This window comes from Salmonella sp. SAL04162, assembly GCF_046551535.1.
GTDB classification, from domain to species: Bacteria; Pseudomonadota; Gammaproteobacteria; order Enterobacterales; family Enterobacteriaceae; genus Salmonella; species Salmonella enterica.
Genome location: NZ_JBGDVX010000004.1, coordinates 230687 through 346029 on the forward strand (window position 1 = coordinate 230687; position 115343 = coordinate 346029).

103 protein-coding genes, 1 tRNA gene, 1 other RNA gene, 5 pseudogenes and 1 riboswitch (2 of these 111 running past the window's edge) are annotated in these 115343 nt (G+C 51.6%); of the genes and pseudogenes, 61 read left to right on the forward strand and 49 right to left on the reverse strand.

Translation table 11 applies throughout. The features are described from left to right. From yqhD to ACLJRH_RS10105, 4 genes and pseudogenes are all read left to right on the forward strand, one after another. Positions 1-1156 carry the 3' portion of an alcohol dehydrogenase gene (yqhD, locus tag ACLJRH_RS10090; protein ID WP_023223213.1) on the forward strand. 8 nt of this gene lie to the left of the window's left edge, so the window shows 1156 of its 1164 coding nt (coding positions 9-1164); the start codon falls outside the window, past its left edge; its stop codon occupies positions 1154-1156. A 105-nt stretch (positions 1157-1261) separates the two neighbouring features. Then, positions 1262-2089 carry a 2,5-didehydrogluconate reductase DkgA gene (gene dkgA, locus ACLJRH_RS10095; RefSeq protein WP_000013100.1) on the forward strand — a complete coding sequence of 276 codons (828 nt, stop codon included), beginning with the start codon at positions 1262-1264 and terminating at the stop codon, positions 2087-2089. Between the two features lie 165 nt (positions 2090-2254). Further along, positions 2255-3740 (forward strand): annotated as a pseudogene (locus tag ACLJRH_RS10100) (DASS family sodium-coupled anion symporter). 44 nt (positions 3741-3784) lie between these two features. Then, a complete protein-coding gene (locus ACLJRH_RS10105) occupies positions 3785-4240 on the forward strand; it encodes an HIT family protein (protein WP_000128242.1) in 456 nt (151 codons plus the stop codon). Between the two features lie 135 nt (positions 4241-4375). On the opposite strand, the gene ACLJRH_RS10110 is transcribed toward ACLJRH_RS10105, so the two are convergent. From ACLJRH_RS10110 to ACLJRH_RS10150, 9 genes are all read right to left on the reverse strand, one after another. Then, entirely contained in the window at positions 4376-6547 is a 2172-nt protein-coding gene (locus ACLJRH_RS10110; RefSeq protein ID WP_001274469.1) for a YgiQ family radical SAM protein, read from the reverse strand. 134 nt (positions 6548-6681) lie between these two features. Continuing rightward, entirely contained in the window at positions 6682-8103 is a 1422-nt protein-coding gene (locus tag ACLJRH_RS10115) for a DUF4459 domain-containing protein (protein WP_023136690.1), read from the reverse strand. Between the two features lie 64 nt (positions 8104-8167). Continuing rightward, positions 8168-9592: a hypothetical protein gene (locus tag ACLJRH_RS10120; RefSeq protein ID WP_000384553.1), complete on the reverse strand. Its 1425-nt coding sequence runs from the start codon at positions 9590-9592 to the stop codon at positions 8168-8170. A 15-nt stretch (positions 9593-9607) separates the two neighbouring features. Continuing rightward, positions 9608-10513 (reverse strand): hypothetical protein, encoded by a 906-nt coding sequence (locus ACLJRH_RS10125; protein ID WP_024160462.1) that lies wholly within the window; start codon positions 10511-10513, stop codon positions 9608-9610. Between the two features lie 699 nt (positions 10514-11212). Further along, positions 11213-12124, reverse strand: coding sequence for a hypothetical protein (locus ACLJRH_RS10130; RefSeq protein WP_023136692.1), 912 nt, complete (start codon positions 12122-12124; stop codon positions 11213-11215). Between the two features lie 20 nt (positions 12125-12144). Further along, a complete protein-coding gene (ftsP, locus tag ACLJRH_RS10135) occupies positions 12145-13557 on the reverse strand; it encodes a cell division protein FtsP (protein WP_000010658.1) in 1413 nt (470 codons plus the stop codon). 73 nt (positions 13558-13630) lie between these two features. Beyond that, on the reverse strand, positions 13631-14368 hold the full coding sequence (plsC, locus tag ACLJRH_RS10140; protein WP_000965733.1) for a 1-acylglycerol-3-phosphate O-acyltransferase: 738 nt from the start codon (positions 14366-14368) through the stop codon (positions 13631-13633). A 256-nt stretch (positions 14369-14624) separates the two neighbouring features. Continuing rightward, positions 14625-16883: a DNA topoisomerase IV subunit A gene (parC, locus tag ACLJRH_RS10145; RefSeq protein ID WP_001281853.1), complete on the reverse strand. Its 2259-nt coding sequence runs from the start codon at positions 16881-16883 to the stop codon at positions 14625-14627. 129 nt (positions 16884-17012) lie between these two features. Continuing rightward, the gene (locus ACLJRH_RS10150; protein WP_000731553.1) at positions 17013-17405 is read right to left on the reverse strand and encodes a YgiW/YdeI family stress tolerance OB fold protein; all 393 of its coding nucleotides are present in this window, start codon (positions 17403-17405) and stop codon (positions 17013-17015) included. Positions 17406-17556: 151 nt separating this feature from the next. Here ACLJRH_RS10150 and qseB point away from each other — a divergent pair, with 151 nt between their 5' ends. The 4 genes from qseB to ACLJRH_RS10170 all read left to right on the forward strand — a co-directional run bounded on the left by qseB (position 17557) and on the right by ACLJRH_RS10170 (position 20596). Further along, positions 17557-18216, forward strand: a complete 660-nt coding sequence (gene qseB, locus ACLJRH_RS10155; protein ID WP_001221574.1) for a quorum sensing response regulator transcription factor QseB — start codon at positions 17557-17559, stop codon at positions 18214-18216. Beyond that, complete coding sequence (qseC, locus tag ACLJRH_RS10160; protein WP_000779331.1) at positions 18213-19562, forward strand: quorum sensing histidine kinase QseC; 1350 nt, start codon at positions 18213-18215, stop codon at positions 19560-19562. Before qseB ends, qseC begins: the two co-directional genes overlap by 4 nt. Before the next feature lie 106 nt (positions 19563-19668). Next, positions 19669-20250, forward strand: coding sequence for an NAD(P)H-dependent oxidoreductase (locus ACLJRH_RS10165; protein ID WP_000065416.1), 582 nt, complete (start codon positions 19669-19671; stop codon positions 20248-20250). A 31-nt stretch (positions 20251-20281) separates the two neighbouring features. Beyond that, positions 20282-20596, forward strand: coding sequence for a putative quinol monooxygenase (locus ACLJRH_RS10170; RefSeq protein WP_000958587.1), 315 nt, complete (start codon positions 20282-20284; stop codon positions 20594-20596). Between the two features lie 125 nt (positions 20597-20721). Here ACLJRH_RS10170 and parE read toward each other — a convergent pair whose 3' ends face one another. From parE to nudF, 5 genes are read right to left on the reverse strand one after another with little or no spacing between them, the layout of a single operon-like run. Then, positions 20722-22614 carry a DNA topoisomerase IV subunit B gene (gene parE, locus ACLJRH_RS10175; RefSeq protein WP_000195318.1) on the reverse strand — a complete coding sequence of 631 codons (1893 nt, stop codon included), beginning with the start codon at positions 22612-22614 and terminating at the stop codon, positions 20722-20724. Positions 22615-22641: 27 nt separating this feature from the next. After that, on the reverse strand, positions 22642-23223 hold the full coding sequence (yqiA, locus tag ACLJRH_RS10180) for an esterase YqiA (protein WP_000105725.1): 582 nt from the start codon (positions 23221-23223) through the stop codon (positions 22642-22644). Next, positions 23223-24050 (reverse strand): 3',5'-cyclic-AMP phosphodiesterase, encoded by an 828-nt coding sequence (gene cpdA, locus ACLJRH_RS10185; protein WP_000444735.1) that lies wholly within the window; start codon positions 24048-24050, stop codon positions 23223-23225. The genes yqiA and cpdA overlap by 1 nt, the downstream gene beginning before the upstream one ends. Before the next feature lie 24 nt (positions 24051-24074). Continuing rightward, a complete protein-coding gene (locus tag ACLJRH_RS10190; protein ID WP_000833404.1) occupies positions 24075-24497 on the reverse strand; it encodes a DUF1249 family protein in 423 nt (140 codons plus the stop codon). Next, on the reverse strand, positions 24494-25126 hold the full coding sequence (gene nudF / locus ACLJRH_RS10195; RefSeq protein WP_001231950.1) for an ADP-ribose diphosphatase: 633 nt from the start codon (positions 25124-25126) through the stop codon (positions 24494-24496). The genes ACLJRH_RS10190 and nudF overlap by 4 nt, the downstream gene beginning before the upstream one ends. A 200-nt stretch (positions 25127-25326) precedes the next feature. Between nudF and tolC the strand changes: the two genes are divergently transcribed. From tolC to ACLJRH_RS10210, 3 genes are all read left to right on the forward strand, one after another. Next, entirely contained in the window at positions 25327-26802 is a 1476-nt protein-coding gene (gene tolC / locus ACLJRH_RS10200; protein WP_001663008.1) for an outer membrane channel protein TolC, read from the forward strand. A 212-nt stretch (positions 26803-27014) separates the two neighbouring features. Next, positions 27015-27686: a DUF1190 family protein gene (locus tag ACLJRH_RS10205; protein ID WP_000831528.1), complete on the forward strand. Its 672-nt coding sequence runs from the start codon at positions 27015-27017 to the stop codon at positions 27684-27686. A 5-nt stretch (positions 27687-27691) separates the two neighbouring features. Then, complete coding sequence (locus ACLJRH_RS10210; protein ID WP_000442833.1) at positions 27692-28855, forward strand: glutathionylspermidine synthase family protein; 1164 nt, start codon at positions 27692-27694, stop codon at positions 28853-28855. Between the two features lie 61 nt (positions 28856-28916). On the opposite strand, the gene ygiD is transcribed toward ACLJRH_RS10210, so the two are convergent. Further along, positions 28917-29705, reverse strand: a complete 789-nt coding sequence (gene ygiD, locus ACLJRH_RS10215) for a 4,5-DOPA dioxygenase extradiol (RefSeq protein ID WP_023136694.1) — start codon at positions 29703-29705, stop codon at positions 28917-28919. 140 nt (positions 29706-29845) lie between these two features. Here ygiD and zupT point away from each other — a divergent pair, with 140 nt between their 5' ends. Beyond that, complete coding sequence (gene zupT / locus ACLJRH_RS10220) at positions 29846-30619, forward strand: zinc transporter ZupT (RefSeq protein ID WP_000115874.1); 774 nt, start codon at positions 29846-29848, stop codon at positions 30617-30619. A 66-nt stretch (positions 30620-30685) separates the two neighbouring features. Here zupT and ACLJRH_RS10225 read toward each other — a convergent pair whose 3' ends face one another. Next, complete coding sequence (locus ACLJRH_RS10225) at positions 30686-30862, reverse strand: hypothetical protein (protein ID WP_000469259.1); 177 nt, start codon at positions 30860-30862, stop codon at positions 30686-30688. Between the two features lie 399 nt (positions 30863-31261). Between ACLJRH_RS10225 and ACLJRH_RS10230 the strand changes: the two genes are divergently transcribed. Genes ACLJRH_RS10230 through dsbI form a run of 3 tightly spaced genes read left to right on the forward strand, consistent with a single transcriptional unit; the run spans position 31262 to position 34441 of the window. Continuing rightward, positions 31262-33058 carry an aryl-sulfate sulfotransferase gene (locus ACLJRH_RS10230; protein WP_000460259.1) on the forward strand — a complete coding sequence of 599 codons (1797 nt, stop codon included), beginning with the start codon at positions 31262-31264 and terminating at the stop codon, positions 33056-33058. A 19-nt stretch (positions 33059-33077) separates the two neighbouring features. Continuing rightward, positions 33078-33749, forward strand: a complete 672-nt coding sequence (locus tag ACLJRH_RS10235; RefSeq protein WP_000096230.1) for a thiol:disulfide interchange protein DsbA/DsbL — start codon at positions 33078-33080, stop codon at positions 33747-33749. A gap of 14 nt (positions 33750-33763) precedes the next feature. Further along, positions 33764-34441 (forward strand): protein-disulfide oxidoreductase DsbI, encoded by a 678-nt coding sequence (gene dsbI, locus ACLJRH_RS10240; protein ID WP_000345576.1) that lies wholly within the window; start codon positions 33764-33766, stop codon positions 34439-34441. Positions 34442-34611: 170 nt separating this feature from the next. Here dsbI and ribB read toward each other — a convergent pair whose 3' ends face one another. After that, positions 34612-35265, reverse strand: a complete 654-nt coding sequence (gene ribB / locus ACLJRH_RS10245) for a 3,4-dihydroxy-2-butanone-4-phosphate synthase (RefSeq protein ID WP_001076978.1) — start codon at positions 35263-35265, stop codon at positions 34612-34614. 105 nt (positions 35266-35370) lie between these two features. After that, positions 35371-35569: riboswitch (FMN riboswitch) on the reverse strand. 132 nt (positions 35570-35701) lie between these two features. Between ribB and ubiK the strand changes: the two genes are divergently transcribed. Next, on the forward strand, positions 35702-35998 hold the full coding sequence (ubiK, locus tag ACLJRH_RS10250; protein ID WP_000566824.1) for a ubiquinone biosynthesis accessory factor UbiK: 297 nt from the start codon (positions 35702-35704) through the stop codon (positions 35996-35998). Between the two features lie 73 nt (positions 35999-36071). Here ubiK and glgS read toward each other — a convergent pair whose 3' ends face one another. Then, complete coding sequence (gene glgS, locus ACLJRH_RS10255) at positions 36072-36281, reverse strand: cell surface composition regulator GlgS (protein WP_000928927.1); 210 nt, start codon at positions 36279-36281, stop codon at positions 36072-36074. 257 nt (positions 36282-36538) lie between these two features. Between glgS and ACLJRH_RS10260 the strand changes: the two genes are divergently transcribed. The 3 genes from ACLJRH_RS10260 (at position 36539) to ACLJRH_RS10270 (ending at position 39155) form a co-directional block, all read left to right on the forward strand. After that, positions 36539-37159, forward strand: coding sequence for an OB-fold-containig protein (locus tag ACLJRH_RS10260; RefSeq protein ID WP_000171742.1), 621 nt, complete (start codon positions 36539-36541; stop codon positions 37157-37159). Positions 37160-37177: 18 nt separating this feature from the next. After that, positions 37178-38857, forward strand: a complete 1680-nt coding sequence (locus ACLJRH_RS10265; protein WP_000342876.1) for a flotillin family protein — start codon at positions 37178-37180, stop codon at positions 38855-38857. A 238-nt stretch (positions 38858-39095) separates the two neighbouring features. After that, positions 39096-39155 carry a type I toxin-antitoxin system Ibs family toxin gene (locus ACLJRH_RS10270; protein ID WP_192936148.1) on the forward strand — a complete coding sequence of 20 codons (60 nt, stop codon included), beginning with the start codon at positions 39096-39098 and terminating at the stop codon, positions 39153-39155. 159 nt (positions 39156-39314) lie between these two features. Here the strand turns inward: ACLJRH_RS10270 and hldE are convergent, their stop codons facing one another. The 3 genes from hldE to ACLJRH_RS10285 all read right to left on the reverse strand — a co-directional run bounded on the left by hldE (position 39315) and on the right by ACLJRH_RS10285 (position 45058). Beyond that, on the reverse strand, positions 39315-40748 hold the full coding sequence (hldE, locus tag ACLJRH_RS10275; RefSeq protein ID WP_000867682.1) for a bifunctional D-glycero-beta-D-manno-heptose-7-phosphate kinase/D-glycero-beta-D-manno-heptose 1-phosphate adenylyltransferase HldE: 1434 nt from the start codon (positions 40746-40748) through the stop codon (positions 39315-39317). Between the two features lie 47 nt (positions 40749-40795). After that, positions 40796-43639, reverse strand: coding sequence for a bifunctional [glutamate--ammonia ligase]-adenylyl-L-tyrosine phosphorylase/[glutamate--ammonia-ligase] adenylyltransferase (gene glnE, locus ACLJRH_RS10280; RefSeq protein ID WP_023136696.1), 2844 nt, complete (start codon positions 43637-43639; stop codon positions 40796-40798). A 117-nt stretch (positions 43640-43756) separates the two neighbouring features. Then, positions 43757-45058, reverse strand: a complete 1302-nt coding sequence (locus ACLJRH_RS10285) for an inorganic triphosphatase (protein WP_000046223.1) — start codon at positions 45056-45058, stop codon at positions 43757-43759. Between the two features lie 241 nt (positions 45059-45299). On the opposite strand from ACLJRH_RS10285, the gene ACLJRH_RS10290 reads away from it, so the two are divergent. The 3 genes and pseudogenes from ACLJRH_RS10290 to ACLJRH_RS10300 all read left to right on the forward strand — a co-directional run. After that, positions 45300-45914 (forward strand): TIGR04211 family SH3 domain-containing protein, encoded by a 615-nt coding sequence (locus ACLJRH_RS10290; RefSeq protein ID WP_001125344.1) that lies wholly within the window; start codon positions 45300-45302, stop codon positions 45912-45914. 62 nt (positions 45915-45976) lie between these two features. After that, complete coding sequence (locus ACLJRH_RS10295) at positions 45977-47218, forward strand: multifunctional CCA addition/repair protein (RefSeq protein ID WP_000708454.1); 1242 nt, start codon at positions 45977-45979, stop codon at positions 47216-47218. Positions 47219-47238: 20 nt separating this feature from the next. Further along, positions 47239-47323, forward strand: a pseudogene (locus ACLJRH_RS10300) (hypothetical protein); the annotation flags it as partial. Here the strand turns inward: ACLJRH_RS10300 and bacA are convergent. Both bacA and folB read right to left on the reverse strand, forming a co-directional pair. After that, positions 47322-48143 (reverse strand): undecaprenyl-diphosphate phosphatase, encoded by an 822-nt coding sequence (gene bacA, locus ACLJRH_RS10305; protein ID WP_001281933.1) that lies wholly within the window; start codon positions 48141-48143, stop codon positions 47322-47324. The pseudogene ACLJRH_RS10300 and the gene bacA sit on opposite strands and share 2 nt — an antisense overlap. A 97-nt stretch (positions 48144-48240) precedes the next feature. Beyond that, the gene (folB, locus tag ACLJRH_RS10310) at positions 48241-48600 is read right to left on the reverse strand and encodes a bifunctional dihydroneopterin aldolase/7,8-dihydroneopterin epimerase (protein WP_000355776.1); all 360 of its coding nucleotides are present in this window, start codon (positions 48598-48600) and stop codon (positions 48241-48243) included. Positions 48601-48706: 106 nt separating this feature from the next. Between folB and plsY the strand changes: the two genes are divergently transcribed. Both plsY and ACLJRH_RS10320 read left to right on the forward strand, forming a co-directional pair. Beyond that, a complete protein-coding gene (plsY, locus tag ACLJRH_RS10315) occupies positions 48707-49324 on the forward strand; it encodes a glycerol-3-phosphate 1-O-acyltransferase PlsY (RefSeq protein WP_001272785.1) in 618 nt (205 codons plus the stop codon). Between the two features lie 37 nt (positions 49325-49361). Continuing rightward, positions 49362-49424: pseudogene (locus tag ACLJRH_RS10320) on the forward strand (hypothetical protein); the annotation flags it as partial. Between the two features lie 122 nt (positions 49425-49546). Here the strand turns inward: ACLJRH_RS10320 and tsaD are convergent. After that, entirely contained in the window at positions 49547-50560 is a 1014-nt protein-coding gene (gene tsaD / locus ACLJRH_RS10325; RefSeq protein ID WP_023136697.1) for a tRNA (adenosine(37)-N6)-threonylcarbamoyltransferase complex transferase subunit TsaD, read from the reverse strand. A gap of 227 nt (positions 50561-50787) precedes the next feature. Between tsaD and rpsU the strand changes: the two genes are divergently transcribed. The 4 genes from rpsU to ACLJRH_RS10345 all read left to right on the forward strand — a co-directional run bounded on the left by rpsU (position 50788) and on the right by ACLJRH_RS10345 (position 55604). Further along, positions 50788-51003 (forward strand): 30S ribosomal protein S21, encoded by a 216-nt coding sequence (rpsU, locus tag ACLJRH_RS10330; RefSeq protein WP_001144069.1) that lies wholly within the window; start codon positions 50788-50790, stop codon positions 51001-51003. Between the two features lie 235 nt (positions 51004-51238). Then, on the forward strand, positions 51239-52984 hold the full coding sequence (dnaG, locus tag ACLJRH_RS10335) for a DNA primase (protein WP_000918865.1): 1746 nt from the start codon (positions 51239-51241) through the stop codon (positions 52982-52984). A 14-nt stretch (positions 52985-52998) separates the two neighbouring features. Further along, positions 52999-54981, forward strand: a complete 1983-nt coding sequence (gene rpoD, locus ACLJRH_RS10340; RefSeq protein ID WP_001120159.1) for an RNA polymerase sigma factor RpoD — start codon at positions 52999-53001, stop codon at positions 54979-54981. A 59-nt stretch (positions 54982-55040) separates the two neighbouring features. Beyond that, a complete protein-coding gene (locus tag ACLJRH_RS10345; RefSeq protein WP_001183951.1) occupies positions 55041-55604 on the forward strand; it encodes an NADAR family protein in 564 nt (187 codons plus the stop codon). Positions 55605-55660: 56 nt separating this feature from the next. On the opposite strand, the gene mug is transcribed toward ACLJRH_RS10345, so the two are convergent. Next, the gene (gene mug / locus ACLJRH_RS10350) at positions 55661-56167 is read right to left on the reverse strand and encodes a G/U mismatch-specific DNA glycosylase (protein WP_000237780.1); all 507 of its coding nucleotides are present in this window, start codon (positions 56165-56167) and stop codon (positions 55661-55663) included. A gap of 125 nt (positions 56168-56292) precedes the next feature. On the opposite strand from mug, the gene ACLJRH_RS10355 reads away from it, so the two are divergent. Beyond that, positions 56293-56368, forward strand: a tRNA-Ile gene (locus tag ACLJRH_RS10355). Between the two features lie 353 nt (positions 56369-56721). On the opposite strand, the gene ACLJRH_RS10360 is transcribed toward ACLJRH_RS10355, so the two are convergent. The 5 genes and pseudogenes from ACLJRH_RS10360 to ACLJRH_RS10380 all read right to left on the reverse strand — a co-directional run bounded on the left by ACLJRH_RS10360 (position 56722) and on the right by ACLJRH_RS10380 (position 61180). Then, complete coding sequence (locus ACLJRH_RS10360; protein ID WP_023136698.1) at positions 56722-57462, reverse strand: HIRAN domain-containing protein; 741 nt, start codon at positions 57460-57462, stop codon at positions 56722-56724. Continuing rightward, entirely contained in the window at positions 57452-58384 is a 933-nt protein-coding gene (locus ACLJRH_RS10365) for a HipA domain-containing protein (protein WP_023136699.1), read from the reverse strand. Before ACLJRH_RS10365 ends, ACLJRH_RS10360 begins: the two co-directional genes overlap by 11 nt. 671 nt (positions 58385-59055) lie before the next feature. Continuing rightward, a pseudogene (locus tag ACLJRH_RS10370) lies at positions 59056-60537 on the reverse strand (hypothetical protein); the annotation flags it as partial. Next, positions 60501-60928, reverse strand: a pseudogene (locus ACLJRH_RS10375) (phage regulatory CII family protein); the annotation flags it as partial. The pseudogenes ACLJRH_RS10370 and ACLJRH_RS10375, both read right to left, overlap by 37 nt. A 30-nt stretch (positions 60929-60958) precedes the next feature. After that, entirely contained in the window at positions 60959-61180 is a 222-nt protein-coding gene (locus ACLJRH_RS10380; RefSeq protein WP_023136702.1) for a hypothetical protein, read from the reverse strand. Between the two features lie 130 nt (positions 61181-61310). Here ACLJRH_RS10380 and ACLJRH_RS10385 point away from each other — a divergent pair, with 130 nt between their 5' ends. From ACLJRH_RS10385 to ACLJRH_RS10400, 4 genes are read left to right on the forward strand one after another with little or no spacing between them, the layout of a single operon-like run. Further along, positions 61311-61901: a phage repressor protein CI gene (locus ACLJRH_RS10385; protein WP_023136703.1), complete on the forward strand. Its 591-nt coding sequence runs from the start codon at positions 61311-61313 to the stop codon at positions 61899-61901. Between the two features lies 1 nt (position 61902). Beyond that, positions 61903-62715: a hypothetical protein gene (locus ACLJRH_RS10390; RefSeq protein WP_023212685.1), complete on the forward strand. Its 813-nt coding sequence runs from the start codon at positions 61903-61905 to the stop codon at positions 62713-62715. A 14-nt stretch (positions 62716-62729) separates the two neighbouring features. Beyond that, positions 62730-63773 carry a tyrosine-type recombinase/integrase gene (locus tag ACLJRH_RS10395; RefSeq protein WP_023136705.1) on the forward strand — a complete coding sequence of 348 codons (1044 nt, stop codon included), beginning with the start codon at positions 62730-62732 and terminating at the stop codon, positions 63771-63773. Further along, on the forward strand, positions 63760-64581 hold the full coding sequence (locus tag ACLJRH_RS10400; protein ID WP_023136706.1) for a hypothetical protein: 822 nt from the start codon (positions 63760-63762) through the stop codon (positions 64579-64581). The genes ACLJRH_RS10395 and ACLJRH_RS10400 overlap by 14 nt, the downstream gene beginning before the upstream one ends. Before the next feature lie 233 nt (positions 64582-64814). On the opposite strand, the gene ACLJRH_RS10405 is transcribed toward ACLJRH_RS10400, so the two are convergent. Continuing rightward, the gene (locus ACLJRH_RS10405) at positions 64815-65582 is read right to left on the reverse strand and encodes a siderophore-interacting protein (protein WP_000213762.1); all 768 of its coding nucleotides are present in this window, start codon (positions 65580-65582) and stop codon (positions 64815-64817) included. 231 nt (positions 65583-65813) lie between these two features. Between ACLJRH_RS10405 and ACLJRH_RS10410 the strand changes: the two genes are divergently transcribed. After that, positions 65814-66461: a PadR family transcriptional regulator gene (locus tag ACLJRH_RS10410; RefSeq protein ID WP_000983434.1), complete on the forward strand. Its 648-nt coding sequence runs from the start codon at positions 65814-65816 to the stop codon at positions 66459-66461. Here the strand turns inward: ACLJRH_RS10410 and ACLJRH_RS10415 are convergent. Together ACLJRH_RS10415 and ACLJRH_RS10420 are read right to left on the reverse strand one after the other, a co-directional pair. Then, positions 66458-68026: a methyl-accepting chemotaxis protein gene (locus ACLJRH_RS10415; RefSeq protein WP_000478462.1), complete on the reverse strand. Its 1569-nt coding sequence runs from the start codon at positions 68024-68026 to the stop codon at positions 66458-66460. The genes ACLJRH_RS10410 and ACLJRH_RS10415 overlap by 4 nt on opposite strands. Before the next feature lie 386 nt (positions 68027-68412). After that, positions 68413-69933, reverse strand: a complete 1521-nt coding sequence (locus ACLJRH_RS10420; protein ID WP_000094638.1) for a PAS domain-containing methyl-accepting chemotaxis protein — start codon at positions 69931-69933, stop codon at positions 68413-68415. A gap of 429 nt (positions 69934-70362) precedes the next feature. Here ACLJRH_RS10420 and ygjG point away from each other — a divergent pair, with 429 nt between their 5' ends. Both ygjG and ACLJRH_RS10430 read left to right on the forward strand, forming a co-directional pair. Then, positions 70363-71742 (forward strand): putrescine aminotransferase, encoded by a 1380-nt coding sequence (gene ygjG / locus ACLJRH_RS10425; protein WP_001520281.1) that lies wholly within the window; start codon positions 70363-70365, stop codon positions 71740-71742. A gap of 170 nt (positions 71743-71912) precedes the next feature. Then, a complete protein-coding gene (locus tag ACLJRH_RS10430; RefSeq protein WP_000121524.1) occupies positions 71913-73931 on the forward strand; it encodes an NADPH-dependent 2,4-dienoyl-CoA reductase in 2019 nt (672 codons plus the stop codon). 80 nt (positions 73932-74011) lie between these two features. On the opposite strand, the gene rlmG is transcribed toward ACLJRH_RS10430, so the two are convergent. Beyond that, positions 74012-75148, reverse strand: a complete 1137-nt coding sequence (gene rlmG, locus ACLJRH_RS10435) for a 23S rRNA (guanine(1835)-N(2))-methyltransferase RlmG (protein WP_000019989.1) — start codon at positions 75146-75148, stop codon at positions 74012-74014. A gap of 85 nt (positions 75149-75233) precedes the next feature. Here rlmG and ACLJRH_RS10440 point away from each other — a divergent pair, with 85 nt between their 5' ends. The 14 genes from ACLJRH_RS10440 (at position 75234) to ACLJRH_RS10505 (ending at position 85637) form a co-directional block, all read left to right on the forward strand. Beyond that, entirely contained in the window at positions 75234-75731 is a 498-nt protein-coding gene (locus ACLJRH_RS10440) for a M48 family metallopeptidase (RefSeq protein ID WP_001646363.1), read from the forward strand. Between the two features lie 151 nt (positions 75732-75882). After that, entirely contained in the window at positions 75883-76575 is a 693-nt protein-coding gene (locus ACLJRH_RS10445) for a vancomycin high temperature exclusion protein (RefSeq protein ID WP_001646364.1), read from the forward strand. Between the two features lie 87 nt (positions 76576-76662). Beyond that, positions 76663-77661 carry a Gfo/Idh/MocA family protein gene (locus ACLJRH_RS10450; RefSeq protein ID WP_023223243.1) on the forward strand — a complete coding sequence of 333 codons (999 nt, stop codon included), beginning with the start codon at positions 76663-76665 and terminating at the stop codon, positions 77659-77661. Positions 77662-77931: 270 nt separating this feature from the next. Then, on the forward strand, positions 77932-78900 hold the full coding sequence (locus ACLJRH_RS10455) for a TerC family protein (RefSeq protein ID WP_001098836.1): 969 nt from the start codon (positions 77932-77934) through the stop codon (positions 78898-78900). A 254-nt stretch (positions 78901-79154) separates the two neighbouring features. Continuing rightward, positions 79155-80399: a serine/threonine transporter SstT gene (gene sstT / locus ACLJRH_RS10460; protein WP_000235363.1), complete on the forward strand. Its 1245-nt coding sequence runs from the start codon at positions 79155-79157 to the stop codon at positions 80397-80399. 449 nt (positions 80400-80848) lie between these two features. After that, a complete protein-coding gene (yqjA, locus tag ACLJRH_RS10465) occupies positions 80849-81511 on the forward strand; it encodes a DedA family general envelope maintenance protein YqjA (RefSeq protein ID WP_000422141.1) in 663 nt (220 codons plus the stop codon). A gap of 3 nt (positions 81512-81514) precedes the next feature. Continuing rightward, positions 81515-81898: an EnvZ/OmpR regulon moderator MzrA gene (mzrA, locus tag ACLJRH_RS10470; RefSeq protein ID WP_000917516.1), complete on the forward strand. Its 384-nt coding sequence runs from the start codon at positions 81515-81517 to the stop codon at positions 81896-81898. A 144-nt stretch (positions 81899-82042) separates the two neighbouring features. Beyond that, positions 82043-82411 carry a DUF1090 domain-containing protein gene (locus ACLJRH_RS10475; protein ID WP_023137407.1) on the forward strand — a complete coding sequence of 123 codons (369 nt, stop codon included), beginning with the start codon at positions 82043-82045 and terminating at the stop codon, positions 82409-82411. 41 nt (positions 82412-82452) lie between these two features. Further along, positions 82453-82758 carry a YqjD family protein gene (locus ACLJRH_RS10480; protein ID WP_000031219.1) on the forward strand — a complete coding sequence of 102 codons (306 nt, stop codon included), beginning with the start codon at positions 82453-82455 and terminating at the stop codon, positions 82756-82758. Between the two features lie 2 nt (positions 82759-82760). Further along, positions 82761-83159 (forward strand): phage holin family protein, encoded by a 399-nt coding sequence (locus ACLJRH_RS10485; RefSeq protein WP_000785626.1) that lies wholly within the window; start codon positions 82761-82763, stop codon positions 83157-83159. Continuing rightward, positions 83156-83455 (forward strand): YqjK-like family protein, encoded by a 300-nt coding sequence (locus ACLJRH_RS10490; RefSeq protein ID WP_000095795.1) that lies wholly within the window; start codon positions 83156-83158, stop codon positions 83453-83455. Before ACLJRH_RS10485 ends, ACLJRH_RS10490 begins: the two co-directional genes overlap by 4 nt. 247 nt (positions 83456-83702) lie before the next feature. Next, the gene (locus tag ACLJRH_RS10495) at positions 83703-84095 is read left to right on the forward strand and encodes a DoxX family protein (RefSeq protein WP_001592732.1); all 393 of its coding nucleotides are present in this window, start codon (positions 83703-83705) and stop codon (positions 84093-84095) included. A 66-nt stretch (positions 84096-84161) separates the two neighbouring features. Continuing rightward, positions 84162-85148: a glutathione S-transferase family protein gene (locus ACLJRH_RS10500; protein WP_023137408.1), complete on the forward strand. Its 987-nt coding sequence runs from the start codon at positions 84162-84164 to the stop codon at positions 85146-85148. A 123-nt stretch (positions 85149-85271) separates the two neighbouring features. Next, positions 85272-85637, forward strand: coding sequence for a DUF805 domain-containing protein (locus ACLJRH_RS10505; protein ID WP_000384139.1), 366 nt, complete (start codon positions 85272-85274; stop codon positions 85635-85637). A gap of 38 nt (positions 85638-85675) precedes the next feature. Here the strand turns inward: ACLJRH_RS10505 and yhaJ are convergent, their stop codons facing one another. After that, a complete protein-coding gene (gene yhaJ / locus ACLJRH_RS10510; protein WP_001041026.1) occupies positions 85676-86572 on the reverse strand; it encodes a DNA-binding transcriptional regulator YhaJ in 897 nt (298 codons plus the stop codon). 104 nt (positions 86573-86676) lie between these two features. On the opposite strand from yhaJ, the gene ACLJRH_RS10515 reads away from it, so the two are divergent. Continuing rightward, the gene (locus ACLJRH_RS10515; RefSeq protein ID WP_000633549.1) at positions 86677-87378 is read left to right on the forward strand and encodes a pirin family protein; all 702 of its coding nucleotides are present in this window, start codon (positions 86677-86679) and stop codon (positions 87376-87378) included. 23 nt (positions 87379-87401) lie between these two features. Beyond that, positions 87402-87566 (forward strand): hypothetical protein, encoded by a 165-nt coding sequence (locus tag ACLJRH_RS10520; protein WP_000039326.1) that lies wholly within the window; start codon positions 87402-87404, stop codon positions 87564-87566. Positions 87567-87678: 112 nt separating this feature from the next. Here ACLJRH_RS10520 and ACLJRH_RS10525 read toward each other — a convergent pair whose 3' ends face one another. The 12 genes from ACLJRH_RS10525 to garL all read right to left on the reverse strand — a co-directional run bounded on the left by ACLJRH_RS10525 (position 87679) and on the right by garL (position 103587). After that, the gene (locus tag ACLJRH_RS10525; protein WP_023137409.1) at positions 87679-88989 is read right to left on the reverse strand and encodes a serine dehydratase subunit alpha family protein; all 1311 of its coding nucleotides are present in this window, start codon (positions 88987-88989) and stop codon (positions 87679-87681) included. Between the two features lie 25 nt (positions 88990-89014). Then, positions 89015-90346 carry an amino acid permease gene (locus ACLJRH_RS10530; RefSeq protein ID WP_000443189.1) on the reverse strand — a complete coding sequence of 444 codons (1332 nt, stop codon included), beginning with the start codon at positions 90344-90346 and terminating at the stop codon, positions 89015-89017. A 315-nt stretch (positions 90347-90661) separates the two neighbouring features. Beyond that, on the reverse strand, positions 90662-92026 hold the full coding sequence (tdcG, locus tag ACLJRH_RS10535) for an L-serine ammonia-lyase (RefSeq protein ID WP_000622086.1): 1365 nt from the start codon (positions 92024-92026) through the stop codon (positions 90662-90664). 69 nt (positions 92027-92095) lie between these two features. After that, positions 92096-94390, reverse strand: coding sequence for a formate C-acetyltransferase (gene pflB / locus ACLJRH_RS10540; RefSeq protein WP_000867314.1), 2295 nt, complete (start codon positions 94388-94390; stop codon positions 92096-92098). Positions 94391-94423: 33 nt separating this feature from the next. Continuing rightward, positions 94424-95632 carry a propionate kinase gene (tdcD, locus tag ACLJRH_RS10545; protein ID WP_001527989.1) on the reverse strand — a complete coding sequence of 403 codons (1209 nt, stop codon included), beginning with the start codon at positions 95630-95632 and terminating at the stop codon, positions 94424-94426. A gap of 66 nt (positions 95633-95698) precedes the next feature. Next, the gene (tdcC, locus tag ACLJRH_RS10550; RefSeq protein ID WP_000108129.1) at positions 95699-97030 is read right to left on the reverse strand and encodes a threonine/serine transporter TdcC; all 1332 of its coding nucleotides are present in this window, start codon (positions 97028-97030) and stop codon (positions 95699-95701) included. A 20-nt stretch (positions 97031-97050) separates the two neighbouring features. Beyond that, complete coding sequence (gene tdcB, locus ACLJRH_RS10555) at positions 97051-98040, reverse strand: bifunctional threonine ammonia-lyase/L-serine ammonia-lyase TdcB (protein WP_000548368.1); 990 nt, start codon at positions 98038-98040, stop codon at positions 97051-97053. 97 nt (positions 98041-98137) lie between these two features. Then, positions 98138-99076, reverse strand: a complete 939-nt coding sequence (tdcA, locus tag ACLJRH_RS10560; protein ID WP_001094907.1) for a transcriptional regulator TdcA — start codon at positions 99074-99076, stop codon at positions 98138-98140. Between the two features lie 1174 nt (positions 99077-100250). Then, positions 100251-100625, reverse strand: an RNA gene (gene rnpB / locus ACLJRH_RS10565) — RNase P RNA component class A. A gap of 32 nt (positions 100626-100657) precedes the next feature. Next, positions 100658-101803: a glycerate 2-kinase gene (gene garK, locus ACLJRH_RS10570; protein WP_023137146.1), complete on the reverse strand. Its 1146-nt coding sequence runs from the start codon at positions 101801-101803 to the stop codon at positions 100658-100660. A gap of 97 nt (positions 101804-101900) precedes the next feature. Next, a complete protein-coding gene (garR, locus tag ACLJRH_RS10575) occupies positions 101901-102791 on the reverse strand; it encodes a 2-hydroxy-3-oxopropionate reductase (RefSeq protein ID WP_000178106.1) in 891 nt (296 codons plus the stop codon). A gap of 25 nt (positions 102792-102816) precedes the next feature. Further along, complete coding sequence (garL, locus tag ACLJRH_RS10580; protein WP_001057715.1) at positions 102817-103587, reverse strand: 2-dehydro-3-deoxyglucarate aldolase; 771 nt, start codon at positions 103585-103587, stop codon at positions 102817-102819. A 529-nt stretch (positions 103588-104116) separates the two neighbouring features. On the opposite strand from garL, the gene garD reads away from it, so the two are divergent. Further along, positions 104117-105688, forward strand: coding sequence for a galactarate dehydratase (gene garD / locus ACLJRH_RS10585; protein ID WP_001273723.1), 1572 nt, complete (start codon positions 104117-104119; stop codon positions 105686-105688). Between the two features lie 239 nt (positions 105689-105927). Here garD and ACLJRH_RS10590 read toward each other — a convergent pair whose 3' ends face one another. Then, positions 105928-106875 (reverse strand): sugar kinase, encoded by a 948-nt coding sequence (locus ACLJRH_RS10590; protein WP_001027806.1) that lies wholly within the window; start codon positions 106873-106875, stop codon positions 105928-105930. 10 nt (positions 106876-106885) lie between these two features. Beyond that, a complete protein-coding gene (locus ACLJRH_RS10595) occupies positions 106886-107719 on the reverse strand; it encodes a DeoR/GlpR family DNA-binding transcription regulator (protein ID WP_023137147.1) in 834 nt (277 codons plus the stop codon). A gap of 332 nt (positions 107720-108051) precedes the next feature. Between ACLJRH_RS10595 and ACLJRH_RS10600 the strand changes: the two genes are divergently transcribed. From ACLJRH_RS10600 to ACLJRH_RS10635, 8 genes are all read left to right on the forward strand, one after another. Beyond that, positions 108052-108906, forward strand: coding sequence for a tagatose bisphosphate family class II aldolase (locus tag ACLJRH_RS10600; protein ID WP_000469985.1), 855 nt, complete (start codon positions 108052-108054; stop codon positions 108904-108906). A 10-nt stretch (positions 108907-108916) separates the two neighbouring features. Then, on the forward strand, positions 108917-109831 hold the full coding sequence (pfkB, locus tag ACLJRH_RS10605; RefSeq protein ID WP_000640685.1) for a 1-phosphofructokinase: 915 nt from the start codon (positions 108917-108919) through the stop codon (positions 109829-109831). A gap of 26 nt (positions 109832-109857) precedes the next feature. Next, the gene (locus tag ACLJRH_RS10610; protein ID WP_000719914.1) at positions 109858-111285 is read left to right on the forward strand and encodes a PTS fructose transporter subunit IIC; all 1428 of its coding nucleotides are present in this window, start codon (positions 109858-109860) and stop codon (positions 111283-111285) included. Next, positions 111272-112078 carry an HPr family phosphocarrier protein gene (locus ACLJRH_RS10615; RefSeq protein ID WP_001175244.1) on the forward strand — a complete coding sequence of 269 codons (807 nt, stop codon included), beginning with the start codon at positions 111272-111274 and terminating at the stop codon, positions 112076-112078. Before ACLJRH_RS10610 ends, ACLJRH_RS10615 begins: the two co-directional genes overlap by 14 nt. Positions 112079-112275: 197 nt before the next feature. Then, a complete protein-coding gene (gene gatZ / locus ACLJRH_RS10620) occupies positions 112276-113547 on the forward strand; it encodes a tagatose-bisphosphate aldolase subunit GatZ (RefSeq protein WP_023137148.1) in 1272 nt (423 codons plus the stop codon). A gap of 14 nt (positions 113548-113561) precedes the next feature. Further along, positions 113562-114026, forward strand: coding sequence for a PTS galactitol transporter subunit IIA (gatA, locus tag ACLJRH_RS10625; RefSeq protein WP_000080445.1), 465 nt, complete (start codon positions 113562-113564; stop codon positions 114024-114026). 30 nt (positions 114027-114056) lie between these two features. Then, positions 114057-114341, forward strand: a complete 285-nt coding sequence (gatB, locus tag ACLJRH_RS10630; RefSeq protein ID WP_000824293.1) for a PTS galactitol transporter subunit IIB — start codon at positions 114057-114059, stop codon at positions 114339-114341. Between the two features lie 3 nt (positions 114342-114344). Further along, on the forward strand, positions 114345-115343 hold the 5' portion of the coding sequence (locus ACLJRH_RS10635; RefSeq protein WP_000490600.1) for a galactitol-specific PTS transporter subunit IIC. It continues 375 nt past the right edge of the window; only the first 999 of its 1374 coding nucleotides appear in the window; its start codon is at positions 114345-114347; its stop codon lies off the right edge, out of view.

A 115343-nucleotide genomic window follows, 5' to 3' on the forward strand; every position in this document is an offset into this window, starting at 1 on the left:
ATTCAAATTACATACCCCTACCCGCATTCTGTTTGGTAAAGGCGCTATCGTCGATCTCCGCGATCAGATCCCGCAGGACGCCCGCGTGCTGATTACCTATGGCGGCGGTAGCGTGAAAAAGACCGGCGTACTGGCGCAAGTTCAGGAAGCGTTAAAAGGACTGGATGTTCGGGAGTTTGGCGGTATTGAACCGAACCCGTCCTATGAAACGCTGATGAAGGCCGTGCAGCTTGTGCGCGACGAAAATATTACCTTTCTGCTGGCCGTTGGCGGCGGTTCCGTACTGGACGGCACCAAATTTATCGCCGCAGCGGCGCAATATACGGACGGCGTCGATCCGTGGCACATTCTGGAAACCGGCGGTACTGAGATTCGTAGCGCAATCCCGATGGGGTCTGTGCTGACCCTACCGGCAACCGGCTCAGAATCGAACGCCGGCGCAGTCATTTCCCGTAAAACCACTGGCGACAAACAAGCCTTCCACTCCTCGTTCGTGCAACCGGTGTTTGCCGTACTGGACCCGGTCTACACCTATACATTGCCGCCGCGCCAGGTTGCGAACGGCGTCGTGGATGCTTTCGTCCATACCGTTGAGCAGTACGTCACTTACCCGGTTAACGGCAAAATTCAGGATCGTTTCGCCGAAGGTATTTTACTCACACTGATCGAAGAAGGTCCCAAAGCGCTGCAAGAGCCTGAAAACTATGACGTCCGCGCTAACGTGATGTGGGCCGCTACTCAGGCGTTAAATGGCCTGATTGGCGCTGGTGTTCCGCAGGACTGGGCGACGCATATGCTGGGCCATGAGCTTACCGCGATGCACGGTCTCGATCATGCCCAGACGCTGGCTATCATTCTGCCTGCGCTATGGAACGAAAAACGAGACGTTAAACGCGCAAAACTCCTGCAATATGCTGAACGTGTATGGAATATCACCGACGGTTCCGACGACGAGCGTATTGATGCCGCCATTGCCGCCACCCGCCGTTTCTTTGAACAGATGGGCGTGCCTACCCACTTGTCCGATTACGGTCTGGATGGCAGCACTATTCCGGCGCTACTGGCTAAACTTGAGGCGCATGGATGCACAAATTTAGGTGAAAATCAGGATATTACGCTGGATGTCAGCCGTCGGATTTATGAAGCAGCGCGCTAAGGTTTTTTCGCCTCTGACTTTCGTTTTTGGCCATTTCGTCCAGACTTAAGTCACTTAGTCTCGCCGGCCCCGACTCCGGCGAGCCAATTAAAAGAGGAACACATCATGGCTAATCCAACCATTATCAGGCTACAGGATGGCAACGTAATGCCACAACTTGGGCTGGGAGTCTGGAAAGCAAGCAATGAAGAGGTGATCGCGGCGATTCATAAAGCGCTGGAGGTGGGCTATCGATCTATTGATACCGCCACAGCATATCAGAATGAAGAAGGCGTCGGCAAAGCGCTAAAAGCAGCGAGCGTAGCGCGGGAAGAGCTGTTTATCACCACCAAGTTGTGGAATGACGATCAAAAACGTCCCCGCGAAGCCCTGCAGGAGAGTCTGAAAAAACTGCAGCTTGATTATCTCGATCTCTATCTGATGCACTGGCCCGTACCGGCTATCGATCACTATGTCGACGCCTGGAAAGGCATGATCGCGCTGCAAAAAGAGGGGCTGGTAAAGAGTATCGGGGTCTGTAACTTTCAGATCCATCACCTCCAGCGTCTGATCGATGAAACCGGCGTTACCCCTGTGATCAACCAGATCGAGCTTCACCCCTTGATGCAACAGCGCCAGCTACATGCGTGGAATGCGACGCATAAAATCCAGACCGAGTCCTGGAGCCCGCTGGCGCAGGGCGGCGAAGGCGTATTCGATCAGAAAGTGATTCGCGAACTGGCGGATAAATACGGCAAAACGCCCGCCCAGATTGTTATTCGCTGGCATCTGGACTGCGGGCTGGTCGTCATTCCGAAATCCGTCACCCCTTCCCGTATCGCGGAAAACTTTGCTGTCTGGGATTTCCGTCTCGATAAAGATGAATTAGGCGAGATCGCAAAACTGGATCAAGGAAAACGCCTCGGCCCCGATCCGGATCAGTTCGGCGGTTAAGCCGGATTTATCGCACGCCATGCCCGACGATGTCGTCGGGCTTTTTTGCATTCAGAAACATTAAGAAACAATTACGCGCATTTAACAGTATATTTCCCCCACACACAAGCGCAGAATTATTCTGATTTTGTGAATATTTATTCATATTTATTATGAATTTACTTAATACATATAAAATATTTATGGATGTGTGATTGTGGCGGAAAAAAAATCTCAGGGCGTCAAATGGCTCCCATTAATTCTTATTCTGGTTATCGCCGCCGGACTGTGGCAGCTAACGCCCCCTTCCGGGTTAAGCGCGCCGGCCTGGCATTCCGCGATTATTTTTGTCGCGACGATCGCCTCTATCGTGGCGAAAGTGCTGCCTATTGGCGCGGTCGGTATTATCGGCATCACCGTCTTTGCGCTCGCCTATGCTGCCGGCGACAAAACGGCCAGCGGCGCGATTACCACGGCGTTGAGCGAGCTGAACAGTTCGTTGATCTGGCTTATCGTCGTCGCCTTTATGATTGCCCGTGGGTTTATCAAAACCGGACTGGGTCGGCGTATCGCCCTACAAATGATCCGTCTGTTAGGTAAACGAACGCTGGGCCTGGCTTATGGTCTGGCGTTTGCCGATCTGATCCTCTCCCCCGCGATGCCCAGTAACACCGCGCGCTGCGGCGGCGTGATTTACCCGATCGCCGACTCGCTGGCGCGCAGCTTTGATTCACATCCGGAAGATGAGTCTCGCAGCAAAATCGGCACCTTTCTGATCACCTGTATTGGCAATGTTAACGACGTCACCGCCGCACTGTTTATGACCGGTTATACGGGTAACCTGCTGGCGGTAAAACTGGCGGCGAACGCCGGCGTTACGTTGAGCTGGGGAAGCTGGTTTATCGCCGCGCTCCTGCCTTGCCTGGTCTCTCTTCTTATCGTCCCGCTGCTGGTCTACTGGCTGACCCGTCCGGAAATTAAACATACGCCGGATGCGCCGGATCTGGCGCGCAAAGAGCTGGCGCAAATGGGCAGTATGGCGCGCGGCGAGTGGCTCATGCTGGCGACCGTCGGCGTGTTGCTGGTGCTATGGATTTTTGGCAGCTCGCTCGGCGTGGATGCCACGACGGCCTCTTTTGTCGGTCTCTCGATTTTATTACTGAGCGGCGTGCTCACCTGGGAAGACGTTAAAAGCGAAAAAGGCGCCTGGGATACGTTGATTTGGTTTGCCGCGCTGCTGATGATGGCTAACCAGTTGAAGAAACTAGGATTCACCAGTTGGTTTGGCAACCTGATTGGCGACAGCATCGGCAGTACGATGCATGGAACCAGTTGGATAATCATCCTGCTGCTGCTTAACGCAGCCTATTTTTATACCCACTATTTTTTCGCCAGCGGCAACGCGCAAATCGCCGCGCTGTATGCGGTGTTTCTGGGTGTCGGTCTGCATCTGAATATACCGGCGGCGCCGATGGCGCTTATGCTGGCGTTTACCAGCAGCCTGTACTGCTCTCTTACACAGTATACCCACGCACGCGGCCCCATTCTTTTTGGCGCCGGCTATGTACCGACGGGCGTCTGGTGGCGAACGGGATTTATTATCAGCCTCTTTAATCAGGCGGTCTTTTTGACAGTCGGCCTCGCATGGTGGAAAGTGTTAGGGTTGTATTAAACGCTTAACGCATCGATAAGCCCCTCGGTTAACGGAGAAATGGAATGACCTGCATTTTCTGTCAAATAGTTGAAGGTAAAGCACCTTGTCATAAAGTTTGGGAAGATGAGCATCACCTGGCTTTTTTGTCGATTTTTCCGAATACCGATGGGTTTACCGTAGTGATCCCGAAAAAACATTACCCCAGCTACGCGTTCGATCTACCGCCGCAGGCGTTAGCGGACCTGATGCTGGCGACCCAAAAAGTGGCTAAGAAACTGGATAAGGCTTTCCCGGATGTCAGTCGTACGGGAATGTTCTTCGAAGGTTTCGGTGTAGACCATGTGCACAGTAAATTAAGCCCCATGCACGGTACTGGCGATTTAACCCACTGGAAACCGATTGAATCGCGGCAGAATAAATTTTTCGAACAGTATGAAGGATATCTGTCGTCACACGATCATGAACGGGCGGATGATGAAAAACTGGCCGCGCTGGCGGCCAGAATTCGTGAGGCATAAATACGGCGCACTTCTGCCGGATGGTGTTCGGCCTGGGTCGATCTGTGGGCCTGATAAACACAGCGCCATCAGGCAAAATAATCGCTGGATCGCGGCTTCGCCTTATCCAGCCTGACAGGATACCTGTAAAACCGTTTAACGCCCCGCGCCTTTCCCGCGCTTCTTATTCGCAGCAAGCCCCTGCCGCTGATGTTCCACTGGCGTATGCTTGGTCAGCGCCGGGCGGGTATTGCGGTTCTGGCGACGCGCTTCGCGCATCTCTTCAATGGTCGGCGCAGGCACCAGACACTCACGGCGACCGCCAATCAAATGCTTTTTCCCCATCGCTTCCAGCGCCTGGCGAATCAGCGGCCAGTTCGCCGGATCGTGATAACGCAGCAGCGCCTTATGCAGGCGACGTTGCCTGTCTCCCTTCGGCACCACCACATCTTCACTCTTATAACCAATTTTACCCAGCGGGTTTTTACCGGTGTAATACATGGTGGTCGAATTCGCCAACGGCGACGGGTAGAAGTTCTGCACCTGATCCAAACGGAAGCGGTGGCGCTTGAGCCACAGCGCCAGATTCACCATATCCTCGTCCCGCGTGCCCGGATGTGCGGAGATAAAATACGGGATCAGATACTGCTCTTTTCCGGCCTGTTTAGAGTAAAGGTCAAATAACTCTTTAAAGCGATCGTAGCTGCCCATACCCGGCTTCATCATTTTCGACAACGGACCTTCTTCAGTATGCTCCGGCGCAATCTTCAGATAGCCGCCCACATGATGGCTTGCCAGCTCTTTAATGTAGCGAGGATCTTCTACAGCGATATCGTAGCGCACGCCGGAGGCAATTAAGATTTTCTTAATGCCTTTCAGCTCACGGGCGCGGCGATAAAGATTGATCGTCGGCGTATGGTCAGTATCCATATGCGGACAGATATCCGGATAGACGCATGACAGGCGACGACAGGTCTGCTCCGCACGCGGCGACTTACAGCGCAGCATATACATGTTCGCGGTAGGACCGCCCAGATCGGAGATCACGCCGGTAAACCCCGGCACCGTGTCGCGGATCGCTTCGATCTCGTTGATAATAGAGTCTTCCGAGCGGCTCTGAATGATGCGCCCTTCATGTTCAGTGATCGAGCAGAAAGAGCAGCCGCCAAAGCAGCCGCGCATGATATTGATCGAAAAGCGGATCATCTCATAGGCCGGAATACGGGCATTGCCGTAAGCCGGGTGCGGCACACGCTGATACGGCAGCGCAAACACGCTATCCATCTCTTCAGTGGAGAGCGGTATGGCGGGTGGGTTGATCCAGACATAGCGGTCGCCGTGTTTTTGCATCAGCGCCCGCGCGCAGCCAGGGTTAGTTTCGTGATGCAGAATACGCGACGCATGGGCGTACAGCACCTTGTCGCCTTTCACCTTTTCAAAGGATGGCAGCAGGATATAGGTTTTTTCCCACGGCTTCGGACGCGGCGGCTGCACGGTAATCGCTTTAGCTTCCTGCTTTTTCGGCGCGACCGGCTTGTTATCCGCGCACGGCAGATCCTCGCCATAGGGATGGGGAATTGGATCGATTTTACCCGGCGTGTCCAGACGAGTGGAGTCGACGCCGCTCCAGCCAGGCAGAGCTTCTTTAACCATAATCGCAGTGTTACGCACGTCGCGAATCTGATCGATGGTTTCGCCCATTGCCAAACGGTGCGCCACTTCCACCAGCGGACGCTCGCCGTTGCCAAACATCAGCATGTCGGCTTTGGAATCGACTAACACTGAACGACGCACAGTATCAGACCAGTAGTCGTAATGTGCGGTACGACGCAGACTGGCCTCAATGCCGCCGAGGATCACCGGGACGTCTTTCCATGCTTCTTTGCAACGCTGGGTATAGACCAGCGTGGCGCGGTCCGGGCGTTTGCCCGCGACGTTATCCGGGGTGTAGGCGTCATCGTGGCGCAGCTTACGGTCAGCGGTGTAACGGTTGATCATCGAATCCATATTGCCAGCGGTCACGCCGAAGAACAGGTTCGGTTTACCCAGACGCATAAAGTCGTCTTTACTGTTCCAGTCCGGCTGGGCGATGATCCCCACGCGGAAGCCCTGCGCTTCCAGCATACGACCGCAAATCGCCATGCCGAAGCTCGGATGGTCGACGTAGGCGTCTCCGGTTACCAGAATAATGTCGCAGCTATCCCAGCCAAGTTGATCCATCTCTTCACGTGACATCGGCAAAAACGGCGCCGGCCCAAAGCAGGCGGCCCAGTACTGCGGCCAGGAGAAAAGGTCGCGATCCGGTTGGATCAGGGAGATAGCGCTCATATTGCTTCCAAAACGATTGGCAAAAAAATAATCAAAGGTCGGGGATTATAAGCCGGAATGGAAGATAAATCGAATTGATTGGTGAGGCTGCACTCTGTAGCGGGGCCGATTGCCTGCCCCGCCGGTTATCGTACTTATGGACGAACAGGCATATCTGCTACTTTGATAATAGGATTTTGTTCTTCGAGCAAATTCAACAGTACCGGCGTGACATGATACATGGATTCTGCAATCATGACTTTCCCTCGCAGGGTGATTTTCTTTCCTATAAACCGTTGATAATAGTTGTATTTTTCAGGGGGAAGAATGAGCTGGACATAGCGATCCCAGTCAGGTTGATCCGTCATGGCACCAGCCACACACTGAAGGTTTATTGTTTTTAATTCGAGATCTTTATCCGAGTGTTGGCCTTGGTTATCTTCAATGACGTGCTCGCGTTTGACCATCATACCTTCCAGTTCAATCGTGTCACCCTCTTTGTTGCAGGAAGAATCAAAGTTCACATAAGTGAGAACATATTTCCCTTTCTTTTCATCAAACTCAAAAGTGGAATTGTAATAAATACCTAAAGGTTCGCTGTATAAAAAGGAGTAGCGCTTATAGCTCTCGATATCGCGTTGACAGTTTCCGCCGCCATTGATCATTAAGTCTCTGTATTTTTGCCATACTTTTTCTAAATTGATTGGCTGATCTACGCCAGTCGTAAGGTATTCTGCCGTATTGTCCATAACATATTTGATATTATTCGCTTTCAGCGCCTCACAAAAATCGGTTGTGTTCTGAATATACAGCGCCTTTTTACGCTGTGACTCAGGAGAAAGCAGCTTTTTGAGGAGTTTGATATTACGATGTTCTGTCTTGGTAATGAGGTAATCAACGTTCGCATAGCGTGGGCGATACCACGGCTGCTGTCGGAAGTACCGTTCCATCTCACCGCCCGGTCTGAAAATATAACCGTGGCGAGCATAAATCTCATTAAGCATAATTTTAAGATCGGCTATCGAGGTTGCGCTGGTTTGCACGCTTCTTACAGGAAGCCAGGTCCGCGAGGCTTCAGGAAATCGGCCTTCCAGCGTGATGTGCTCTATCTGCGGTGCGAAAGCAAGATAGCTGCCGTAATCCATCAGCGTTCCCTTTGTCCCCATAGGAATGAGCCCTTTTCTTTTAGGCGTCACGAGAAAATCGATACAGCGCATATGTTCACTTCCAGTAATCACCGAATGATCATTCTCTTGTTCAAAAAACTGGATGTCACACCACGGCGCGCCATACATCGTAGAAAAATCGTCAGGAACCACGCGCTGCCATTTTCGAACGTCGGGCAACTCAGCGTAAAATCCGAGCCACTCATCTGCAGTGGCGGTATAATCATCGTTTTCGCTGCCATAAAAGGGTTCGCGACTGTCACCGAAAAAGGTAAAGTCATTTAGTGTGTAGTCTGTGACCTTGCCCTGAAAATAGATTTTTTTATTTTCGAACTCAGGGCGGAATTTTAGTTCCGCATTAGCTGAGAAGATAAACAGGCACACAAATATAAATAAAAAACATTTTTTCATTATTTACCACTCCCTGTATTTCTATTAACAATCAATGTAATTTCAATTATCAGAGCACGGCATATCAGTCTAAATCGGCGCACTGCTGTGCTAATTTTATACGCGCATTGGTACGCCGCGTATCTTCTGGTGGATACACCTTATCGATCATTGCGTTAAGCTTGTTACAGTCCAACCAAGCCATCCGGTAGGCAGTCATCAGGCTATGTATTTCATCCTGGTAATCAAGGCTGGCTACAATAAGGGCTTCCGGCAACGCCGTATGTTGCTGTTGCATACTTTGCAGTATCCCCGCCAGAATATCCGGCGGCAGCGCGTCCTCTTTCGAGGCTGTATGCAATGTGCGTGAAATCAGGAAATTCCAGCCGTCCGTCAACTTATCCTGAGGGATGTGCTGCCAGTTCAGCATCTGCCCTTTCACCAACGCACGCAGCGTCTCGCCATCCGCATCACTAAACAGCGACGCCAGCAGATTTTTATTCGGATAAAGTGATTGTCCCAGCACCTGCGGCGTCAGTTTTATCTGGGCAAGCAGCGCTTTAGTTTGCCCCTGCAACAAGAAATAATATGCGCGATACAGCGGATTTTGCGCTTCACGCCGCTGCCAGAAAAAGGCCAGAGTCTCTTTATCCTGAAGCTGTATCGCCCCCGAATAGGCTTCATCGGTGAGGAGATCGGGCATGACCCGTAGTAGAACGTCGGCCATCTCAAAAAAAGTCTGGCGAAATCCCTCAGGCTTAAAATGGGGCGTGGGGAGATATTCCAACGGATTTTGCTGCCGTACGATGGTGCGATTTGCCTGCGCCTGCTGAGAGTCGCCCGTGAGCTGCTCGCTAAAAATACGCACCGCAGTGATATTGCCACTCTCAAAAGCTGCAAAAAATGGCGCATTGACGAAATAGCCATCTTCCCGCGAAACACTAAAAGGCGATGCCACACGTGCAGTCAGAGCGCGCAAGTTTTTTTCTGATATGCCTGGCGCTTTTACCGCCTGAACCAGTGTCTGTTCCAACATACTGTTATCATGAATGCTCTCTAACTGGTCCAAGTCGCCTGCCTGAACCTGCCTGAGCAACTGCGCAATATTTTGCTGTTGCCATTGATGGCTAATAGCACGCCACAGCTCCGGCATCACCGGGCACAGCACCCCAATGAACACAATATGGCACAGCAGCCATGCGGGCCACGGCTTGCGCAGCCAGGTTCCCAGCAGCAGCGCGGGCAGCAAGCCCGCCCAACTCAGAATCGGCAACAGGAGCATCAACATCCATACCGTGCCTGTTTGGCTCAACAACTGGGTGTACTGCAACGTGAGTAACAGCAATACCACGACTGCCCACTGTGGTAGTAATACCCACAGCAAAATCTGTCGGCTGCGTTTTTTGGAAAACATCAGGATCAGCAGTAATGCCACCGCAGCGGCATACCCCCACGGTAGAATACAAAACATCAGCAGTTCAGAGCCAAGCCATCGATTAATATAATCCATTTACTATTCCTTTAGTCACTTCGCGACTGGACATAGCGCATTCAGCCGTTGCCGCGTATCGTTTCGTGCTTGTTCGCCCCCCGCCACTGAAGCATTCAACACCTCACGCAATTGCTCACAGGAAAGCCCAGCCTGTAAAAAAGCGGCAGGAAACGTCGGTGTCCAGGGAAGATAGTGGGCGATTTGCTCGTTGGATAACGCTTTCTGCGCTTGCATCGCCTTAATGATCTGTATCAGCAATGCGTTCTCTAACGCTCCACCACGCAGTCGCAATATGGCCTGATGCAGAGGCTCATTATTTCCGTCTTCCATTGCTCGTTTCCAGTCCACTACGTTTGCATCAATAAGCGACTGAATCATTACCAGATTGCCATTGCTCAGTATGAAAGTGAGCAGGTTTTCACGATCCCACCTCTCAATCGGCGGTGTGATCAATATTTCTGGATTATGGGTTACCTCGCTTATTAGCGGTTCCGTTTTGGCTAACAACACCATCGCTTCGAGCCTGCGCAGAGGAATAGTGGGCGGATGTTTCTGCCAAAAATAAGCAACCAACTCGGTGTTACGTTGGATAATGGGATAAATATAGACAGCATCATTCAACAGTTCTGGCATAATATTCAGCAATAAATGACTAATTTCTAGCCTGTACTGCTCGCGATACTGTGATATATAGTTAGATTTATAAAGCGTCAGCAGTGGATTTTCTTTACGAGCGACAATGTTGCGATTCTCTCTGGCGGAAGATGTCTCGCCCACCAGTTGCTGGCTAAAAAAGCGTACTATCGGTACGTTATGTTGGCGAAGAGCGGTAACAAATGGCGTATAAAGAAATTCGGCATTCGGGATCGCCGCTTCAGGGCAAGATTCTGCCGCTGTCAAAAATGGCGAAATACCTCGTATTTTAGCCAGATAACGCAATAAATTTTCCGGTGTATCGCGGTGTTCTGCAGCCAGCGTCAAAACACTTGCCAATTGATAACAAGAGGCATCCTGCAAAACCTGAACATCCCCCTTCGCGCGCTCAAACAGTCGGGTAATTTTATAGTTATTCCAGTCTTCACCAATGTGATGCCATAATCGCGGGCCGTCCATCACATAAACGAAAACGAACAAAAAAATAGTATGGGACACGATAGTTCCCAGAATAAAAAATGGAGACTCTCGACTAGAAAAAATAGCAATTATTATCGAGGGCAGCAATCCTAATATCAATAAATATACGATATAAATATTTTTTGAATCGATCCAGAATAATCCTCCCCACAATATACAAACAACGCTCACCTGCGGAAGAACAACACGCAAGAAAACCCGCCGATAGCGCAAAGAATCAAATGCACCGACAATTAACCTCAATAATACGACGCCATAAATCCCCCACGCGCTCATCAATATTACTGAGTCCCACATCATCCACGCAAATGATTCAACCATAAAGCATCCTTACTTTCCATGCTCACTACCGAATTCAAATCTCTCGTTTCTATTTTCTGATAACACAGCGAGCTAAACGCACTAATAACTATAGCCAATACGATGATTGTATATATTGCCCAGCACGGTGGATATTATCATCAACAACAAATTCTATCCGTTTCCCAAATTCATTATTGCCCGTTATTTTTTCTGATGATAAAATACATCGAATTCAAACTGCCATGAGAAAGGTTTCGGTTTGTTGCTATTATCAAAGGCAACGGCTTGCGCATACAGTTCGTCCGTCAATAATTCCGGCACGACGCTAATCAAACTGGTACAAATATCTCGCGCCAAAAGTTGTTGTTGCAGAAAAATTTGTTCGTCAGCCATACTATCATTAAAAATACGATTCAGTAGGTCCAATAATGGATTGTTTTGTAAGAGCTGATGCCGATATTGCTTTGCCTGTACAGAATCGCCAATAAACCAGGAGGCAAACGCCCCAACGGCAGGACGATTAAGCCGGTCGATGGCCAAAACCAACCAAATTTTTTCAGTTCCGTCCGCAATATCAAAAGGGGAAATGCGTTTTGCGAGATGCTCAATCCGCCTATTCGTCCACCAATCCCCTGCGTTTTGCGACTGCATTGCTTGTGACATCAAATGATTTAAAAAAGCGCGGTCATCGGTCGTATCGATTTTTTGTAACAGCGTTTCTTCCGCCACCTGCTGTGCCTGATAGGCATCGCGCCGATGATGCCTCTCGAGAATATCCCCTATGTGCGCTAACAACAGCAGCAATACGACCGCATGGCACCCGGCCCAAAGGTGGTGTGGTTGGCGTAATCGGTGGCTAAACAGTAGCGCCAGCAATAAACTAAGCCCCAGTATCCACCCTGCGCCAATCGGGAAGAAAAGCGTTTCATCACCCGCAGCAAACCGTAGCAAAAGAACCAGCGTAATCTGTGGCAAAGCAATCCACAGCAACACGCGACGAGGCGTTTGGAACAAAAAAGCCAAGCAAATAACAATGAAGAACAGAATAAGATAGCCGCCTGCAGTAAACATCCAGAACGTCAGCAGCCGCCATCCCTCCTCACTGATTCTCATCGAATATCACTGGTCCGCCTTTACGACGCCGGATTCACCAGCATTTGTCCAATCGAGCCGCGGTCGGCCATTTCCAGCGTCTGGCTATTGAAATAGAACGGGAAGTGCGGCCAGGACGGCTGACCGTAATAGACCAGCAGTTCGACTTGCCCATCCACCCAGACGGTATCTTTCCAGCCTCTATCTTCCGGGAACGGCATAGCGCCGTTGACGTTACGAATCAGGAAAGAGACGCCCTCAATATGGAACGACTGCGGCATATCGGCGCGTACCGTCCAGCGCTCCCAGGTGCCTTGTTGGGCGGTAATATCAATGCGATTCACATCCCATAGTTGGCCGTTAATCCCCGGATCGTCACCAAGACTGATGTCCCGGCTGCGGACAGGCGCGCCGCTCATGATCTCCGTCGGCAACAGACGCATCGGCAGATTATCGGTCACCAGCGGCAGCAATCCGGTTGGTCGTAACGTCAGCACCAGGGTAGAAACCAGAATACTGGAAGGCTCAAAGAAACCGCGAATCCGATCGACTATGCTGGCCGCCTCCCCGCAGGTGATCGAGACTTCGTCGCCGTTGGTCATATCAACCAGGATTTCACGTCGCTCGCCGGGCGCCAGTGACAACTGTTTGACGGAAACCGGCGCAGGTAAAAAGCCCTGATCGCCTGAAATCACATGCAGCGCCCGGCCATCGCTCATCTGAAGCTGATAGCGCCGCGAGTTCGAGGCGTTCAACAACCGTAACCGCACCCAGCCGCGGGACACTTCGACATAGGGGCTTTGCGCGCCGTTCACCAGCAGCGTATCGCCAACAAAACCACCGCTTCCCGGTTCGCTGTACTCCGGCGTCCCAAAGTTATCCAGCCGTTTATCCTGGATAATGACGGGAAAATCATCCACGCCGTAATGGTTCGGAATGGGCAGCGTTTTACTGATGTCGTCTTCGACCAGCCACATTCCGGCCAGGCCGTTATACACCTGCTGCGCGGTACGGTTAGGCGTGTTAGCGTGATACCACAGCGTCGCGGCGCTCTGACGAATCGGCAACACCGGCGCCCAGTCCGCGTTCGGCGACATCATACGCGCCGGGCCCCCCATCAGCGGCCCCGGCACCAGTAGACCAGCAACCGTCATGGAGACATTTTCCGCCAGGCGGTTGCTATAGATGAGTTTAACGTCATCGCCTTTCCAGACGCGGATTGTCGGCCCCAGATAACGACCGTTCACTCCCCAGACCGGTGCGCGCGTACCTTGCGTAAAGGACCAGTGCGCTCGCTGTAGCGTCATAAACAACGGCTGCCCGCGACGGGACTCCAGCAACGGCGGAACAGGCAACGGCTGTTGCTGACCGGCAGCATTCGCCCTGAGGGGAATCGCGCCTGCACATAGTGCGATTCCCGATGCCTGAAGAAACTGACGCCGACTGAATGACATATAAGCTCCATGTAAAACAGGCTAAAGAGTTGTGCCTGAAAAAATGATTTCTACAATAACAGAGTAAGGCTGCTTAAACCTTACCGGTCGCTTCACGTTCCGCAACCTCTTTATCAAGTTCCGCGATTTTTTGCTCCATTAACGCACGGCAGTGGGCCGCCAGCTCGCGAACCTGATCTTTACCATATTCGCTGACGTCGACTGGTGGCAGCATTTCCACAATAACCAGTCCGTTGTTCAGGCGGTTTAGATTGACTTTGTTAGAGGTGTTGGAAACGCAGACAGGAATGATCGGCACACCAGCCGCGATAGCCGCATGAAACGCGCCGGTTTTAAACGGCAGCAGACCGCGTCCCCGGCTACGCGTACCTTCAGGGAACATCCAGATAGAAATACGGCGCTTTTTAAAATGGTTAACCACTGCCGCAATGGTGCTATGCGCTTTGGCGCGGTTATTACGGTCAATCAACAGATTACCGGTCAGCCAGTACAGTTGCCCAAAAAACGGGATCCAAAGCAGGCTTTTTTTCCCCACCGTCACCGTTGGCGGCTGCACAATATTCGACGCCGTGACCATATCATAATTATTCTGGTGGTTAGCGATATAGATAGCATTGCCATAGCTTTCCGCGTCGGCGGGTTTGCGGCACTCCACTTTCAGGCCAAACAGCGGGGCCAGACGACCGAACATATGTCCAAACGTCGCCACGTGTTTTGGGTTACGTGGGCTGAAAAGGCAGTAAATAGAACCGAAAACACAGACCAGAATGGAGTAAATAACGGTAACAATAAGACGAAAAATATATAGCATAACAACCTCTGAAGGCCTAAGAGCCCGGCATTCTACGTCACCTGAAATTCAGGTTAGGATTTTGGTAAGTGTGGCTCTCTGGAAAAACGTATTGTTAATCGCAATGCACGAATAAACAACGGTTTTACGGGAAATTTTAATGTTAATCCGATCTGAAACCGTAGGCCGGATAAGACGCTACTGCGTCGTCATCCGGCAACGGCAGAGCGCTGGATGGCGGCTTAAATGCCTTGTCCGGCCTACGGGTGCCCCTGTCTTACTCTTCGCTGTCGCCATGACTTACGCGATGCGGTGAATCAATCTCAATGCGATCGATACGCTGCAGGCCGCGCATTAATGTGCCACGGCGTCCGCGTTCGCCGACCACCTTTTGTAACTCTTCAGGGCGCAGTTTGATTTTGCGCTTCCCGACATGGATAGTCAGAGTGCTTTGTGGCGGCAGCACGTACAGGTGCGCCAGTCCATCATCGCCTTTCGCCGCTTCCGCAGAGGGGATATTAATGATCTTATTCCCTTTGCCTTTCGACAGCTGCGGCAGAGAGTCAACCGGGAACATCAACATCCGTCCGGCCTGGGTAATCGCCAGCAGCATATCGTGCTCGTCTTCAATCACCAGCGGCGGCATGACGTGCGCATTTTCCGGCAGTGTAATCAACGCTTTACCGGCACGGTTACGGGCAACCAGATCGTTAAACGTACAAACGAAGCCGTAGCCCGCATCCGACGCCATCAACAGTTTCTGGTCATCGCCTTCCATCAGCATATGCTCTACGGTCGCCCCCGGCGGCAGCGTGAGTTTGCCGGTCAGCGGTTCGCCCTGCCCGCGCGCCGACGGAAGCGTAATGGGATCAATAGCATAGCTGCGCCCGGTGGTATCAATAAACACCACCGGTTGATTGCTCTTACCTTTCACCGCGGCTTTAAAGCTGTCGCCCGCTTTATAGTTAAGCCCCGGCGCATCAATATCATGACCTTTGGCGCTGCGCACCCAGCCCATCTGCGACAGCACGATAGTCACCGGTTCGGACGGCAGCATATCGTGTTCGCTCATCGCTTTAGCTTCTTCGCGCTCACGCAGCGGAGAACGGCGATCGTCGCCATAGGCATCGGAATCTGCCTGTAGCTCTTTTTTCAGCAAGGTATTCATTTTGCGTTCGGACGCGAGAATGCCCTGCAACTGGTCCCGCTCTTTTTCCAGCTCGTCCTGCTCACCGCGAATTTTCATCTCTTCCAGTTTGGCGAGATGACGCAGTTTCAGTTCGAGAATCGCTTCCGCCTGGGTTTCGCTGATGCCGAAACGCGACATCAGCGCGGGTTTCGGCTCATCCTCGTTACGGATAATCTCAATCACTTCGTCGATGTTGAGAAACGCCACCAGCAAACCTTCGAGGATATGCAGGCGCTTAAGCACTTTCTCCAGACGATAGTTCAGACGACGACGCACCGTGTCGCGGCGGAACGCCAGCCACTCGGTGAGGATCTCCAGCAGGTTTTTCACCGCCGGACGACCATCCAGACCGATCATGTTCAGGTTAATACGGTAGCTTTTTTCCAGATCGGTGGTGGCGAACAGATGGTTCATCACCTGTTCCATATCCACACGGTTGGAGCGCGGGACAATCACTAAACGCGTCGGGTTTTCGTGATCCGATTCATCGCGCAGGTCGTCCACCATCGGCAGTTTTTTATTACGCATCTGCGCAGCAATCTGCTCCAGCACTTTCGCGCCAGAGACCTGATGCGGCAGCGCGGAAATTACCACGGCGCCGTCTTCTTTGGTCCATACCGCGCGCATACGCACGGAGCCCCGCCCGTTTTCGTAAATTTTACGAATTTCCGCACGTGGGGTAATGATCTCCGCTTCGGTCGGGTAATCCGGCCCCTGGACGATATCCAGCAACTGATCCAGCGTCGTTTTCGGCTGCTCAATCAGCGTAATCGCCGCTTTCGCCACTTCGCGCAGGTTGTGCGGCGGGATATCTGTTGCCATGCCCACCGCTATACCGGTGGTGCCGTTCAGCAGGATGTTCGGCAGACGCGCCGGTAACATTTTCGGTTCCTGCATCGTGCCGTCGAAGTTTGGCACCCAGTCCGCCGTCCCCTGACCGAGTTCGCTTAGCAGCAGCTCGGCGTATTTGGACAGGCGAGATTCGGTATAACGCATTGCCGCGAATGACTTCGGATCATCCGGCGCGCCCCAGTTCCCCTGCCCGTCGACCAGCGGGTAACGGTAAGAGAACGGCTGCGCCATCAGCACCATGGCTTCATAGCAGGCGCTGTCGCCGTGCGGATGATACTTACCCAGTACGTCACCGACGGTACGGGCGGATTTTTTAAATTTAGCGCTGGCGTTCAGCCCCAGCTCTGACATCGCATAGACGATGCGGCGCTGTACCGGCTTCAGGCCGTCGCCAATAAACGGCAACGCACGATCCATGATCACGTACATGGAGTAGTTTAAGTAGGCGTTTTCCGTAAATTCATGTAGCGCAAGGCGCTCTGCCATATCGCTCATTGATTGTGATTCCTCAACTGTTAGCCCGAATAATACCCGGTATCTCTCAGGCAATATTGCCGCAGATACTACCCTATCTGGCGCGTTGAGTCACAAAGAAAAGGGCCGCGAACGCAGCCCTAATGGAGTTTATTTGGCAACTTTAGAGATCTGTTTTACGTCGATTTCAACAGAGTTCCAGTCTTTATCCACTTCACCCTGAATTTCAACGGTATCCTGCGGGGTTACGGTCAGGCCGTTCCAGCGCTTGTGGTCAATATCCACATTGATAGTACCGGTCGCATCTTTAAACACATACAGGTCGTCGGAAATGCGCTCGACGATATTCCCGCGCAGCGTTACCCACGCATCGTCACGCAGCGATTTAGCGCTCTCTACCGTCGTGCTGCTGCCGTTCGGGCCGACAAATCCGCCGCCTTGCGTTTGCGTTGCCGACGGGCCGGAGAAACCGCCCTGCTGAGCCGCCAGAACCGGGGTAGAACACAGTGCCATAACGGCAACGATTGCAGCTAATTTTTTCATGATTACTTTTCCCTTTCATGTCGTTTCAGATCCATTTAATAAGGTAATCCTTAACAACTTCTTAAGGCAAAAAAAGAATCTTTTTTTCTGTACATCGCCTGCGGCGACAAGGTTAACTGACGGCAACGCGAGTTACCGCAAGGAAGAACAGATGCGAATTTTACTGGTAGAAGATGACACACTTATTGGCGATGGCATAAAAGCGGGCCTGAGTAAAATGGGTTTCAGCGTCGACTGGTTTACCGAGGGACGTCCGGGCAAAGAGGCGCTTTACAGCGCGCCTTATGATGCGGTTATTTTAGATTTGACGCTGCCAGGCATGGACGGGCGGGATATTTTGCGCGAATGGCGCGAAAAGGGTAAACAGGAACCGGTCCTGATCCTGACGGCGCGCGACGCGTTAGCAGAGCGCGTCGAGGGGCTACGTCTGGGCGCCGATGACTATTTATGTAAACCTTTCGCGCTCATTGAGGTCGCCGCCCGTCTGGAGGCGCTGGTACGCCGCGCCAGCGGTCAGGCCAGTAGCGAATTGCGCCACGGCCAGGTGACGCTCAATCCAGGCAATCTCGTCGCGACGCTTGCCGGCGAACCGCTGGCCTTAAAACCAAAAGAGTTCGCGTTGCTGGAACTCTTACTGCGCAACAAAGGTCGCGTGCTGCCGCGCAAGCTTATTGAAGAGAAGCTGTATAACTGGGATGACGACGTGTCCAGCAATGCAGTGGAAGTCCATGTTCATCATTTACGCCGCAAGCTCGGCAGTGAATTTATTCGCACCGTACACGGCATCGGCTATACCCTGGGTGACGCATGAAATTGACGCAACGTCTCAGCCTGCGCGTCAGGCTGACGCTTATTTTTCTGATTCTGGTCTCCATCACCTGGGCAATCTCCAGTTTTGTGGCCTGGAGAAAGACGACGGATAATGTCGACGAGCTGTTTGACACACAGTTGATGTTGTTCGCCAGACGGCTTAGCACCCTCGATCTTAACGAGATCAACGCCCCGCAGCGCATGGCGCATACGCCAAAGAAATTAAAACATGGGCATATCGATGACGATGCGCTGGCATTCGCCATCTTTTCCGCTGACGGCAAAATGTTGCTGCATGATGGCGACAACGGCCAGGATATTCCGTATCGCTATCGCCGGGAAGGTTTCGACAATGGCTATCTGAAGGATGACAACGACCTCTGGCGTTTTTTGTGGTTGAACTCGGCGGACGGTAAGTATCGTATCGTCGTCGGTCAGGAGTGGGATTACCGCGAAGATATGGCGCTGGCGATCGTGGCGGCGCAATTAACGCCGTGGCTGCTCGCCCTTCCCTTCATGCTACTGATTTTATTACTCCTGCTTCACCGCGAGCTCAGACCGTTGAAAAAACTGGCGCAGGCGCTGCGCTTCCGGTCGCCGGAATCGGAAACACCGCTCGACGCCAAAGGCGTACCGAGCGAGGTTCGCCCACTGGTCGAAGCGCTTAATCAGCTTTTTAGCCGCATCCACTCCATGATGGTGCGCGAACGGCGATTTACCTCCGACGCTGCCCATGAATTGCGCAGCCCGCTGGCCGCGCTGAAAGTACAAACCGAGGTGGCGCAGCTCTCGGGCGACGATCCGCTCTCACGCGATAAAGCGCTGACCCAGCTCCATGCGGGGATCGATCGCGCCACGCGGCTGGTCGATCAGCTACTGACGTTATCGCGTCTCGACTCGCTCAATAATTTGCAGGATGTGGCGGAGATTTCGCTGGAAGAGCTGCTGCAGTCCGCGGTAATGGATATTTATCATCCGGCGCAGCAGGCGAATATCGACGTGCGTTTACAGCTTAACGCCCATGACGTCATACGTACCGGCCAGCCGCTACTCTTAAGCCTGTTAGTGCGTAACCTGCTGGATAATGCGATTCGCTACAGTCCGCAGGGCAGCGTCGTCGACGTTACCTTACACGCCCGCAGCTTCACCGTCAGAGATAATGGCCCCGGCGTAGCGCCAGAGATTCTGACGCATATCGGCGAGCGTTTTTACCGCCCGCCAGGCCAAAGTGTGACCGGCAGCGGTCTGGGATTATCAATCGTCCGTCGCATCGCTACGCTGCACGGCATGACGGTGTCGTTTGGCAACGCCGCGGAAGGTGGATTTGAGGCCATAGTAAGTTGGTAACAGAGACTTTTGCCAAAAACGCAAAAGACTTTGCACATTTTGCTAATTTCACTGCACCGCCCGTCAGCGTAGAATCAGCAGCAAACGCATTTCTTGAGGACACAAAATGAGTAACATCCTGATTATCAACGGGGCGAAAAAATTCGCGCACTCCAACGGCCAGTTAAATGACACCCTGACCGAAGTTGCCGATGGGCTGCTGCGCGATCTGGGTCATCAGGTTAAGATCGTCCGCGCCGACAGCGACTATGACATTAAAGAAGAGGTGCAGAATTTCGTCTGGGCTGACGTGGTGATTTGGCAGATGCCAGGCTGGTGGATGGGCGCGCCATGGACAGTAAAAAAATATATGGATGATGTCTTTACCGAAGGTCACGGCACGCTCTATGCCAGCGATGGCCGCACGCGTTCCGATGCCGCTAAAAAGTACGGTTCCGGCGGTCTGGTGCAGGGGAAAAAATATATGCTGTCACTGACGTGGAACGCGCCGATGGAAGCATTTACCGAAAAAGATCAGTTTTTCCACGGCGTAGGCGTAGATGGCGTCTATCTGCCATTCCATAAAGCCAACCAGTTCCTGGGCATGGACGCGCTACCAACGTTTATTGCCAACGACGTGATTAAAATGCCGGATGTTCCGCGCTATACCGCAGAATATCGCAAGCATCTGAGCGAAATTTTTGCTTAACTGGTCATCCTGGAATTAGAAGGAGTTAACCATGCTTACCGTCATTGCCGAAATTCGCACGCGTCCGGGCCAACATCACCGTCAGGCCGTCCTCGACCAGTTTGCGAAAATTATTCCAACCGTTCTTAAAGAAGAGGGGTGCCACGGTTACGCGCCGATGGTGGATCATGCCGCGGGCGTGAGTTTTCAGACTTTGGCGCCTGACTCGATCGTGATGATTGAACAGTGGGAAAGCGTTGCGCACCTTGAGGCGCATCTGCAAACCCCGCATATGAAAGCCTATAGCGACGCGGTAAAAGACGATGTGCTGGAAATGAATATTCGTATTCTGGAATCCGGCGTTTAAGTTATTACCCTCGTCTGACGTCGGCCCTGATGCGATGCGCAAGTGTCGCCATCAGGCTGCGGCGTCATGTCGGATTCGCTTATCCGGCCTGCGGCGCGCAGACCGGATAAAGCGTGCAACAACCGTTACACGTCGAGATCCGCGAGATCGCCTTTTTCCTGTAGCCAGTTGCGTCGATCTTCAGAACGTTTCTTCGCCAGCAGCATATCCATCATCGCGTTAGTACGCTGATCGTCTTCATCGCTAATGGTGAGCTGCACCAGGCGGCGAGTATTTGGATCAAGCGTGGTTTCGCGTAACTGCATCGGGTTCATTTCACCCAGGCCTTTGAAACGCTGTACGTTCGGCTTACCTTTCTTACGCTTCAGTTGTTCCAGTACGCCCGCCTTCTCTTCTTCCGTCAGCGCGTAATAGACCTCTTTACCCAAATCGATACGGTATAGCGGCGGCAGCGCGACGTAGACATGACCATTCTTCACCAGCGCGCGGAAATGTCTGACAAACAGCGCGCAAAGCAGAGTAGCGATATGCAAACCATCGGAGTCCGCATCCGCCAGGATACAGATCTTGCCGTAGCGCAGCTGACTCAGATCGTCGCTGTCCGGATCGATACCGATCGCCACGGAAATATCATGCACCTCTTGCGAGGCCAGCACTTCATCGGAAGAGACTTCCCAGGTGTTAAGGATCTTACCTTTGAGCGGCATGATCGCCTGATATTCGCGATCGCGCGCCTGCTTGGCGGAACCGCCTGCCGAATCCCCTTCCACAAGGAACAGCTCGGTCCGATTAAGATCCTGCGCGGTACAGTCCGCCAGTTTCCCCGGTAACGCCGGACCGCTGGTGAGCTTTTTGCGCACCACTTTTTTTGCGGCGCGCAGTCGCCGCTGCGCGCTGGCAATCGCCATCTCTGCCAGTTGTTCCGCCGCCTGCACGTTCTGGTTCAGCCACAGGCTGAAGGCATCTTTCACCACGCCGGAAACAAATGCCGCACATTGACGCGACGACAGACGCTCTTTAGTCTGCCCGGCAAATTGCGGGTCCTGCATTTTCACGGAGAGCACATAAGCGCAGCGATCCCAGATATCTTCCGCCGACAGTTTAACGCCGCGCGGCAGAATATTGCGGTATTCGCAAAATTCGCGCATCGCGTCGAGCAGGCCCTGGCGCAGACCGTTGACGTGCGTCCCCCCCTGCATGGTCGGGATCAGGTTGACGTAGCTTTCCGTCAGTAATTCGCCGCCTTCCGGCAGCCACAATAGCGCCCAGTCAACCGCTTCCGTTTCACCGTTAAAATTACCGATAAACGGCTTTTCCGGCAGCGTCGGCAGGCCATTTACCGCTTCGCCCAGATAGTCGTTCAGGCCATCCTGGTAGCACCAGCGCTGCTCGCTGTTATTCACTTCATCTTTAAAAGTGATTTCCACGCCGGGACACAGCACCGCTTTTGCTTTCAGAACGTGCATTAAGCGAGAGACAGAAAAACGCGGGCTGTCGAAGAAACTTTCGTCCGGCCAGAAATGGACGCTGGTGCCAGTATTACGTTTACCGCAGGTGCCGACAACCTGCAAATCCTGCACTTTTTCGCCGTTTTCAAACGCGATGTTATAGACCTGACCGTCGCGGCGCACGGTCACTTCCACGCGCTTTGACAGGGCATTTACTACCGAAATCCCCACCCCATGCAGACCACCAGAGAACTGATAGTTCTTATTGGAGAATTTACCGCCGGCATGAAGCCGACAGAGGATCAGTTCTACCGCCGGAACCCCCTCTTCCGGATGGATATCCACCGGCATTCCGCGTCCGTCGTCAATCACTTCCAGCGATTGATCGGCATGTAAAATGACATCCACACGTTTGGCGTGACCTGCCAGTGCTTCATCCACACTATTATCAATCACTTCCTGACCCAAATGGTTGGGGCGGGTCGTATCGGTGTACATCCCCGGGCGGCGGCGTACCGGCTCAAGCCCAGTGAGTACCTCAATGGCATCAGCGTTATAAGTTTGCGTCATGGTTTAATTAGCAATTCGAATTGATTGTCAGCAACTGTGCAGTCCAAGAAAATCGACAATCTGGTTGAAATAATCTTCGAAGCCCGTGAATGCGTGATTACCACCCTCGGTCACTGTCTGACGGCAGGAGGCGTAATATGCCACCGCCTGGCGGTAATCCAGCACTTCATCGCCCGTCTGTTGCAGTAGCCAGATCAGGTCCGGCGCTTCCAGCGGGTCAATCTGCATGACTTTAAGATCATAAATATGGCGAGACTCTAGCACATATTGCTGCCCGGTGTAGGGGTTCTCGTTCTGACCGAGATAGTCGGTCAGTAATTCAAAGGGCCGCACGGCGGGATTCACCACCACAGCCGGCAGCATAAAACATTGCGACAGCCAGGTGGCGTAATAACCACCCAGCGACGATCCTACCAGCCCTAATGGCGCACCGCCATGCTCAAGCACGAGAGATTCCAGCAACTCCGCCGCATCGGCAGGATACGGCGGCAGCTGAGGGACGATCATCTCAACATGCGGATGACGCTCCGCCAGCCAGTTTTTTAGCTGGCACGCTTTTGCCGAGCGAGGGGAACTGTTGAATCCGTGCAAATAGAGAAGCGTAGACATCAGTATCCTTCCGAAGCGGTATCGGGTCGGAACCGGGTATCCTGCAGGCGATGCACTTCCGTCTCCAGGACGCCGTTCGCCCGGAGCTCCAGCGTACGCCAGCCCGGCGCGATAGTATCCAGCGTAAAGTTCGCGCAGTGTGGTTTGAACTGTACGCAGGTTGACGGCGACGCCAACAGACGGCGACCGTTCCAGTCAAGATCCAGCTCCTGGTGAATATGTCCGCATAACAGATATTTTACACGCGGGAAATTCGCCAGCACGCTATCCAGCTCACCGGCATTACGCAAGCTGTGCTGATCCAACCAACTGCACCCTGCCGGCAACGGATGATGGTGCAAAAGGAGCAATGTCTGTCTCTCTGGCGCATCGGCGAGCTTACGCTCAAGCCATTCCAGTTGGAACTCGCTCAGTTCGCCATGCGGGACGCCAAACACCTGGCTATCCAGCAACAAAATCTGCCATTGTTCACCGATTAACACGCGTTTAGCCGGGGAAATCCCCGCCTCTTGCAGCGCGCTGTACATTGCCGGCTGAAAATCATGATTGCCCGGTAGCCAAACGCAAGGCGCGCGAAAGCTTGCGATACCCTCAGCAAAATGCTGATAAGCCGCAGCGGATTGATCCTGCGCCAGATCGCCGGTGGCCACGATCAGATCATATTCATACTGTTGCGCCCGAATAGCCTCCAGCACAGCCTGGTAACTTTCCCAGGTATTGACGCCTAACAGCGTTTCATGCTTTTCGGCAAACAGGTGAGTATCTGTAATTTGTAAAATCCTGACTCGGGCCTCACCAGCCAGAGGTAGGGTTAACAGGCTTTCCAAATGGTGTCCTTAGGTTTCACGACGCTAATAAACCGGAATCGCCATCGCTCCATGTGCTAAACAGAATCGTAGCCAGTCGGCCAGAAACTGATTAATTTGATGCTTTTCGTCGCGTTGATGCAACTTTTTATTTGGATAATCATACCGCGCTTTGAAGCGAAAGATCTGCTGGCTTGAACACACTTCAGCCACCATCGCATCATGGTAGAGGCGCACCGTCAGCGACGGCAGGCTCCAGTAGGTGATGGCTGGCGCCGTTTGCTCGATCGTTACAAGCGTAGTGTATCGGGTCGATTCCACAATCGTTAACCGATATTGTACGTTGCCCACCTGATAGCTCACCGTTTCACCGGGGGCGTCATTGCGCGGCAGCAGGCGGCGCAATTGCGAAAAATTGGTTTCGCACAAACGCATCATTTCTGGGAAGTCAGGTGTATAACGCTTCATTTTTTCCACTCGTTTTTTAACTCTTGATGATGCAACTGAAGCCATTGCAAAGCGATGACTGCGGCTGCGTTGTCGATTTTCCCCTCTTCTACCCACTGGTATGCCTGTTCCCGGCTTACCACATGAACCCGAATATCTTCGTTTTCATCCGCCAGACCATGAATACCTGCCGCGGTCGTGGCGTCCACTTCACCCACCAGAATAGATGAGCGCTCGCTGGTTCCTCCTGGACTCGCCAGGTAACTGATGACCGGTCGGGTGCGGCCTACGGTCAGCCCCGCTTCTTCCATCGCCTCCCGCCGGGCGACCGCCTCAATGGTTTCGCCTTCTTCTATCATGCCGGCGACCATCTCCAGCAGCCACGGCGTAACGCTTGTGTCATACGCGGCAATACGAATCTGTTCGACCAGCACCACCTCGTCACGTTCAGGGTCAAAGGGTAGCAAGACGGCGGCGTGCCCGCGCTCAAAAATTTCGCGCTTTACCTCGCCACTCATTTCTCCGTTGAATAAACGATGGCGGAATCGATACACATCCAATGAAAAAAAACCGCGATAGCGCGTTTCCCGTGCAATAATTTCTACATCGCTTTTGGTGAAAGTAACTGGCAAGTTGTCTGATTTACGCATTGTGCTGCCCTGCTAGCAATAATGATTAAATGATGAATTTCAAGGGTGGTTGACTGCTGTTTTATCACCCTTGTGGTAAATTGGTGCCAATTAAGGCTCGTATGGCACGTAACGCCAACTTTTTGCAGTGGCGGATTCTGCTAGAATCAGCAATTATTTTTACAAATTGATCAGCGCTAAATACTGCTTCACAACAAGGAATGCAAATGAAGAAATTGCTCCCCATCCTTATCGGCCTGAGCCTGTCGGGGTTCAGCACACTAAGCCAGGCAGAGAACCTGATGCAAGTTTATCAGCAAGCACGCCTGAGCAACCCGGAATTGCGTAAATCCGCTGCCGATCGCGATGCTGCATTCGAAAAAATTAACGAAGCGCGTAGTCCTTTACTGCCGCAACTGGGTTTAGGTGCCGACTACACCTACAGCAACGGTTATCGCGATGCGAACGGTATCAACTCCAATGAAACCAGCGCTTCCCTGCAATTAACGCAGACGCTATTTGATATGTCGAAATGGCGTGGGCTCACCCTGCAAGAAAAAGCAGCAGGCATTCAGGATGTCACCTATCAGACCGATCAGCAGACGCTGATCCTCAATACCGCGAACGCGTATTTTAAGGTATTGAACGCTATTGATGTGCTTTCCTATACCCAGGCACAAAAAGAGGCTATCTATCGTCAGTTAGATCAAACGACGCAACGTTTTAACGTGGGTCTGGTCGCCATTACCGACGTGCAAAACGCCCGTGCGCAATATGATACCGTACTGGCGAATGAAGTGACCGCCCGCAACAACCTGGATAACGCGGTAGAAGAGCTGCGCCAGGTAACCGGCAATTATTACCCGGAGCTGGCGTCGCTTAACGTCGAGCATTTTAAAACCGACAAACCCAAAGCTGTTAATGCGCTGCTGAAGGAAGCGGAAAACCGTAACCTGTCGCTGTTGCAGGCGCGTTTAAGTCAGGATCTGGCGCGCGAGCAAATCCGTCAGGCGCAGGATGGTCATCTGCCGACGCTGAATTTAACAGCCTCAACCGGCATTTCTGATACCTCTTATAGCGGTTCTAAAACCAACTCCGCCCAGTACGACGATAGCAACATGGGGCAGAATAAAATCGGCCTGAACTTCTCCCTGCCGCTGTATCAAGGCGGGATGGTTAACTCGCAGGTAAAACAGGCGCAGTATAACTTCGTCGGCGCAAGCGAACAGCTGGAAAGCGCGCACCGTAGCGTGGTGCAGACCGTACGTTCTTCCTTTAACAATATTAACGCCTCCATCAGCAGCATCAACGCGTATAAACAGGCAGTCGTTTCCGCGCAAAGTTCTTTGGATGCAATGGAAGCCGGTTACTCGGTCGGTACACGTACCATTGTTGACGTACTGGATGCCACCACCACTCTGTATGATGCCAAGCAGCAACTGGCCAACGCGCGTTATACCTATTTGATTAATCAGTTAAATATCAAATATGCGCTCGGTACGCTGAACGAGCAGGATCTGCTCGCGCTTAACAGTACGTTGGGTAAACCTATCCCGACGTCGCCGGAAAGCGTAGCGCCGGAAACGCCAGAGCAGGATGCTGCCGCAGACGGTTATAATGCTCATAGCGCTGCGCCGGCAGTACAGCCGACCGCCGCTCGCGCCAACAGCAATAACGGCAATCCATTCCGGCATTGATAAGTTATTTGCTGGCGCTGCGCTTATCAGACCTATGCCCTTGTAGGTCTGGTAAGCGCGGCGCTACCTGTCATAAAGCCGCACCTGAACGTAAGACAACGTAAAGATCCTGCTATTCCGCCGCATTCTCGCCTTTTCTCGCTTCAATTTCGACCAGTCATCCTCTATTCTGAACGCATGTTGTATTTACCACTGGGTCCTGGAAGACAAATATGAAACGGACAAAATCCATCCATCACGCATCATTTCGCAAAAGCTGGAGCGCGCGGCATTTAACGCCGGTCGCCCTGGCGGTTACGGCTGTTTTTATGCTGGCTGGCTGTGAAAAAAGCGATGAAACCGTATCGCTGTATCAAAACGCTGATGACTGTTCAGCGGCGAATCCGGGCAAAAGCGCGGAGTGTACAACCGCGTATAACAATGCGCTGAAAGAGGCAGAACGTACTGCGCCTAAGTACGCTACACGCGAAGATTGCGTCGCTGAGTTTGGCGAAGGTCAGTGCCAGCAAGCGCCCGCACAGGCTGGCATGGCACCGGAAAATCAGGCGCAGGCCCAACAATCCAGCGGCAGTTTCTGGATGCCGCTTATGGCAGGTTACATGATGGGGCGTCTGATGGGCGGCGGCGCAGGCTTTGCGCAACAGCCGCTGTTTAGCTCGAAAAACCCGGCCAGCCCTGCATACGGCAAATATACCGATGCGGCAGGTAAAAACTACGGCGCGGCGCAACCGGGCCGGACAATGACCGTACCGAAAACCGCGATGGCGCCGAAACCTGCTACCACAACAACCGTTACCCGCGGCGGTTTTGGCGAATCCGTCGCCAAACAGAGCACCATGCAGCGTAGCGCTGCCGGTACTTCAACACGTTCGATGGGCGGCTGATACGCATGGAAAGAGTCAGTATTACCGAGCGCCCGGACTGGCGCGATAAAGCGACTGAATACGGGTTTAATTTTCACACTATGTATGGTGAACCGTACTGGTGTGAAGACGCTTATTACAAGTTAACGCTCGCCCAGGTGGAAAAACTGGAAGACGTTACCGCCGAGCTACACCAGATGTGCCTCAAGGTAGTAGAACGCGTCATCGCCAGCGATGAGCTGATGACGAAGTTTCGTATTCCAAAACATACCTGGGGTTTTGTTCGCCAGTCCTGGCAAACGCAACAACCGTCGCTCTATTCCCGCCTCGATCTGGCCTGGGACGGCATTGGCGAGCCTAAGCTGCTCGAAAATAATGCCGACACGCCAACGTCGCTGTATGAAGCGGCGTTTTTTCAGTGGATTTGGCTGGAAGATCAGATCAACGCGGGCAATCTGCCGGAAGGCAGCGATCAGTTTAATAGCCTGCAGGAAAAGCTGATTGAACGCTTTGCTGAACTTCGCGAGCAGTACGGTTTTCAGTTGCTGCATCTCACCTGCTGTCGCGATACGGTTGAGGATCGTGGCACCATTCAGTATTTACAGGACTGCGCGGCCGAAGCGGAAATCGCCACCGAATTTCTCTATATCGACGATATTGGTCTGGGGGAAAAAGGCCAATTTACGGATCTGCAGGATCAGGTCATTGCGAACCTGTTCAAGCTCTATCCGTGGGAATTTATGCTGCGCGAGATGTTTTCCACCAAGCTGGAAGATGCCGGCGTGCGCTGGCTGGAACCGGCCTGGAAAAGCATTATCTCCAATAAAGCGTTATTGCCGCTGTTGTGGGAGATGTTCCCGGACCATCCGAATCTGTTGCCTGCGTATTTCGCCGAAGACGAACATCCGCCAATGGATAAATATGTCGTGAAACCGATCTTCTCCCGCGAAGGGGCGAACGTATCGATTATTGAGAACGGTAAAACGATCGAATCCGTGGAAGGCCCGTATGGCGAAGAGGGTATGATCGTGCAACAGTTCTATCCGCTGCCAAAATTCGGCGACAGTTACACCCTGATTGGTAGCTGGCTGATTAACGATCAGCCCGCCGGAATTGGTATCCGTGAAGATCGGGCGCTGATCACCCAGGATCTCTCCCGTTTCTATCCGCATATTTTTGTCGAAGGATAGATTTTCCTGTAAGCCCGATGCGCGTAGCGCCATCGGGCAACCATTCCGCGCCTTATCCGGCCTACCCCACCTGCACCGACAACATACTTATACTGCCCATCTCAATACCGTCGACCGGGATGGTGATAGGTTCCTTGCCGTCCCAGGCGCCAAGTACATACAGCAAAGGTAAAAAGTGCTCCGGCGTCGGGTTCGATAAGGCCCCCCCTTCATGTTGCAGATAATTCACCAGCGGGTGCTGTTCCACCGGCCCCTGCCACGTCAGATTGGCTTTCACAAAGTCATTAAATGACGCCGCCCAGGGATACGGTATATTGTCACCGTGCCAACGCACAGTCCGCAGGTTATGAACCACATTCCCGCTGGCCACCAGCATCACGCCTTCGTCACGCAGCGTCGCCAGCTTACGACCCACCTCAAAATGCCATGCCGCCGGTTTGGTACTATCAACACTAAGCTGCACCATCGGGATATCCGCATTCGGGTACATCTTGATCAATACGCCCCAGGAGCCATGATCAAATCCCCACGCCTCTTTATCGAGCGCGACGGGAACGGGAGCCAACAGTTCAACCAAACGCTGCGCCAGCGCAGGCGATCCAGGGGCCGGATAATGCGTGTCATACAGCGCCTGCGGAAAACCGCCAAAATCATGGAGAGTTTGCGGCCTTTCCATCGCTGTGACGCCCGTCCCGCGGGTATACCAGTGCGCCGACACCACCATTATCGCCTGCGGTCGCGGTAGGGCTTCCCCCAATCGCCGCCAGGCGCGGGTATAATCGTTATCGTCCAGCACGTTCATCGGGCTGCCATGCCCCAAAAACAATGCTGGCATACACGTTAAAGACATGATGTTATCCTTACAGGAAAGACATTTTGTTAACATCACCATACGCTTTCTTCACGGTGGAAGAACTCAGATAACTATGATGAAGATCATCAGTTATTTTGAAGGTCAGGTTCGGACGGCAAATTGATAAGGAGTAATGGATGTCAGTACCACTTATTCTGACCTTACTGGCGGGCGCCGCCACCTTTATTGGCGCGTTTCTTGGCGTTCTCGGCCAAAAACCGTCTAATCGCGTGCTGGCTTTTTCGCTGGGCTTCGCCGCAGGGATCATGCTGCTCATCTCACTGATGGAGATGCTGCCCGCCGCGCTTGATACCGAGGGAATGTCGCCCGTACTGGGCTACGGGATGTTTATTATCGGCCTGTTGGGCTACTTCGGGCTGGACCGCCTGCTTCCTCACGCTCATCCGCAGGATCTGGTACAAAAAAGGCAGCAGCCGCTTCCCGGCTCGATAAAACGCACTGCGATTTTATTGACGCTCGGCATTAGCCTGCACAACTTTCCGGAAGGGATCGCCACCTTTGTCACTGCCAGCAGCAATCTTGAACTGGGTTTCGGCATCGCACTGGCGGTGGCGTTGCACAATATTCCTGAAGGTCTGGCGGTTGCCGGTCCGGTTTATGCCGCGACGGGCTCAAAACGTACCGCGATTTTTTGGGCCGGTATCTCCGGCATGGCGGAAATTCTTGGCGGCGTGCTGGCGTGGCTGATTTTGGGCAGTCTGGTTTCGCCAATCGTTATGGCGGCTATCATGGCGGCAGTCGCCGGTATTATGGTGGCGCTCTCCGTCGATGAACTGATGCCGCTGGCAAAAGAGATCGATCCTAACAATAACCCCAGCTATGGCGTGCTTTGCGGTATGTCCATCATGGGGCTCAGTCTCGTCATTTTGCAGACGATAGGTATCGGTTAAGAGAAACGTCGCGCCGGATGCAGGCCTTTAGCCAGGCAACATCCGGCTGCCCGTCAAGGATATGCGCTATTTCTGCTCATTCATCACGCTGTCACCTTCGCTCGTCTGGCGAAAACGTTTCGTTCGCGCTTCAAGTAATGCATCTCTGTCCTGCCGAAACGCTCTGCAATACCGCTTCATATGGCAAATATACCCTACTACCACCAGAACGATTAATATTATCCAATACCAGGCAATAAACATCCTTTTTACCCTTAAAATTTAACATCACTAAACATTTAACGTTAAAATTTTACATACCCTTATTTTGACGTATTCATATACTGGCATATTTGTGGAACAAATAAATGATTTTGATCATATAAATCAGTGGTGAAACACAATAATGAAAGAGGTATTAAGCAGAAAACAATGTCGATAAGATCACACTTCGTACTAATTTATATTGTTCTTAAAATATCACACTCCTACTATCGACTCACTCAGGCAATTAAAAAATATTGATACAAAATATACTTTAAAATAAGTAATAGCATCATGACTTATATTTAAATACCAATCATTTACCTCATTTATCATTAATAAAAACATAGTATATACAGAAGTATTATATTTAGAAGTTGTATATAAGGAGATATATCCATGTTTGACCAATACCGGAAAACAATACTTGCCGGTGCCGTCGCACTGACATGCGGACTCACCGCAGCCAGTACGTTTGCCGCAGGTTTTCAACCGGCGCAGCCCGCAGGAAAATTAGGCGCAGTCGTTGTCGATCCTTACGGTAATGCCCCTCTCACCGCACTGGTGGAATTAGATAGCCATATTATTTCAGACGTTAAAGTTACTGTACATGGCAAAGGGGAAAAAGGCGTTCCTGTTACTTATACCGTTGGGAAAGAGTCTTTAGAAACCTATGACGGTATTCCTATTTTTGGCCTTTATCAGAAATTTGCCAACAACGTCACAGTAGAATATAAAGAAAACGGCAAGGCCATGAAGGATGACTATGTGGTGCAGACGTCCGCCATCGTCAACCATTATATGGATAACCGTTCTATTTCAGATCTCCAGCAAACGAAAGTTATTAAAGTCGCGCCAGGATTTGAAGATCGTCTTTATCTGGTAAATACCCATACCTTTACGCCGCAGGGCGCTGAATTTCACTGGCACGGCGAAAAAGATAAAAATGCGGGCATTCTTGATGCCGGCCCGGCGGGCGGGGCTTTGCCTTTCGATATCGCCCCTTATACGTTTGTAGTCGACACCCAGGGTGAATACCGCTGGTGGCTGGATCAAGACACCTTCTACGACGGCCACGATATGAATATCAACAAACGCGGCTACCTGATGGGTATTCGTGAAACGCCTCGCGGCACCTTTACCGCGGTGCAGGGCCAACACTGGTACGAGTTTGACATGATGGGGCAAATTCTTGCCGATCATAAACTGCCGCGCGGGTTCCTGGATGCGTCTCATGAATCCATCGAAACCGTGAACGGCACCGTACTGCTGCGCGTCGGCAAACGCGATTACCGCAAAGAAGACGGCATACATGTTCATACTATTCGTGACCAAATCATTGAGGTCGACAAGTCTGGCCGCGTAGTAGACGTTTGGGATTTAACCAAAATCCTCGACCCTATGCGTGATGCGCTGCTAGGCGCGCTGGATGCGGGCGCAGTATGCGTGAACGTCGATCTGGCCCATGCCGGACAGCAGGCGAAACTCGAACCGGATACGCCGTATGGCGATGCGCTTGGCGTTGGTGCCGGTCGTAACTGGGCGCACGTCAACTCTATCGCTTATGACGCGAAAGACGACTCCATCATCCTTTCTTCCCGCCATCAGGGTATTGTAAAAATTGGTCGCGATAAGCAGGTGAAATGGATACTGGCACCGTCTAAAGGCTGGAATAAGCAGCTAGCCAGTAAATTGCTGAAGCCGGTAGACGATCATGGTAAGCCGTTGACCTGTGACGAAAACGGCAAGTGTAAGGACACCGATTTCGATTTCACCTATACCCAACATACGGCATGGCTTTCCAGCAAAGGCACGTTAACGGTCTTTGATAACGGCGATGGTCGCGGCCTAGAGCAACCGGCTCTACCGACCATGAAATATTCCCGTTTTGTCGAATATAAGATCGATGAGAAGAAAGGCACCGTACAACAAGTTTGGGAATACGGTAAAGAACGTGGATATGATTTCTATAGTCCTATTACCTCGGTTGTTGAATATCAAAAAGACCGCGACACCATGTTCGGCTTTGGCGGTTCTATTAACCTGTTCGACGTTGGTAAACCCACAGTCGGCAAACTGAATGAGATTGACTATAAAACGAAAGAAGTGAAAGTTGAAATTGATGTGCTGTCGGATAAACCCAACCAGACTCACTATCGTGCATTACTGGTTCATCCAACGCAAATGTTTAAATAAATCACGGGAAGGAATTAATATGTCATCTAAATGGATTACCTCTTTATTTAAAAGCGTAGTATTAACCGCGGCATTGGTCACTCCTTTTGCGGCATCGGCTTTTACCGAGGGCACAGATTATATGGTTCTGGAGAAACCGATTCCTAATGCGGATAAAACGCTGATTAAGGTATTTAGCTACGCCTGCCCTTTCTGCTACAAATATGACAAAGCCGTAACAGGTCCGGTTTCTGATAAAGTAGCCGATCTCGTTACGTTCACCCCGTTCCACCTGGAAACAAAAGGCGAATATGGCAAACAGGCCAGCGAAGTATTTGCAGTCCTGATCGCCAAAGATAAAGCTGCCGGGATTTCGTTATTTGATGCTAAATCACAATTCAAAAAAGCGAAGTTCGCCTGGTACGCGGCTTACCATGATAAGAAAGAGCGCTGGTCAGATGGGAAAGATCCGGCGGCATTTATTAAAACCGGGCTGGACGCCGCAGGCATGAGCCAGGCTGATTTTGAAGCGGCGCTGAAAGATCCTGCCGTTCAGGAGACTCTGGAAAAATGGAAAGCCGCCTATGACGTTGCCAAAATTCAGGGTGTTCCGGCTTACGTCGTCAACGGCAAGTACCTTATCTATACCAAAAACATCAAATCCATCGATTCTATGGCTGAACTCGTTCGGGAACTGGCCACTAAAAAATAAGCAGGGAAACGATTATGGATTTTATTAAGGGATTATGGCGAGACCTACGCGCAAGACCAGTAGATACTCTGGTGAGATGGCAGGAACAGCGCTTTCTGTGGCTGTTAATGGCCATCGCGATGGGAGGGTTAATTATCCTGGCGCACTCGTTCTTCCAAATCTACCTCTACATGGCGCCGTGCGAACAGTGTGTTTACATTCGTTACGCGATGTTTGTGATGGTAATTGGCGGGGTGATTGCGGCGATAAATCCCAAAAATATCGTGCTGAAGCTGATTGGCTGCATCGCGGCGTTTTATGGCAGCATTATGGGCATTAAGTTTTCTATTAAGCTTAATGGTATCCATCATGCGGTACATAATGCGGACCCCGATTCACTTTTTGGCGTGCAAGGATGTTCGACTGATCCGACCTTTCCTTTCAACTTACCGTTGGCGGAATGGGCACCGGAGTGGTTTAAACCTACCGGAGACTGCGGTTATGACGCGCCTATCGTCCCTGATGGCGTAACGCTCAGTAGCGTACAGCAGTGGTTTGTCGATCTCTACCAGCAGTCTGAAGGCTGGTATCTGCTTCCGCCCTGGCACTTTATGAACATGGCACAGGCATGTATGTTGGCCTTTGGGTTGTGCCTGATTCTGCTGCTGGTGATGAGCGGCGCCTGGGCATTGAAACTGGCCAGAGGCAAATAACCTGAATAGATAAACCAAAGCAGAGGTCTGCATTCAGGCCTCTGCTTTTCTCACAATAATTTTACCATTCAGCTTATTCGTCGTTCTTTGAAACTGAACAGTATGGCACCGAAGGAATACAAAAAAGCCGATGACATCTCATCGGCTTTTTTCAACCATGATCCGTTCGATCAGCTGGCTTTGCGCTCATGTGCCTGGCGGTAAGCCACCAGATCTTCAATCGTGACCACCGCCATATTATGCTGGCCTGCAAACGCGATACACTCCGGCGCGCGCGCCATCGTCCCATCGTCGTTAGTCAACTCGCACAGTACACCTGCAGGTTTAAAACCGGCCAGCGTCATCAGATCGATGGTCGCCTCCGTATGACCGCCGCGCGTCAGCACGCCGCCCGCCTGAGCGCGCAGTGGGAAAACGTGCCCCGGACGGTTAAGATCGGACGGTTTTGCGCCATCCTTAATTGCCGCACGCACCGTAGTGACACGGTCAGCGGCGGAAACGCCGGTGGTCACGCCTTCTGCGGCTTCAATGGTCACGGTAAAACCGGTGCCGTAGGCGCTGGTGTTGTTTTCCACCATCATTGGCAAGTCGAGCTGCTTACGACGGTCTTCAGTAATGCACAGGCAAACAATACCGCTACCGTGACGAATGGTTAACGCCATCTGTTCTACGGTCATCGTCTCTGCGGGGAAAATCATATCGCCTTCGTTTTCACGATCTTCATCATCAAGCACCATCACACCGCGTCCTTCACGCAGCGCATCCAGTGCAAGTTCAACACGTTCAAAAGGCGTACCAAAAGAGGAAAGTAGCGTCTGATTCATGGTAAAAAAACCTCATTAACATTATGGTTACCAGAATCAGGGCAGTCTTAGGAGTGCCGACAAGCGGCAAAAAAATAACGTGAGCGGGTCCATGCCCGACTGGATCGTTACCCTCTCCCATCCGGACTTTAACCGTCGGCCCCGGAATTACACCGGATCTGCTGACCTTTTCGCTATGGCAAAAAGCGCTCGCGGGCTTTCAACCTGCTCTCCGCGTTCCGTCACGGCGCGCCGTGATGAGAAATGCGTTAAACATCGCTGATTTACCGCCGGTGGGGAATTTCGCCCCGCCCTGAGAATAAGCGGGTTAACTATAACGCTATTGATTACCTTCATCAACGCCTTTACTCCGTATGACGTCACACAATTCTGGTTTATGGCGTCCACATATCGCACTACAATAAGAGCTAACACTTACCAGTTCAGGGAAACCACAATGATTGACCCGAAAAAAATTGAGCAAATCGCACGCCAGGTTCATGAGTCAATGCCGAAAGGTATTCGCGAGTTCGGGGAAGATATCGAGAAAAAAATCCGTCAAACGCTGCAATCTCAGCTGACGCGTCTCGATCTGGTGAGCCGCGAAGAGTTTGATGTCCAGACTCAGGTCTTGCTGCGCACCCGGGAAAAACTGGCGCTGCTGGAGCAACGCCTCAGCGAACTGGAAGCTCGCGACAAGCCTGAAGAAGTAAAACCTGCGCCCGCCATCCCGCCAGTCGATCCACAAGAGTAAAAACGTGAACGGGCCTGACGGCCCGCTCATATAAGATCTGAATAATGCCCTGCACCTGTAAAGGGAGCCTGCATTAGTGTTCTAATTCTAACCTTTTCGCCTGAGTCGCCTGCTGGCAGTAAAGCGCGTAACGCTTGCAAAACCAGTCGCGGTGCTCCTCGTCCATATTGCCGGTTACCGCCTGGATATCAACAGGACGCCCCTCCGCCTGCATTCTGGCAAAACTGCGCGCCAGAAAATCGAAATTATTTAATGAATAGACGTTATTGTTGTTCATCAGCATACCCTCCAGTTATTGAATTCTGTTAAGGCTATATGCTTTTTCTAATTTCAGTATTTCCCTATATGTACGGCGGTTTTATACATAACGTGCGCAAATTTAATGCGCAAAATCACAATATTCACCAAAGATAACGACGGATAAATCGCTTTTCGGACTTAAGGAGATATGGGTCACATGATATTGTAACGCAATGAAATAACAAGCATGAAAATTATCACGCGAACACCCTTCTGAAGGCGGCGACAAGGATAGAAAATATGACCTTATTTGCGGAGTATAACAGCCCCTATCTGTTTGCCATCGCGTTCGTTTTCTTTATCGGCGTGCTGGAGATGATTTCTCTGATTTTTGGCCACTTTCTTTCAGGCGCGCTCGACGCCCATCTCGATCATTATGACGCCCTGTCATCTGGCCCTACGGGCCAGGCGCTTCATTATCTGAATATTGGACGCGTTCCCGCCCTGGTCGTCCTCTGTCTATTGGCCGGTTATTTCGGCCTCTTCGGTATCCTCATCCAGCATGGCGGGATCATGCTCTGGCAAGCGCCGCTCAGCAATCTGCTGCTGGTCCCGTTGAGCATTGTCCTGTCGGTCTTTGCCGTGCATTACAGCGGAAAAATCCTCGCGCCCTGGCTACCCAGAGATGAAAGCTCCGCCCTCAGGGAAGAGGAATTTATCGGCGGCATGGCGATTATTACCGGCCACGCCGCCGTCGCCGGTACACCTTGCGAAGGAAAATTTACCGATAAGTTCGGCCAGATTCACTATTTACTGCTGGAACCCGAAAAGGGAAAAGAATTTAAAAAAGGAGACAAGGTGCTGATTGTCTGCCGACTTTCCGCAACGCGTTATTTGGCTGAGCGTACCTTCTATGTTTAATTGAGAGGAACTTACATAATGGATGATGTTTTTGGCATATTGCCATCATGGATGTTTACCGCCATCGTTGCGGTTATCGTCTTACTAATTATCGGGATCATTTTTGCTCGCCTTTATCGCCGCGCATCTGCGGAACAGGCGTTTGTCCGTACCGGGCTTGGCGGGCAAAAAGTGGTGATGAGCGGCGGCGCTATTGTGATGCCAATCTTTCACGAAATTATTCCGATCAATATGAATACCCTAAAACTTGAAGTCAGCCGTGCTACCGTCGACAGCCTGATCACCAAAGATCGTATGCGCGTTGACGTGGTCGTCGCTTTCTTCGTGCGTGTAAAGCCCTCTGTTGAAGGTATTGCCACCGCCGCACAAACCCTTGGCCAGCGAACGCTGTCGCCGGAAGATCTTCGTATGCTGGTTGAGGATAAATTCGTTGACGCCCTACGCGCTACCGCAGCCCAGATGACGATGCATGAGCTACAGGATACGCGTGAAAACTTCGTTCAGGGCGTACAAAACACCGTTGCGGAAGATTTGTCGAAAAACGGCCTGGAACTGGAAAGCGTCTCATTAACCAACTTTAACCAAACGTCCAAAGAGCATTTCAATCCAAACAATGCCTTTGATGCCGAAGGTCTGACGAAACTGACGCAGGAAACCGAACGCCGCCGTCGTGAACGTAATGAAGTGGAACAGGATGTGGAAGTAGCGGTGCGCGAAAAGAACCGCGACGCGCTTGAACGCAAGCTGGAAATCGAGCAACAAGAAGCCTTTATGACTCTGGAGCAGGAGCAACAGGTTAAAACCCGCACCGCCGAACAAAACGCTAAAATTGCCGCTTTTGAGGCCGAGCGCCATCGTGAAGCAGAACAGACGCGCATTCTTGCTGAGCGGCAGATCCAGGAGACGGAGATCGAACGTGAGCAAGCAGTACGGTCCAGGAAAGTTGAGGCCGAGCGTGAAGTACGTATTAAAGAGATCGAACAGCAACAGGTGACAGAAATCGCCAACCAGACGAAATCTATCGCCATTGCCGCCAAATCCGAGCAGCAATCGCAAGCGGAAGCGCGCGCCAACGACGCGCTGGCCGATGCGGTTCGCGCCCAGCAAAACGTAGAAACCACCCGCCAGACCGCCGAAGCGGATCGCGCCAAGCAGGTCGCTCTGATCGCCGCGGCGCAGGATGCGGAAACCAAAGCGGTCGAACTGACCGTTCGGGCAAAAGCAGAGAAAGAAGCGGCAGAATTGCAAGCCGCCGCCATCATCGAACTGGCGGAAGCAACGCGTAAAAAAGGTCTGGCGGAAGCCGAAGCGCAGCGGGCGCTGAATGACGCTATCAACGTACTATCTGACGAACAAACCAGCCTCAAATTTAAACTAGCGCTCTTACAATCGTTGCCTGCTGTTATTGAGAAGTCTGTTGAACCGATGAAATCCATCGACGGCATTAAGATTATTCAGGTCGATGGCCTCAATCGCGGCGCGATGGCGGGCGACGTCGCCGCTGGCGGCGCTAACGGGGGAAACCTGGCGGAACAAGCGTTATCTGCCGCGCTCACCTATCGTACCCAGGCGCCGCTGATCGATTCGCTGTTAAACGAGATTGGCATCGCTGGCGGCTCGCTAAAGGCGCTGACCACGCCGTTGGTTTCATCGGCAACGGATGAGATTAATCGCGAAGCAACGGTAAAAGAGCAATAATCCCCGCCATATCTCCTGTCCCTGGTCATAAGACCGGGGATTTTTTTATCTTTTTTCCACCTTGTCTGTACAAAGCGTTATGACCAGCAGGCCATTTTGCGTGGGCGATCCAGTAACGCAAAATCGGCGGGAGAAAGCCCTTGCGTCAGACAGGCCACTCACCAACAATCGCGATGTCAGCAAGGGGCTGAAACGGGAAAGCCCCTCCCGAGGAAGGGGCTTTAATAAGGAAAGGGTTATGATGCACCAGGTCATCATACTGATTGTTCTGTTACTGATAAGTTTCCCAGCTTACTAACAGCCAATCAGAGGGGGGAGAGATCCCCTCTCACCCTTATTCCTTTACTTTAGGTCGAAAAAAAAGCAGCGTCAACCGCGAGATACGCGTCGAAACAAAATGTCCGACGCGCCTTCAAAATCAGCGCCCGCAGCGTCTGTAACGCCTGATGACGCGGTTTTACTTTTCGCTCTCGGTCTGGATCTTTTTGATGATATTGGTCGTGGAACAACCATCTTCGAAGTTCAGCACCATGACTTCGCCGCCGTTGGCCCAGACCTCTTCGCTGCCCGCGATCTCTTCCGGCTTATAGTCGCCGCCTTTTACCAGCAGATCCGGCAGAATACCGGCAATCAGTCGTTGCGGCGTATCCTCTTCAAAAGAGACAACCCAGTCGACTGACTCCAGCGCGCCCAGCACGATCATACGCTGTTCGAGCGGATTAACCGGACGGCTTTCGCCTTTCAGACGTTTAGTCGAGGCGTCACTATTGACCGCAACAATCAGGCGGTCGCCCAGTTTGCGCGCGTTCGCCAGATAAGAGACGTGGCCCGCGTGCAGAATATCGAAAACGCCGTTGGTCATGACCACTTTCTCGCCACGCTTACGCGCGCTGGCGACGGCCTGTCTCAACTCCTCTTCGGTCATGACGCCGAAACCGGTATCCGCGCGTCCGCGCACTGCGTTTTCCAGCTCAATAGGGGAAACCGTTGACGTCCCGAGTTTACCTACCACTACGCCCGCCGCCGCATTGGCGAAATAACACGCCTCCTCCAGGGTATTTCCCGCCGCCAGCGTCGCCGCCAGCACGCCGATCACCGTATCGCCCGCACCGGTAACATCATAAACTTCCTGCGCCTGCGTCGGCATATGTAGCGGCGCTTTATTCGGTTGCAGCAGCGTCATTCCCTGTTCGGAACGCGTGACCAACAGCGCGGAAAGGTCGTAATCGGCAATGAGCTTCATACCACGTTCAACCAGTTCGTCTTCGCTTTTACATTTCCCCGCGACCGCCTCGAATTCAGAAAGGTTTGGCGTCAGCAGCGTGGCGCCGCGGTAACGTTCAAAATCCGTTCCTTTCGGATCGATGAGCACCGGCACGCCCGCCTGGCGCGCCAGGGAAATCATAGTCTGCACGCTGGTCAGAGCGCCTTTGGCATAATCGGACAATACCAGCGCGCCGATCGATCCCAGCGCCTGGTTGATACGCTCATGCAACGGCTGCGGGTCCACGCCCTCAAAGCCTTCTTCAAAATCAAGACGAATGAGCTGCTGATTACGTGATAGTACGCGCAGTTTGGTAATCGTCGGATGCGTCGGCACAGAAACGAAGTCGCACTTCACATTGACCTCCGCCAACGTTTTGCTCAGCGCGCGCGCGGCGTCATCAATACCCGTCAGGCCGACCAGACGGGCGTTCGCTCCCAGAGACGCAATGTTCATCGCCACGTTCGCCGCGCCGCCCGGACGTTCCTCAACGGTATTTACCTTAACCACGGGCACCGGCGCTTCCGGTGAAATACGGCAAGTGGGGCCATACCAATAGCGATCCAGCATTACATCACCCACAACCATGACGCCTGCACGTTCAAACGCTGGCAGATTTACTTTCATTCCTGTCTCCTGAGAGATTCAAAATTTGCGCGCGATAATAGCATAATTCAAACGGCTACCAGCCACTTCCGCCAGCTTGCCTGCACCAGCGCGCGCTCTTTGCTAAAACACGTCTGCGCCACATGACCGGGAAGCTCCTGCAACGCCAGGTGGTGCAGTTCATCACGCAGTGTGGTGTAGGCTACCGTCAGCGCCTGCGCTTCGTGTTCATCCATAATGCCGTTTTGCGCCAGAAGCTCCAGGATGCGCACGTTATCAGACCAGCGCGTTAATTTAGGTTTTTCATGAGCGTAGCGCAGTACCAGATATTGCGCGATAAACTCAATATCCGTAATACCGCCTTCATCAGCTTTAATATCAAAACGATCGCGATGCTTATTGCCGAGATGCGCCCGCATTTTCTCGCGCATTTCACGCACTTCAGTCTGCAATGTCTTGCCGTCGCGCGCCGTCGTCATGATAGTGCGGCGTACCGCATCAAACTGTGAGGTAAGTTGTGGGTCGCCATATACCACGCGAGCGCGTACCAACGCCTGATGTTCCCAGGTCCAGGCTTCATGCTGCTGATAATCGGCAAACGCGTCCGCTGAAGTCACCAGCATTCCCGCCGCGCCAGAGGGGCGTAGACGCGCATCCACCTCATACAAAATGCCGGAGGAGGTGCGCGTACTGAACAGATGCATAATGCGCTGCGCCAGGCGCAGATAAAACTGCCGCCCGTCGATTTCACGTTCGCCGTTGGTCATGACGTCCATCGGACAGTCATGCAGGAAGATGAGATCCAGATCGGAACTGTAGCCCAGCTCCCATCCGCCCAACTTGCCATAACCGACAACCGCAAACCCCCGCCCCTGGCGCTCGTCCAGATGCGCTGGCTGACCATAACGCGCAACCATTTGCGTCCACGCCTGCTGCACCACAGCATCAATCATCGCCTCCGCCAGCCATGTGAGGTGATCGCTCACTTTCATCACCGGCAGCGTACCGGCAATATCCGCCGCCGCAATCCGCAAAAGCTGTGCCTGTTTAAACTGGCGTAATGCCTCCAGTTGTTGTTCTTCGTCTTCTTCCGGCACGCGCAGTAAATATTGACGTAATTCGTCGCGGTAAGCGTCGGTAGCCGTCGGCTGATAAAGCGTGCCGGGGTCGAGCAGTTCATCAAGCAACAACGGATAACGCGCCAATTGGCTCGCTATCATTGGCGAAGCGGCGCAGAGCATAATCAGGTGTTTCAGCGCGCCGGGAAATTCGCTCAGCAGCTCCAGATAGGTGGTGCGAGTGACAATCCCCGCCAGCAACGGCGTTATCCGCGATAGCGTAACAGCGGCGTCTTCGCGGGAACAAACGTCAGCAAGCAGGTGCGGCATCAGTTGGTCCAGCACTTGCCGCCCGCGCGGGCCGATAGGGCGTTTATCCAGTTCCTTACGGAAGTCAGCGATGAGGGTCAGAACTTGTCGCCGATCCTCATCGGCTAAATGCGCCAGCACTGGCGTCGAATCATCCTCCTGTAGCGCATCCTGCCATACTTCACGCCACGGCTCTGAACGTTCTTCCTCCTGCGGGGTATCGGCTTCATCATCGCCAATTAATTCGTTGAATACGCGGCGTACATTAGCCATATGATCCGTCAGTTCGCCAACAAGCTGCGGCCAATTCTCCGCCTTCATTCCCCAGGCCAGCCGCGCCCGATTCAGATCGTCGGCAGGCAGCGTTTGCGTCTGTTCGTCATTGATGCTTTGCAGCAGATTCTCCAGACGACGTAGAAAAAGATAGGCCACGCGCAGTTGCGCCACGTCATTCTCAGGCAGCAAATGCAGCGCAGCGATAGCATCCAACGTCGGCAGTAACGAACGCGACTGTAGCGACGGCTCGCGTCCGCCGCGGATCAGCTGGAATACCTGCACGATAAACTCAATTTCACGAATACCGCCCGCGCCAAGTTTAATGTTGTCTTTCAAACCGCGGCGTCGCACTTCGCGGGCGATCATCCCTTTCATATTGCGTAGCGACTGGATGACGCTGAAATCGATATAGCGGCGGAAAACGAAAGGTCGCAGCATGGCGCGTAATTCACGAGACCAGGCGTCGTCGTTATCGCCCATTAGCCGCGCTTTCACCATAGCGTAGCGTTCCCAGTCGCGTCCTTGTTCCTGATAGTAATCCTCCAGCGCGGCAAAACTCAGGACCAGCGGGCCGCTGTCGCCAAACGGTCGCAGGCGCATGTCCACCCGATAGACAAAACCATCCATTGTGGGCTGATCCAGCGCTTTGATCAGCCGCTGCCCGAGACGCGTAAAAAACTGGGCGTTATCGAGTTCACGGCGCCCGCCCCGGGTCTCGCCATGTTCCGGCCAGGCGAAAATCAGATCGATATCAGACGAAAAATTCAGTTCGCCTCCGCCCAGCTTGCCCATGCCTAAAATCAACAGCGGCTGCGGAACGCCCTGCGGGTTACAGGGGGTTCCCCATTCGCGGCAACAGGCGGCATACAGCCAGTCACGCGCCCCCACGATGAGCGTCTCCGCCAGATGGCTCAACTGTTGTAAAATAGTCTCGTCGTCCACCAGCGACAGCGTCTGCGCCCAGGCGATGCGTATCATGATGCGACGACGAAAAAGCCTCAGTTCACGCATCAGCGAGGCGTCGTCACAGACACCTGCCAACGCCTCCTGTAACCAGCCAGCATAATGTCGCCATTCATCAGCCTGCGGCGATGCGGATTCCAGTTCGGCAAGCCACTCCGGATGCGCTATCACGCTATCCAGCGCAAAATCGCTAAATGTAAGTACTGACTTCGCCTGCACGCTAAGCGATGTCTCAGTAAATCCTTCTGGTAGGCGCTCAACAACGGTCTGCCAGTACTGCGATAAGGGTGAAGAGAGCGGCGTCATTTAGGGGATATCCTTTAAATAATGCCGGATGGCGGCGTTTCGCCTGATCCGGCCTACAAGTCCGCATACCGTAAGCCTGATAAGCGCAGCGTCATCAGGCGCTTTCTACGGTTCTGATTATCGTTTTCCGCTGTGCAACCAGAACGGCTGCTGGTTAATGGCCTCATTACGGAAATGTTCAATTTCAATACGTTGCCCGGTAATAATGGCGTGACGCAATCCCTGCCAGTTCTCCAGCCATGCCTGCGCGACCATCGCATCATAATACCCGGCCAGCAGTAAAACGCTGTCAATATCGCGAGTCAAACGCGGCAGCTGGTCGCGATACTTATCACCCAGCGGTTGTCCAAAAACTTTTTTTAATTCAGCAGCATGACGAGAAAGATGAATGTCGGCGAAACGCTTAAAAGAATCGGCCATTTTGGCCTGCGCCTTCGCGTCCAAAAATGGCTGCCAGGCTTTCGTCACCAGCCATTCCGTCAATGCCAGTTTCGCCATCGCCGTTTGCGTACTATAAACGGCTGTGACGGCGGACACCGCGGATGTCATCGTCGCTTCCGCCTGGGTAAGTAGATCACGTAAGTGAGCGCTCGCTTTACGTGGAACAATGCCCCCAAAGAGCATTAAGGCATGGCGCACTAACCCCATAGCATCCAGCACGTGTTCTTTCGCCGACTCGTCGCCGCGCAGCCAGAGCTCTTCATGGTACTGCCACTGTGACAACGCCAGATCCAGCGAGGCCTCCAGCCCTTGCTCTACCGTGGCTTTCGCGGCAGTCCGCAGAATTGCCGTTGGTGTATTCTCTCGCGGCGCATTCCCCTGCGCCAGGTGATAACCTCGCGCCGCCTTACTCAGACTGCCCTGACGCAAACCGGTTTGCGACAGCAGTTGCTTCGCCAGTTTTAACACGGCGCGCGTATCGCCGCGAAGCAACTCAAGCTCCAGCTCACAAATCGGTTCGGCAAACTCGCCCGCTTTTACGTCGCCGAGATCGAGCGCAATTTCAATCCTGCTGCCGTCAACGTCCAGACACCATTTTTCCCGGTAAAAATCGGTACTGAACAGCGGCTGTACGCTTGATGCCAGGCCGGCGGGCAGGTTGCCATCCGGCCAGACCTCCGCCGGAAGTTGCGTCAGATCCAGCACGGGTTCGCTTAGCGCGACATTGTATTCGGGTCGCTGGTGCAGCCCGCCCGTTACCCGGCCGGCAATTTTCATGGTCATTTCATAGCGCCCATTTTCACCACGAATACGTAGTCCCATATCATGGCGGCGTAGCCAGTTATCAGGCGTTTCGAAGTAGATATTCAGCAACTGGCTGGGCGCATGATGCTCACCGCCGAGCGTATGAAGATGATTTCGCAGCGCATCTACGGCGTCGTGATTGACGATAAACTTTAATTCGATTTCCTGAGCCATGGCCTTGTACTTATGGGTTATGTCACATCTGGGAAGATTCTTGGCGAACTTACCCGCATTATTTTTGTCAGTAGATAGTATTTTGCGCCAAATTGCCATGCAACGAGCAATTTGACGGGCGTAAAAGTTTGACGTAGCGGCAAAGGCGACACAGATGATTCCGATTGATGTCGACTACTTTGCGTAGCGACACTGATGCCGTTACTATCGTTCCACTTTCTCTGACAATAACGACAGCCTGATGCCAAAATTACGCCTGATTGGACTAACTTTACTTGCGCTTAGCGCCACCGCCGTCTCTCATGCTGAAGAGACGCGTTACGTTTCTGATGAACTGAATACCTGGGTCCGCAGCGGTCCGGGAGATAATTATCGCCTTGTGGGTACCGTCAACGCCGGCGAGGAAGTCACGCTCTTACAGAGCGATGCCAACTATGGTCAAATTAAAGACAGTTCTGGTCGTACTGCCTGGATACCGTTAAAAGAACTGAATACCACACCAAGCCTGCGTACCCGCGTGCCGGATCTGGAAAATCAGGTCAAAACGTTGACCGATAAACTCAACAATATTGATACCACGTGGAATCAGCGCACCGCCGATATGCAGCAGAAAGTGGCGCAAAGCGACAGCGTCATCAACGGGCTAAAAGAAGAGAACCAGAAGCTGAAAAACGAGCTGATTGTCGCGCAGAAAAAAGTTAGCGCCGCGAATCTGCAACTGGATGACAAACAGCGCACCATTATTATGCAGTGGTTTATGTATGGCGGCGGCGTATTGGGTATTGGCTTGCTGTTAGGGCTGGTGCTGCCGCATATGATCCCAAGCCGTAAACGCAAAGACCGCTGGATGAACTAAATCGCCTTCTCTGCGGCACTGTCTTATCATTAGAGGATGATCGTTTTTAAAAGGAAAGTGGCGTGAAGATTTATCTGGTCGGTGGTGCGGTTCGGGATGCGTTGTTAGGGCTACCGGTTAAAGATAAAGATTGGGTCGTTGTCGGCGCCACGCCGCAGGAGATGCTTGATGCGGGCTACCAGCAGGTAGGCCGTGATTTTCCTGTGTTTCTCCATCCGCAAACTCACGAAGAATACGCGCTGGCGCGTACTGAGCGTAAATCCGGCTCCGGCTACACGGGCTTCACCTGCTATGCCGCGCCGGACGTTACCCTGGAAGCCGATCTCCAGCGTCGCGATCTGACCATTAATGCTCTGGCGCGCGACGATGACGGTCAGATTATCGACCCTTACCACGGGCGCCGGGATCTGGAGGCGCGTCTACTGCGCCATGTCTCTCCCGCGTTTGGCGAAGATCCCTTGCGCGTATTGCGCGTGGCGCGTTTTGCCGCCCGTTATGCTCATCTGAGTTTCCGTATCGCCGATGAAACACTGTCGCTAATGCGCGACATGACCGCGGCAGGCGAGCTGGAACATCTGACGCCGGAACGGGTATGGAAAGAGACGGAAAATGCGCTTACCACCCGCAATCCGCAGGTTTACTTCCAGGTATTGCGCGACTGCGGCGCCCTGCGCGTCCTGTTTCCGGAAATCGACGCCCTGTTTGGCGTACCCGCGCCGGCAAAGTGGCATCCGGAAATTGATACCGGAGTTCATACGCTGATGACGCTGTCGATGGCCGCTATGCTCAGTCCGCAGCTTGATGTCCGTTTCGCCACGCTTTGTCATGATCTGGGCAAAGGCTTAACGCCGAAAAACCTCTGGCCGCGCCATCATGGCCACGGCCCGGCGGGCGTGAAACTGGTCGAACAGTTATGCCAGCGTTTGCGCGTCCCCAATGACCTGCGTGATTTAGCTAAACTGGTCGCCGAATACCACGATCTGATCCACACCTTTCCGATACTCCAGCCGAAAACGATCGTTAAGCTGTTTGACGCCATTGATGCATGGCGTAAACCGCAGCGCGTCGAGCAGATTGCGCTGACCAGCGAGGCCGATGTCCGTGGACGTACCGGATTTGAAGCGTCGGATTACCCGCAGGGGCGCTGGCTGCGCGAAGCCTGGCAGGTGGCGCAGGCGGTACCGACGAAAGAGGTGGTGGAGGCCGGATTTAAGGGCATTGAGATTCGCGAGGAGCTGACAAAGCGACGAATTGCAGCGGTCGCCAACTGGAAAGAGAAGCGCTGCCCGAACCCCGCCAGCTAAACGCCATCCGGCACGATAAATTGCCTGATGGCGCTGCGCTTATCAGACCGACAAAACAGTTAGGCCTGACAAGGCGGTACGCCGCCATCCGGCAGGTCAATCATCAGAAGAAGACAACGTAAACGGCAGCCGCCACCACAAAGCGGTAAATCGCAAACGGAATAAACGAGATACGCTTAATCAGTTGCAGGAAGGTCTTGATGGCGATCAGCGCCACCACAAACGCCGTCACAAAGCCCACTGCGAACATCGGAATATCCGCTGCGGTCAGGAATGACCAACTTTTGTAGAGATCCAGAACCGTTGCGCCCATCATCATCGGCACAGCCAGTAAGAACGAGAACTCAGAGGCGGCGTAACGGCTGACGCCCATCAGCATCCCACCGGAAATGGTCGCTCCGGAACGCGAGAAGCCCGGCCACAGCGCCAGACACTGGAAACAGCCAATCATAAACGCCTGACGATACGTCATATCATCCAGCCCCGGCGCGCGCGGTTCTTTCGGCTTCAGGCACTCGGCGGCAATCAGCAACAGACCGCCTACCACCAGCGCGTACATCACGTTAATCGGGTTAAATAGCGACTTGATCGTGTCATGAAAGACTAACCCCAGCACCACCGCCGGAATCATGCCCAGCAGGATGTGAATCAACGTTAATCGACCTTTACTTTCACCTTCACGCTGTAGCGGGCGGCCAAAGTGAATACCGATGAGACCAAACAACCGCCGCCAGAACATCACCACGACCGCCAGAATAGATCCAAGTTGAATCACCACTTCGAATGTCTTGGCCGTATCGCCTTCAAACCCCAGCAGATGACCCACAATAATCATATGGCCCGTGCTGGATACCGGCAAAAACTCCGTCAATCCTTCGACCACACCCAAAATTGCCGCTATCAGCAGCGAGTGCATATCGCTCATCAATAAACCCCTAAAATGAAAAACACTGCAAAAATGGATCTCGCGTTAAGACCCCATATATAACCGTTTGGTTTAAAAAATATAAAATTATTTATTTTTATTTCAGATTATTGCCACGCTCAATAATTACCCCTACGTTCGCCGCGCGCGCGACGGCGCCAGGCTTGCTCAGTTTGATGCGAACCCACGGAGAATTAAATCGGCTAAGCAGCAGATCCGCCACCTCTTCCGCCACGCGCTCGACCAGAGCAAAACGCCCGCCTTCGACATGATTTATCACCGTGTCGGCGATATCCGCGTAACTTAGACAATCTGCGACATCATCGCTTTTCGCCGACTTACGGTTATCCCACGCCATTTCGATATCGAACACCAGTTTTTGCTCGATAGTCTGTTCCCAGTCGTAAACACCGATAGTGGTGATTACCGAAAGTTGCTCTATAAATACAATATCCATCACGACCTGCCTGCTTTTTGGCTAACCCGGATACCACTTCCGGCGAAATGTGCGTATTATCCACAGAAATAGTAAATAAAACGACACTTTCAATACGGAACAGCTTATGAGTGCAATCGCGCCTGGAATGATCCTCTTCGCGTACCTCTGCGGCTCAATTTCCAGTGCCATTCTGGTTTGCCGCATCGCCGGGCTGCCCGATCCGCGTGAAAGCGGCTCCGGCAACCCGGGCGCGACGAACGTATTACGAATCGGTGGCAAGGGAGCGGCTGTCGCGGTACTTATTTTTGACATCCTTAAAGGCATGTTGCCCGTCTGGGGCGCGTATGCGTTAGGCGTTACCCCTTTCTGGCTCGGGCTTATCGCTATCGCCGCCTGTCTGGGGCATATCTGGCCGGTCTTTTTTGGCTTTAAAGGCGGGAAAGGCGTAGCAACCGCGTTTGGCGCCATTGCGCCCATCGGCTGGGATTTAACCGGCGTTATGGCTGGCACCTGGCTGCTGACGGTCCTGTTAAGCGGTTATTCATCGTTAGGGGCGATTGTCAGCGCCTTGATTGCGCCGTTTTACGTCTGGTGGTTTAAACCGCAGTTCACCTTCCCGGTGTCGATGCTGTCATGTCTCATTTTGCTGCGCCATCATGACAACATCCAGCGTCTGTGGCGTCGCCAGGAGACGAAAATCTGGACGAAGCTGAAAAAGAAACGCCAGAAAGATTCGGAGTAGTTTTTTACGCTATGCCGTGCCTGCGCATCGCCGGATAAATAGCTCGGTGATAGGCGTACATATCGAATCCGCCGCGCGTCACCCTTCCACCATTGGCGTGGTTAGGCGCGATTTTCGGCCTGATCTTCCTGGTGCTGCTGATCGTCACCGGGCTGTTGTGGATGCCCGTCGTTTTACTGTAAACCCGTTGGGGCGGCATGATGTCGCCCCCTTTTTCCGCTTTTACGCCGCCGGCAGCTCGGCCAGCGGCCAGCGCGGACGTACCGTTACGCCAAGATCCGCCGTAACGCCCGCCTTAAACCGCACCATTCCGGCATAGGCGATCATCGCCCCGTTGTCAGTACAAAACTCCGGACGCGCATAGAACACTTCGCCGCGGCGTTTTTGCATCATGTCGGCAAGCTTCGCGCGCAGCGTGCGGTTAGCGCTGACGCCGCCCGCCATAACCAGACGCTTAAAACCGGTGCTTTCCAGCGCGCGCTTGCACTTGATCATCAGCGTATCCACGACCGCATCTTCAAAAGCGCGCGCGATATCAGCGCGAGTTTGTTCGTCGTCGCCATTACTACGAATGGTGTTAGCGGCAAAGGTTTTCAGACCGGAAAAACTAAAATCCAGCCCCGGGCGATCGGTCATCGGGCGCGGAAAGACAAAACGTCCCGCCGTCCCCTGCGACGCCATTTTCGACAGCATCGGGCCGCCAGGATAATCCAGCCCCAACAATTTGGCGGTTTTATCAAACGCTTCACCGGCGGCATCGTCAATCGACTCTCCCAGCAGTTCGTACTGACCGATTCCGGTCACGCTAATGAGCTGCGTATGTCCGCCGGAGACCAGCAGCGCCACAAACGGGAAATCCGGAGGGTTATCTTCCAGCATCGGCGCCAGCAGATGACCTTCCATATGGTGTACAGGAATGGCCGGCACATTCCAGGCAAATGCCAGCGAACGCCCGACGGTTGCGCCGACCAGCAGCGCGCCGACCAGGCCCGGGCCTGCGGTATAGGCCACCGCGTCGATATCGCTCGCCGTCAGACCGGCTTCTTTTAATGCCGCCTGAATCAGCGGCACGGTTTTACGCACATGATCGCGGGAAGCCAGTTCAGGCACTACGCCGCCGTAGTCAGCATGTAATTTCACCTGACTATACAATTGGTTGGCTAACAGACCTTTTTTGTCGTCGTAAATAGCGATGCCGGTTTCATCGCAGGATGTTTCAATACCCAGTACACGCATGACTTGTTTTACCTCGCTCTAATACCGCGCAGTGTAGGTCGAATGCGGGTGGATGTATACCCTCAGTCCCGACTTCGTGTATACTCCCTCACCTTATAAAAGTCCCTTTCAAAAAAGGCCGCGGTGCTTTACAAAGCAGCAGCAATTGCAGTAAAATTCCGCACCATTTTGAAATAAGCTGGCGTTGATGCCAGCGGCAAACCGAATTAATCAAAGGTGAGAGGCACATGCCGGTAATTAAAGTACGTGAAAACGAGCCGTTCGACGTAGCTCTGCGTCGCTTCAAGCGTTCCTGCGAAAAAGCAGGTGTTCTGGCGGAAGTTCGTCGTCGTGAGTTCTATGAAAAACCGACGACCGAACGTAAGCGCGCTAAAGCTTCTGCAGTGAAACGTCACGCGAAGAAACTGGCTCGCGAAAACGCACGCCGTACTCGTCTGTACTAATCTTTTGAGAGCGGGCTGCTCTCAATTCAGATCGAGTTGTAGTTGTAAGGCCGTGCTTCCGAAAGGAATGCGCGGCTTGTTTTCGTTTATGCATTAGCATATACACAAAATCATTCATGCTGCGTCCAGGCGGCAAGAGAGCAAGTCCCCGGCGCTTACGCAAGTCAGCGACAGGGGTGAGCGAACGTAGCCAACACTACGGCAGCCTGAAGAATGACGTGTATAAAAGGGGCATATGGCTGGACGAATCCCACGCGTATTCATTAATGACCTGCTGGCGAGAACCGATATCGTCGATCTGATCGACGTGCGCGTAAAACTCAAGAAACAGGGCAAGAACTATCACGCGTGTTGTCCATTCCATAATGAGAAAACCCCTTCTTTCACCGTAAACGGTGAAAAACAGTTTTATCACTGCTTTGGATGCGGCGCGCATGGCAATGCGATCGACTTTTTGATGAATTACGACAAGCTCGAATTTGTCGAAACCGTCGAAGAATTAGCGGCCATGCATAACCTGGAAATTCCCTATGAAGCAGGCACCGGGCTTAGCCAGATAGAGCGCCATCAACGGCAAAACCTCTATCAGTTGATGAATGGTCTGAATGACTTTTATCAGCAGTCGCTTACCCATCCTGCGGCAAAACCTGCGCGTGACTATCTGCAAAAGCGCGGTCTGAGCGCTGAAATTATTCAGCGTTTCGCCATTGGCTTCGCGCCGCCTGGTTGGGATAACGCGTTAAAGCGCTTCGGTAATAACAGCGATAACAAGGCATTGTTGCTGGATGCCGGAATGCTGGTCAATAACGAGCAGGGCAGCACTTACGATCGTTTCCGTAATCGGGTCATGTTCCCTATTCGGGACAAACGCGGCAGGGTGATTGGTTTTGGCGGTCGAGTTCTGGGGAACGACACGCCGAAATACCTTAACTCTCCGGAAACGGACATTTTCCATAAAGGCCGCCAGCTATATGGTCTTTATGAGGCTCAGCAATATAGTGCTGAACCGCAACGCTTGCTTGTGGTCGAAGGTTATATGGATGTCGTCGCACTAGCGCAATACGACATTAACTATGCGGTTGCTTCGCTGGGTACCTCAACCACGGCAGACCATATGCATATGTTATTCCGGGCGACGAACAACGTAATTTGCTGTTACGACGGCGACCGGGCTGGCCGTGATGCCGCCTGGAGAGCGCTGGAAACAGCAATGCCTTATATGACCGACGGTCGGCAGGTACGCTTTATGTTTTTACCTGACGGCGAAGACCCGGATACGCTGGTGCGTAAAGAAGGCAAGGCGGCTTTTGAAGCGCGGATGGAGCAGGCGCAGCCGCTCTCTACGTTTCTGTTTAATAGCCTCCTGCCGCAGGTGGATTTAAGCTCGCCGGATGGCAGCACGCAGTTAGCCGCACTGGCGCTGCCGCTCATTAATCAGGTGCCTGGCGACGCGCACCGTATTCAGCTGCGCCAGACGTTGGGGCTGAAGTTAGGCATTTTCGATGATAGTCAGCTTGATCGTTTAGTGCCAAAACAGGCGGAAAGCGGCGTTTCCCGCCCGGCTCCGCAGCTAAAACGCACGACCATGCGTATACTGATAGGATTACTGGTGCAAAATCCGGATCTCGCGCCGTTAGTGCCGCCCTTAGACGCGCTGGATCAGAATAAGCTGCCGGGACTTGGCTTATTTAAAGAATTGGTCAAAACTTGTTTGGCTCAGCCAGGTCTTACTACCGGACAACTTCTGGAACTCTACCGTGGCACAAATGATGCTGCGACCCTTGAAAAATTATCGATGTGGGACGATATAGCAGATAAGGCGATTGCCGAAAAGACCTTTACCGACTCACTCAACCATATGTTTGATTCGCTGCTGCAACTGCGACAAGAAGAGCTGATCGCTCGCGATCGCACTCACGGTTTAAGCAGCGAAGAACGCCGAGAGCTCTGGACGTTAAACCAGGAGCTGGCCAGAAAATGAATTTAACGGCTTAAATGCCGCATATCGATCGGGAAGCCCCCGACAGCCGCAGTGAGAGGCAGCGGCCAAAATATAAGTATGCCCTCGCTTTAAATGTCGACAGCTATACCGTCGACACCAATCAAACGAATAAGTGTGGATACCGTCTTATGGAGCAAAACCCGCAGTCACAGCTGAAACTTCTTGTCACCCGTGGTAAGGAGCAAGGCTATCTGACCTATGCTGAGGTCAATGACCATCTGCCGGAAGATATCGTCGATTCAGATCAAATTGAAGATATCATCCAAATGATCAACGACATGGGTATTCAGGTAATGGAAGAAGCGCCTGATGCCGATGATCTGCTGCTGGCTGAAAATACCACCAGCACCGATGAAGATGCGGAAGAAGCTGCTGCACAAGTTCTGTCCAGTGTTGAGTCTGAAATCGGTCGTACGACTGACCCGGTACGCATGTATATGCGTGAAATGGGCACTGTTGAACTGTTGACCCGGGAAGGCGAAATCGACATCGCTAAACGTATCGAAGACGGGATCAACCAGGTTCAATGCTCCGTTGCCGAATACCCGGAAGCCATTACCTATCTGCTGGAACAGTACGATCGCGTTGAGGCTGAAGAGGCTCGTTTGTCCGATCTTATCACCGGCTTTGTCGATCCGAACGCGGAAGAAGAGATGGCGCCGACCGCAACTCACGTCGGTTCTGAACTCTCCCAGGAAGACCTGGATGATGACGAAGACGAAGATGAAGAAGACGGCGACGATGACGCCGCCGATGACGACAACAGCATTGACCCTGAACTGGCACGCGAAAAATTCGCTGAGCTGCGCGCGCAATACGTCGTTACGCGCGACACCATCAAAGCGAAAGGCCGCAGCCATGCTGCCGCGCAGGAAGAGATTCTGAAGCTGTCTGAAGTGTTCAAACAGTTCCGTCTGGTACCGAAGCAATTCGACTATCTGGTCAACAGTATGCGCGTGATGATGGATCGCGTGCGTACTCAGGAACGTCTGATCATGAAGCTCTGCGTCGAGCAGTGCAAAATGCCGAAGAAGAACTTTATCACGCTGTTTACCGGTAACGAAACCAGCGAAACCTGGTTCAATGCCGCTATCGCGATGAACAAACCGTGGTCGGAAAAACTGCACGATGTCGCGGAAGAAGTGCAACGCTGCCTGCAAAAACTGCGGCAGATTGAAGAAGAGACCGGTCTGACCATCGAACAGGTGAAAGACATCAACCGTCGCATGTCCATCGGGGAAGCGAAAGCCCGCCGTGCGAAGAAAGAGATGGTTGAAGCGAACTTACGTCTGGTTATTTCTATCGCTAAGAAATACACCAACCGTGGCTTGCAGTTCCTTGACCTGATTCAGGAAGGCAACATCGGTCTGATGAAAGCGGTAGATAAGTTTGAATACCGCCGCGGCTACAAGTTCTCCACCTACGCTACCTGGTGGATCCGTCAGGCGATCACCCGCTCTATCGCGGATCAGGCGCGCACCATCCGTATTCCGGTGCATATGATTGAGACCATCAACAAGCTCAACCGTATTTCTCGCCAGATGCTGCAAGAGATGGGCCGCGAGCCGACGCCGGAAGAGCTGGCTGAACGGATGCTGATGCCGGAAGATAAGATCCGCAAAGTGCTGAAAATCGCCAAAGAGCCTATCTCCATGGAAACGCCGATCGGCGACGATGAAGATTCGCATCTGGGTGATTTCATCGAGGATACCACCCTCGAGCTGCCGCTGGACTCTGCCACTACCGAGAGCCTGCGCGCCGCCACTCACGACGTTTTGGCTGGCCTGACCGCTCGTGAAGCGAAAGTGCTGCGTATGCGTTTCGGTATCGATATGAACACCGACCACACGCTGGAAGAAGTGGGTAAACAGTTCGATGTTACCCGCGAACGTATCCGTCAGATCGAAGCGAAGGCGCTGCGTAAACTGCGCCACCCGAGCCGTTCTGAAGTGCTGCGCAGCTTCCTCGACGATTAATTGTAAATATGTGCATAAGCCCTCCATCGTGAGGGCTTTTTTATTAAGGAAATCTGGCAATGCAGCAAGGATACTATTCTCTCCCCGCCCTTCTTTCCGCTCTCGATGCCGGGAAAAAAGTGAAATATCTGTGGTTCTGGGGTCATCAACCTGCCGCGAATAACGAAATTACCGCCTCTTGCTTTAGTCAGTGGTGGCAGGGTTCACCTTTTACCTATGATGGTATAACTTACGCCACCGCAGAACACTGGATGATGGCAGGAAAAGCGCGGCTGTTTAACGACAGTAAAACACTTGCCAGAATTCTGGCAGCGGCAACCCCGGCTGAAGCAAAAAAGCTGGGGCGACAGGTGACAAACTTTGATGAACAACGCTGGCAAGACTGCTGCTTTGAGCTGGTCAGTGAGGGGAATTATCACAAATTTAGCCAACATTCGGCATTAAAAACATTCTTGCTAAATACGCAGCCTCGCATTCTGGTTGAAGCCAGTCCGGTGGATAAAATCTGGGGAATTGGCCTTGCAAAAGATCATCCCCATGCCGGTGTGCCATCTCACTGGAAGGGGAAAAATCTGCTGGGATTTGCGCTTATGGTAGTCAGAGACCGTTTGGCGGAAGAATAAATCCGTATCTGTGAGGAGCGGTGCTTTGCCCACTCATAACTTCGTTACACTGTACTTCACAAGCCCCGCATCACCAGCGCCTGGTCCAGCTCGTGATATGCTTCCACCAGCTTCTCAAGTGAAACGCGACTCAAACCACTCGGATTTGGCAACACCCAAATTTGCGTCGCGCCAATGGTGTGCGTTTGTTTTCCCCACTGTGTGCCGCGCTGGCTGAATCCCTGTTCAAAAGCCTGTTTACCAAGCACCGCCAGCGCTGCGGGCTGGTAGTCCTCTATTTTTTCAATCAGGTTGCGTCCGCCGCTACGTAATTCATGCAACTTCACCTCAGTCGCTTGTACCGTCGGTCGATCGACGAGTTTCGTTACCCCGCAGCGAAAATCCAGTAATTTTTCCGCCTCTTCCGGTTTCAACTGTCGATCGGTAAAACCGGCCAAATGAATAACTTTCCAAAAACGATTCGCGGGATGCGCAAACGGAAAGCCGGTATTCGCCGAGGAGAGTCCCGGATTGATGCCGCAAAAAACCACCCGTAGCCCTGGCGCCAGTATGTCCTTAACCATTATTACTCCTGAGCAATACAACGTACTTTAAGTATAACGGGTTGAAAACACATTGTTTATAAAAACAGCACCCGCACGGTTACGGCTGGATTACAGCGTAAAGTTACATTATAATCCACCGCCACGGCCCCTTAGCTCAGTGGTTAGAGCAGGCGACTCATAATCGCTTGGTCGCTGGTTCAAGTCCAGCAGGGGCCACCAAATTTTAGCTTTAAAATCATATAATTAAGCCACTCTAGCGAGTGGCTTTTTTGTTATCTCGAGAGTTAGTGCCCCCTTTTTGTCCCCTCAAGAACCAAATATGCCTACCTAATTGACCTGAACCAGGCTAGTTCAAATGTAAAAATTAGACGCTAAAAGAGATTTACCTCGAAGCTGTAACGCTATTTTTTTGAAAAAAATTTGTAGCGAACAATTTTGAGCAAAACTCGTAAAGTAAAAAGTAACTCACGGAAGGGATATAAAACTTAGTTTTTGTAGAAAATGGGGCGTTGACAAGGTTTGCGTAACAGTAGAAAGCAAAAAGCCTAGAAGATGTCCTCTAGGCTTTACATTTACACTACAGGTTGGAACTCTTCCTGGAGAATCATCTGATCAAGGAAAGCTCTCGACACTTCCCCGACTACTTTACAAAGAAGCCTATAATTATGAGGGGCATCGTCACTGATACGTTCCACACTTAAACTAATCGATGTATCGTTATCAAGAAGCATTCTCTTGATATCACTGGCAAAATAACGAGGGCAGTATCCTACAATTTCTGCTGGGTTATCTGCCCTAATGAGCACAGCAGCCTTATCATAGCCATTTTGCACATCTAGGCATAGGCGTAGGCTATCCCCTGGATTCAGGCTAGATACGCGTTCATTAGCGGAATGAGACATGTACCTTAACCCGTGCGCAAAAAAGAAATGTTCAAAATATCCGTCACTACCAATTTCGATGCGCTTAAACATTTGCAGTTGGTCAGTGCTACGCATACCGCCAGAGCGAGCCAGGATCTCAATTGGTTCCGCACCCGCCCCATCCAATCCTAGCCAATGGATGAATTTTGGATACTCAGGCCGTTTTGGTGACAGAAGTCTGTTTTTGAATAATGGGAATAATTCCTCAGAAACATAAGTTTCGCTAAAATCATTCATACCACTAAACTTTGTGAACTTTGAAGAAGTTAAAGCACCTTTAGTGTAGTTGAAGACATATTCAGCATTACGCGCCTGTAAATTTCCCACGACATGCCAATCATGGGTATCAGGAGCCTGCCATGCAACATATACGGAGTCATTACGATTCATCTTCAAGTAACCTTCTTCTATTTTCTAAAACCATTTCAATTGCAAAAGTTCGAGAAACTTCGCTAATGCAATCTGCTGGTACATCATTGAATACGCGAACAATATCCTCATGAGTTAAGGCGTTTAACCGGCCTAACCAGTACTCTCTCGCCCTTGGTCTGTCTTCTATAGCATGACTAAACGCTTCAACTGTTAACAGCGGTTTCCTATCTGTCTTAAGTTTAAAAAGCTCTGAACGAGCTTTTCCCACGAAAGTAGGGATTTGCCGATTACGATCTTTAGTTGTAAGACGTTCCGCCTTTTCAACATCCCTCATTTCACGACCAAGGCTAGCTGCATGATCATACGTTGGGCACAACATTCTCTCACCAGTTTCATTGTTTAGCATAATCGCCCAATTTTCATGATGACGATCTTGATTGCTAATCAATGCATCAAGCAACAAGTAACCGCAAAAAACATCTCCCGCGTTTAAATCTTTTAAATCATAGTCACTTACAGGAGGAAGGATTTTTTCATTATCATTATCAAGACATCCTAATACACGAGTAACTGTGTGTTCCTTAACCCTCACGGCACTCTGGCCGGGCGGTAACGGCTGGGGATAATCCACTGTTGTAGTGTGAAGAACCTCATTCCCCATAACCATACGGTATCCAGGAGGGATCATATTAGGTGAAATCACACCGTAACGCCCATCAGTCAGAGCTAACTCATACTCTGCATGAGGGATTCCTAGCAGATGACAAAGCTCAGCTGCACATTTTTCAGACCAATGTTCGCCAGTCCCAGCCCTTGAGAACTTGAAAAGCCACAATCTTGGTTCCGTATCCATATATGAAAACCAGAATTTTTCCTTCGTCCCGAGTTGCTCAAGATCGCTGGCTACAGGAGCTAGGCGTTCTAACCGATACTGAGCCATTAATCTTCCCTGTATGAGATACAAAAAGTTTGAATCATTGTACTCAAGCTGCTCAGGGTTACGCCACAACTTGTAATAAACAGTATCATGACACTGTAATTATATCCAGTTAATTACTATCTATTGTTGTGATAATGATTACCAATTTCATATAATTATACATAGTTAAATTTCAGTTTTTCAGAGCCCATCAAAAAACACTTTAATAAATAATAAGATATACACCAATGACCTTATTTCAATCCTACAAAGTGTTCTCCATCTTTCACATAAATAAATTAAACCCCTTTGTTTTCAGAGGGATGAATAGCTGGAATGATTGTTCAGCGATCCTTAAAACTGAAACACACTGAAATTCCTTTCAATCTTTTCAGTTTCCAGCCTCCGCAAATCTGCCAGTACTGGTGCGGACTGGCGATATGATTTGAAGAAAAATCCAACTGAAAAATTTAATCGTTCCAGAAACCGCAGGCGGGTGCGGTGTAGCGCCGTTTTTGTCTGCGAAAGATTTATTTTGTCAGCGTGTGGCGTCGTCAGCGTAACGTGACAGCACAGATCCTTTTGTGGTGTTGCGCGGTAGTGGTCAGATAAAAGAAGCGCTTAGAATGCGTCAGGTGACGCCTGATGAAGGGTGTAAAAAAACCCGCATTATGCGGGCTGAAAAGAGAGAATCAGGCGATGATGTTCTGGTACTTGCTCCGGGTCTGCCCGGCCTTTACTGCTGTCTGGTTGAATGCTCCGGCATTGGTCGGCGTACCAACACTGGGGTGTGAATGGCTCGCGCACTGCTGCGCCAGCTCTGCCAGTAAATCAATGGTGTCCAGCATCATAGTTAGCGTATTTACGCCCTCACTACCGATATGCACGGTTGGCCCCATAATCTGCTGACCGCCCGCCGCCACAGATTTACGTAATGCGGCAATCTTTTCTGTCAGGGTTCCCCCCACATCAACATTCATGGCGCCGGCCACTTTCGTGGACAGCTGCCCGGCGATTTCGGTTTCTTCATTTCCTGTAATACTGGCCAGCCGGTTTCCTTTTACCGCCTGGCTGAAGCCGCCAGCACTGACCTGCTGTATGGCTCCGGCCATCAGCGTGGCGGTACCCAGCACTGTGATTTTATCCGTAGCTTTCACCGTGGTTTCACGGCTGACCAGTTCGCGCCGTTCCGTATCGGCTTTCACCGTCCGCGCCATCGATGTTTCACTGATGGTCTGATCCGTCTGGCGTACCCAGTCTCCTGCCTGTGTCACGCGTTGCGAGACTTCCGCTCGCTGCTGTTGCAGCTGTTCGCCGGGCTTAATGTCCGGCAGACTGGTGCCATCCGGCAGCGTCTGCCTGATAAAGGGCTTGTCCGGTCTGCCGCCCGTAAACGCCACTTCTACCAGCGTTCCTTCCGGTGGAAACTGGAACATTCCCGAATCGTTACCGGCCATTGGCACTGGCAGCGGTACGGCGGAATACACCGGCGTCTGGTTGTCCGGGTTGCCGTCCGCGTCAAGCAGCTGCACGTCAACAGCGTACCGTGGCCGGAACGGGTCGGCAAAATTACCGCTTTTTACGGCCTCGCTGGGTGCCACCACCCTGGCCAGTTTGGGCAGGTGAAGACCTGAAGCCAATTCCGGATAATGGCTTTCTATCTGACGCTGCGCCGGTGTTTTCTGCAATGGCTGACCTGTGGCGCGGTTCCGTGGTGTCCACGTGATGGTCATTGTGTCATTAGTCAGATGAACTTTGGTCACGCGTTCCCCGTTCACGTCCACGCCCGGACGAAGACTCTGGATCACCGGCAATGTCATGGAATTACCGCCCGCCGTTCCCTGGCTGAACTCTGCCGGGATTTCTACCGGGCGTCCGGCAAACAGCGCCTTTTCTGCGCCGCCGACATACAGCGAACCATCCGGCAATGGATACCAGATGTAATCCGTGATACTGAATGCCCTGCCCAGGTTATTCAGCAGCTGGTATCCCGTCCCGTTATGGGTGAAATGGGGGTTCGGTTTATCACTGTACGGCACATCCGGTACCGCAATGCTGATCCCGCTGTTTTCCTCCAGCCATCCGGCCACATCGCGCAGTGTCGGATGCTGGAATGAGCATGGCCACATCCGTTCAAATACGCCAGCCAGCTCGCGGACGAACAGACGCTGATAGCATCGCGAGCGCGATCCAGAATTTGTGTACGGCGGGCGGCGGTCATATGACCAGTTGATACGGCTTCCCCAGCAATTGCGCCCACACAGGCTGTGGCGCTCAGTGCACACAGCTGCATGTTGCCTTCTGTGGCATTGTTCACAGGCACGGATGGAAGGCAGTTAATTTGCCCCAGCATCCCATCCAGTAAACGCGCATCTTCGGTGTAATCGTAATAGCTAAAAGCTCGTTACAGGTTAAACGGTGCGGCTGTGCTGGGTTCAGTTTGTTACGCAGGATCTGTGGTTTCATACCAACGGCAGCGGCCACATCTTCCAGATTGTGCTCAATTGCAAATGCTCGGCAAGCCGCATTAAAGTGCGCATGTTTAGAGGTCTGGTAATCAAACATTGTTTGCCTCACTCTAATCCGTAGGATGAATTACGCGTTAACCGAAATATTGCATTCGCTTAACGCTTGCACCGTTAACGCAGCCATATTGATTTCAACGCGTGCACGAGGCTTATCACCTTTTCCACGGATAGGCAGACGGCCATCACGTACCATGTCACGAGCCGTCCCCATAGGCGTACCAGTAATGCGGCAATACTCATCAATCGGGAGGTAAGGGGTAGGGATGGTGATTGTAATGTTAGGACGCATAAGGCAAACTCCTTTGTTCAGTTGAGCGCGGCAACACTCATCAGCATTCGATTAAAACTAAATCATGGAGAGGCTTTAATTCGACTAAATAGAGAAATAAATTTTCGCTTTAGTCGAAAGTTGTGTACTTATGAGCAAATTCCCCTTTGACCAAATAGGGCACAGCAGCGAAGTACTTGATCGCGTAGTTGAAGCGTATGGTTTTACATCTAAGCTTCAACTAGCCGATCACTTCGACATGGCTTCGAGTAGCCTTTCAGCAAGATTCAAAAGAGGTATTTTTCCTGCAGATATGGTTGTTCGTTGCGTTGCAGAGACAGGGGCTTCCTTAGAATGGATATCGACGGGACAAGGGAAAAAGTTTGAGGATGCCGAACTGGATATCATGAAATTCCCCAGCAAAAAACTAGTTGATGGCCAACTTTATGACTCCGGCTATGTGATGTTTGACAAAGTATTTTTCCGCGCTGGCGCGCCACTACCGGCAGCTCCTATTTGTGTCCAGGACGAAAAGGCCCAATTTATCCTCGATCAGAAGTTTGCAGAAGTTTTCGGCGGCGAATGGCTGGTAAACATTGAGGGTAAAACCAGCATCAGAACGCTCACACGTATCCCGATTAAAAAAGTGCGTGTTAGTGGTGTTGGTATGGCATTTGACTGCGCACTTGATGATATTAATGTAATAGGTCGTGTGGTTTTAATTATTTCAGAAGGGAATTGACATGAGCACCTCTCAAAAAAAAATAACTAGAAATAATGATGAAGTACCTCAGGAAGCAGTAGAAAAAGAGAAGACGTGCTTTGCTATTATGCCTATTGCCGATCATCCTGATTATGACAATGGTCATTTTGGTCGGGTTTATAACCACCTAATAAAACCCGCATGTGAGAAAGCAGGCTTCAAAGTAGTAAGGGCAGATGACGCCAAAGCCTCGCACATGATTATGTTTGATATTTTAAAAAACATAGTCGAATGCGACATGGCTATTTGTGATTTAAGTTCTAAAAATGCCAATGTGTTCTACGAATTAGGACTTAGACAAGCATTCAACAAAAAAACAATTCTCATCACAGATGGACGAACTAATACACCGTTTGATATAACTGGTTTTCGTTACGTAAAATACGATCATACTTTACGTGTCGACAGTGTAATGAATGATATTGATGAAATAGCAGCAATGCTTATGGAAACAGATGAAGCAACCGAAGATGACGTTAATTCAATTGTGAAATTATTAAAAATTCAACCAGCCAATGTTGAACATTTGCAACTTAATGAGAAAGACAGCCTCATATTTGAAATGATAAAAAGACTTGACGAAAAGATGTCAAGAATAGAGTCATTACAGAAAAACAAAAAATTAGACAATCAACTTATGAACTCTTGGACTAGAAAGATTCTGAGTCAATCTGAGAATAAAAATTGTTCCAACTCTTTACTACAAGCAGTTGATGATTATCTTGAAGAGAAATCTAAAGATACGATAAACATTATTTATACTCATACGAAAAAAGATGATGATAATTCATAGTTAAGGTATTAGTGGTGTCAATCCGAAAACAATTAGATGGGAAATGGTTACTGGACTTCTACCCAGAAGGAAAACCAAAAGGTAAACCCAGCAAGCGAATTCGTAAGACATTCACTACGAAAGGCGAAGCGCAAGCCTACGAAAATCACATCATGGAGAATATCCATGTAAAACCGTGGCTGGATGGAAAAGAAGATCCCCGCAAACTGCGTGAACTCGTGCAGCAATGGTACAACGAGCACGGCGTGACATTAGACGATGGTGAGAAGCGTAAAAGCGCAATGGAGTTTGCCTGTGAAAGCATGGGCGATCCACTGGCTCATGAATTTGATGCCACCATGTTTTCTCTGTATCGCAAAAAACGCCTGTCCGGTGAGATATCCCGCACATCACGCGTCAAACAGGTTTCCCCTAGAACAATGAATCTTGAGCTGGCGTATTTCCGGGCGGTATTTAATGAGCTGAAGCGCCTCGGCCACTGGAAACTAGATAACCCCCTAACTAACATTCGTCCCTTCAAATCTGAGGAAGCCGAATTAGCCTACCTTGAAGATGAAGAGATCGCTCGCTTGTTAGAAGAATGTATGAAAAGCAGGAATGAAAGCACGTACTGGGTGGCTTGCTTGTGCCTGGCTACAGGGGCTCGCTGGGATGAAGCTGAATCAGTTACAACTAAACAAATCAAAAACCTGAAAGTCAGCTTTTTCAAAACGAAAGGGAACAGAAACAGAACTGTGCCTATCAGCCAAGAATTTTATGACGCACTACCAAAACCGGCAAAGCTTGGGCGATTCTTCAAATCTTGTTATTCAGCATTTCGTAAAGCTGTCGAACGTGCCGATTTGAACTTACCAGATGGCCAACTTTCGCACGTTCTGCGCCACACTTTTGCGTCACATTTTATGATGAATGGCGGAAACATCCTCGTTCTTAAAAGTATATTAGGGCACACAGATATTAAAATGACCATGAGATACTCCCATTTCTCCCCTGTTCATCTTGACGAAGCATTAAGATTCAATCCTCTTTCCGGAGTATTTAAGAATGAAAACAAATAAAAAAACAATACCTTTTTTAATTTCCCTTGCAATTATTATTATATCATTAACTCCATTGGCTGTTTATTTTTATCATTTTCACGGTGAACTTTCTAATAATCAAGCTAATTGGTCAAGCCTAGGTTCATTTTTAAGCGGGACGAGTGGCACACTTTTGTCAGCATGTAGCATATTTGCGTTAATATATACACTTCATATCACACTTAAAAACAATGAAAAAACACATAACCTAACAATGGAGTCAATCAAAAACAACGAGCGGCAAATAAAAAACATGGAGAAAGAATTTTCTTTAAAGCTGTTTGAGAGTTATATCGACGCATTCAATTCCATACTTGAGAGGAAAATATATGCTATAAACAAAAAAAACATAGTTCCCCAGGAGGATTTCATTAAAGAAGCTTACAGAAGATTGCTAAATGATTTATGGTCAATGCTGAGTAATACTATTCCGGAAAATAGAAGAGGATTTGATTTTCATCGACCGGCTATTGTTTTATCAGAAATGAAGATAAGTTTTAAAGACGAATTCAAACATTTTTTGTATCTTATCGACACTTTAGACAAAACTACCGATGAAGAAACCTATAGTTTAATGTTACGGATGTATCATGCAAAAATTAATGAAGATATTCTCTTTTTTATCTCATGCTATACGAATACAAACATGACTCAGTTCCGTTATATTTTTGAACGCCAAGACAGAAAAATACTATTTCTTTCTCATCGGGCGGCGGAGGTCATTACTCGCGCTAACGACCTAGTCAAAGAAGGTAAAACCCCTTGGGATGATGCCACTGATTTTTGACCCTTTTTTGTCCCCTCAAAACTCAAATACTCAATAAACTTGGATAACATTCGTCATCCAAGTTTATGATTTGACTATAACTTATTGATTTTTATAGGTAGGTCACTCTTCTCATAATCGCTTGGTCGCTGGTTCAAGTCCAGCAGGGGCCACCAAATTTTAGCTTTAAAATCATATAATTAAGCCACTCTAAAGAGTGGCTTTTTTGTTTCTGACAGGGTCGCCCCATACCGCTATTTACGATGCCAATAGGCTGCCGCACGTACCAGGTGTGGATCAAACCCCTTTTCAAAGCACTGACTTAAACGTTTTACCGTTTTGCCTTCGCCAGTAATCCAGATGAAATAGTCTGATTCTGGTATTGTCAGCTGCGACAGGCGCGTTTGCATTACCTGTTCATCGCCGCCAACAACATATTCCACAGTAATATCCGTCAAATGGGCGAGATAATCGCGATATGCGGCATCCTGAATGCTCACCAGCGCGGTTACCGCAGGGCGCGCAGGCAGACGACTAAGCGATTCCAGACGACGACGCAGCGCAGGCATACCGGACTCATCGCAGACATAAACCTGACAGGCATAATCCTCCGGCACCACCAGCGAACCGCGCGGCCCGCCGATCGTCAGTGTATCGCCTTCACGGGCTTCCATTGCCCAACGGCTGGCTACGCCGCCATCGTGGATAAAGAAATCCAGCGCCAGCTCGCGACGCGCCTCATCATACAGCGGCGTGTAATCCCTGGAGACCGGACGAACGCCCTCCCCCCAGATAATACCTTCCTCAGTGACTGTCGGAGGCGTAAAGCGACAGCCTGGCTCAGGGAAAAAAACTTTCGTGTGATCGTCAAAGCCCAGGGAGGTGAAACCGTCCAGCGCCTCGCCGCCAAGTACGATCCGCTGAAATCCTGCGCTAATACGTTCTACCCGCAGAACGGTCAGCTCGCGAAAACGCAGTTCATTACGAACACGTTGTGGGTAGCGTACGGATGATGTCGTCATTTTTTGCCTTCGTGAAGTAATACGATATATCTAAATTAAAGTTTTAAATGATAATGATTGTTAATCAGTAAAAATGCAACTGTTTTTTGATAGTGTTCTGGCAACGAGTCGCTAACTATAACCTTAGAATAAAACGTTATAAATTAATAGATTATAGCAACAATCGCTTTTACCCTTGCTAAAATCCATCATTTAGATATAAATTAGATATATCTAAATAAGCAGGAGGCAATGATGCAAAATCAACATGAAGGGTGTTGCAAAAACCGGGATCATAAGCACGATGGTTGCTGCAAAGATCGCGAACATCAGCATGAAGGCTGCCATAGCGCGCATCAGCATGAGAACGCCAGTTGCGGCGGCGAACACCGTCACGGACACGGCTGTGGTCGTCATGGACAGGGCGGTGGTCGACGCCAGCGATTTTTTGGCCACGGGGAACTTCGGCTGGTCATTCTTGATATCCTGACCCGGGACGCCAGCCACGGCTATGAACTGATTAAAGCGATAGAAAACCTGACGGGGGGCGGCTATACGCCAAGCGCTGGCGTGATCTACCCTACGCTGGATTTTTTACAGGATCAGCAATTTATCACGATTAGCGACGAAGAAGGCGGGCGGAAAAAAATCGCGATTACCGCGAACGGCGCGCAATGGCTTGATGAAAATCGCGAACATCTGACGCATATTCAGGCGCGGCTAAAAGCCCGTTGTGTGGGCATGGAGTTACGTAAAAATCCGCAGATGAAGCGGGCGCTGGATAACTTCAAGGCCGTGCTGGATCTGCGGATAAACCACAGCGATATCAACGACGCGCAAATCAAACGCATTATCGGCGTGATTGATCGCGCGGCGCTGGAAATCGCCGAACTGGATTAAGCGGGCTGCGTGTCCTCTTCGCGGACGCGGAACACGTTAACCAGCTCTTTTAAATGTAACGCCTGTTCGTTCAGCGACGCTGCGGCGGCAACAGACTCTTCCACAAGGCAGGAGTTTTGTTGCGTGGCGGCGTCAATCAGGCCAATCGCGCTGTTAATCTGCGAAATACCGTCAGTTTGCTCGCGGCTGGCCTGCCCAATCTCACGTAATATCACATCCATCTCTTCGACGTTATCCACCATGCCATTAATCAGGGCGCTGGCTTTCTCCACCAGGTGCATCCCTTCCTGAGTCTGACTGGTTGAATCTTCAATCAAATTACGGATTTCACTGGCTGACGAGGCGCTCTTTTGCGCCAACTGGCGAACCTCTCCGGCGACAACGGCAAAACCACGTCCATGTTCGCCCGCGCGCGCCGCTTCAACCGCCGCGTTCAGCGCCAGAATATTGGTCTGAAAGGCAATGGAATCAATGATATTGATGATATCCGACATACGATTTGCCGTGTCGTTAATGACGCGCATTTTCTGCGTCACTTGATTCATCATCTCCCCATTGTTTTTCACCACGCTGGCGGCGCCGGCAGAGAGTTTGGTCGCTTCACTGGTATGGTCAGCCGTATTTTTAACCGTGGCGGTAATCTGTTCCATCGACGCCGCCGTTTCTTCAACCGAGCTGGCCTGCTCTTCCGTACGCGCCGCCAAATCCTGGTTACCGGCGACAATTTGCGCCGCCGCCGTGGAGATACTCTCCGAACCGTTTTGCACTTCCTGTACGATATCCAGCAGACGCGTTTTCATCGCCATTAACGCTTGCAGTAGTACGCCTGTTTCATCTTTATAGTCGGTGGTGATATGACGAGTCAGATCGCCATCGGCAATCGCCTCGGCAAAGCGTACCGCGTCATCAAGCGGTCGGGTAATAGAACGCACAATATACCATCCCATTACGCCTCCGGCGGCGATGCTTATCAGCGCCAAAGTGATTAACAGCGTCCGATTATTTTTAAAATCCTCTTTGACCTGCACGCTCGCTTCATGCATCTGCGCGTCCTGAACAGCGATAAGTTCCTGGACTTTGTCCTTATAGACTTTTTGCACCTGCACCGTTCTGGTCATCATCTCCTGAATGGCCGCCTGACGATTATTGCTTTGAATATCTTTCAAAATACGGAATCTGGACTCCAGGTATTGCTGGCGCGCTTCACGGATCTCATTAATGATTTTCTGTGAATCCGCATCGTGACTATTTTCCCTAGAAAGCTCATCCAGTAAAGCCGAAATGCGCTGGCTTATCTCACTGAGTTCTTTCTGCGAGCTCTGGCTCCAGCGCCCCTCTTCATCCAGTAACATGAGCTGCTGCGCGATGATGAAATCATTAAAATTATCGATTAACAGATTGGCTTTTACCGTGGTGGGATAATCATTGGTAATAATGTCCTGCATACCCGTATTAGCCCGATCAAGGCTAAACAAAGACAGAGCGGAACTCACCACCATGAGAACAATGAATAAGCCAAAGGCCATAAATAATTTTGAACGTATTTTAATGTTATGCAAAAACATATTTTCTCCCTGGGATTGCATATCCTCATACAGGAAGATTTATCGGCAATAATGTTACTAACTTTATGATATTGATCGCTTTTTATTTCGGAACATTATTAGTAAGTAATTTTTATTGTTCACAGAAAGATGAACCAATAGTGACATAAATTGGCACCAATAATGAAAGAAATACGCTAAAAGGTTAACCATTTCTTATTTATTAACTGAGCTTATACCTATTAATAGGTAGGAAGAAAGAAGGAATAAATATCACATTATTTTTAACATCACAGGCCACTGATACTCTCTGTGATGGCAGGCACCGCCTTCTATCAGAGCGCATCCGCCCGGTAAGCTTGTTGCTACCGGGCGGATGTCATTACCGTTGCGACCTACAAATAAACTTAATGCAGTACCGTGACCGCATCCTCCAGCCGGCTGGCACGGTGTTTTACCATCGCGGAGACTTGTGCGCTCTCTTCCACCAGCGCCGCATTTTTCTGGGTTATGCGGTTCAACTCGTCCACGGCGCGAGTCAGGCTGGAAAGCCCATCTGTCTGTTCCTGCGTCGACTGGCTGATCCGTGCGATAAGCAGGGTGACATTTTGCACCTGGGCTACAATGTCATCCATGGTACGGCCTGCGGCGTGAACCTGCTCGGAGCCTGACTGCACCTTTGTTGCGCTGGCGTCAATTAATTTACGAATATCGTTCGCCGCGTTAGCGCTGCGGCTGGCAAGATGGCGTACCTCGCCAGCAACCACGGCAAACCCTTTCCCCTGCTCGCCCGCTCTCGCCGCTTCTACCGCCGCATTCAGCGCCAGGATATTCGTCTGAAAAGCGATATCGTTAATTAGCGTGGTGATCGTCCCGATACGTTGCGTACTGTGAGCGATATCATCCATCGTTTTAATCACCGTATCCATCGCCTCACCTCCCTGAGTCGCCGCGCTACTGGCCGCCATGGAAAGCTTATCCGCAGCGGAAGCCGTCTCGGAATTGAGCTTCACGGACTCCGCCATCTGGTTCATGGTCGTTACCGTTTCCTGAACATTCTCCACGGTCTGACGGGTGTGTTCGTTCAGATCATTGTTACCCTTCGCCAGCCTTTCACTGCCGTTTCTGACGCTGGAAACCTGACTTGATACGTCATTGATCAGCCAGCGGCACATCAAGCCAAGCTGCCCTACGGCCCTCAGCGTCAGCCCCAACTCATCGCTACGATTAAGATGTTGTACGCTGTTGCGTTCGCCGGTCGCCACTTTCAGCGCCTGCGTCGCCACATTTTCAATGGGACGCACAATTTGCCATTCAAATAGCGCCGTACCTGCCAGCATCGCCAACGCGCCCAACAGCAACGCCTGCCATGACGCATCCGTACCGAACAGAGCCAACGCCAGCATTACGGCCATTAGCCCCATAATGCTACGCACTCGCCAGCGAACAGGCATAGCGGGCAGTTTGCCCAGCAAACCCTGACGAACCACCAGGCCTTTATGAATACGTTTATTACACCGCCCTTCATTTAGCGCCTGATATAAAGGCTCAACGGCGGCAATCTCATCATCCGTGGCGCGGGTACGGATCGACATATATCCCGTCACACGCCCTTCACGTATCATCGGTACCGCGTTGGCCCGCACCCAATAATGGTCGCCGTTTTTACGCCGGTTTTTCACAATGCCGCTCCACGGTTCGCCCTGTTTTAGGGTGTACCACATATCTGCGAAGGCAGCTTTCGGCATATCCGGATGACGCACCAGATTATGTGGCTGCGCCAGTAACTCGTTTAACTGATAGCCGCTCACCTGGACAAAAGTGTCATTGGCGTGAGTGATATAGCTTTCCAGGTCGGTCGTAGACATCAGAGTGGTATCATCATCCAGCGGGGTATTTAGCTGGCTGACGTAGGGATGAGAAGACATGATAGCGTCCTGTGCAGGTTATCTGGATGTTAATTTTTCGCTCAGATGTTATTTCGGCGCTAATCTATTTATCTTTAGTTGTTAAAATTGCTCTGGATCGCAATTTGCGATTAATCCTTAATATTTGTACGATTTTCACCTCATCCTGCGCCTTATTTTCATTATGAAATTGTTTAGCGTAGACAACCTTTTTCTTTAAAATCTGCCCTGGCTCACCTTTTTCTCACGCCGCCGCTAACGCAACACACCGTAAACCGTAAAACAAGATCTGCTCAAAATGCATCCAATTGTTAACGCATGACATTAAATGTTGTGTAAATGTGATTATTCCTGGTGTTTATCCCGATTTTCACTATGGGCTTAGACCCCCGCTAATCCCTGCAATACTTAATTCAGTATCATGTGATACACGGCCCTCTGGAGCTCATTTTGAACAGGTTACCTTCCAGCGCATCGGCCTTGGCCTGTAGCGCGCACGCACTGAATCTCATCGAGAAGCGAACGCTAAACCATGAGGAAATGAAAGCACTAAACCGAGAGGTCATTGACTACTTTAAAGAGCATGTAAATCCAGGATTTCTGGAATACCGGAAATCTGTTACCGCCGGCGGGGATTACGGAGCCGTAGAGTGGCAAGCGGGCAGTTTGAATACGCTTGTCGACACCCAGGGGCAGGAGTTTATCGACTGTCTTGGGGGATTTGGCATCTTTAACGTGGGGCACCGTAATCCTGTTGTGGTATCCGCCGTCCAGAATCAACTCGCAAAACAACCTCTCCACAGCCAGGAGTTACTTGACCCCTTGCGGGCGATGCTGGCAAAAACGCTGGCAGCGCTGACACCGGGGAAACTCAAGTACAGCTTTTTCTGTAACAGCGGCACCGAATCCGTCGAAGCGGCGCTAAAACTGGCAAAAGCGTATCAGTCGCCGCGCGGCAAGTTTACCTTTATCGCCACCAGCGGCGCATTTCACGGCAAATCATTGGGCGCGCTCTCCGCCACGGCCAAATCCACCTTCCGCAGACCCTTTATGCCTTTACTGCCGGGCTTCCGCCATGTGCCGTTTGGCAATATCGACGCGATGAGCATGGCATTTAGCGAAGGCAAAAAAACGGGCGACGAGATAGCAGCCGTGATTCTGGAGCCTATTCAGGGTGAAGGCGGCGTGATCCTGCCGCCGCAGGGATACCTGACAGAGGTACGTAAGCTCTGTGATGAATTCGGCGCGCTGATGATTCTGGATGAAGTACAAACCGGCATGGGGCGTACCGGCAAGATGTTTGCCTGCGAGCACGAAAATGTGCAGCCTGATATTCTGTGTCTGGCGAAAGCCCTGGGCGGCGGCGTGATGCCGATTGGCGCCACCATCGCGACTGAAGAGGTGTTTTCGGTTCTGTTCGACAACCCCTTCCTGCATACCACCACTTTTGGCGGTAATCCGCTGGCTTGTGCTGCCGCGCTGGCGACCATTAACGTCCTGCTGGAGCAAAACCTCCCGGCCCAGGCGGAACAAAAAGGCGATACGCTACTGGATGGTTTTCGACAACTTGCGCGTGAATATCCCAATCTGGTACACGATGCGCGCGGCAAAGGTATGTTGATGGCCATTGAATTTGTCGATAACGAAACGGGCTACCGTTTTGCCAGTGAGATGTTCCGTCAACGCGTGCTGGTCGCTGGTACGCTGAATAATGCGAAAACAATTCGTATCGAGCCACCGCTCACGCTAACCATTGAACTGTGCGAACAGGTATTGAAATCAGCGCGTAATGCGCTGGCGGCGATGCAGGTGAGCGTTGAAGAGGTTTAAAAACGATGCCGGATGGCGCTATGCTTATCCGGCCTGTTTTCCCCGGGTCGCGGCCTCTTTTTTGAATCCCATCACAATCACCACATTCCCCTTTTCCCTTTTACCTCGCGACGGCTACAGTAGTAACTCATCCGACCACATAACAATAATTTTACATACTGGATACGCTTATGAGCTACCCGTCGCTGTTCGCCCCGCTCGATCTGGGCTTTACTACTCTCAGAAACCGCGTGCTGATGGGATCGATGCACACGGGTCTGGAAGAACATCCTGATGGCGCCGAGCGCCTGGCGGCATTTTATGCCGAGCGCGCGCGACACGGCGTAGCGTTAATCGTCACCGGCGGTATTGCGCCCGTTCCCTCCGGGGTCGTGATGACCGGCGGCGCGATGCTGAACGATGCCAGCCAATTAACGCCTCACCGCGTGGTGACCGATGCCGTACATGCGCAAGGCGGTAAAATCGCGCTGCAAATTCTGCACACTGGACGTTACAGCTATCAACCGCACCTGGTCGCGCCGTCGGCAATTCAGGCGCCAATCAACCGCTTTATGCCGCATGAACTGACGCATGATGAAATCTTGCAGTTAATCGACGACTTCGCGCATTGCGCGCAACTGGCGCGGGAAGCAGGCTACGACGGCGTAGAGGTGATGGGATCAGAGGGCTATCTGATTAATGAATTTCTCACCCGGCGAACTAACCATCGCGATGACGAATGGGGCGGCGACTATGCCAGCCGTATGCGCTTCGCGGTTGAGGTAGTACGCGCGGTACGCCAGCGGGTAGGGAACGACTTTATTATTATCTATCGCCTGTCGATGCTCGATCTGGTGGAAAATGGCGGCACGTTCGACGAAACGGTACAACTGGCGCAAGCCATTGAAGCCGCAGGCGCAAGCCTAATTAATACCGGCATTGGCTGGCATGAGGCGCGAATCCCGACCATCGCCACGCCAGTACCGCGTGGCGCCTTTAGCTGGGTGACGCGGAAACTTAAAGGTCATGTGTCGGTTCCGCTGATCGCGACCAATCGCATTAACGATCCGCAGGTCGCCGAGACGATCCTGACGCGCGGCGATGCCGATATGGTGTCGATGGCGCGCCCCTTCCTTGCCGATGCCGAATTCCTGACTAAAGCGCAATCCGGACGCGCAGATGAGATCAACACCTGTATCGGCTGTAATCAGGCCTGTCTGGATCGGATCTTCATCGGCAAAGTGACCTCCTGTCTGGTGAACCCACGCGCCTGTCACGAAACCCACATGCCGATAACGCCGGCCATACGCAAAAAGAATCTGGCCGTTGTCGGCGCAGGCCCGGCGGGGCTGGCTTTCGCGATTAACGCCGCGTCGCGCGGCCATCATGTCACGCTGTTTGACGCCCAGAGTGAAATTGGCGGTCAGTTCACTATCGCCAGGCAGATCCCAGGTAAAGAGGAGTTTTACGAAACGCTGCGCTACTACCGTCGAATGATCGATGTTACTGGCGTTACGCTGAAACTGAACCAACGGGTGAACGCAGAGGATCTTCAGCCGTTTGACGAAGCGATCCTCGCCTGCGGAATAGTACCGCGCCGCCCGCCGATAGACGGTATCGATCATCCAAAAGCATTGACCTACCTGGAGGTATTGCGCGATAAAGCGCCGGTTGGTAAGCGAGTGGCGATCATCGGCTGCGGCGGTATCGGTTTTGACACGGCCATGTATCTGAGCCAGCACGGCGAATCCACCAGCCAAAATATTGCTGAATTTTGTACGGAATGGGGAATTGATACCAGCCTGCAACAGGCAGGCGGTCTGCGCCCGGAAGGCCCGCGCCAGGCACGTAGTCCACGGCAAATAGTCATGCTGCAACGCAAAGCCAGCAAGCCGGGCGAAGGATTAGGTAAAACCACCGGCTGGATCCATCGCGCGACGTTACTGGCGCGCGGCGTGAAGATGATCCCGGCGGTTAGTTACCAGAAGATCGACGACGACGGATTACATCTCTTGATCGGCGGCGAACCGCAGTTGCTGGAAGTGGATCATGTGGTGATCTGCGCCGGACAGGAACCTCGCCGCGAGCTGGCGGACCCGTTACGCGCCGCAGGTAAAACGGTACATCTTATCGGCGGATGCGATGTCGCGATGGAGCTGGATGCCCGACGGGCGATTGCCCAGGGCACCCGACTGGCGCTGGAGATTTAACGACTTTACCTGATGGCGCTGCGCTTATCGGGCTTACGCTGTCATACCGGTTTTATAGGCCGGTATGACGCTTGAGCGCCTTATCGACGGCGTCCCTGCTTCACCGCTTTCAAAATGACAAATTTATTGTTGGTTGCTATCGTCGCGCAATTACCGAAAATCTTCTTCAGCTTGTGGAAATAGTCCAGATGGCGGTTCGCCACAATATACAGTTCGCCGTTGATTTTCAGGCAACGGCGGGCGTGATGGAACATCTCCCAGGCGATATTATCCGTCAGCGCATGTTTCTGGTGGAACGGCGGGTTGCAGAACACAGCGTTAAAACGGAACGGCTCCACACCGGAGAGCGCATTGTTGATCATAAATTCGCAGCGTTCGAACGCTTCCGGCAGGTTCGTTTCTACATTCAAACGGCTGGAATCTACCGCCATCGGCGATTCATCGACAAATACCACGTTCGCCTGCGGATTTTTCGCCAGTAAGCTCAGGCCAATCACCCCATTGCCGCAGCCGAGATCGACAATCTCCCCGTCGAGGTTTTCCGGCAAATGCTGCATAAAGAAGCGCGCGCCGATATCCAATCCGGTACGAGAAAACACATTCGCGTGGTTGTGAATCGTCCAGCCTGTATCTTCCAGTTTCCAGCTTAGCGTTTGCGGCGCGTCGGCCAGTTGCGGATGACTGAAGGTACAGTTAATCAGGCGCGCTTTCTTCCACGCCAGCGTCGTCGTGGTTGGGCCCAGCACTTTTTCAAACAGTTCCAGCGTAGAGGTATGAATATCACGCGCTTTCGCGCCGGCGATAATACGCGTTTGCGCCGTAACGACCTTACGCAAAGCGCGTAACTGCTGTTCCAGCAACGCCAGTGTTTTCGGTACCTTAATCAATACCACGCCCGGCGCCTGCGGGTAGTCAGCGGTACTGTCGAGAAACGTTACGCTGGACTCCGCGATGCCGTTATGGCGTAAATTCTCTCGCGTACCCAGTTCGCTTAAATACGAATCGCCAATACTGTATGGCGAATGCTCCGCCAGCGCACAGCTTAGCGCGCCAAACGTATCATTCAGGATCAGCACCGGGCCGCGAATTTCCGTCTCATCCAACTGTTGCAGCAGATACTCATCGGCCGCCTCCCACGCCAGAAGCGGGTTAACATCATCCGTTTGCGGAAAACGTTTCAGCGTCAGTGAACGGAAACCGTCGTCTACGTGGCTCATTAGGCCTCCTGAATGGTAAAATTGCGGCGTTATCCCTGAAAAGGGTGCGTGAGTATACACTTTTTATCAGCAACATGGAGCTTTGATGACCTCACTAACTTACCTTCAGGGGTATCCGGAACATCTCCTTGCCCAGGTGCGCGCCTTAATCGCCGAGCAGCGCCTGGGAGCAGTGCTGGAAAAACGTTATCCCGGCGCGCATGATTACGCCACTGACAAAGCGCTATATCACTATACTCAGGAACTGAAAAGTCAGTTTCTGCGCAATGCGCCGCCCATTAATAAAGTGATGTATGACAGCAAGATCCATGTGCTGAAAAATGCGCTGGGACTGCATACCGCTGTCTCGCGCGTTCAGGGCGGCAAGCTCAAGGCAAAGGCGGAGATCCGCGTCGCCACCGTGTTTCGCAACGCCCCGGAGCCATTCTTACGAATGATTGTGGTTCACGAACTGGCACACCTGAAAGAGAAAGAGCATAACAAAGCGTTTTATCAGCTCTGCTGCCATATGGAGCCGCAGTACCATCAACTGGAGTTTGATACGCGCCTGTGGCTGACGCATCAGGCGCTGTCGGCACAATAAATTCTGAAAATGCCCCTTCCCCCGTATCTTTTTAACGGCGTGGGCATAAAATCGACGCGTTCACATTTCGCTCATTGCCTGCCGCCACGTCAAGGATGACGATCTGTAGAGGGTATTTTTTATCCACCGCCAACGGAACCGCGCAACGACCATGCTCTCACAATGTGCCCGTTTTATCCGCCGCCTCTGTTTTACACGCCGGGCGTTAACAGTGGCGTGTTTTCTGCTTGTCGCAGCAGGCGTCGCGCTTTTCTATTCCAACTGGCTTATCGTCAACGCCTCGCAGCATCTGACATGGAATGACATTCAGACCGTTCCCGCCCGCAACGTCGGGCTGGTGTTAGGCGCTAAACCCGGCAATCGGTATTTTACCCGGCGGATTAATACTGCCGCCGCGTTGTATCACGCCGGTAAAGTGAAGTGGCTGTTAGTCAGCGGCGATAACGGCAAAAAAGAGTACGATGAACCTTCGGCGATGCAGCAGGCGCTGATAGCGAAAGGTGTGCCGGAAGCGGCCATTTTTTGTGATTATGCCGGATTCTCCACGCTGGACTCCGTGGTTCGCGCCCGGAAAGTGTTTGGCGAAAACCGCATTACGATTATCTCGCAAGCATTCCATAATCAACGGGCGATCTGGCTGGCGCAACAATATGGCATTGACGCTATCGGCGTTAACGCGCCGGATCTGAATAAAAGGCACGGAACCTACACACGACTTCGGGAAAAGCTGGCGCGGGTTAGCGCGGTGCTGGATGCCAAAATTTTGCACCGTCAGCCTAAATATCTGGGCGCTGGCGTCACTATTGGGGCTGATAGCGCACACGGGTGCCCTTCTCGCCAGTAAAATGCCAGAGTGCGTCGCAGCGCACTGGCAAGGGCGGAAAGGCGTGCTACATTGACGAAAATCCCTTTCTGGAGTCCGCTGACGTTTATGATACGTTTCGCTGTAATTGGGACTAACTGGATCACGCGCCAGTTTGTCGACGCCGCCCATGAAACCGGCAAATTCAGGCTCGCCGCCGTTTACTCCCGTAGTCTTGAACAGGCGCAGTCTTTCGCAAATGATTATCCCGTCGAGCATCTGTTTACCTCGCTGGAAGCGATGGCGCAAAGCGACGCGATTGAGGCGGTTTATATCGCCAGCCCGAACTCCCTGCATTTCTCCCAGACACAGCGCTTTTTGCAGCATAAAAAACATGTCATGTGCGAAAAGCCGCTGGCTTCTAACCTGGCGGAGGTTGATGCCGCTATCGCCTGCGCGCGCGATAATCAGCGGGTACTGTTTGAAGCCTTTAAAACCGCCTGCCTGCCCAATTTCCTGCTGCTGCGGGAATCGTTGCCGAAAATCGGCAGAATGCATAAAGCATTCCTAAATTACTGCCAGTACTCTTCACGTTATCAGCGCTATCTGAACGGTGAAAATCCGAATACGTTTAATCCGGCCTTCTCCAATGGTTCGATTATGGATATCGGGTATTACTGTCTGGCGTCGGCGATCGCGCTATGGGGCGAGCCGTGCAGCGTTCAGGCGTCGGCGAATTTGTTGGAAAGCGGAGTAGATGCGCACGGCGTCGTGGTTATGGATTACGGCGATTTTAGCGTCACGCTACAGCATTCCAAAGTCAGCGACTCGGTACTGGCCAGTGAAATTCAGGGCGAGAGGGGATCGCTGGTCATTGAAAAGCTGTCGGAATGCCAGAAAGTGTGTTTTGCGCCGCGCGGCGCGCTGATGCAGGATCTGACCCAGCCTCAGCATATTAATACCATGCTGTATGAAGCCGGGGCGTTTGCCCAGCTTATTGAAAACCATGCCGTGGAACATCCGGGGTTGTCGCTAAGTCGCGCCACGGCAAAATGGCTGACAGAAATACGCCGTCAAACCGGGGTCATCTTCCCGGCGGACGATCTGACTCATCCCCTTACTGCGTAAAATTATGTAAATTATATGTTACAGGTCATTGACTCTATGCGTGGCCTGTCATACTTTGTTACGCGCAAAGGGGAGTAACTTCATTGCCGGTCGATCGTCATTACGATGTGTGCAAAACCACATCCGGTCACCGGGTAGCCATAAAGGAATGCGTCAGCGTATTCCTTTATTGTTGTAAGTGAGACCTTGCCGAATGGCAAGGTCTATGCATAAAAGCAGCGGCTAATGCCATTCGGCGTTAGCCGTTTTTTTTTTGCATAGGGAGAAATAATGAATACTGTTGGTACGCCATTATTATGGGGTGGATTCGCGGTTGTTGTGGTGATAATGCTATCCATCGACCTGTTGTTGCAGGGACGCCGTGGCGCACATGCTATGTCGATGAAACAAGCGGCAGGATGGTCAATCCTGTGGGTAACGCTCTCGCTACTGTTTAACGCCGCTTTCTGGTGGTATCTGGCTGAAACGCAAGGGCGCGAAGTTGCTGACCCGCAGGCATTGGCGTTCCTTACCGGCTATCTGATTGAAAAGTCGCTGGCCGTAGATAACGTCTTTGTCTGGCTGATGCTGTTTAGCTATTTCTCCGTCCCTCCGGCTCTGCAACGCCGGGTGCTGGTGTATGGGGTCCTTGGCGCGATCGTGTTGCGTACTATCATGATTTTCGCCGGTACCTGGCTTATCACTCAGTTCGAATGGCTGCTGTATGTGTTCGGCGCCTTCCTGCTGTTTACCGGCGTAAAAATGGCGCTGGCGAAGGAAGACGAATCCGGCATTGGCGAAAAACCGATGGTGCGTTGGCTGCGCGGACATCTGCGTATGACCGATACGATCGAGAACGAGCACTTTTTCGTACGTAAAAACGGCCTGTTGTATGCCACGCCGCTGCTGCTGGTGCTGATTATGGTTGAGCTCAGCGATGTAATCTTCGCCGTTGACAGTATTCCGGCGATCTTTGCGGTCACCACCGACCCGTTCATCGTACTGACCTCTAACCTGTTTGCCATCTTAGGACTGCGCGCGATGTACTTCCTGCTGTCCGGCGTGGCGGAACGCTTCTCGATGCTGAAATATGGTCTGGCGGTCATTCTGGTCTTTATCGGCATTAAGATGCTGATCGTCGACTTCTACCATATTCCTATCGCGATTTCGCTGGGCGTAGTGTTTGGCATTCTGACCATTACGCTGGTGATTAACGCCTGGGTTAACCATCAGCGCGATAAGAAACTACGAGCGCAATAATCTTTTATCGGGGTAAACCTGCCCCGTCAAAAACGCCCGGCAGCGCACACCTGTCGGGCGTTTTTGTTTAACATGTCACAATGCTGTTAATATAAAGTTATAAAACATGATCACAGCAAAAAATCCAGGATATTTCGCTTCCCGAACCTTCAACTTTCCTTATACTCAACCAGGCAAACACTTTGTTACATCCTGAAAGATGCGCCGTAAGAGCGTGCAGGGGATGACCAGCAACACAATACAAGGAACATGAAATGGCTACGCAACGAGCATCAGGGCTACTGCAGCGTTTAGCGCAAGGCAGTCTGGTTAAACAAATTTTAGTGGGTCTGGTACTGGGGATTTTACTGGCATGGATTTCTAAGCCTGCGGCGGAAGCGGTTGGCTTGCTTGGCACCCTGTTCGTCGGCGCCTTAAAAGCGGTCGCCCCCGTTCTGGTGCTGATGCTGGTCATGGCCTCGATCGCCAACCACCAGCACGGTCAAAAAACCAATATTCGCCCTATTCTCTTTCTTTACCTGCTAGGCACCTTTTCAGCCGCGCTGGCGGCCGTTGTGTTCAGCTTCGCCTTCCCTTCAACGCTGCATCTGTCCAGTAGCGCCCAGGATATCGTGCCGCCGTCCGGCATTGTAGAAGTCTTGCGCGGTCTGCTGATGAGCATGGTGTCGAACCCCATCGACGCGCTGCTGAACGCTAACTATATCGGGATTCTGGTGTGGGCCGTCGGTCTGGGATTTGCCCTGCGTCATGGCAATGAAACCACCAAAAACCTCGTGAACGATATGTCTAACGCCGTGACCTTTATGGTGAAACTGGTGATCCGTTTCGCGCCAGTCGGTATTTTTGGTCTGGTTTCATCAACGCTTGCAACCACCGGCTTCTCCACCCTGTGGGGTTATGCGCACCTGCTGGTCGTCTTGATTGGCTGTATGCTGCTGGTCGCGCTGGTGGTCAACCCGCTGTTGGTATTCTGGAAAATTCGTCGCAACCCTTATCCGCTGGTGTTCGCCTGCCTGCGTGAAAGCGGCGTTTATGCCTTCTTTACCCGCAGCTCTGCCGCCAATATTCCAGTGAATATGGCGCTGTGCGAAAAGCTGAATCTGGACAGGGATACTTACTCCGTTTCCATTCCGCTGGGCGCCACCATCAATATGGCCGGCGCGGCAATTACCATTACGGTTCTGACGTTGGCGGCAGTCCATACGTTAGGCGTCCCGGTGGATCTGCCTACAGCGCTGCTGCTGAGCGTGGTGGCCTCGCTGTGTGCTTGCGGTGCCTCCGGCGTGGCAGGCGGTTCATTGCTGCTGATCCCGCTGGCGTGCAACATGTTTGGCATTCCGAACGATATCGCGATGCAGGTAGTGGCGGTCGGCTTTATTATCGGCGTATTGCAGGATTCGTGTGAAACGGCGCTGAACTCATCTACCGATGTTCTGTTCACTGCGGCAGCCTGCCAGGCAGAGGACGAACGTCTGGCGAATAACGCCTTGCGTAGCTAAGTGATTATCGATGCCGGATGGCGCGTGCCATCCGGCGTGACGATAGATCTGAATCTCCCAATCCATAGGCTGTGACCTAAAGCGAATTGATGTTCACGCGCGACATCCTCGCGTAACGTTATATGTAGATGGCGTCTGCCGCGGCGCTCGGTCAGCGTACAGTATAAAGTGTCAGCCTGTGTAAATCCTCTCGCCACCCTCCTTTGCGATAAGCAAAATCAAAGCTCAACGACGCGTAATTTCTATAACGGACTTCGTTGACCTTTGTTACAATTAGATGCATTTTGAATTTTTGTGTGTTAGTGCTTGCTTACTTCACAACTTAACAAGGAATAGTTCAGGCCGCGAATTTGCCGTTTCCGCAACGCTGATAAAAACTCCAACTCTGTTGCGGCAGTGCAAACCTCAGATCACCGGCGTGACGTTAACCGATTCTCCAGGAATACTGAATGGAACTACTGACTCAATTGCTGAATGCCCTGTGGGCTCAGGACTTTGAAACACTGGCCAATCCTTCCATGATTGGCATGTTATATTTTGTGTTATTTATGATTTTGTTTCTGGAAAATGGGCTGCTCCCTGCCGCCTTTTTGCCTGGCGACAGCCTGTTGATCCTGGTCGGCGTGCTGATCGCCAAAGGCGCGATGGGTTTTCCACAAACCATTTTGCTGCTTACCGTCGCGGCCAGCCTAGGTTGCTGGGTGAGCTATATTCAGGGCCGCTGGCTGGGGAATACCCGCACCGTGCAAAACTGGCTCTCTCATCTCCCCGCACATTATCATCAACGCGCCCATCACCTTTTCCATAAACACGGCCTGTCGGCATTATTGATAGGCCGTTTTATCGCGTTTGTCAGAACACTGCTGCCCACCATTGCCGGCATATCCGGCCTGAATAACGCGCGCTTTCAGTTCTTCAACTGGATGAGCGGCTTGTTGTGGGTGCTTATCCTGACGTCGCTGGGCTATCTGCTGGGCAAAACGCCCGTCTTTATGAAATATGAAGATCAGTTAATGTCATGCCTGATGCTGCTGCCCGTGGTGCTGCTCTTTTTTGGCCTGGCGGGTTCACTGGTCATGCTGTGGAAAAAGAAGTATGGGAGCCGGGGATAACTTATGCTTAAACCACGCATAACTGCCCGACAACTCATTTGGATCAGCGCTTTTCTACTGATGCTGACCATACTCATGATGACGTGGTCAACGCTGCGTCAGCAAGAGTCGACGCTGGCCATTCGCGCGGTTAACCAGGGCGCCAGTATGCCAGACGGCTTCTCAGTTCTGCATCATCTGGATGCGAACGGCATTCATTTTAAAAGCATTACGCCTAAAAATGACATGTTGCTCATTACCTTCGATTCCCCTGCGCAAAGCGCCGCAGCAAAAACAGTGCTTGATCAAACATTACCACACGGTTATGTCGTCGCTCAGCAGGACGATGACAACGAAACGGTACAGTGGCTGTCCCGCTTACGGGAAAGCTCCCACCGCTTTGGCTAATCTCCAGGAATCCGAATCATATCACTCACTTTGGTGATTTCATTGTTTAATGACTATGATTAATAAAGCGGTGTTTAACCCACCGCGTTATTATCGGGATCACCGCCCCGGACAACGGGTCCGAACATAAGGGAAAGTTCAGGAATGAAATACCGCATCGCTTTGGCTATCACGCTTTTTACACTTAGCGCCGGTAGCTACGCTAATTCGCTTTGTCAGGAAAAAGAGCAGGATATACAAAAGGAAATTAGCTACGCTGAAAAGCACAACAATCAGCGCCGTATTGAGGGTCTGAACAAGGCGCTCAGCGAAGTACGCGCCAATTGTACTGACAGCAAGCTGCGCGCCGAGCATCAGAAAAAGATCGCTGAGCAAAAAGAAGAGGTAGCCGAACGCCAACGTGATTTAGCCGAGGCAAAAGTAAAAGGCGATGCGGATAAAATAGACAAACGTGAACGTAAGCTGGCCGAGGCTCAGGATGATCTAAAAAAACTTGAGGCCAGAGACTACTAAATTAACGCCGAATGTAAATACTCACTCACCTGGAGAAAACTATGTCGAAAGATAACACTACGGAACATCTGCGCGCTGAGTTGAAATCCCTGACCGATACGCTTGAGGAAGTGCTGAGCTCTTCGGGCGAAAAGTCGAAAGAAGAGTTGAGTAAGATTCGTAGCAAAGCCGAGCGCGCGCTGAAAGAGAGCCGTTACCGCCTGGGCGAAACGGGTGATGTGATTGCCAAACAGACTCGCGTCGCCGCCGCCCGCGCCGATGATTATGTGCGCGAAAATCCCTGGACAGGCGTAGGCATTGGCGCCGCTGTCGGTCTGGTGTTGGGCGTACTGCTGACGCGTCGTTAATTATGGCGGACTCTCGACAGGCACAAGGACCAGGCAAAAGCGTACTGGGTATCGGGCAGCGGATTGTCACCATTATCGTTGAGATGGTGGAAACCCGGCTGCGACTGGCGGTAGTAGAACTGGAAGAAGAGAAGGCGAACCTCTTTCAGCTTTTGCTGATGGTAGGTCTTACCATGCTCTTCGCGGCGTTTGGCTTAATGAGCCTGATGGTTCTGGTCATCTGGGCTATCGATCCTCAGTACCGTTTGAACGCGATGATCGCTACCACAGTTGTGCTGTTAGTGCTTGCGCTAATCGGCGGCATCTGGACTTTGCGCAAAGCGCGTCAGTCCACGCTATTGCGCCATACGCGGCACGAACTGGCTAACGATCGGCAAATTCTGGAGGACGATCAGTCGTGAGCAGCAAAAGCGAACGCGAAAAACGTAAAGCGCTGCTTCTCAGTCAGATCCAGCAGCAACGGCTGGATCTGTCCGCCAGCCGTCGCGACTGGCTGGAGACCACCGGTGCGTACGATCGCGGCTGGAATACGGTGTTAAGCCTGCGCTCCTGGGCGCTGGTCGGTAGCAGCGTAATGGCCATCTGGACCATCCGTCATCCTAATATGTTGGTACGCTGGGCGAAACGCGGCTTGGGTATCTGGAGCGCCTGGCGCCTGGTAAAAACTACCCTCCGTCAACAACAGCTCCGCGGTTAATATCTTTTCTTTTATAGCATCGCGCCATCAGGTTATCGCCCGATTACCCCTGGTGGCGCGATACTTTTATGCATATCGTCTCTTTATCAATCACTCAATTTTTTTGAAAAAATTTGGCAATTTTCCTTGCTAACAATTCCTGTATGCCACGTTTATGATTCTCTCCAGCGATAACAATGACGCGCTAAACCGTGTCATTGCTCATGAAAATAGTAGCAGCCGCCGAATCGGCCTCCTGGAGAATAAAATGAAAAAATTAGAAGATGTTGGTGTACTGATAGCGCGTATTTTAATGCCAGTTCTGTTTATTACCGCAGGATGGGGAAAAATTAGCGGCTATGCGGGCACACAACAGTATATGGAAGCGATGGGCGTACCAGGATTCCTGCTGCCGCTCACCATACTGCTTGAGTTCGGCGGCGGTCTGGCGATTCTGCTGGGGTTCCTCACCCGCACCACTGCGCTTTTCACCGCTGGTTTTACGTTGCTGACGGCATTGATCTTCCATAGCAATTTTGCAGAAGGTGTAAACTCGCTGATGTTTATGAAAAACCTGACCATTGCCGGCGGATTCTTATTACTGGCGTTAACCGGGCCTGGCGCGTTCAGCCTTGACCGTCTGCTGAATAAAAAGTGGTAAGCAATCTATACTCAATAAAAAAGCGAGGGAATAGCGCCTCGCTTTTGTCATCTGAAGGAGAGAGACATGGGACAACTGATCGATGGCGTCTGGCACGACACCTGGTATGACACCAAATCTTCCGGGGGGAAATTTCAGCGTTCAGCGTCGGCTTTCCGCAACTGGCTTACCGCTGACGGCGCGCCCGGACCTTCCGGCGAAGGCGGATTCGCCGCAGAAAAAGATCGTTACCATCTGTACGTTTCCCTTGCCTGCCCCTGGGCGCATCGCACGCTCATTTTCCGTAAACTGAAAGGTCTGGAGCCATTTATTCCGGTTTCCGTCGTGAATCCATTGATGCTGGAAAACGGCTGGACGTTTGATGATAATTTTCCGGCGGCCACCGGCGATACCCTCTATCAGCATGAATTTCTCTACCAGTTGTATCTGCACGCCGATCCACACTACAGCGGCCGCGTCACCGTGCCGGTCTTATGGGATAAAAAAAATCATACTATCGTCAGCAACGAGTCCGCCGAAATCATTCGTATGTTTAACTCCGCCTTCGATGGGCTGGGCGCTAAAGCCGGGGATTACTATCCCCCCGCGCTGCAAAGCAAAATTGACGAGTTAAACGGCTGGATTTATGACAACGTTAATAACGGCGTTTATAAAGCAGGCTTCGCCACCAGCCAGCAAGCGTATGATGAAGCGGTAGAAAAGGTATTTACTGCGCTGGCGCGCCTGGAGCAGATTCTCGGACAGCACCGCTATCTGACGGGCGACCAGTTGACCGAGGCGGATATCCGCTTATGGACGACCCTGGTACGCTTTGATCCGGTTTACGCGACTCATTTCAAATGCGACAAATACCGAATCAGCGACTACCTGAATCTGTACGGTTTCCTGCGCGATATCTATCAAATACCGGGCATTGCTGAAACCGTTAATATGGACCATATTCGTCACCACTATTTCCGTAGCCATAAAACGATTAACCCCACGGGTATCATTTCTATCGGACCGTGGCAGGATCTGCTCGAACCTCACGGGCGCGACGTGCGCTTTGGCTAACTTCAGGCGTCCTCCGGGACGCCTTATTAATAAATACCACAAATATTTACCAACATTTCATTCGCAGCTATTCTTAGTTTGATTACTTTAAAAACAAGTGATTGAACCATTATTGAGGCGAAAATGGATTGGTATTTAAAGGTTTTAAAAAATTATCTGGGATTTGGCGGCCGCGCACGACGCAAAGAGTACTGGATGTTTATTCTGGTCAATATCATCTTTACCTTTGTGTTGGGCCTGCTGGACGCCATGCTTGGCTGGCAACGCGCCGGGGGTGAAGGCGTTCTGACCACCATTTACGGCGTTCTGATCTTTTTACCGTGGTGGGCCGTGCAGTTCCGTCGTCTGCATGACACTGACCGCTCCGCATGGTGGCTACTGTTGCTACTTATCCCCATTATCGGCTGGCTTATCATCATCGCGTTCAACTGCCAGAATGGTACGCCGGGCGACAACCGCTTCGGCCCCGATCCGAAACGTTTTTCCTGATGGCGGCGCGGCGCCGCTTTTAAAGCGCCGCGCGCTATTTATTTTCCGGCGAATAGCTTAGGTATTTCCCGCAGGCACCAGGCTTTTGCCTCCCCCATACTGTCGCGCCGCCAGGCCATAATAATATCGATTTCGCTGGTCGATTCCGGGCTGACCACGCGTAGCCGCCCTTCGGCAATATCCTGTTCCACCATCGAATATGGCATAGTCGCGACGCCAAGCCCGGCCAGCAGCGCCTGACGTTTATCTTCAATCGTGCTTACCGTCAGACGTGGCTGCTTATCCAGCAGTTGCACCGTTAATACCGGCCGCTCGCGCGCGGTATCCGCTACCGCTACGCCGCGGTATTTAACCCGCGTCACTTCCGAAAGCGGCTCCGGCTCCTGATGAATAGGGTGGTCAGGCGCGGCGACATACACATTCATTAACGTATACAACTTACGGGAGTTAATTTCCGACGACGATCGAAAATGCATATCCGGGGCGATAACGATATCCGCCCGTCCCTGCTCAAGCCGCTCCCATGCGCCAGCCAGTACTTCGGTAATCAATGAAAGCTGCGTATTGGCTTTAGCGGCCAGCCGGTCGATCAGTGGAAAAAAAGCAGGCGTCGGTACCAGAGCTTCAGTGACCAGCGTCAGATGCGTTTCCCAACCGCGGGCCAACGCTTCAGCATCCGTCGTTAACTTGTCTGCCGCTTCCAGCAATACCCGCCCGCGTTCCAGCAGCATACGCCCGACGTTGGTGAATTTTGTACGATGGCCGGAGCGATCGAACAGTACAACGTCCAACTCTTCTTCCAGCTTCTGCATGGTGTAACTCAGCGCGGAGGGCACCCGCCCCAACTCATCAGCCGCTGCGGCAAAACTGCCCCGGCGGTCAATGGCGTCCATCACACGCAATGCTTCAAGCGTCAGCGCTCTCTCTTTAGCCATAACGTTCTCATTCAGGAAATTTGAACATACCGGGCAGAATATCTGGCTAACAATGCAGCGTCCAGCCCCTTAACATAAAAGGAAGTAAAGAGAGGTTAATAACGATGATTACGACCCGAACCGCCAAACAATGTGGACAAGCAGACTACGGATGGCTACAGGCCCGCTATACCTTCTCCTTTGGACACTATTTCGACCCTACACTGCTGGGCTACGCGTCGTTGCGCGTACTGAACCAGGAAGTGCTGGCGCCGGGCGCCTCTTTTCAGCCTCGAACTTATCCAAAGGTGGATATTTTAAACCTGATTCTGGACGGCGAAGCGGAATACCGCGACAGCGACGGCAACCATGTACAGGCTAAAGCGGGCGAAGCGTTGCTGCTCGCCGCGCAGCCGGGCATTAGCTACAGCGAACATAATCTCAGCAAAGTTAAGCCGTTAACCCGAATGCAACTGTGGCTTGACGCCTGTCCTGAACGGGAAAACGCGCTGGTACAAAAAATCCCACTCCTGGCGGCGCAACAACAGCTTCTTGCCTCGCCCGACGGTGAGCAAAACAGCTTACAACTGCGCCAACAGGTCTGGGTACATCATATTACGCTGGAGAAAGGCGAATCGCTTAATTTCCAGCTTCACGGGCCGCGCGCCTATTTGCAGTCGATTCACGGTACGTTCCACGCGATGACGCACAACGAAGAACGCGAGGCGTTAACCTGCGGAGATGGCGCATTTATTCGTGATGAACCTAACATTACGCTGGTTGCCGATACGCCGCTGCGCGCATTACTGGTAGATTTACCGGTGTAGCCAGCCAGAAAAGGAGTCGCAAGATGAGCAAAAAATCGGCGAAGAAACGTCAGCCCGTGGTAAAACCTGCCGTACAGGAGGCGATGAGCGCCACTGTGCCGCTGGGCTATGAAGAGATGCTAACCGAACTGGAAGCCATCGTGGCGGACGCCGAAGCCCGGCTGGCAGAAGAAGAGGCCGCAGCCTGAAATCATGCCGGATGGCGGCGCAAGCGCCCGATCCGGCTTAGAACAGGTAGACCCGATAAGCGCAGCGCCATCGGGCAACACGCTGCCCCGACGTCATGCCGGGGCGTTATTATTAATGCGCTTTACTGGCCATAATCTCGATGATCTGCTTGTCTGTCTGCTGCATTGAGCGACACGCCAGCGAACACAAATTCGAAATAGATTGTTCGACATTGTGCGCCACAATCCCTTCGTTTCCGGTCACCGCCGTATCATCCAACGCCATCAGTACGGCTTTCCACGCCGCCGACGCGCTGGTAGAGACTTTCATCGCACAGCTATTCGATGCGCCATCGCAAATCATCCCGCTGACATCGCCGATCATACTGCTGATAGCCATTGCGATAGTGTCATAACGACCATCTATCAGCCACGCCATACCCGCCGCCGCGCCCATCGCCGCCGTAGTTGCCGCGCACAGCGCCGACAAACGCGGAAGCTGATGGTGAATATAGATAGCGCTCAAATGCGATAACATTAGCGCGCGCGCCAGGCGCTCGTCATCGGCACCGACATGTTCAGCAACCACCATGACTGGCACCGTGGCGGTAATCCCCTGGTTGCCGGAGCCGGAGTTGCTCATCGCGGGCAACGTGGCGCCGCCCATTCTGGCGTCTGACGCCGCGCTGGTACGGATCAAAATCGCCGTGGAGAGATCTTTCGCCAGCAGACCGCGATCGCACTGTTTGGCCAGCGTCGAACCGATATGCAGCCCCCAGGAACCACGCAGTCCCTCCTGCGACAACGCGCCGTTTAGCCTGGCCGCATCCAGAATAAAGCGGATAGCGTCAAAGGGCACCGCATTCACAAACGCCAGGATCTCTTCCAGCGAGGTATGAGACAGCACTCCCAGCGGCGAGGTTTTTTCTTCTTCCTGCGCATTATCGGCCTGGGTAAATACCACGCCCTTGTCGGTTTCTATCCGCACAATGTTTGTATGATCGCCGACGATCGTGACACATGCCCAGCTATCGCCGCTATACACTTTCGCCCGTGAAAACAGGATATCGTTACATGGCTCCTGCAACATCACTGTGACATGTCCGGCGGCCAGCATCGCTTTTGCATTGGCAACGGCTTTAGCGGAAGCGTCTTTTAACACCTCCAACCCGGCTTTCGCATCACCGCCCAACGCGCCAAGCGCCGCGGCGATCGGTAGCCCTACCATTCCCGTTCCTGGAACGGTAACGCCCATACCATTTTTCATCAGATTAGGCGAAACCCACGCGTCAATGCGTTCAACTGTGCCGTCAAGTTCAGCCGCCGCCGCCGCTGCCGCCAGCGCCAGTGAAATTGGCTCAGTACACCCCAGCGCCGGTTTTACTTCTTCCTGTACGGCCAGGATAAAACTTTGCCACAATGGATTTATTTTAGATTCAAACATAACAACAACCTTAATCTCAGGTATATCAAGAGAATGCCAGGAACGGAGAAACGCATAGCAGCAGACCGGTAATAATAATCAGGTACAACGAAGCGCCTTTATATTTGTGCAATGCGGGAACCTTGTAGACCAACCATGCCGGAATTAAACAGCCCACCATACCGAAGATAGGGCTACAAATAGAGGTGAAGCTCAGTACCGGCGCGTTGAGCACAATGGCGCTCCAGGCCAGCAAAATAGCGAAAATCATAATGCCGCGCTGTACCAGATTTTCCTTAATCTTCTCGGCGGGCATTTTGCGGCGCAGGATATTCATCACAATGCCTTGCGTCGCTTCGCGGAATCCTAAGTAAACGCCAAAGAAGGCGGTCATGACGGCAAAGATGTTCAGAATTACGCTAACCACTTTGACCCAGCCAGCGCCATCGCCGCTAATAAACTGCGCGGCGATCGCCAGGGCGGAAATATTCTGCTCGTAGGCTTTCACCGCTTCGTCATGCCCCATCGCCAGGGTGAAGGAAACCGCATAGAAAAATACGGTAACGAACAAGACGCCAAACGCGATATTCATGGCGCGCAACGCTTTATGACGTGCGACCTCAATAGATTTTTCGCGTGAACGGTAAGAGATCACCATTGGGCTTAACGTCTGGATAAATAAAATCGAGGTCAGCGTAAATGGCAGGGTAATAATGGCGTTTTTAATCAGCAGGGCCATCGGCGGCAGCGCGCCAATGTTATACAGATGCCACATACCCACCATGGAGACGCCCAGCGCCGCTACTACCAGTAGCTTGGTCAGCACCATGCCGGTGGAAATTTTGAACAGTAATTTTTCACCGCGTGAGGAAATCGCCACCAGGATGCAGATCAGCACCAGACCATAAAACGGACTATCGGAAAGTAATCCTTCCGTTACGCCGAAAGTATGCAGATAAGAGGCGCTGTCGTTAGTAATCGCCGTAGAATAGACGAACATCCAGATGACGAGCATTACAAAGTACAGCGCGCCTAATAAAATACCCCAGTTTTTGCCCAGATAGCCGCTGATCACGCTGGGGTAGTCTTTACATTCCGGGGATTCCGCCAGCGTATTAATAAACAGCCGCTGGAACAGGTACATGGCCGGATAGCCAATAATAGAAGAGAGTAAAAAGACCCAAAGTCCCATCAGGCCAACCTGGACAGGAAGAAAAACGATCCCTGCGCCGATCGCCATCCCGATACTCATAATGACCCAACCGGTGTCGGTACTATCAAATTTGATGGCTTCACGCCATTCGCTTTCTGTCATCCCTGCCCGACGCGCCGGGGCTGATGCGTCGAGGATTACGCTGGTATTACTAGCCGATTCCATAAAATTCTCGCTCAATGTGTAGGTAGAGGTTTTTTTTATTTTTCGTGCCGCAGCAAGGCGATATGCAGAACGTGAGGTGCAGGTACTTTCTTGTAATAAGAAAATCATACGCGCACGATAAGAGAAAAACTTACCAATAAAACACCTGCATTTCTTGTGGGTTAAGAATTCTTTTCTATTTACTATTGGTTTAATGTTGTTATTTTCTCTATTTGACGCACATCACAACAAAAAAGGGCGCACATTGGTGCGCCCTTTTCTCAGCTTCTGTCTTCTGCGTTATCCCATAGCCTGCTCACTCTGCGCCTGTCGGGCCTATCCACAAACGACTTTAATCGCCAGACCGCCGCGCGACGTCTCGCGATATTTGTCGTTCATGTCTTTACCCGTTTCGTACATGGTTTCGATCACTTTATCGAGCGAAACCCGCGGCTCAGAGGTTCGGCGTAGCGCCATTCGCGCCGCATTTACCGCTTTAACGGCGTTAATCGCATTACGTTCAATACAAGGGATTTGCACCTGACCCGCCACCGGGTCACAGGTGAGGCCAAGGTTATGCTCCATCGCAATTTCCGCCGCAATACAGACCTGCGCCGGGCTACCGCCCAGCAGTTCTGTCAGCCCCGCCGCCGCCATCGAACACGCGACGCCAACCTCGCCCTGACACCCCACTTCCGCGCCGGATATCGAGGCGTTCATCTTGTACAGCATGCCAATCGCCCCCGCCGACAACAGATAACGGGCGATAGAGTTGGCATTGACCGGACGACGGAATTTGTCGTAATAGGCCAGCACCGCAGGAATAATGCCGCACGCGCCGTTGGTCGGCGCGGTGACCACTCGCCCGCCCGCCGCGTTCTCTTCGCTCACGGCCAGGGCGAACATGTTAATCCAGTCGATGACGTTCATTGGATCGCGGGAGAGATTATCGCTGGAGACCAGCAGACGCCGTAACGCTACCGCGCGGCGTGGAACGTTCAGCGGCCCCGGCAGCACGCCCTCAGTATTCATGCCACGTTCAATTCCGGTCGCCATCACCTGCCAGATGCGGGCAAAGCCAGCGTCAATCTGCTCTTTGCTCCGCAACGCCAGTTCATTTTGCATCATCAGACCGGAAACCGAGAGCCCCTGTCTTTCACACAGCGTCAGCAGTTCGCTGGCGGAATGAAAATCATACGGCACCGACTTTTCTACGTCGTGCGACTGACCAAAGCGTTCCTCTTCGACAATAAAGCCGCCGCCAATAGAGTAATACGTTTTGTGTAAAAGCGGCGTTTGTCCGTTCCAGGCGGTAATTCGCATACCGTTTTCATGGCGCGCCAGGGTTTCAGCGTGAAAGAGAATACTGTCGGCGACGGGAAAATCCACCACATGCGCGCCACCCGCCACCGATAAACGGCTGCTGCGGGCAACCTCCTGGATAAACGCCGGAATGCTATCAATATTGACATCCTGCGGCGTATTGCCCGCCAGGCCCATAATGATGGCGGTATCGGTCGCGTGGCCTTTGCCCGTCAGCGATAGCGATCCGTAAAGATCAACCGTGATGCGCGTCGTTCGCGGCAGGTCGCCGCTGTCGTTCAGCCGATCGATAAAACATTTTCCTGCATTCATTGGCCCTACGGTATGGGAGCTTGAAGGTCCAATGCCAATCTTAAAAATATCAAATGCGCTAATCATATCTCCCCCTAAGATTACCGTTCAGTGAAGATCCGTCGCGGGGCGATCCACACGATCGCCCCGTTCACGTTACATCGCCTGAGTAAAGGTGCGCGAAATAACGTCCTGTTGCTGCTCACGAGTCAGCGCATTGAAGCGCACGGCATAGCCGGAAACGCGGATCGTCAGGTTCGGGTAGTTTTCCGGATGTTCAATCGCATCCAGCAACATTTCACGGTTCATGACATTGACGTTCAGATGCTGCCCGCCTTCTACCTGTGCTTCATGATGGAAATAGCCGTCCAGCAGGCCAACCAGATTGGTTTTCCGCACCGCATCTTCTTTTCCGAGCGCCGCAGGCACAATCGAGAAGGTGTACGAAATACCGTCTTTGGCGTAGGTAAACGGCAGTTTCGCCACCGACGTCAGCGAGGCCACCGCCCCTTTGCGGTCACGACCGTGCATCGGGTTCGCCCCCGGCGCGAACGGCGTTCCGGCGCGGCGTCCATCCGGCGTATTGCCGGTCTTCTGCCCGTACACGACGTTCGAGGTGATGGTCAAAATGGACTGCGTCGGCACCGCATTGCGATACGTCGGCAACACACTAATTTTTTGCATAAAGCGTTTCACCAGGTCGCAGGCGATGCTGTCCACGCGCTCATCGTTGTTGCCGTACTGCGGATACTCGCCTTCAATAGCGAAGTCGATGGCAAGGCCGTTTTCGTCGCGGATCGGCTTCACCTGAGCGTACCTGATGGCGGACAGGGAATCCGCCGCCACCGACAGTCCGGCGATGCCGCACGCCATCGTCCGATACACATCACGGTCGTGCAGCGCCATCAGCGAAGCTTCATAGCTGTACTTATCGTGCATGTAGTGAATGATGTTCAGCGCGCTAATGTACTGCACCGCCAGCCAGTCCATAAAATGGTCGAGGCTCTCCATTACCGCGTCGTAATCCAGCACCTCATCCGTTAACGGCGCGGTTTTCGGCCCAACCTGGATTTTCAGTTTCTCGTCAACGCCGCCATTGATAGCGTACAGCAACGTTTTGGCAAGGTTGGCGCGCGCGCCGAAGAACTGCATCTGCTTACCGATGACCATCGGGCTGACGCAACAAGCGATGGCGTAATCGTCGCTGTTAAAGTCGGTACGCATTAAATCGTCGTTTTCATACTGCAAAGATGAGGTCACGATGGAGACCTGCGCAGCATATTTTTTGAATGCCACCGGCAACGCTTCTGACCACAGTATGGTCAGGTTCGGCTCCGGCGCTGGCCCCATCGTGTGCAGGGTATGCAGATAACGGAAGGAGTTCTTCGTCACCAGCGTGCGGCCATCAAGCCCCATCCCGCCAATAACTTCGGTGGCCCAGATCGGATCGCCGGAAAAGAGCGAGTCAAATTCCGGCGTGCGCAGGAAGCGCACCATGCGGATCTTCATGATGAAATGGTCGATCAGTTCCTGCGCCTGCTGCTCTGTCAGAAGGCCCGCGTTGAAATCGCGCTCAATGTAGATATCAAGGAACGAGGCGGTTCTTCCCAGCGACATTGCACCGCCATTTTGCGATTTTACCGCCGCCAGATAAGCGAAGTAGAGCCACTGTACCGCTTCCTGCGCGTTCCGCGCCGGGCGGGAGATATCATAGCCGTATTTCGCCGCCATCTCCTGCATTTGCAGCAGCGCGCGACGATGCTCCGCCAACTCCTCACGCAGGCGAATCGTCGCCTCAAGATTCTGTCCCTGCTCCAGATTCGACTGCAGATCGGCGAATTGCAGCTCGCGTTCGCGCACCAGATAACGGATGCCATACAGCGCGACGCGACGATAATCGCCAATAATGCGCCCGCGACCATAACCATCCGGCAAACCGGTTAATACGCCGGATTTACGGCAGCGCAGCATATCCGGCGAGTAAACATCGAATACGCCCTGATTATGGGTTTTCCGCAGGTCGGTAAAGGTATATTCAAAATCGGCGTCCATTTCGCGGCCATAAGCGTGGAATGAACTTTTAATCATGTTAACGCCGCCAAACGGATGCAAAGCGCGTTTAAGCGGCTTATCCGTTTGTAAACCGACGATTTTTTCCAGATCTTTTTCAATATATCCCGCATCGTGCGCGGTAATCGTCGTCGCGATGTTGGTATCGAAATCCACCGGCGCATGGGTCGCGTTCTCGATACGTATTCCCGCCATCACCTTTTCCCACAACGCCGTGGTCGCTGGCGTCGCGTCGGCGAGAAAAGATTCATCCCCCTCATAGGGCGTATAGTTATGCTGAATAAAATCACGGACATTAATTTCTTCTTTCCAGTCCGTACCTTTAAAATCACGCCATGCTTCGGCATACAGCATATCGCTGGTATCGATATTTACCTTCATGAAAAATAATCTCTCTACAAAACAGCCGTTAAGTTATGCAAATTCCACTGGTGCTTTCACGTTGCCTAAATGAATGGCATCAAGGGCAATCATTTTCTCTTCATTCGTGGGAATAACAGCGCAAATAACCTGAGAAGGGTTAGCGGAAATAATGCGCTCGCCGTGAGAATTCGGCTGCTTATTCATTTCAACATCTAACGTAAGCCCCAGTACGCCCAAATGTTCAATTACCAACTGGCGAATTAATACTGAATTTTCACCAATACCGCCGGTAAAAATAATGCCATCCAACCGATGTAACGATGCCGCGTGTCCGGCAATATGACGGGCGATACGGTGGACAAACGTTTTTATCGCTAACCGGGCGCGCTCATGTCCTTCGTGCCAGGCTTTTTCCAGGACTCTAAGGTCGGATGACAACCCGGAGATGCCGAGCAAACCGGACTCTTTATTCACCACTCGCTCCAGATCGCTCAACGTCTGCCCGGTTTCTTTGGCTATCCACGCCATCGCGCCGAAATCAACGTCGCCGCTGCGAGTACCCATCATCAGCCCCTCAAGCGGCGTCATCCCCATTGAGGTATCCACGCTCTGACCATTGCGTACCGCGCAGATAGACGCCCCATTGCCCAGATGCGCGACAATCAGACCCGAGTTTTTTTCATCGAGGTCAAGCAGTTCATACGCGCGCCGCGAAACATAGCGATGCGACGTACCGTGAAAGCCGTAGCGACGCACACCCAGACTGGAAAAATACTCCCACGGCAATCCGTATAAATAGGCTTCCGGCGCCAGCGTCTGGTGGAAACTGGTATCAAATACCGCCACTTGCCGCACGGCCGGGAAAAGGTGCCGCGCCGCGTCAATGCCGCTTAAATTAGCGTAATTATGCAGCGGCGCTAAAGGCGATACCCGACGAATATTATCGATAATCTCATCGGTAATAATGACGGACTGCGTAAATAGCTCTCCACCGTGCGCGATACGGTGACCAATTAATGCCACGCTATCCGTTAAATCACGTTTTTCCAGCTCAAAGGCAATGGCTTTTAACGCGTCCTCATAATTAGAGTGCGCGAGGTGTATCGGCTTATCGCCATTAATAGATAAAAAGGCGTTTTCAGTATTCATTCCATCTGCTATTCCCGCCATTAAAACATCACAGGTAGCGACATCCAGTACAGAGAATTTGATAGAAGATGATCCGCAATTAATGACCAGAACGACCGGAAATTCATTCATGTAGTGCCTCCGTCGATGTCAGCCTGCGTCCGCGCCCTGGGGTGGAACGCAGGCTAAACGTGAGGATTAGAACAATTTGTAGACAATATTCAGGATGGTCAGCAGACCAATCAGGGTGACGAACACGTTATCCAGACGACCACGGTACTTCGCCAGCGACGGCGCTTTACGAATGGCGTACATCGGCAGCAGGCATAACAGCGAGGCGATAATCGGCGCGCCCATCGCTTCAATCAGGTCCAGAATGTTCGGGTTTGCGTAAGCTACGACCCAGGTAGACCCCATAATGAAGATCATGCTGATGGTATTAAGCTTGCCCATAGAGACTTTGGTTTTATCGCCTTTATAACCGAATTTCAGCACCAGGCCGTTCAGCCCTTCCAGCGTCCCCAGGTAGTGGCCGAAGAAAGATTTGAAAATAGCAACCAGCGCGATGATAGACGCGCCATACTCCAGCACCGTTGCAAAAGTGGATTTTGTCCCCGACAAAGAGGCGAAATGGTTGGCCAGGTAGGAAAGTACCGGAATGTTCTGCGCTTTCGCATCCGCCATGTTCTGTGGAGAGAGCGTAAACAGGCAGCTAAAGGCGAAGAACATCACCACGGCGACCATCAGCATACTGGCGCGCGAGATGATCTGTGAACATTTCCGCTCGGTAAATTCGCGACCAAACTCTTTCTCATACTCTTCACGCTTAGACACCACGAAGGAAGAGACGATGGGCGAAAAGTTAAAGGAGAACACCATGATAGAGATGCCCAGCCACACCGTAACCAGTATGCCATCATGCCCGGTCAGCGCGATATTACTGAGATCAACCTGATCGATAACCGCCGAGTTCCAGTAAGGAATCAGCGATAATGAGATTAGCACCAGACTGGCGATAAACGGCCATACCAGGTAACTCATCACCTTAACCATCAGATCTTTACCAAACCAGATCACAAAGGCCATCAGCAGCAGCAAGAACAGCGCCACGAAACCGCGATTCAACGCTGGCATCTGCAACTGGTTTTCCCAAAACGTCATGAACGTGTTAGTAATGGTGACGCCATAAATCCACAGCAGCGGACAAATCGCAAAGAAGTAAAGGAACGTGATAACTACCCCGCCCGTTTTACCAAAGTGCTCTTCGACCGTTTCCGTAATATTGCCGGACGGATTAGATCCGGATAAACACAGACGCGCCAGCGCCCGGTGACAATAGAACGCAATGGGGTAAGCTAAAACCAGCATCAGCAGAATGGGGATAAGCCCGCCAAACCCGGCGCGGATAGGGAAAAACAGCACCCCGGCGCCAATGGCGGTACCAAATAAACCCAGCGTCCACGTCGTGTCCGATTTACGCCATGACGACTGTTTTGCCTGGCTGGATACAATGCTATCAGTAGTACTCATATCCTATCCTCACGAAAAGATTAAGCGTCAACTAAACCCGTAATTTGTGATACACGAGAAAGATCGATATTGCCGCCAGAAATAATACTGACCGTTTTTCTGTTCTGAATATGGCTATCTAATTTCCCGCTTAATAGTGCGGCGCAGGCCAGAGCGCCAGCGCCTTCAGTTATAACCTTATTGCGCTGAATTAAAGCGATCATGCTGTTACGAATTTCATCTTCGCTAACCAGAACAATGTCATCGACTAATTCACGAACAATTTCATAGGTTAAATTACCCGGGCGGGAGACATCACAACCATCCGCCAGGGTGCCGGTCGTTCGGTGCGTGGTTATTTCGCCAGCGTAATAAGACGCCGCCATACCGTGAACATTTTCGGCCTGTACGCCGATAACTTTAATGGTCGGGTTAATCGATTTAATCGCAATGGCAATACCTGCAATTAAACCGCCGCCGCCAATAGGCACGATAACATTATCGACATCGTACAGATCTTCCATAATTTCCAGACCAATAGTGCCCTGTCCGGCAATGACTTTTGGATCGTCGTAAGGCGGAATAAAAATGCGGCCTTCGGTTTCGACAATTTCACTCACCTTAGCAATGGTGTCATTGAAGTTGTCACCGTGGAGCACCACTTCCGCCGAATAATCACAGGTGGCCGCCACTTTTGACTTTGGCGCGCCCTTCGGCATCACGACTTTGCCGTCAATACCCAGCATTGCGCAAGAAAGAGAAACGCCCTGTGCATGATTACCTGCGGAACAGGCCACGACGCCTTTACGTTTTTCCGCCTCCGTTAACGAGCTAAGTTTGTTAAAAGCGCCACGAATTTTAAATGAACCCGTACGCTGCATATTTTCAAACTTGAGAAATATTTCGCCTTTGCAACGTTCACTAAAATAGTTAGAGCGAGGCATTCCTGTTTTATATATCTTCCCCGCCAGTCTTTTTTTCGCTTCGAGGATATCTTCAATTGCAACCGGGAGATCGTATGTAATGTGCATTATAACCTCTTAACCTGGGTATTAAAAATAAGTTACCGTTGCCCACTGTTCAAAAGAAACAGGTGACGTCAATTTCGCTAAATATGTTTATTCCATATCATTCAATTTCTATTAACTGCCTGCGTCTGCATCCATTATATGATGAATATTGTTTAGCCAATTCTACTAATACTGAAGCGGCTTTTTTGATACGATAATTTTTAGACCATACCGCCGCATAACGTGCAACGGGTAATGTGTCTTTGATTGGTATCGTGATAAATTGATTAGAGCCAAAAGGCGTGGTCATATCGCAGGGAATAACAGTTAAGAAATCAGCATTGAGAACAAGATTATATATTGTGACGACGGAATCTGTTTTAACAATGTTTTCGATGCTGATGCCATTTCGTTGTAGAGTGGTGAGTAATTCGCTGTAGTAGCCCATATTCGTTTGCGGCAACACCCACTGTTCGTCTTTTAACGATTCCAGTGTGATGGTGCCGGTGCATGTTCGGGACTTGCTGGCTACCAGGACAAACTCTGATTCAAACAGCGGCTCGACATGCAGATCCTGTAGCTGCATTTCATTACTGAGCGTACCGATAGCAAAGTCCAGCCGCCCGTCGCGCAGGGCCGGCAGGAATGAAGAGAGCTGGGCTTCGTACATGGATACCTGCGCTTTTGGAAAGACCTCTTTGAACTTATGAATCATATCGGACATGAAGGTAAAGCCAATCAGCGAAGGAAAACCAAACGAGACGTCGACAACGGTATTGCACGTCATACTGTTCATCTCGTTGATCATGTTTTTCATTTCGCGGGTGATAGATTCAGACCAGGAAAGCAGTACCTGTCCCGCTTCGGTCAACGTAACGCCGGTATTTTTGCGTACAATTAGCTCAACGCCAAAATAGGCCTCAACATCGCTAATGATTTTACTGACGGCGGGCTGGGTTAACCCTAACGATTTTGCGGCAGAACCGATAGAACCACTTCTAATGACTTCCTGAAAGACCACCAAATGCTGTGTTTTAGGGAGAACAAGAGTATTCATATCTACCGCTCTGAAATAACATTGTGAACGGCAGGAAGTGTAGCAAATTAAATCTTAAAGGTTATGTGCGACCACTCACAAATTAACTTACCGCAATTTTTACATGGTCTTTATTAAATAAATAAAACCTATTATTTCAATAAGTTGCAAAAACAAAGCAGTAACTTAGTCTGATTTCAATCAAAAAACAGGGTCGGGATAACGATATATTATGGCGATAACCAGTCTATTTTACCTCCTATTTTCGACGTCCTGTGAAGACGATATTTCAATCAATTACGGGACATTTTATCGACAATTCCAGCGTTAAATTTAAAGTGTAATTTCTCAAATTTAAGTATAAACCGGAGGTAAATGCGCTTAAAAACCGTTACGCGTCACATTTTTTTACCTTATTTGTTTGTAAAGAAACATTTAATAAAATTTTAACCAAAATATTTCATACATTTAATTTTCATTTACAACAAATAATTTACACCGCTTTCTTGCTGTTTTTCAGGATGTAATTTTGTGAAAGAAATCGATTGCTTTTCACTTCAACTAAAAATAGCGCAGTCTATAGCGTTTTGTGTTTCTCATCACAAAAACGAATAATATTATGTCACCACGGCTGTCAATTAATTGCCGGATAGTGACGCTGGCGTCTTCTGCAACCTCTATACCCTTCACCGGCCTGATAAGCAAAAACCCGCCAGCTTACACTGACGGGTTTTTGCATGAAGAGATGAAACTGACCGATAAGCCGCTTTCTTTTGGGTATAGTGTCGTGGACAGTCATTCATCCTGCCGCCCTGTAAAAGCAAAAACCCGCCAGCTTACACTGACGGGTTTTATGAAGAGGTGAAACTGACCGATAAGCCGCTTTTCTTTTGGGTATAGCGTCGTGGACAGTCATCCATCCTGCCGCCCTGTAAAAGCAAAAACCCGCCGAAGCGGGTTTTATGAAGAGGTGAAACTGACCGATAAGCCACTTTCTTTTGGGTATCGCGTCGTGGACAGTCATTCATCCTGCCGCCCTGTAAAAGCAAAAACCCGCCAGCTTACACTGACGGGTTTTTGCATGAAGAGATGAAACTGACCGATAAGCCGCTTTCTTTCGGGTATAGCGTCGTGGACAGTCATTCATCCTGTCGCCCTGTAAAAGCAAAAACCCGCCGAAGCGGGTTTTATGAAGAAGTGAAACTGACCGATAAGCCGGGTTCTGTCGTGGACAGTCATTCATCTAGGCCAGCAATCGCTCACTGGCTCAAGCAGCCTACCCGGGTTCAGTACGGGCCGTACCTTATGAACCCCTATTTGGCCTTGCTCCGGGTGGAGTTTACCGTGCCACGGACTGTTACCAGCCGCGCGGTGCGCTCTTACCGCACCCTTTCACCCTTACCTGATCCCACTTGCGTGGGCCATCGGCGGTTTGCTCTCTGTTGCACTGGTCGTGGGTTTCCCCCCCAGGCGTTACCTGGCACCCTGCCCTATGGAGCCCGGACTTTCCTCCCCTCCGCCCGTCTCCCCGAAAGGACGACGACGAAGCGGCGACTGTCTGGTCAGCTTCGGCGCGCAGTATAGAGGGTTCGCGCGACTTTGTCACCCTGCGCTGCGCATTCCTATCGCCAGAGCGGCAGCAACATTTCTGGATGCCCGATAAATATTGTCAAAAGCGCCCCGAAAAGCCTCCTCCAGCGTCACGATGCGCGTGAGTACGCTAAAGACAGCGTCGATGCCATAGTGATGCACTATCCCTACATCGTGCGTCAGGCTGCCGGCAATGCCAATCACTGGCTTATGATATTTTTTCGCCACATTCGCGACGCCAATCGGCACTTTACCGCGAATACTTTGGCTATCAATCCGCCCTTCTCCCGTCACCACCAGCGTACAGTCGTGGATATGCTCCTCCAGGTTCAGTGCCGCCGTGACAATTTCGATCCCGCTGCGTAATTCCGCACCGAGAAAAGCCATTAACGCCGCCCCCATACCGCCTGCCGCGCCTGCGCCGGGCGCCGCCTTTACGTCGACATTCAGCGATTTTTTTATGATGTCGGCATAGTGAGCAAGATTTCTGTCCAGCTCAACAATGTTCTCTTCGGTCGCGCCTTTCTGCGGCCCAAAAATTCGTGATGCGCCGTTGTCGCCGATCAGAGGATTAGAGACATCGCAAGCGACACGAATCGCGCAGAGTTTTAAACGGGGATCGAGATCTGAAATATCAATGTCGCTTAGACAATGAAGGCTTCCGCCACCGTAACCGATATCCGCGCCGTTTGCATCGCGCAGTTTTGCGCCCAGCGCCTGCATCATCCCTGCGCCGCCGTCATTTGTCGCGCTGCCGCCAATGCCGATAATGATATTGCTTGCGCCGCTTTCCAGCGCCTGCAATATCAGCTCCCCCGTTCCCCGCGAGGTAGTAATCAAAGGGTTGCGTTTTTCTGGCGGAACCAGCGCCAGTCCGCTGGCCGCCGCCATTTCAATAAACGCGGTTTTACCATCCCCGGACATTCCCCAGCAGGCTTTCACTTTTTCACCCAACGGCCCGGTCACCCATGCGGTGCGTTCAACGCCCTGCGTCGCGGCAATCATGGCTTCGACCGTTCCTTCGCCGCCATCGGCAACCGGAACAGAGACATATTGCGCATCGGGGAAAATTTCCCGAAATCCTTTTTCTATCGCCTGCGCTACCTCGGCGGCAGAAAGGCTTTCTTTGTAGGAGTCGGGGGCAATTACGATTTTCATAGTGGTAGCCTGTTACTGCACAACGCCGGATGGCGTTTCACTTATCCAGCCTGAAATTCAGGCCCGGATCGCTACACGCCATCCGGGCACAACGTCGTTAGCGAGTGACTTCCACTTTCGCCAGTTTTTCGTAGTAGCACGCCAGCGCGCTATGGTCGTCATTACCGTGTCCATCCGCGCGTAACGCCTGCATCATTTCCATAACGGCGGCGGTCAGCGGGAGCTGCGCGCCAACGCCGTGGGAGGTATCCAGCGCATTCGCCAGATCTTTAATGTGCAGATCGATACGGAAACCTGGCTTAAAGTTTCGGTCCATGACCATCGGCGCTTTCGCATCCAGTACCGTGCTGCCAGCCAGACCGCCGCGAATCGCCTGATAGACCAGATCCGGGTTGACGCCCGCTTTAGTCGCCAGCGTCAGCGCTTCAGACATGGCGGCGATATTCAACGCCACGATCACCTGGTTAGCCAGTTTTGTGACGTTGCCTGCGCCGATATCGCCGGTATGCACCACGGAACCCGCCATCGCTTTCATCAGGTCGTAGTACTTGTCGAAAATGGCTTTATCGCCCCCCACCATCACCGACAGCGTGCCATCAATCGCCTTCGGCTCGCCGCCGCTGACCGGCGCATCCAACATCTCAACGCCCTTCGCCTTCAGCGCATCGCTGATTTCACGGCTTGCCAGCGGCGCGATAGAACTCATATCAATCAATACGGTTCCCGGCTTCGCGCCTTCGATGATACCGTTCTCGCCCAGCGCAACCTCTTTCACATGCGGAGAGTTAGGCAGCATCGTGATGATGACGTCACACTGTTCAGCGATCGCCTTCGCCGTAGAGGCCGTTTCCGCGCCTGCGGCAATGACGTCGGCAATCGCTTCAGGATTACGATCGGACACCACCAGCGAATACCCTGCTTTCAGTAAGTTTTTGCTCATGGGCTTACCCATGATGCCTAAGCCAATAAAGCCAACTTTCATCGTCATAGCGTTCTCTCTTTCCATACCAGGATTATTTTTTAAAGGTGTCGGCAAGCTTCTGCGTGCTGGCGCGGAATGCGCCTAAATCGCTGCCAACGGCGACAAAGGTCGCGCCCCATTCCAGATAACGGCGGGCATCCGCCTCTACCGGCGCCAGAATGCCGCACGGTTTACCGTGCGCTTTAGCGCGGGCGAAAATATGTTGAATCGTCTGCTGCACGTCAGGGTGAGAAGCATTGCCGAGATGACCCAGCGCGGCGGCCAGATCGCTTGGGCCAACAAAAATGCCATCAACGCCTTCCGTTGCGGCGATGGCATCAACATTGTCGACACCCAACTGGCTTTCGATTTGAACAATAATGGTGATGTTTTTGTTCGACTGCGCAAAGTAATCAGGCACCGTACCGAACATATTCGCGCGGTGAGAAACGGAGACGCCGCGAATGCCTTCCGGCGGGTAACGCGTCGAGGCGACGGCGCGAGCCGCTTCCTCTTGCGTTTCAACAAAGGGGATCAGGAAGTTATAAAACCCAATATCCAGCATCCGTTTGATAATGACCGGTTCATTGGTTGGCACACGTACTACAGGCGCGCTGGCGCTGCCTTTCAATGCCATTAGCTGCGGAATTAAGGTGGTCACATCGTTCGGCGCATGTTCGCCATCCAGCACCAGCCAGTCAAATCCCGCCAGACCGAGAACTTCGGTGGTGATTGGGCTTGCCAGTGCAGACCAGCAGCCAATCTGCACCTGTTGCGCCGCCAGCGCCGCTTTAAACTTATTAGGGAAAATAGCGTTATTCATCGCTTATACCTTCGCTTATTTCTTTAATTCTCTACATGTGATGCCGCCACCATAACTTATAGCAACGACAATAAAATGCTTATCTGAAATCAGAATGGATCTCCACATTCTATTTCTAATGTGGTACACATCCTGTAGCACAATATACCGTTCTGATATCTTTAGCGTCTTTTATTATTATCATGGTATTTTCAAATAACTCGTCAGATACACTGAATTCGCCATTCAGTATAAACAGCCTATGGCGGATAATCATTGTGCAAACGCTCATTAAAAAGGGATTATTTAACGCTTATTTTTGAGCATACGCCCATGATACTGGGCGCTAATGCACACATTTACGCTTTACCCGGCCTACATAAAAAATTTCATAATTTGCGGTGATCTGGATCACATTCTTATATTTATACTCCTGTCATTCTTATTTCATTATGCATGAACTTTATTTCTTATATTGAGATTTAACGATTTAACCATAACCAAAATAGATAATCCTATTTCTATCATCCAGGCTGGAGAATGTTGAACAATGGCCAATATCGAAATTCGCCAGGAATCGCCATCGGCGTTTTATATAAAAGTACATGAAACCGATAATGTCGCAATTATTGTTAATGACCACGGTCTTAAAGCCGGAACACGTTTTCCGGATGGCCTGGAACTGACTGAACATATTCCGCAAGGCCATAAAGTCGCTCTGACGGATATCCCCGCTCACGGCGAAATCATCCGTTATGGCGAAGTCATCGGTTATGCGGTACGCGACATCCCGCGCGGAAGCTGGATCGACGAGTCGCTGGTTGAACTGCCAAAAGCGCCGCCGCTGAATACGCTACCGTTGGCGACCAAAGTACCGGAACCGCTGCCGCCGCTGGAAGGCTACACGTTTGAGGGCTATCGTAACGCCGATGGCAGCGTCGGCACCAAAAATCTGCTTGGCATTACCACCAGCGTGCACTGTGTGGCGGGCGTGGTCGATTATGTGGTGAAAGTGATTGAGCGCGATCTGCTGCCCAAATACCCGAATGTCGATGGCGTTGTAGGGCTAAACCATCTGTACGGCTGCGGCGTGGCAATCAACGCGCCGGCGGCGGTCGTGCCGATTCGCACGATTCATAATATCGCGCTCAACCCCAATTTTGGCGGCGAAGTGATGGTGATTGGCCTCGGTTGCGAAAAACTGCAGCCGGAACGACTGCTGGAAGGCACCGAGGATGTCCCCGCCATCGCCGTTGAAAGCGCCAGTATTGTGCGTTTACAGGACGAGCAGCATGTCGGCTTTAAATCAATGGTCGACGATATTTTGCGGGTCGCCGAACGCCATCTGACGAAACTGAACCAGCGCCAGCGCGAAACCTGCCCGGCCTCCGAGCTGGTCGTCGGGATGCAGTGTGGCGGCAGCGATGCGTTTTCCGGCGTCACGGCAAACCCGGCGGTGGGTTATGCTTCCGATCTGCTGGTACGCTGCGGCGCGACCGTCATGTTCTCGGAGGTCACCGAAGTGCGCGATGCCATTCATCTTCTGACGCCGCGCGCCATCAACGAAGCCGTGGGTAAACGCCTGCTGGATGAAATGGCCTGGTACGATAACTATCTTGATATGGGGAAAACCGATCGCAGCGCTAACCCGTCCCCTGGCAACAAAAAAGGCGGCCTGGCGAACGTCGTGGAAAAAGCGTTGGGCTCTATCGCTAAATCGGGTAAGAGCGCCATTGTCGAAGTATTGTCGCCGGGCCAGCGCCCCACCAAACGCGGCCTGATTTACGCCGCGACGCCCGCCAGCGATTTCGTCTGCGGCACGCAGCAGGTCGCTTCCGGCATTACCGTACAGGTCTTTACCACCGGACGCGGCACGCCTTACGGGCTGATGGCGGTGCCGGTAATTAAAATGGCGACGCGTACCGAGCTGGCGAACCGTTGGTATGACTTAATGGATATCAATGCAGGCACCATCGCCACGGGTGAAGAGACAATCGAAGATGTGGGCTGGAAGCTGTTTCACTTTATTCTCGATGTCGCCAGCGGCCGGAAAAAGACTTTCTCGGACCAGTGGGGATTGCATAACCAGCTGGCAGTGTTTAACCCGGCACCTGTGACCTGATCTATTCTGGAAAGCGCCTCGCAAAACATGGCTTAAGGGCCATGTTTTCATATGTTTGATAAACTGCGCCATGTTCATACCGGATATGGCAAAAACACCCACTCCACCATAAAAGCATTAAAATTCAATAAATTGAAATTCTCTGCCAGGCGCAACATTACGTTTCTCACTAATTTGAGTCGCAGCACATGCAATTTGAGGTATGTCGAATATAACGACAGCCTATTAATCACCTTTACTCAATTCTGCTGCATCATCAATTCTTTAATTTGTGCCAGCGTGGACGTGCCTTCCATCGGCCCACGCGCAGAGATAGCCAGCGATCCTGCGGCATTAGCATGGGCTAAAGCATCGGGTACGGAATATCCCGCAAGAAACAGGCTAACAAAGGTTGCGCCAAAGCAATCGCCAGCGCCTGTAGGATCAACCACCTTCACCGGATACCCAGCCACATGATGTTGTTCGTCTTTTGAATAGTAACTGGCTCCACGGGCGCCACGTTTAATGATGACGTGGGCAATTCCACGCTTGTGAAGCCTTGCGACAATTTTCTCTTCATCGCGGGATTTACTCAGGCCGAAATAATCCAGTTCGCCATCGCTTGGCAGGAAGAAATCCGTGTAATCAAGAATGTATTCAAAGGCCTGCGACATTTCGCGGATCTTTAGCATCTCTTTACGGATATTAGGATCGAAAGAAATTGTGCCACCATTTTCTTTTACAATGCTAATCGCCTTGCGTACGGCATCGATCAAACGAAAGGAAAATAATGACGATCCCATAATATGAAAGTGGCGATATTGTCTGAGTAATGTTTCATCAAGGTGATCGGCACTCAGCAAACCGCACGCACTGTCCGGCATGTTGAAAATAAAATCGCGCTGGGCCTGGCTTCGGTAGCTGACAAAAGCACTGCCTGTTGTGGCGTTCGGCAGTACGGAAATTCCCTGTACATTTACGCCATCGCGCGACAAGCGGGTAATATTCATAACGCCAAAGGCATCGTTGCCAACACAGCTAAACAACAATGAACGAAAACCAAGTTTAGCAACCTGATCGGCAAATATGGCGGGCGCCCCACTGGGATACGGCCCCCAAAATTCTCCCGGAGAGGAAAATCCCTGGTTCTCTTTTTTTGCCAGAAACTCGACGAGCAATTCACCCAATGTTGCGATTGTTATGTTCATGCGTTGTCCTTCATCTTGCCTGATGCAGGGTCGGGTTTATCCAGGTCAGACATTCGTTATTGGTATAACTGTTGGTTAAGCCGTCGGCCAGAAACCGTGAGTGGTACTCAGCGGCGACAATCTGTGGCGTAATAATCGCGCTCAGCGTATTCAGTTTCCCTACCGGATAACGCGCCACATCATGAATCGGACGCTGCGCCACCACGGCAATACTCTGTCCACTAAGGCGCAGGCATTCACTTAGCAAAGCAGCTGCACTTTCGTTTTTCACGTTGAGCGTGCCATCCTCGCTGATATGGTCTACCATCACCAGACAACATGACGGTTGAAATTGTTGCAAAGTTTGGATGGCGATTTCGCCCCCCAGCGCCTGGCCACTACGCCCCAGTACACCGCCCAACAACACAATTTCACCATCGATATAATCACGGGCCGGCGCAACATGGCTAAGATCGTTGATGATAAGGCACAGATCCCGATAATCGCCCAGGAAAGGAAGCGCTTTACGCAACACCTCTCCGGCCCCCAGAAACACGGTATCGTCGTCGCAGACCAGACGGGCAACCTGCTTAGCCAGTTCCAGCTCTACGCTATGCTCTAACGCCTGCGACTGCACCACTTCATGGCTTACCGCTGCTCTGACGGGTTGGGCCGTGTAAATCGCTCCGCCAAAGGAGCGTTTCAGATAGCCTTGTTGCTCCAGGTAATTGAGATCATTACGGATCGTCACCCCTGAAACCGATAACATTTCAGCCAAATCGTCTACTTTTATTTCGCCGTTTTTACGGACGATTTCGGCAATGTCCAGACGCCTTTTCAACAGGCTGGTAGATGGTTTTGCCACAACATACCCTTTTTTCCGCTTCGTCGGGAAGTTATCCCGTGCTTTAACTTTCATTTTTAAACTTCTGACAGGGGATGTCAATTTTGCACCACGTCACCGAATGCTCAATGGAAAACATAACAATAAAATCAATTAATTATAGAATTTTCACGTCTCCTATTTACTTACAAAACAAAATTTAAATCCACATTTTTGCTTTCATTTAAGAAAAATTATCCTGCTTTTGTGTCGATGATCACAATCATGTGTGGCAATGATCGTTACATTACTTTCAAAACGAAGGTTATTTTTATTTTAAACTTTAATTTCGAAAGTTATAAACGGAGACCACTATGTTCATTATTTCCAGTAAAAATATGCTCCAGAAGGCCCAGCATGCAGGCTATGCCGTGCCAGCCTTTAACATCCATAACCTGGAAACCTTGCAGGTGGTGGTAGAAACCGCCGCAGAAATGCGCTCACCGCTGATCGTTGCCGGAACACCAGGCACGTTTAGCTATGCCGGAATGGGTAACATTGTGGCGATCGCGGGCGATCTGGCTCGTGAATACAATCTGCCACTGGCCATTCATCTGGATCATCATGAATCGTTAGCCGATATCGAAAGCAAAGTTATGGCAGGGATCCGTTCAGTCATGATCGATGGTTCCCACTTTCCCTTTGAAGAGAATGTGGCGCTGGTGAAAAGCGTGGTCGATTTTTGCCATCGCTACGACACCAGCGTGGAGGCAGAACTGGGCCGCCTTGGTGGGATCGAAGATGATTTAGTGGTAGACAGCAAAGATGCCCTTTACACCAATCCACAGCAAGCACGTGAGTTTGTGGCGCGCACCGGCATTGATTCGCTGGCGGTTGCTATCGGCACGGCACACGGCATGTATGCCGCTGAACCTAAACTTGATTTTGAGCGACTGGCAGAAATACGCGCTCTGGTGGATATCCCTCTGGTATTGCATGGGGCATCTGGTTTGCCGGAAAGCGATATTCGCCAGGCCATCAGCCTTGGGGTATGCAAAGTCAATGTTGCCACCGAACTGAAAATCGCCTTCTCCGACGCCTTAAAAGAGTATTTCCTGCAAAACCCGAAAGCCAATGATCCCCGCCACTATATGCAACCAGCAAAACAGGCGATGAAAGAGGTGGTACGCAAAGTAATTCATGTTTGCGGCTGTGAAGGGCAACTGTGAGGAATCGCCTGTGATCTACACGCTAACACTTAATAGCGCGATTGATATGAATATATTTAGCGATCCTTTACAGCCAAATATTGTCAATCGCACTCACCACACCGAGTTTTGCCCAAATGGTAAAGGGGTAAATGTTGCGCTGGTTCTGGATCACTTTCAAATACCTGCGCATATATTAGGAATTTTTGGAGGTTTCACCGGGCATTATATTGTAGAAAGCCTGCGTACCCGAAAAATGCCAGTCACACCAGCATGGGTAGAAGAACCCACGCGGATTAATATTTTCATTCATGACGGGCAGCAGGAATATAAACTGATCAACCCTGGCTCATATATTCCAGATGAATGTAAACAACAAATCATCACGATTATTTCTCAACTGCCCGATGCAGAATATCTGGTGATAAGCGGCAGCCTGCCACAAGGTATTGAAAGCCGCTTTTACGCAGAAATTATGCATATTTGTCAGCAAAAAAATATCGGCGTAATTTTAGATATTAGTCATCCGTCATTACGTCAGTTACTGGAGTTCAAACCGTTATTAATTAAACCAAATGATGAAGAGGTTAAAGCAATATTCGGTTTAACTGTCTCTGACGACAATGATGCGAAAAATACTCTTACCACTTTACATGCACTTGGTGCACAAAATGTTCTGCTAACCCTTGGCGCTAAAGGAATGTATTTCTCCAATGGGATTGATTACTGGTTTTGTAGCGCGCCAACAGTTGATTTGGTGAGCTCCGCCTGTGCAGGCGATGCTGCACTGGCCGCCTTTCTCAGCCAGTGGTTATCTACAGGAGAAGTGGAATATGCCTTATCTCTTGCCAGTGCAACAGGAGCTGATGTCGCAAGTTCTGCCGGATTAGGCCAACTTGCGGCAATAGAAACCTTACTTTCGCAAATCCACGTCAGAAAGCTGTAGGTTAAATTACAATTTAAGGTCTGCTTATGAAAAAGATCATTGCAGTGACCGGCTGCCCTACCGGTATTGCGCATACATTTATGGCTGAAGAAGCCTTAAAAAATGCCGCGAAAAAATTATCTGTTGAAATAAAAGTTGAAACCAATGGTGCCAGTGGCGTTGAAAATGCTATTCAACCTGCTGATCTGGTAGATATTGCCGGAGTCATTATTGCGGCGGATAAAGATGTCTTACCTGATCGCTTTAATGGTTTACCGGTTATTGAAGTACCGGTAAAAGAAGCAATCCATCATCCTGCGGAGCTGATTAACAAAGTTATTAATGGTGAAGCCCCAATACGTAAAGGCGAATCAACCACCAGAACGGAAATTATCGAAAAAGAATCGCTTGGGCGACAAATTTATAAACACCTGATGAGTGGTGTTTCAAATATGCTGCCTTTTGTAGTTGCCGGAGGCATATTAATTGCGGTGTCGTTTTTATGGGGGATTTATTCCGCTGATCCTAATTCAGCTGAATACAATGCAACCGCCGCTATGCTAATGAAAATCGGTCAGCAAGCCTTTTCGATTATGGTTCCGGTCTTTACCGCTTATATTGCATTCTCTATTTCTGGCAGACCAGGGATGGTGGCTGGATTTGTCGGCGGCTTACTGGCAAATGCTACCGGCGCAGGATTTCTCGGTGGGATAATTGCCGGATTCGCCGCCGGTTACCTGATGTTATGGGTAAAGAATCGACTCGAAGGCTTACCGCGTCAGTATGAAGGCCTGAAATCGATTTTTATTATGCCGCTCATTGGCGTACTGGTTATTGGCGTGTTGATGTCGCTGCTTGGGCAACCTGTCGCAGCTATCAATAATAGCATGATGAACTGGCTGGCATCTCTACAGGAAGCGAATCCAATATTGCTGGGTATTGTGGTGGGTGCAATGTGCTCCTTTGACTTTGGCGGCCCGGTAAACAAAGCCGCTTATGTCACCGGCACGCTTTTACTGGGCCAGGGCAACTTCTACTTTATGGCTGGTGTGTCTGCCGCATGTATTACTCCACCACTGGTAATTGCTCTGGCGACCACCTTCTTTCCAAAAGGTTTTAGCGAGGAAGAACGTGCCGCAGGCATGGTTAACTATATCCTCGGTTGTACACACATCACTGAAGGCGCGATTCCTTTCGCAGCGAAAGATCCTTTGCGTGTCATCCCGATGATGATGATTGCTTCCAGCATTTCCGCGGTACTTAGCTACAGCTTGCGTATTCAGGTTCCGGCTCCTCACGGCGGCTTCTTAATTTTACCTTTGGTGAGTCAGCCGCTGGCCTGGGTGTTATGTATCCTTGCGGGCTCTGCATGTGGTGCGGTGATGCTTGGCCTATGGAGATTGTGGGCTGTGCGCAAAAATTCAGTCAACACAACTCCTGTAGTAAAGGCTGGAGGTCAGAATGCAGCTCTGTGAACACGATATTTTTGTCAGCGATGAGCGCCTCGATAAAGTCACCGCTCTGCACCGTGTGGTGGAAAAGTTATCTGCGGCTGGCAATACCACGCCTGACTATTTACGCGGCATGTTGGATCGCGAAGCACAGATTTCCACTTATCTGGGCAATGGAATCGCGATCCCACACGGTACGCCAGAGTCTCGCGATGCGGTATTACAAACCGGTGTAAAGGTAATCGTTTTTCGCTACGGCGTTGACTGGGGTGACGGCAACACCGCGTATCTGGTCACCGGAATTGCCGCGCGCTCCAATGAACATCTTGAGATTTTGCGCCAACTGACTCGCGTGCTCAGCGATGACGCTATTCCGCAAGCATTGGCTAAAGCCGAATCCCCCAGTCAGGTTTTAACGCTACTGACTGGATCGACGACCAATACGCCAGCAGCCGTGGAGTTGCAGGAGGGTGAGCAGGCAACGTTTGTCATCCATAATCCGCATGGTTTACATGCCAGACCCAGTGCGGTGCTGGTGAAGTTTATCAAACAGTTTCAAAGCCACATTACGGTAGAAAATCTGGATAACGCCTCCGGCCCGGTGGACGGGAAAAACCTGATGCGGGTGGTGTCGCTCGGCGCGAAAAAGGGGCATCGCTTGTTGTTCCGGGCGCAGGGCGAAGATGCACAGCAGGCACTACGTGAAATCGAGGAGCTTATCGCCTCTGGTGCAGGCGAGATGATCACCGTTCCCGTTACCCCACCACCAGAAGTCATGCAGCCAAAGCGCAGTTGGCTATCTCGATTGTTTAATTAGCCTTCGTTTGTTCCTCCGTGCCCGCTCCGGCGGGTACGGTTTTTCATGACAAAGTGAAATCACAGACATTACACACCCTTTCGTCATCTTACATTTTCTTTCGCAACTTTCATTTATCAGATCAAAATCACAAAACAACATTACGAAAGCCTATAAATTCTTTCGAAGAAGACAAACGAAAGAATTCGGAGATAAAAGTGAAAGGAATAATTGCTCGTCATAAAGCAGGAGAACATCTGGGCATCTGTTCAGTTTGTTCTGCTCATCCCCTGGTTATCGAATCAGCTCTGCTTTTCGATCTCAACACTGACAACAAAGTATTGATTGAAGCCACATCCAATCAGGTGAATCAGTTTGGCGGTTATACCGGCATGAAACCGGCTGACTTTCGTGATTTTGTCTATGGCATCGCCCAGGAAGTGGGATTTCCACGTGAGCGGTTGATTCTTGGTGGCGATCATTTAGGGCCTAACTGCTGGCAGAACGAACCGGCAGCGGCGGCAATGGAAAAGTCGGTTGAGTTAATAAAAGCGTATGTCGCCGCTGGTTTTAGCAAAATTCACCTGGACGCGTCGATGTCCTGCGCAGATGACCCGACACCGTTGGATCCGATGGTCGTTGCACGCCGTGCCGCCGTGCTTTGTAAAGCAGCAGAAGAGACCGCAAACGAAGAACAAAAATGCCATCTGACTTATGTCATCGGCACGGAAGTGCCCGTTCCTGGCGGTGAAGCCAGTACTATCGGCAGCGTTCATGTCACCCGCGAAGTCGATGCTGCCCGTACGCTGGAAACTCACCAAATCGCGTTTCGTGAATCAGGTCTGGAAGAAGCACTGTCACGCGTGATCGCCATTGTGGTGCAACCGGGCGTTGAATTTGATCATACCCAGATTATTCATTATCAGCCGCAGGCGGCACAGGCGCTCTCCGCATGGATAAAAGAAACGCCGATGGTCTATGAAGCGCATTCGACTGATTATCAGACGCGACAGGCCTACCGCGCCCTCGTTCGCGATCATTACGCCATTCTGAAGGTCGGCCCGGCGCTCACTTTCGCGCTGCGCGAAGCCATTTTCGCACTTGCGCAAATGGAAAACGAGCTGATCTCCCCGGAACAACGTAGCCGCGTGATGGAAGTTATCGATGAAGTGATGCTAAACGAGCCAGGCTACTGGAAAAAATACTACCGTCCAACCTGGAGCCAGGCGATGGTCGACATCCACTTTAGTTTGTCTGACCGTATTCGCTATTACTGGCCGCACCCGCGTATTCGTCAAAGCGTAGAGAAGTTAATCGCCAATCTGAACAACGTCACATTGCCGCTGGGATTAATTAGCCAGTTTATGCCCGTACAGTTTGAACGCCTGTCTGAGGGCGTGCTCACCCCCACGCCGCATAACCTGATTATTGACAAAATTCAGGATGTTCTGCGCGCTTATCGCTTCGGTTGCACGCCGGATGTCGCCTGAATAATGGAGAATTTATGAGCCAACTATTTGTCCGAACCGGAATCACATTCGACTCGAGCCAACAGGCGCTGGCGCACATTGGCAAAGAGATGCTGGCGAAAGGCGTGGTACATGATAGTTATCCGCAGGCGCTGGTGGAACGTGAAGCGTCTTTTCCTACCGGCATTGCGCTGGAGCGTCACGCCGTCGCTATCCCTCATTGCGAGGCGGTTCATGCGAAATCACCCGCTATCTATCTGATTCGTCCAGATAAGCCGGTCATGTTTCAACAGGCGGATGATGACGAAGAGATTGCCGTTTCGTTAATCATCGCCTTAATCGTTGAAAACCCGGCGGCACAGCTAAAACTTCTGCGCCGCCTGTTTAGTGAGCTACAGAACCCGAGCACCCTCGATGCCCTGTTAAGCGCGCCGGATGCCGAACTGGCGATACGCTTTCAGGAAACCATCCTTGAGCCTGAGCAGTGCGTCCAGGTTTGATAATAAATTGATAATAATGAGGAATACCCTATGAAACGTAAAGTAATTGTGGCCTGTGGCGGTGCGGTTGCAACCTCAACGATGGCTGCGGAAGAAATTAAAGAGCTATGTGATGCCAACCATATTGAGCTCGACTTAGTGCAATGCCGGGTCACCGAAATCGAAACCTATATGGACGGCGCCGATCTTATCTGTACCACTGCCAGGGTCGATCGCGCCTTTGGCGATATTCCCGTCGTTCACGGTATGCCTTTTGTTTCCGGCGTGGGTATTGAAGCATTACAGCAAAAAATTCTGTCCATTCTCATGGGGTAACGTATGTTTAGCGAAATAATGCGTTATATCCTCGACTTAGGCCCAACGGTGATGTTGCCTCTGGTGATCATCGTGTTCTCTAAACTGCTGGGAATGAAGCTTGGGGATTGTTTTAAATCGGGTTTGCATATTGGTATCGGCTTCGTGGGTATCGGTCTGGTCATCGGCCTGATGCTGGATTCTATCGGCCCCGCGGCGAAAGCCATGGCGGAACATTTCCAAATCAATCTCCACGTTATTGACGTCGGCTGGCCGGGTTCATCGCCCATGACCTGGGCGTCACAAATCGCGCTGGTCGCGATCCCTGTCGCCATCGGGGTTAACGTCCTGATGCTGGTGACCCGCATGACCCGCGTGGTGAATGTCGATATCTGGAATATCTGGCACATGACCTTCACGGGCGCCATGCTGCATCTGGCGACCGGTTCATACTGGCTGGGGATTCTGGGCGTTGTGGTTCATGCCGCCTTTGTCTACAAACTGGGGGACTGGTTTGCCAAAGATACCCGCGACTATTTTGGCCTCGAGGGGATTGCTATCCCACACGGTTCATCCGCGTACCTGGGCCCCGTGGCGGTGCTCGTTGATACCATCATCGAAAAAATTCCGGGTCTCAATCGTATTCACTTTAGCGCAGACGATGTCCAGAAACGCTTCGGACCGTTTGGCGAGCCGGTGACTGTCGGCTTCGTGATGGGGCTGGTGATTGGTGTGCTGGCAGGCTACGACGCCAAAGCCGTTCTGCAACTGGCGGTCAAAACCGCAGCGGTGATGCTGCTTATGCCACGCGTCATTAAACCTATTATGGATGGCCTAACGCCTATCGCGAAACATGCGCGTAAACGTCTACAGGCCAAATTTGGCGGGCAGGAGTTCCTGATAGGCCTTGATCCAGCGCTACTGCTCGGTCATACCTCTGTTGTCTCCGCGAGCCTGATATTCATTCCGCTGACCATCCTGATTGCCGTCTTAGTACCGGGGAACCAGGTGCTGCCGTTCGGC

Coding starts and splice junctions, on each gene's coding strand:
- dkgA (WP_000013100.1), top strand. CDS start 1,262: ATGGCTAATCCAACCATTATCAGGCTACAGGATGGCAACGTAATGCCA.
- ACLJRH_RS10105 (WP_000128242.1), top strand. CDS start 3,785: ATGACCTGCATTTTCTGTCAAATAGTTGAAGGTAAAGCACCTTGTCAT.
- ACLJRH_RS10110 (WP_001274469.1), bottom strand. CDS start 6,547: ATGAGCGCTATCTCCCTGATCCAACCGGATCGCGACCTTTTCTCCTGG.
- ACLJRH_RS10115 (WP_023136690.1), bottom strand. CDS start 8,103: ATGAAAAAATGTTTTTTATTTATATTTGTGTGCCTGTTTATCTTCTCA.
- ACLJRH_RS10120 (WP_000384553.1), bottom strand. CDS start 9,592: ATGGATTATATTAATCGATGGCTTGGCTCTGAACTGCTGATGTTTTGT.
- ACLJRH_RS10130 (WP_023136692.1), bottom strand. CDS start 12,124: ATGAGAATCAGTGAGGAGGGATGGCGGCTGCTGACGTTCTGGATGTTT.
- ftsP (WP_000010658.1), bottom strand. CDS start 13,557: ATGTCATTCAGTCGGCGTCAGTTTCTTCAGGCATCGGGAATCGCACTA.
- plsC (WP_000965733.1), bottom strand. CDS start 14,368: ATGCTATATATTTTTCGTCTTATTGTTACCGTTATTTACTCCATTCTG.
- parC (WP_001281853.1), bottom strand. CDS start 16,883: ATGAGCGATATGGCAGAGCGCCTTGCGCTACATGAATTTACGGAAAAC.
- ACLJRH_RS10150 (WP_000731553.1), bottom strand. CDS start 17,405: ATGAAAAAATTAGCTGCAATCGTTGCCGTTATGGCACTGTGTTCTACC.
- qseB (WP_001221574.1), top strand. CDS start 17,557: ATGCGAATTTTACTGGTAGAAGATGACACACTTATTGGCGATGGCATA.
- qseC (WP_000779331.1), top strand. CDS start 18,213: ATGAAATTGACGCAACGTCTCAGCCTGCGCGTCAGGCTGACGCTTATT.
- ACLJRH_RS10165 (WP_000065416.1), top strand. CDS start 19,669: ATGAGTAACATCCTGATTATCAACGGGGCGAAAAAATTCGCGCACTCC.
- ACLJRH_RS10170 (WP_000958587.1), top strand. CDS start 20,282: ATGCTTACCGTCATTGCCGAAATTCGCACGCGTCCGGGCCAACATCAC.
- parE (WP_000195318.1), bottom strand. CDS start 22,614: ATGACGCAAACTTATAACGCTGATGCCATTGAGGTACTCACTGGGCTT.
- yqiA (WP_000105725.1), bottom strand. CDS start 23,223: ATGTCTACGCTTCTCTATTTGCACGGATTCAACAGTTCCCCTCGCTCG.
- ACLJRH_RS10190 (WP_000833404.1), bottom strand. CDS start 24,497: ATGAAGCGTTATACACCTGACTTCCCAGAAATGATGCGTTTGTGCGAA.
- nudF (WP_001231950.1), bottom strand. CDS start 25,126: ATGCGTAAATCAGACAACTTGCCAGTTACTTTCACCAAAAGCGATGTA.
- tolC (WP_001663008.1), top strand. CDS start 25,327: ATGCAAATGAAGAAATTGCTCCCCATCCTTATCGGCCTGAGCCTGTCG.
- ACLJRH_RS10205 (WP_000831528.1), top strand. CDS start 27,015: ATGAAACGGACAAAATCCATCCATCACGCATCATTTCGCAAAAGCTGG.
- ACLJRH_RS10210 (WP_000442833.1), top strand. CDS start 27,692: ATGGAAAGAGTCAGTATTACCGAGCGCCCGGACTGGCGCGATAAAGCG.
- ygiD (WP_023136694.1), bottom strand. CDS start 29,705: ATGTCTTTAACGTGTATGCCAGCATTGTTTTTGGGGCATGGCAGCCCG.
- zupT (WP_000115874.1), top strand. CDS start 29,846: ATGTCAGTACCACTTATTCTGACCTTACTGGCGGGCGCCGCCACCTTT.
- ACLJRH_RS10225 (WP_000469259.1), bottom strand. CDS start 30,862: ATGTTTATTGCCTGGTATTGGATAATATTAATCGTTCTGGTGGTAGTA.
- ACLJRH_RS10230 (WP_000460259.1), top strand. CDS start 31,262: ATGTTTGACCAATACCGGAAAACAATACTTGCCGGTGCCGTCGCACTG.
- ACLJRH_RS10235 (WP_000096230.1), top strand. CDS start 33,078: ATGTCATCTAAATGGATTACCTCTTTATTTAAAAGCGTAGTATTAACC.
- dsbI (WP_000345576.1), top strand. CDS start 33,764: ATGGATTTTATTAAGGGATTATGGCGAGACCTACGCGCAAGACCAGTA.
- ribB (WP_001076978.1), bottom strand. CDS start 35,265: ATGAATCAGACGCTACTTTCCTCTTTTGGTACGCCTTTTGAACGTGTT.
- ubiK (WP_000566824.1), top strand. CDS start 35,702: ATGATTGACCCGAAAAAAATTGAGCAAATCGCACGCCAGGTTCATGAG.
- glgS (WP_000928927.1), bottom strand. CDS start 36,281: ATGCTGATGAACAACAATAACGTCTATTCATTAAATAATTTCGATTTT.
- ACLJRH_RS10260 (WP_000171742.1), top strand. CDS start 36,539: ATGACCTTATTTGCGGAGTATAACAGCCCCTATCTGTTTGCCATCGCG.
- ACLJRH_RS10265 (WP_000342876.1), top strand. CDS start 37,178: ATGGATGATGTTTTTGGCATATTGCCATCATGGATGTTTACCGCCATC.
- hldE (WP_000867682.1), bottom strand. CDS start 40,748: ATGAAAGTAAATCTGCCAGCGTTTGAACGTGCAGGCGTCATGGTTGTG.
- glnE (WP_023136696.1), bottom strand. CDS start 43,639: ATGACGCCGCTCTCTTCACCCTTATCGCAGTACTGGCAGACCGTTGTT.
- ACLJRH_RS10285 (WP_000046223.1), bottom strand. CDS start 45,058: ATGGCTCAGGAAATCGAATTAAAGTTTATCGTCAATCACGACGCCGTA.
- ACLJRH_RS10290 (WP_001125344.1), top strand. CDS start 45,300: ATGCCAAAATTACGCCTGATTGGACTAACTTTACTTGCGCTTAGCGCC.
- bacA (WP_001281933.1), bottom strand. CDS start 48,143: ATGAGCGATATGCACTCGCTGCTGATAGCGGCAATTTTGGGTGTGGTC.
- folB (WP_000355776.1), bottom strand. CDS start 48,600: ATGGATATTGTATTTATAGAGCAACTTTCGGTAATCACCACTATCGGT.
- plsY (WP_001272785.1), top strand. CDS start 48,707: ATGAGTGCAATCGCGCCTGGAATGATCCTCTTCGCGTACCTCTGCGGC.
- tsaD (WP_023136697.1), bottom strand. CDS start 50,560: ATGCGTGTACTGGGTATTGAAACATCCTGCGATGAAACCGGCATCGCT.
- rpsU (WP_001144069.1), top strand. CDS start 50,788: ATGCCGGTAATTAAAGTACGTGAAAACGAGCCGTTCGACGTAGCTCTG.
- dnaG (WP_000918865.1), top strand. CDS start 51,239: ATGGCTGGACGAATCCCACGCGTATTCATTAATGACCTGCTGGCGAGA.
- rpoD (WP_001120159.1), top strand. CDS start 52,999: ATGCCGCATATCGATCGGGAAGCCCCCGACAGCCGCAGTGAGAGGCAG.
- ACLJRH_RS10345 (WP_001183951.1), top strand. CDS start 55,041: ATGCAGCAAGGATACTATTCTCTCCCCGCCCTTCTTTCCGCTCTCGAT.
- mug (WP_000237780.1), bottom strand. CDS start 56,167: ATGGTTAAGGACATACTGGCGCCAGGGCTACGGGTGGTTTTTTGCGGC.
- ACLJRH_RS10360 (WP_023136698.1), bottom strand. CDS start 57,462: ATGAATCGTAATGACTCCGTATATGTTGCATGGCAGGCTCCTGATACC.
- ACLJRH_RS10365 (WP_023136699.1), bottom strand. CDS start 58,384: ATGGCTCAGTATCGGTTAGAACGCCTAGCTCCTGTAGCCAGCGATCTT.
- ACLJRH_RS10380 (WP_023136702.1), bottom strand. CDS start 61,180: ATGCGTCCTAACATTACAATCACCATCCCTACCCCTTACCTCCCGATT.
- ACLJRH_RS10385 (WP_023136703.1), top strand. CDS start 61,311: ATGAGCAAATTCCCCTTTGACCAAATAGGGCACAGCAGCGAAGTACTT.
- ACLJRH_RS10390 (WP_023212685.1), top strand. CDS start 61,903: ATGAGCACCTCTCAAAAAAAAATAACTAGAAATAATGATGAAGTACCT.
- ACLJRH_RS10400 (WP_023136706.1), top strand. CDS start 63,760: ATGAAAACAAATAAAAAAACAATACCTTTTTTAATTTCCCTTGCAATT.
- ACLJRH_RS10405 (WP_000213762.1), bottom strand. CDS start 65,582: ATGACGACATCATCCGTACGCTACCCACAACGTGTTCGTAATGAACTG.
- ACLJRH_RS10410 (WP_000983434.1), top strand. CDS start 65,814: ATGATGCAAAATCAACATGAAGGGTGTTGCAAAAACCGGGATCATAAG.
- ACLJRH_RS10415 (WP_000478462.1), bottom strand. CDS start 68,026: ATGTTTTTGCATAACATTAAAATACGTTCAAAATTATTTATGGCCTTT.
- ACLJRH_RS10420 (WP_000094638.1), bottom strand. CDS start 69,933: ATGTCTTCTCATCCCTACGTCAGCCAGCTAAATACCCCGCTGGATGAT.
- ACLJRH_RS10430 (WP_000121524.1), top strand. CDS start 71,913: ATGAGCTACCCGTCGCTGTTCGCCCCGCTCGATCTGGGCTTTACTACT.
- rlmG (WP_000019989.1), bottom strand. CDS start 75,148: ATGAGCCACGTAGACGACGGTTTCCGTTCACTGACGCTGAAACGTTTT.
- ACLJRH_RS10440 (WP_001646363.1), top strand. CDS start 75,234: ATGACCTCACTAACTTACCTTCAGGGGTATCCGGAACATCTCCTTGCC.
- ACLJRH_RS10445 (WP_001646364.1), top strand. CDS start 75,883: ATGCTCTCACAATGTGCCCGTTTTATCCGCCGCCTCTGTTTTACACGC.
- ACLJRH_RS10450 (WP_023223243.1), top strand. CDS start 76,663: ATGATACGTTTCGCTGTAATTGGGACTAACTGGATCACGCGCCAGTTT.
- ACLJRH_RS10455 (WP_001098836.1), top strand. CDS start 77,932: ATGAATACTGTTGGTACGCCATTATTATGGGGTGGATTCGCGGTTGTT.
- sstT (WP_000235363.1), top strand. CDS start 79,155: ATGGCTACGCAACGAGCATCAGGGCTACTGCAGCGTTTAGCGCAAGGC.
- yqjA (WP_000422141.1), top strand. CDS start 80,849: ATGGAACTACTGACTCAATTGCTGAATGCCCTGTGGGCTCAGGACTTT.
- mzrA (WP_000917516.1), top strand. CDS start 81,515: ATGCTTAAACCACGCATAACTGCCCGACAACTCATTTGGATCAGCGCT.
- ACLJRH_RS10475 (WP_023137407.1), top strand. CDS start 82,043: ATGAAATACCGCATCGCTTTGGCTATCACGCTTTTTACACTTAGCGCC.
- ACLJRH_RS10480 (WP_000031219.1), top strand. CDS start 82,453: ATGTCGAAAGATAACACTACGGAACATCTGCGCGCTGAGTTGAAATCC.
- ACLJRH_RS10485 (WP_000785626.1), top strand. CDS start 82,761: ATGGCGGACTCTCGACAGGCACAAGGACCAGGCAAAAGCGTACTGGGT.
- ACLJRH_RS10495 (WP_001592732.1), top strand. CDS start 83,703: ATGAAAAAATTAGAAGATGTTGGTGTACTGATAGCGCGTATTTTAATG.
- ACLJRH_RS10500 (WP_023137408.1), top strand. CDS start 84,162: ATGGGACAACTGATCGATGGCGTCTGGCACGACACCTGGTATGACACC.
- ACLJRH_RS10505 (WP_000384139.1), top strand. CDS start 85,272: ATGGATTGGTATTTAAAGGTTTTAAAAAATTATCTGGGATTTGGCGGC.
- yhaJ (WP_001041026.1), bottom strand. CDS start 86,572: ATGGCTAAAGAGAGAGCGCTGACGCTTGAAGCATTGCGTGTGATGGAC.
- ACLJRH_RS10515 (WP_000633549.1), top strand. CDS start 86,677: ATGATTACGACCCGAACCGCCAAACAATGTGGACAAGCAGACTACGGA.
- ACLJRH_RS10520 (WP_000039326.1), top strand. CDS start 87,402: ATGAGCAAAAAATCGGCGAAGAAACGTCAGCCCGTGGTAAAACCTGCC.
- ACLJRH_RS10525 (WP_023137409.1), bottom strand. CDS start 88,989: ATGTTTGAATCTAAAATAAATCCATTGTGGCAAAGTTTTATCCTGGCC.
- ACLJRH_RS10530 (WP_000443189.1), bottom strand. CDS start 90,346: ATGGAATCGGCTAGTAATACCAGCGTAATCCTCGACGCATCAGCCCCG.
- tdcG (WP_000622086.1), bottom strand. CDS start 92,026: ATGATTAGCGCATTTGATATTTTTAAGATTGGCATTGGACCTTCAAGC.
- pflB (WP_000867314.1), bottom strand. CDS start 94,390: ATGAAGGTAAATATCGATACCAGCGATATGCTGTATGCCGAAGCATGG.
- tdcD (WP_001527989.1), bottom strand. CDS start 95,632: ATGAATGAATTTCCGGTCGTTCTGGTCATTAATTGCGGATCATCTTCT.
- tdcC (WP_000108129.1), bottom strand. CDS start 97,030: ATGAGTACTACTGATAGCATTGTATCCAGCCAGGCAAAACAGTCGTCA.
- tdcB (WP_000548368.1), bottom strand. CDS start 98,040: ATGCACATTACATACGATCTCCCGGTTGCAATTGAAGATATCCTCGAA.
- tdcA (WP_001094907.1), bottom strand. CDS start 99,076: ATGAATACTCTTGTTCTCCCTAAAACACAGCATTTGGTGGTCTTTCAG.
- garK (WP_023137146.1), bottom strand. CDS start 101,803: ATGAAAATCGTAATTGCCCCCGACTCCTACAAAGAAAGCCTTTCTGCC.
- garR (WP_000178106.1), bottom strand. CDS start 102,791: ATGACGATGAAAGTTGGCTTTATTGGCTTAGGCATCATGGGTAAGCCC.
- garL (WP_001057715.1), bottom strand. CDS start 103,587: ATGAATAACGCTATTTTCCCTAATAAGTTTAAAGCGGCGCTGGCGGCG.
- garD (WP_001273723.1), top strand. CDS start 104,117: ATGGCCAATATCGAAATTCGCCAGGAATCGCCATCGGCGTTTTATATA.
- ACLJRH_RS10590 (WP_001027806.1), bottom strand. CDS start 106,875: ATGAACATAACAATCGCAACATTGGGTGAATTGCTCGTCGAGTTTCTG.
- ACLJRH_RS10600 (WP_000469985.1), top strand. CDS start 108,052: ATGTTCATTATTTCCAGTAAAAATATGCTCCAGAAGGCCCAGCATGCA.
- ACLJRH_RS10610 (WP_000719914.1), top strand. CDS start 109,858: ATGAAAAAGATCATTGCAGTGACCGGCTGCCCTACCGGTATTGCGCAT.
- ACLJRH_RS10615 (WP_001175244.1), top strand. CDS start 111,272: ATGCAGCTCTGTGAACACGATATTTTTGTCAGCGATGAGCGCCTCGAT.
- gatA (WP_000080445.1), top strand. CDS start 113,562: ATGAGCCAACTATTTGTCCGAACCGGAATCACATTCGACTCGAGCCAA.
- gatB (WP_000824293.1), top strand. CDS start 114,057: ATGAAACGTAAAGTAATTGTGGCCTGTGGCGGTGCGGTTGCAACCTCA.